This window comes from Vibrio sp. SCP2 (genome assembly GCF_059295395.1).
Genome location: NZ_JCAFVV010000005.1, coordinates 113,468 through 228,810 on the forward strand (window position 1 = coordinate 113,468; position 115,343 = coordinate 228,810).

Below are 115,343 nucleotides of genomic sequence, written 5' to 3' on the forward strand. Positions count from 1 at the left end.
GTTGGTGATAAAGTTAACCAAGATAACCAGCGGAGAAAGCACCTTCATCAAGATAGTCAGTACAACGCTGCTCGCGTATGACACTCTCTCAGGATAGAGGGCTGCAAGGGTTTTTGGCGTGACTTCGGCGAAGACCAGAATGACTAAGGTGAGCGTACCAGTTGCAATGGCGACACCTAAGTTACCAAACAATCGCATACCCAGAATGGTGGCGATTGCAGAAGCAAGAATATTGACAAGGTTGTTGCCGATGAGGATCAAACCTATCAAACGATCGGGGCGATCGAGCAGCTTTTCAACACGTTTAGCACCTTTGTGGCCTGTGTTGGCTAGGTGCTTGAGGCGGTATCGGTTCAGAGACATCATCCCTGTCTCGGAGCCTGAAAAATATCCTGAAATAACAATAAGACACGCGAGTAGCGCAAATAAGATACCCGTTGATATGTCGTCCAAAGCTTATCTTTTCCTTGTTATGTTTGGTTAATTTATGACCTAATTCTTAGGTTAAGTCAATTTTCCAAAAGAGAACTGAATATTGTAAAAGAAAGGTGCATTCGATGCACCTTTGTTGATACTAGTTAGCTAGCGAAGAATGATTTCTCGTACAAATCGGCTGCCAAAATAAGCTAGGGTCAGCAACGTGGCACCCGCAACGGCAAACCAAGTCACCTTCCTGCCGCGCCAGCCTTTCTGGTAGTGTCCCCAAAGCAGCACTGAATAGACAACCCACGCAATAAACGAAAGGATGCCTTTGTGCGCTTTGCCTTGAGCAAACATATCTTGGACAAAGATAAAGCCAGTCAGCAGTGTCCCTGTCAGTAGTAGATTACCAATTAAGATGATATTGAATAGCTGACGTTCAACCATTAATAGAGGTGGTAAGTTGGGGTTGATCGCTAAGGCTTTCTTGGTCTTGAGCTTATGGTCAAGCCATGCCAACTGTAAGGCGTACAAAGCACCAATGGTTAAAGTCGAGTAAGAGAACAGTGCCAAGGAGATATGAATCAGCAGCTTAGGGTCTTGCTCTAGATGAGTAATAAAAGTGCTTGGCAAAAATGCAGCCGCGACAAGATTCATTGCGGAAAAGCTGTACACCACTGGCAGCAAAAACCAGAGGCGAGTTTTTAACATCGCGCCACTCATGACTAAAGAGATAATAAAGCCGATTAATGAAGCGACATTCAGAATACTGAGGTTTTGCCCGGAGCTGCCTAAAATAAGATCGCTTAGCAACCACGCATGAAAAGCCAGCGCTAGAATGGCACTAACGAAGACTGTTTTTACGCGGATCCCTGTTTGATGTACAAGTCCCGGAACGATGGTTGCAATCGCTAATAGATAAAGTATGGCTGCAACAACGGCGATTAGGTTATCCATTATTCTCTAGAGCTGGTGAATTTTTAACAAATTATACCTTGCATCAACGGCTTGAGCTATGACTTATCTCGCTCATTTGCGTGACTTGAGATATCAAAAGTTATCTAGGCAGTGTCAAGCATGGGTTGGCTAAGGTATACTCATAGTAATTTTTCGCCAATATTGACGGGCGAGCCTCCTTGCACACCGTCTGGGTAAAGAGACTAAGATGTTTGAGAATTTAACGGATCGCTTATCCAAAACGCTGAAAAACATCAGCGGTAAAGGTCGTCTGACCGAAGACAATATTAAAGAGACGTTGCGTGAAGTGCGTATGGCGCTTCTTGAAGCTGACGTTGCTCTTCCGGTTGTACGTGAATTTATTAAGCGTATTAAAGAGAGCGCCGTTGGGGTAGAGGTTTCGAAATCTCTAACACCAGGCCAAGAGTTCATTAAGATCGTTCAAGCTGAGCTTGAAGCGGTGATGGGTGAGTCTAATGAAGCGCTTAACCTAGCGGCTCAGCCACCTGCTGTTGTATTAATGGCTGGTCTGCAGGGTGCAGGTAAAACGACTTCTGTTGGTAAGCTTTCAAAGCTATTAAAAGAGCGCGATAAGAAGAAAGTACTGGTTGTATCTGCCGACGTTTACCGTCCTGCGGCGATCAAACAGCTAGAAACACTGGCTTCAGATGTGGGTGTTGATTTCTTCCCATCTTCAGCTGATCAAAAGCCGATTGATATCGCTAATGCTGCCATCGACCACGCGAAGAAGAAATTCTACGACGTACTTCTTGTCGATACGGCGGGTCGCTTAGCGGTTGATGAGCAGATGATGGCTGAGATTCAAGAGCTGCATACTGCGATTAACCCTGTTGAGACTCTGTTTGTTGTCGATGCGATGACAGGTCAAGATGCGGCGAACACGGCCAAAGCTTTTGGTGATACGCTGCCTCTAACGGGTGTGGTTTTGACCAAAGTAGATGGTGATGCACGTGGTGGTGCAGCGCTGTCTGTTCGTCATATCACGGGCAAACCAATCAAATTCCTCGGTGTTGGTGAGAAAACCGACGCACTAGAACCGTTCCATCCGGATCGTGTCGCATCTCGTATTCTTGGTATGGGTGACGTACTGTCGCTTATCGAAGATCTGCAACGTAATGTTGACCAAGATAAAGCCGAGAAGCTGGCTAAGAAGTTTAAAGAGAAGAAAGGCTTTGACCTTGAAGACTTCCGTGAACAGCTTGGTCAGATGCAAAACATGGGCGGCATGATGGGGATGATGGACAAACTACCAGGCATGAGCAATTTACCGGACAACGTGAAAGACAAAGTTGACGATAAGATGTTCAAGCAGATGGAAGCGATCATCAACTCGATGACGATGAAAGAGCGTCAGCGCCCTGAGCTCATTAAAGGCTCACGTAAGAAACGTATTGCCGCAGGTTCTGGTACCCAAGTACAAGACGTTAATCGCCTGCTTAAACAGTTCACTCAGATGCAGAAGATGATGAAGAAAATGCAGAAAGGTGGCATGAAAGGCATGATGCGCAACATGCAAGGCATGATGGGTGGTATGGGCGGAATGGGAGGCGGTGGCTTCAATCCATTTGGACGCTAATTTCACCCAGCAACAAAAAATTCAAGGTGTTAGCTAAGTCACAAACTTAAATCTCATTTTATGGTGGTGAAAAAGTAGCTAAATGCCTTGCATTGCTCCGGAATAAGAGTAAAATTCCGGAGCTTTATTTTGGCACGAGCCCCAAACTGTTTAGCGATAAATGGTTTCTGGGGTTAATTTTATTTTTGAGAAAGCAAAGAGGACGACATGGTAACCATTCGTTTGGCACGTCACGGCGCTAAGAAGCGTCCATTTTATCAAATCGTAGTAGCGGACAGCCGCAATGCAGCAACTGGCCGTTTCATCGAGAAAGTTGGTTTCTTTAACCCAACTGCTCAAGGTCAAGAAGAAGGTCTACGTCTAGACCTAGATCGCGTTAACCACTGGGTTGGTCAAGGCGCATCTGTATCTGACCGCGTAGCTAAGCTAGTTAAAGACGCTCAAAAAGCGGCTTAATTCTTATTTTAAGAAGTAGAAATTAGCTTATGTCGATGAAAGGTAAAGAAACAATGAGCGATGACAAGATTGTTGTAGGCAAGTTTGGTGCTACTTATGGCATTCGCGGTTGGCTCAAGGTTTTTTCCTACACAGACAATACTGAAAGCATATTTGATTACGCACCTTGGTTTATTAAGCAAGGTGAAAAGTGGGTCGAGTACAAAGTAGAAAGCTGGAAGCGCCATAACAAAGGTTTGGTGGTAAAGCTGGAAGGTCTTGATGTGCGCGAAGAAGCGCAGCTCATGACTAACTTTGAAATCTCAATTGACCCTGCGGTATTACCAGAATTGCCATCAGACGAGTTCTATTGGCGTGATTTGATTGGTATGCAGGTAGTAACCGATAAAGGTTACGATCTAGGTGTCGTTTCCGACATGCTGGAAACTGGATCCAACGATGTTCTCGTAATTAAAGCAAATCTAAAAGATGCTTTCGGACAAAAGGAACGATTAATTCCGTTCCTTGAAGAGCAAGTGATCAAAAACATTGATCGTGAAGCTCAACGGATCGAAGTTGACTGGGATCCTGGATTCTAAACTCCAAATTACCAGAGCGAGATAAACATGTGGGTTGGCGTAATTAGCCTATTTCCTGAAATGTTCCGTTCTGTTACTGATTTTGGAGTAACAGGTCAAGCGGTTAAAAAAGGTCTTTTGTCGATTGAGACTTGGAATCCTCGTGATTTCACGCACGACAAACATCGCACTGTTGATGATAGACCTTACGGTGGCGGCCCTGGCATGCTTATGATGGTTCAGCCTTTGCGCGATGCTATCCACGCAGCCAAACAAGCGTCACCGGGTAAGACGAAAGTCATCTACCTTTCTCCTCAAGGTCGAAAACTTGACCAACAAGGGGTAGAGGAACTGGCAACAAACGAGAACTTGCTTCTTATTTGTGGCCGTTACGAAGGGGTAGATGAGCGTATCATCCAATCTGAAGTTGACGAAGAATGGTCAATTGGGGATTTTGTGATGACGGGTGGTGAGATACCAGCCATGACGTTGATTGATTCAGTGTCTCGGTTTGTTCCGGGTGTACTAGGAGATTTCGCGTCAGCAGAAGAAGACTCTTTTGCTAATGGCTTGCTAGATTGCCCTCACTATACGCGCCCTGAGGTGTTAGACGATAAAGAAGTACCTGCGGTACTAAAGTCTGGTAACCATAAGGACATTCGTCGCTGGCGACTAAAACAGTCGTTAGGCCGTACTTGGCTAAGAAGACCAGAGCTCCTGGAAAACCTAGCTCTGACTGACGAACAGGAACAATTACTGGCCGAGTTCATTAAAGAGACCCGAGCTAAGTAACCTATTAAATTTAGTATCAGTTTATTCTAGGAATATTGAAAATGAGTAACATCATCAAGGCTCTTGAAGAAGAGCAAATGAAAAAAGACCTACCTAACTTCGCACCTGGTGACACAGTTGTTGTTCAAGTTAAGGTAAAAGAAGGTGACCGTGAGCGTCTACAGGCTTTCGAAGGCGTTGTAATCGCAATCCGTAACCGTGGTCTACACTCTGCATTCACTGTACGTAAGATTTCTAACGGTGAAGGTGTAGAGCGTACGTTCCAAACTCACTCTCCAATGGTTGATAGCATTGAAGTTAAACGCCGCGGTGCAGTACGTCGTGCCAAGCTGTACTACCTACGTGAGCGTTCTGGTAAGTCTGCTCGTATTAAAGAGAAACTTGCTAAGAAGTAATGCTATAACTAGCGTTCTCATAGTATTAGCGGAGACCAATTGGTCTCCGCTTTTTTGTTTGGAACGGACTACGTCCTGCGAGATTCGAGAACGGACTTCGTCCTATGGAACGCTTCGCTTTTGGAAAGCGGGATCGGGCTTCGCCCTTCGGGAGGTACAAATGCTAGTGGTTTTTCGTTAGGTATTGACGGTACCTGTACCTAACTAAAGATAATTATCCAGTTATCCAGTTATCCAGTTATCCAGTTATCCAGTTATCCAGTTATCCAGTTATCCAGTTATCCAGTTATCCAGTTATCCAGTTATCCAGTTATCCAAAAAAGCCGATGCTCTCACATCAGCTTCTCTTTACTCTCACATCTCAAAGCGTAGCGCTCTCGCTTCTCGAATCTTTTCAGTACTGATCTTCCGACCAGCCGTCAGCATCTGACATATCTGGTGCGCCGGGGATCGTGTTCTCTTCGTCAGCCCATTCGCCGAAATCAATCATCTGACACTGCTTACTGCAAAACGGGCGGAAAGGGCTCTGCTCGCCCCATGTAACATCTTGGCCGCATTGAGGGCATGGAACGATGGTAATCTTAGACATGGTGTTTCTCTGAACTTAAACAAAGGGGTGGGCTTAGTATAGCTTGAATATGGAATCTGTTGTTAGCTACACACAGCGAGTTTGAACTCAACGTTAGCAACCGATGCTTGACCCGATTCAAACTCAATGAACTTTATCGCGAAGCGATTCTTATGCCCTGAAATCATAGGGTAGACGCCAAAGTGCATCGGGATTTCCAAGCGGAGAATGTTGGCTTCATCGGCGTCACTTTGATAGAAACCTGAATTGGCCTGAATGGCGCGGAAGTGACCCGTTTCTCGCGTGAGTTTAAGCCAAAGCTTGAGGGCTTCAGCGAGTGGTCTTAGGGTTGAAAGCCACTGAGATGCATCGGCTTTCTTGTTTTCAAGTGGTAGATGTAGCCAGTGATGAAGTGCTGGTAGGTCAAAGCAACATGAACCTCCTGGGAGATTGAAACGTTGTCTAATTGCACTTAGGAAGCGGTCTTCCTTAAGACTTTGCCCGAAACGCTCAGCACCCATTAGGTCACTGTGTACCGCGTCGACTTCATTTAAGATATTTTTCAGCATATCTTGGTCAACGCCCTCGACATTGAGCCAAGAGCGGTATGTTAATCTTTGCTTTTCGATGTCTTTGGCTAGCTCGCTCTTGAGTTGAATTTGCTCGAAGATCTCAAGCAGATCAAACAAAGAACGATAGAAAATCAGGTGCTGCATATCATCACTAAACTGAGCCGCTACATCCAGTTGATTAAGCAAAGCTTCAACACGGAGGTAGATGCGAGTTTTTTCGTTTAGTGGATGTTCAAAATAATGCGTGGTCATCAATATGCAGCTCTGTATTCTTCAACCTTTATTCTCACCGATTTTCCCTACTGATTTCTAGGAACTTTTTATGTAATTCTGTGATTTGAGGCAAAAGTTTTTGGTTTTCTGTATTATTTTTAATCACATAATCCGCGATAGCTAATCTCTGCTCTCGCGTTGCTTGCGAAGAGAGAATCGCTTTCGCTTGAACGGCATCAACTTGGTCTCGCTCAACGGTGCGCTGAATTTGCGTTTGCTCATCTACATCGACCACGAGCACCTTATCTGCAAGTGCCTGCAGGTTGTTCTCCACCATTAGAGGGATGACCAGTAAGGCATACTCTGATTGTACTTCGGCAAGTTCAGAGAGCATTTGGGCTCTAATCATAGGGTGGAGTAGATTGTTCAGCCACTCCTTTTGGCTCGGTTCGCTAAAGATGATTTCTCTCAGTTTTGCTCGGTTTAATGTCCCATCTTGCTGAATAACGCTTTGACCAAAGTGTTGTTCAATGGCTTGCAAGCCTTGGCTTTTGGGTTCAACCACTTGCCTAGCAACAATGTCAGCATCCACAATCTCAATGCCAAACTCTTGCTGGAATAGGTCTGCAACCGTTGTTTTACCACTGGCAATGCCACCAGTAATACCAATAACTAGTGCCATATTAGATTCCTAAAAAGTTGCTTAAATACCAATTGAGAATGTCATTTCCCCACATCATGCTCAACCAGCCTGCAATAGCTAAATAAGGGCCAAATGGGAAGGCTTTGTCGATTCCTTGGCTTTTCAATTTGAGCTGAATGAGGCCAAAAACTAAGCCAACTAAAGAAGAGAGCAAAATTATCATCGGCAAATATTGCCAACCAAGCCAAGCGCCCAAGGCGGCAAGCAGTTTAAAGTCTCCGTAACCCATTCCTTCTTTGCCTGTGGCTAGCTTAAACAGCCAGTAAACTGACCATAAAGCAAGATAGCCAGCCATTGCACCGATCACCGCGTCTTGTAGAGATACTGGGCTAATCCCAAACAGTGCGAGCGCAATTCCCGCCCAGGTTAGAGGAAGAGTGAGTTGATCTGGCAGCAGCATGGTATCGAGATCAATAAAGGTCGCCGCGATAAGAGTAAAGGTGAAAAACAGCAAGGCAATCGAGAAGTAGCTCAATGCAAACTGATTAGCGATAACAAAACATAGACCTGCTGACAAGATCTCAATCAGAGGGTAGCGCATGCTTATTTTATTATCGCATTGACGACATTTCCCTTTCAGTATCAGCCAACTAACAACAGGAATGTTGTCCATCATGCGGATTGGAGTATCACATTTGGGGCAAGTTGAATTTGGAACGCTGAGGTTGTAAGTCCCTTCTGGGGGCGATATTTGGTATTCAGGAAAGCTTTCCGCACATTCGGCTCGCCATTCACGTTCCATGATGATCGGCAGGCGATGAATAACCACGTTTAAAAAGCTGCCTACGATAAGACCAAACAATGTTGCTAGTGTAGGAAAAAGCCAATGGTAATAGTCAAAAACGTCCATAAAGTAGGTACAGCTCTTTAAGTAAAAGCATTCAGTTCAATTAGATAAGCCTTGTATCTTATCCTAAGACACTCATCAAATTAAAGATAGGTAAATACATTGCGACAATCAGCCCACCGACAACAATACCTAGAAAGATGATTATCGCGGGCTCTATGATCTTGCCAAGATTATCAACAGTATTATCGATCTCAAACTCATACACATCGGCAATTTTGTGTAGCATTTCCCCGAGCCGTCCTGACTCTTCACCTATCATTATCATCTGCAAAACCATTTCGGGAAAACAGCCAGCGTTGCGCAGTGAAAGATACAGCGGCATACCTGCAGTGACATCGAGCAAAGCCGTTTTGATTGCTTGATGATAATGCTGGTTACGAACCGTTTTAGCGGAGGCTCTTATACCTTCTAAAATTGGGATTCCGGCATTAAAGCTAGTGGCAAGTGTTCGGCTAAATTTAGCAATTGCCGCTTTAGTTAAAATGTTGCCGAGAAGCGGGATCTTGAGTAGGGCACGACTAAACAGTAGTTGAAGTCGGTATGATTTTGTTAAACCGAGCTTAATGACCCCTAACATCAGCATCAATCCAAGTAAGCTAGGTCCCGAATAGGTTTGTAGCCAAGCGGATAAGGCCAGCACTTGTTGGGTAAGCCAAGGTAACTCAGCACCAAAGCCTGCAAACATTGCTTCAAATTGAGGTATCACCATTGTTAGCATTAGATACGTCACAGCGAAAGCCGTGGTCATCACCATAGTGGGATAGATGAGCGCTTTGGTTACCTTGGCGTTAAGTCGTTGCGATTTTTCCCGATAGTCAGCAATACGTTGGAGTACTTCCGCTAAGTTGCCAGACTGCTCTCCAGTGGCAACGAGGTCGGTATAAAGGCTATCGAATAGTGGGCTAGCGGTGCCTAAGCTCTGAGATAGCGGGTTTCCTGATTCTACCTCCTTGCTTATGTAGCTTAAGACCGATTTCATCTCAGCTTTGGGGTGGTTAAGAGTAATAAGCTTCAATGCTTGAATCAGTGGTACTCCAGTCGCGAGCATAGTACTCAGCTGCCTCGTGAGTAGAGTGATGTCTTTCTTTTTGACTCTTTGTGTTAGGCGAGTAACGAGAGACAGTGACTTTCTTCTTAGAGATTTAACACGAATTGATTGTTCACTCAGCTTATCTTTTACTTCGTTATCACTTAAGGCGAGCGTAGAGCCAGAGACGAGCTTTCCTCTTTGGTTAACCCCCTTCCAGCGATACTGTTTGAGCTGATGAGATGCTGCTTTCATTTCAGATTACCTACAAATAAAGAACACGTTGTAACTCTTGGTAACTGGTGATTCCTGCGAGTAGTTTCTCTGTTCCAGACTCTTTAAGCGTCTGCATTCCTTGCTTTATCGCGGCCTTTTCGATGGCTTTAGCATCTGCCTCTTGATTGATGACTTGCACTAACTTGTCGTCTATCTGCATCACTTCATAGATTCCAGTTCGCCCAAAATAGCCTTGATTGCATTCACTGCACCCTTGCTCATTAGCCGCAAAAACCACGGTGTTGTTTGCTAACTGCAGTTGTTGGCAGTGCGCCTCGGGCAAGGTTTGCGACTGCTTACAATGGTTACACAGCTTTCGTGCCAAACGTTGGGCAATGATTAAGCTCAGTGATGAGGAGAGATTAAATGGGGAGATGCCCATATGTTGCAAGCGAACGACGCTTTCGGCAGCCGAGTTCGTATGCAAAGTTGATAGCACTAGGTGACCTGTTTGTGCTGCTTTGACTGCGATTTCAGCCGTTTCAAGGTCGCGTATCTCACCGACCATGACAATATCAGGGTCTTGGCGTAAAAAGGCGCGCAACGCTTGGGCGAAGTCTAATCCAATTTTTGGGTTGATTTGAACTTGATTAACGCCCGCTAAATTAATTTCCACCGGGTCTTCTGCGGTTGCAATGTTCACTTGTGGGGTATTGAGCATGTTTAGCCCCGCATAAAGTGAGACTGTCTTACCGCTGCCTGTTGGTCCTGTCATCAAAATCATGCCTTGGGGCTTGCTCAAAGCCTTTTGATACAAAGCTTGTTGGTGTTGGTTGTACCCTAGTGATTGAATGTTTAACTCGGCACTGCTGCTATCGAGAAGGCGTAGCACGATCTTCTCGCCCCACAAGGTTGGTAGGGTTGAAATTCGAATATCGACAGCGGTACTTGCACTGAGTTGAAGCTTGATGCGCCCATCTTGAGGTAAGCGGCGCTCGGCAATATCGAGTTTGGCGATGATCTTTAGCCTTGCGGATAACCGACGGCTTAATGTATGGCTAGGTTGTTGAGTCTCAATCAAAATACCATCACAACGAAATCGCACACGATAAGAGGCTTCATACGGTTCAAAGTGAATGTCAGACGCTTTTTTCCTAACCGCATCCAATAAGATTTGATTGATATAACGACTGACTGGGGAGTGATCACTACTCAGGTCTTCGACTGGGCGAATTTCATCATTAGAGAGCTCGACTAAGCTGACGAGCTCTTGTTCGCTCAGCTCTTTTGCATGACTCGCTTCTTCACCACAGATAGCGCTGCCATACAAGCGACGTACCGCGCCATTGAGTTGCTTTACGTCAGCTAAAACTAACTCAATCTGCTTTCCGGTCGCAAAGCGAAACTCTTCTTCGATTGCGATATTGGTTGGGTCTGTAACGGCGATAAGCAGTTGGTGTTCACTCTGCCTAATAGGTACTGCTCGGGAGCGGGTGATCAATTCGCGCAGGCCTAGATTGTGGCATACCGCTTGATAATCGTAATTAGCAAAGTCGATGATGGGTAAGGCAAAAATTCGCGAGAGTTGTGAGGCTAGCTCTGCTTGGGTGAGCCAACCTCGCTCTATTATCGCTTCGGCTACAGTAAGATTTGTGCCCTTAACCATTTCCACCAACTGAGCTTCTTGAACAGGGTCAAGGAGCTCAGCTTGGCGCAAAATAGAGGGTAGGTTGGTTAGCATATTGCTTATGAGCATCCATCTAGAGAAGGAACTGCTCCCGCTTTTGCGCAAGACCAACCGGTACTCGGATCTCGAGAATAGGTAATGGTGTCACTGCTTCCCATTGAGCTGTCGGAATCGAATGTGAACTTTAATGTTGGAACAGCTGCTGAACCTGTTCCAGTTATTGCTGAGGCAATGGTTCCTAAATTATTAGCGCCGCTATCGATGCCTAAATTAGATAAAGCTGCGGCCGATGCGGTGCCGTTTTCTTGATAGAAAACTTCAGCTGGCGTAATCAGGCTTTTTAACGTCGCTAGCGCTGAAGCCGCCTCAGATTTCCTAACATAGTCTTGATAAGCTGGTATTGATATTGACGCAAGCACGCCAATAATTGCTACCACAATCATCAACTCAATTAAGGTAAAGCCTTTGGTTTTGCGGCTTTGTAAACTTTGCATATTTCTCTCCATAGATAAAAGACGATTTGTCCGGAGAGAGTATTGAATGGGCTGCTAAGCAGAAATGTTGGTACAGGTTGTTTCCGAGTAAGTTAGGAAAAAATAGTCCTTAGTTTCATATCAAGTACAATTTGATCCGAGCTAGGGCATGAGTTTAGGTGGGTAAGCTTAGGACGAATACAAAAATAGAGGCTCGAAGCCTCTATTTTCTTGAGTAGTACGTTGTTTTTTCTGCTGATAGTTACTTAAAGCGCATGGATAAATCCATCGCTTTTAGGTGTTTAGTCAGTGCACCAACCGAGATATAGTCAACGCCAGTTTCAGCGTACTCTCGGATAGTCTCTAGCGTCACATTACCTGAGTTTTCTAGCGCAGCGCGACCCGCGTTAATTTTTACTGCTTCACGCATCATATCGGTGGTGAAGTTATCAAGCATGATGATATCAGCACCTGCTTCAATCGCTTCTTGCAGTTCTTCAAGGCTCTCTGTTTCAACCTCAACCGGCTTGCCTGGGTTGAGTTCTTTGGCCGTTTTAATGGTTTGAGAAATACCACCGTTAGCAATAATGTGGTTCTCTTTGATTAGGTAAGCGTCAAACACACCGATACGATGGTTAAAGCCACCGCCACAGGCAACAGCGTACTTTAATGCACTACGTAGACCAGGAATAGTTTTGCGGGTATCAAGCAGGCGACAACCTGTGCCTTCTATTTTCTCTGCATATTCAGCCACGGCCGTCGCACAGCCAGAAAGAGTCTGGATAAAGTTCATCGCATTGCGCTCACCAGTAAGAAGAGCACGAGAAGGGCCTGAAAGCGTACACAGCACTTGGTTAGGTGCTACTTTATCGCCATCTTCTACATTCCAATCAATCTTTACTTCGCCGCCTAGCTGTTTAAATACTTCGTCAGCCCAAGCTTTGCCGCAAAAAACACCATGTTCACGAGTGATAATGGTTGCCTCGTTGTGTGCATCTGCTGGGATTAGACTTGCGGTAATATCTGCGGCAGGGTCTAGAGTACCCCCCAGATCTTCCTTGATGGTATCCGCGACAGCGCGGGAGATCTCTAAAGGAAGTTGCTGTTTCAAATATTCGAGACGTTCTTGGCTATTGTGTGTGTGTTTCATCGCAAATCTAATACGCAGTTGGACAAGAGGTGGGCATGATACGCTGACTGAGTGTGAAATTCAGCCATTAATCTCGCATTTCATCGCCAAAGGGATAAAATCAGAGAGTTAGTCATGATAATGAGCCGCTTATGATCGATGAAAATGGTTGGTACAACAAAGCTAGACATGTACCTTCACCTTTTTTTGACCACAGAACAGACACTACCGACATTTCTCTTTTGGTTGTGCATAACATCAGCTTACCGCCGGGTCAGTTTGGTGGTCCGTATATTGAACAGTTTTTTACTGGTCAACTAGACCCGAATGAACATCCGTTCTTTGAAGTGATCCATAATATGGGTGTTTCGGCTCATTGCTTGATCAGACGTGATGGGGAAGTGGTTCAGTTTGTACCGTTTACTGCCAGAGCATGGCACGCAGGTGTTTCGAGCTTTGCCAGGCGAGATAAGTGCAATGACTACTCGATCGGCATTGAGTTAGAGGGCAGTGACTACGTTGCCTACACAGATGAGCAATACCAAGCGTTAACGGAGCTCACCAAGCAGATTCAAGTCAGCTACCCGAAAATCACCTTACCGCGCATTACTGGCCACCAATACATTGCGCCACTACGTAAAACCGATCCGGGTTTGGTATTTGATTGGGGGAGATTTAGGGGCGGGTTGCGCCCTTAGAAATAGGAACGGACTTCGTCCTGCTGGAACGAGCTCCGCTCTATGGTTCGCTTTGCTGCGGGAAAGCTAGAGTTGAGACCTTAAGCAAAGTGGATCAACTTTAGTTATCCAGTTATCCAGTTATCCAGTTATCCAGTTATCCAGTTATCCAGTTATCCGTAGGGCGAAGCCCGTTCCCGCATCCCGATTCCCGCTTTTACAGTGTCTCTTGATACTCAACCAAAATCTGCTCAACCCAAGTGGCGATACGTTCATCGCTCAGTTCATATTGGGAATCTTCATCAAGTGCTAAGCCGACAAATTGACTGCCATCTTCGGTTAGGGCTTTTGAGGCTTCAAACTCGTAGTTCTCGTCGTTAGGCCAGTAACCAACAAAGTTAGCTCCGGTCTTTTTCAGCTCGTGGTGCAAGAGTCCCATAGCATCCAGATACCACTCGCCATAGCCTTCTTGATCGCCTAAGCCGAATAGTGCGACGGTTTTGCCATTTAGCGATACGCCATCGATTTGATCCCATAACTCATTCCAGTCTTCTTGGATCTCACCAAAATCCCAGGTTGAAATGCCGATAATCAGAAAATCATAATCTTCCATCAAAGAGAGTGGTGACTCTTTAACGTTGTGAATATCAACAAGGTCTTCACCAATGATAGCGCGGATTTTCTCTGCCGCCATTTCGGTGTAACAAGTCGTTGAGCCGTAAAATAGACCGATTTTCATAGCATTGTTTTATATTTTGAGAATTGATGGTGAATTCTAACCACAAAATGGCGAGCTTTGCAGCGAATATCCACTTTCACTAGCAATTTTTATAGCTTTATTGTTTTGAGGCACTTACATTTGAGCGCAGAAAAAATTTTTGAGGTTTGCCGTGTCACAACAAATGTCGCCTGACCAAGGGCTAGTGGAACAGTTTTTAGATGCGATGTGGATGGAGCGGGGCTTATCTGAAAACACCCTTGCCTCATACCGAAATGATCTCTCAAAGCTAATCCAGTGGATGACAGCCAATAATTATCGTCTCGACTTTATCAGTTTGTCTGGGCTGCAAGACTACCAGACGTGGTTGGTTGATGAAGGGTATAAGCAAACTTCACGAGCAAGAATGTTGTCCGCAATTCGACGTCTGTTTCAGTATTTGCATCGTGAGAAAGTTCGCAGTGATGATCCGAGTGCGCTACTGGTAAGTCCAAAACTGCCCAAACGCCTGCCTAAAGATCTGACTGAAGAGCAAGTGGATGCGTTGCTTGATGCACCAGATCCGAATGATCCGATGGAGCTGCGCGATAAAGCCATGCTTGAATTGCTATATGCGACCGGGTTGCGTGTCACTGAGTTAGTCAGCCTGACAATGGAAAACGTCAGCTTGCGTCAAGGCGTTGTTCGGGTAACGGGTAAAGGTGGTAAGGAGCGTTTGGTGCCGATGGGAGAAAATGCCGTTGAATGGATTGAAACTTTTATCCACCAAGGCAGGTCTGAATTACTTGGAGAGACAACCTCTGACGTGGTGTTTCCAAGTAAACGCGCGCGACAAATGACTCGCCAGACGTTTTGGCATCGTATAAAGCACTACGCGGTGATAGCTGGGATTGATACCGAACTACTTTCTCCTCACGTGCTAAGACACGCTTTTGCGACCCATTTGTTGAACTACGGCGCAGACTTACGTGTAGTACAGATGCTTTTGGGGCATAGTGACTTGTCTACAACACAAATTTATACTCATGTAGCAACTGAACGATTGAAACAGCTACACAGTGAGCATCACCCAAGGGCTTAAGCGCTCATGGTTATAACTAAATCGATTTAAGGTGAATTGAATGAGCGTATTACGCCGAATGACTCTACTTACATTGCCATTTCTACTTGCTACACAAACCGTATCTGCAGGCGAGGTGAAATTTGATAAAGCTCAGCTAGAAGAGCATTTTGCCAAGCTAGGATTGGAAGTGAAGGACGTTGTTCCCGCTGATATTGATGGCTTAGTTGAAATACAAACCAGCGGTGGAATCCTGTTCGCATCACCAACTGGTGATTATTTTATCACGGGTACCTTGTACAAGCTGGACTCAAATGGCAAGTACGAAGATGTGCTGGCTAAACGCCAAGCGCCAATCAATGCGGCGAAAATTGAAGCCTTTAAAGACAGCATGATTGAGTTTAAAGCCAAAGATGAGAAGTACGTGATCTCTGTGTTCACTGATATTACATGTGGTTACTGTGTTCGACTTCATAGTCAGATGAAAGACTACAATGATCTAGGGATTACTATCCGTTACCTTGCTTATCCTCGTCAGGGTGCGACGGGTTCAGTGGCTGATCAAATGGCTTCGATTTGGGGCGCAGAAGACCCACAATCCGCAATGCACAACGGTAAGGTAAAGCGTGAGTTCCCAGAAAAGAGTGAAGACTTTGCTAAGTATCAGCAGATTATTCAGGATCACTATGCGCTAGGTCGTGAACTGGGAATCAGTGGTACGCCAGCGATCTTCTTACCTAATGGTGAGATGGTCGGTGGTTACTTGCCACCAGAACAGATGTTGCAACGCCTGCAACAAACTCCAAAGTCGTAATTTAAACGAATCAAGTAACCAAACTAAATATCCTCAGTTTAGTTTGGTTGCTGCTATGATTGTCCCACTTAACTTATCATCACCCGATCTATTGTCATGATTGAAATCCAACGTCGCCCTGAACCTGATTTATCCTCTCTGCCAGATACCATTGCGCCTTTACTTAAACGTATCTACGCCAGTCGAGGTATCACATCGCAGCAACAACTAGATACTACAGCGCGTGCGTTGCACTCCTATCAAAAACTGCATGGCATTGAAGCGGCGGTTGAGCTGTTATTTGAGTCTATTCAGCACAATAAGCGGATAATCGTGGTGGGTGATTTTGATGCAGATGGGGCGACAAGTTCGGCTTTGTCTGTATTGGCGCTTAGGATGTTAGGTTCGAGTAATGTCGACTACCTAGTCCCAAATCGTTTTGAAGATGGCTATGGCCTAAGTCCTGAGGTTGTTGATCAAGCGATTGAGATTGGCGCTGAAGTGATTATGACCGTCGACAATGGGGTCTCTTCGATTGATGGTGTGCGCTATGCGAAAGAGCAGGGCTTGAAGGTATTGGTGACTGATCACCACTTACCTGGTCATGAGCTGCCGAATGTTGATGCCATGGTCAATCCCAACCTCCAAGAGTGCGCGTTTCCCTCCAAGGCTTTAGCTGGCGTTGGCGTTGCTTTTTACTTGATGATGGCTCTTTGCGTTCATATGCGTAAAACCGGCTGGTTTGCCGAGCAAGGGATGGCAGAGCCTAAGTTAATGGAGCTGATTGACTTAGTGGCACTCGGTACGGTTGCTGATGTCGTGCCTCTGGATGAAAACAATCGAATTTTGGTTCATCAAGGTTTACAGCGAATTAGAGCGGGTAAAGCGCGTCCGGGCATTCAAGCTCTGATAGAAGTAGCGAAGCGAGATTCACGTCGCTTGGTGGCGTCTGATTTTGGATTTGCGTTAGGGCCGCGTATCAACGCCGCGGGTCGTTTGGATGATATGTCGTTTGGCGTTGAGCTGTTAATGGCAAACAACATTCATGCCGCACGTCGAATGGCGAGCGAGTTAGATGGTTTGAACCAAACTCGCAAAGAAATTGAAGAGGGAATGAAGCAAGAAGCGATGGCTTTTTGTGAACGTCTGCAGTTCGGCGACCAAGATATGCCTCATGGCCTCGTGCTTTTTCAGCGTGACTGGCATCAGGGCGTGATTGGTATTTTAGCCTCACGCATTAAAGAGAAGTTTCACCGCCCAGTGATTGCATTTGCTGATGGAGGTGAAGGTTCGATTAAAGGTTCATGCCGCTCGATACCGGGTTTGCATATGCGTGATACTTTAGATCGCATCGATACCCAGAACCCAGGTTTGATACTCAAGTTCGGCGGACACGCGATGGCAGCGGGTCTAACTATTTTGGAGAAAGATTTTGAACGCTTCTCTAAACTGTTTGATGAAGCAGTGAAGCAAGACTTAGATGAAGCGGCACTGAAGGGTGTGATTTTGTCTGATGGCGAACTCAAGCCAGAAGAGTTTTCTATGAATGTCGCCGAGATGCTTCGTGCTGGTGGACCTTGGGGGCAAGCTTTCCCAGAACCTCTGTTTGACGGTGAATTTAAAGTGCTTCATCAGAAACTGGTTGGCGAGAAGCACTTAAAGCTTATGTTAGAACCTCTACACAAAGGTCACCCAACCAATATCATGATTGATGGCATTGCATTCAACGTTGATCTGCGCCGCTGGCCTGATGCTTCAGTGAAAACGGTGCGTTTAGCCTATAAGCTCGACATTAATGAGTTCCGCGGCAATCAATCGTTGCAGTTGATGATTGATCATTTAGAGGCGAAGTAGAATACGGGCATAGCCCTACAGAACGCGTTGCTCCGAGATCGGGCTACGCCCGCGAGAATCGGGAACGGGTTCCACCCTTCGAGAAAAGAGTCTTACGACTATTTCGGATTCTTCTGCTGGGTTGTTCCATAGATCGAGTAAGGGTTCGATTTGCTTTAAGAGATCCCCAACTCGTTCGTGCCTCACTCTTGAGGATGACGTTGTTTGGGATGGCCTGATGTACAAGCAGTCATTCCATAGAACGACGAAGGAGTGAGTAGGGAATCTCTATGTCTTCTCGGCTTGTTATCATAATCCCAGTTCACTCGTCCCTTGTTCTTGAGGATGAACGTTCTAAATAAAAGTAAAAGGGTTGACGAACAAACCTCGACCCTCAAAATTAATCTCGTTTCTCGTTTCTCGTTTCTCGTTTCTCGTTTCTCGTTTCTCGTTTCTCGTTTCTCGTTTCTCGTTTCTCGCAACTTCCCATCTTTTCACGACATATTCTGTTCATATTCCTTTAAAACTTACCAATTAAACTGTGATACCTAGCACGATTTATTCCCATCTGTTTATATTTTGTAATTGGTCAGACCAATTTGATTGCTGTTTTAATCAGCTATTGTTATCAAAGTGTTGGTACATGGCTCGTTCTATGATTTGGGTCAATTTTTGTCTGGAACTTGCGTTTTAATTATGTTAATTTTCTCGCCAACTTAAAATTGGTATTACCAATTGACTGCAAAGAGTAGAAGAAAAACAACTATGGCTTATCAAAGGATTCGTCAGCCAAAACTTTCTGATGTGATTGAACAAGAGTTAGAAAGGCTGATTGTGGAAGGAACATTGTCTCCGGGGCAGCAGCTGCCTCCAGAGCGCGAACTGGCAAAACAGTTTGATGTTTCCCGTCCTTCAATCCGAGAAGCGATACAACGTTTAGAAGCTAAACGTCTTCTTACTCGCCGTCAGGGTGGTGGCACTTTTGTTAGCGAGAACATCTGGACCAGCTTTTCAGATCCTCTGCTAAATTTATTGTCTAGCCACTCCGAAACTCAGCTGGATTTACTGGAAACGCGTCATGCGATGGAAGGTATAGCCGCTTACTTTGCAGCAGTTCGTGGTACCGAGGAAGACTTCGCTCGTATTCAGGCTTGCCTGAAAAACATCAGTGAAGAGCAAACTAAGAAGAATGTCGAAGCAGAATCAGCTGCGGTAATGCAGTTTTTGATCGCTTTAACTGAAGCTGCCCATAACGTGGTACTTCTGCACATTGTTCGCAGCCTTGCGCCTTTGCTAGAGCAGAATGTCTTGCAGAATTTAAAGCTCTTACATCGCCGCGATGAAGTGGTCGAAAAAGTAAGTAAACACCGAGCTAATATCGTGGATGCGATTGTTTCTGGTCAGCCTGAAAAGGCGCGTGAAATGTCTCACTCACACTTAGCTTATATTGAAGAAACATTGTTGGATTTGACTCGTGAAGAGTCTCGCAGAGAGCGTTCTTTGCGTCGAATTCAGCAAGGTAACGATTCTTAAAACAAGAAACGGTTACTTTAAATAAGTAGATCCAACCAATAGAAGGATAGATCGCCATGTCTGATATGAAGCATGACGTAGATGCACTGGAAACTCAAGAATGGCTACAAGCACTTGAGTCAGTTGTACGTGAAGAAGGTGTAGAACGTGCTCAGTTCCTACTAGAGCAAGTTCTAGACAAAGCACGTCTAGACGGTGTTGATATGCCAACAGGTATCACAACGAACTACATCAACACGATTCCTGCAGATCAAGAACCAGCTTACCCAGGTGACACAACTCTTGAGCGCCGTATTCGTTCCATCATCCGTTGGAACGCAATCATGATCGTTCTACGTGCATCTAAGAAAGACTTAGAGCTAGGCGGCCACATGGCGTCTTTCCAGTCTTCTGCTGCATTCTACGAAGTATGTTTCAACCACTTCTTCCGCGCTCCAAACGAGACGGACGGTGGCGATCTAGTATACTACCAAGGTCACATCTCACCAGGTATCTACTCTCGCGCATTCGTTGAAGGTCGTCTAACTGAAGAGCAGCTAGATAACTTCCGCCAAGAAGTAGACGGTAAAGGTATCCCATCATACCCGCACCCTAAACTGATGCCTGAGTTCTGGCAGTTCCCAACTGTTTCTATGGGTCTAGGTCCTATTTCTGCGATCTACCAAGCGCGTTTCCTTAAGTACCTAGACGGTCGTGGTATGAAAGATACTTCGGCTCAGCGTGTATACGCGTTCCTAGGTGACGGTGAAATGGATGAGCCAGAATCACGTGGTTCACTATCTTTCGCTGCGCGTGAGAAGCTAGACAACCTATGTTTCCTAGTTAACTGTAACCTACAGCGTCTAGATGGCCCTGTAATGGGTAACGGTAGCATCATCCAAGAGCTAGAAGGCCTATTCAAAGGTGCTGGCTGGAATGTTGTTAAAGTTATCTGGGGTAGCAACTGGGATGCACTACTTGCTAAAGATACGTCTGGCAAGCTTCTACAGCTAATGAACGAAACTGTAGATGGTGATTACCAAACATTTAAATCTAAAGACGGTGCTTACGTACGTGAACACTTCTTTGGAAAGTACCCAGAGACTGCTGCACTAGTTGCAGACATGACTGATGACGAAATCTTCGCACTTAAGCGTGGTGGTCACGAGTCTTCGAAGCTATACGCAGCATATAAAAACGCGGCAGAAACTAAAGGTCGTCCAACAGTAATCCTAGCTAAGACTGTTAAAGGTTACGGCATGGGTGAAGCGGCTGAAGGTAAGAACATCGCGCACCAAGTTAAGAAGATGGACATGACTCACGTACTACACCTACGTGATCGTCTAGGTCTTCAAGACATCCTAACTGACGAAGCAGTTAAAGAGCTTCCGTACCTGAAACTTGAAGAGGGTTCTGCGGAATACGAATACCTACACGCTCGTCGTAAAGAACTAAAAGGTTACACGCCACAGCGTCTACCTAAGTTCACTCAAGAATTTAAAGTACCTGAGCTAGAAGAGTTCGCGCCGCTACTAAGTGAGCAAAAGCGTGATATCTCTACAACTATGGCTTACGTTCGTACGCTTAACATCCTGCTTAAGAACAAGAACATTGGTAAGAACATCGTTCCTATCATCTGTGACGAAGCACGTACGTTCGGTATGGAAGGTCTATTCCGTCAGATCGGTATCTACAACCCGCACGGTCAGGAATACACACCAGAAGATAAAGGCATTGTTTCTTACTACAAAGAAGCGACATCTGGTCAGGTACTACAAGAAGGTATCAACGAGCTAGGCTCAATGGCTTCTTGGGTTGCTGCTGCAACGTCATACAGCACTAACGATCTACCAATGATCCCGTTCTACATCTACTACTCTATGTTCGGTTTCCAACGTGTTGGCGACATGGCGTGGATGGCTGGTGACCAACAAGCTCGTGGTTTCCTACTAGGTGCTACTGCTGGTCGTACAACGCTAAATGGTGAAGGTCTACAGCACGAAGATGGTCACTCGCACATCATGGCGAACACTGTTCCTAACTGTATCTCTTACGACCCAACATTCGCTTACGAAGTTGCAGTCATCATGCAAGACGGTATCCGTCGCATGTACGGTGAGAACCAAGAGAACGTGTTCTACTACCTAACTGTGATGAACGAAAACTACGCAATGCCAGCAATGCCAGAAGGCGCTGAAGAAGGCATCCGTAAGGGTATCTACAAGCTTGAGTCTTACGCAGGTGACAAGTCTAAAGTTCAGCTAATGGGCTCTGGTACTATCATGAACGAAGTACGTAAAGCAGCAACTATCCTAAGCGAAGAGTACGGCATCGCTTCTGACGTGTTCTCTGTAACATCGTTCAACGAGCTAACTCGTGACGGTCAAGATGCAGAACGTTACAACATGCTTCACCCAGAAGGCGAAGCGAAAGTACCTTACATTGCACAAGTAATGGGTACTGAGCCAGCTATCGCAGCGACTGACTACATGAAGAACTACTCTGAGCAAGTTCGCGCGTTCATGCCTTCTGAGTCATACAAAGTACTGGGTACAGATGGTTACGGCCGCTCTGATAGCCGTGAGAACCTACGTCGTCACTTCGAAGTTAACGCAGGCTACGTGGTAGTTGCAGCGCTAACTGAACTAGCTAAGCGTGGTGATGTTGAGAAGTCAGTAGTAACTGAAGCTATTGCTAAGTTCGACATCGACACTGAAAAAACTAACCCGCTATACGCTTAATTGAGAAGGTAAATAAGAAATGGCAATCGAAATTAATGTACCAGACATCGGTGCGGATGAGGTTGAAGTTACTGAAATTCTTGTAAGCGTTGGCGACAAGGTTGAAGAAGAGCAGTCTCTTATCACAGTTGAAGGCGATAAAGCTTCTATGGAAGTTCCTGCTTCTCAAGCGGGTATCGTTAAAGAAATCAAAGTTACGGAAGGTGACTCTGTTTCTACTGGTTCTCTAATCATGATTTTCGAAGCCGAGGGTGCAGCTGACGCTGCACCTGCTCCTGCGGCAGAAGCAGCTCCAGCAGCGGCTCCAGCTCCAGCAGCAGCGGCAGAGCTTAAAGAAGTTCACGTACCAGATATTGGTGGCGATGAAGTTGAAGTGACTGAAATCATGGTTGCAGTTGGCGACAGCATTGAAGAAGAGCAATCTCTTCTAACGGTTGAAGGCGACAAAGCTTCTATGGAAGTACCTGCACCATTCGCTGGTACACTAAAAGAGATCAAGGTAGCAGCAGGCGATAAAGTTACGACTGGCTCGCTAATCATGGTATTCGAAGTAGCAGGCTCTGGCGCTCCAGCGGCACCTGCTGCAGCAGAAGCTCCAGTTGCAGCGGCTCCAGCAGCATCAGCAGCGAAAGAAGTTAACGTTCCTGATATCGGCGGTGATGAAGTTGAAGTAACTGAGATCATGGTTGCAGTTGGCGATACAGTGGAAGAAGAGCAATCTCTAATCACTGTTGAAGGTGACAAAGCTTCAATGGAAGTTCCTGCTCCATTTGCTGGTACGGTTAAAGAGATCAAGATTGCAGCAGGCGACAAAGTGTCAACTGGCTCACTAATTATGGTCTTCGAAGTGGCGGGTGCAGCACCTGCTCCAGCAGCAGCCCCAGCTCAAGCGGCGGCACCTGCAGCAGCTTCAGCTCCAGCTCCTAAAGCAGAAGCTCCAGCGGCACCTGCAGCAACAGGTGATTTCCAAGAGAACAATGAGTACGCACACGCGTCTCCAGTTGTTCGTCGTCTAGCTCGAGAGTTTGGCGTTAACCTTTCTAAGGTTAAAGGTACTGGTCGTAAGAGCCGTATCCTAAAAGAAGACGTACAGTCTTACGTTAAAGATGCGCTTAAGCGTCTTGAGTCTGGCGCAGGTGCAGCGGCATCTGGTAAAGGCGACGGCGCGGCTCTTGGTCTACTACCTTGGCCAAAAGTGGACTTCAGCAAGTTCGGCGAAACTGAAGTTCAGAAGCTTTCTAAGATCAAGAAGATCTCAGGCGCTAACCTGCACCGTAACTGGGTAATGATCCCTCACGTTACACAGTGGGATAACGCTGACATCACTGAGCTAGAAGCATTCCGTAAAGAGCAGAACGCTATCGAAGCGAAGAAAGACACGGGTATGAAGATCACACCACTTGTGTTCATCATGAAAGCTGCAGCGAAAGCGCTAGAAGCATTCCCAGCGTTCAACTCTTCTCTATCTGAAGATGGCGAAAGCATCATTCTGAAGAAATACGTGAACATCGGTATCGCAGTAGATACGCCTAACGGTCTAGTTGTTCCTGTGTTTAAAGATGTGAACAAGAAAGGCATCTACGAGCTATCTGAAGAGCTAATGGCTATTTCTAAGAAAGCACGTGCTGGTAAGCTAACTGCTGGTGATATGCAAGGCGGTTGTTTCACAATCTCTAGCCTTGGTGGTATCGGCGGTACTGCGTTTACACCAATCGTAAATGCTCCAGAAGTTGGTATCCTAGGTGTGTCTAAGTCTGAAATGAAGCCAGTGTGGAACGGTAAAGAGTTCGAACCACGTCTACAGCTTCCACTATCTCTATCATACGATCACCGTGTGATTGATGGTGCTGAAGGTGCTCGCTTCATCACGTTCTTGAACGCAGCGCTATCAGACATTCGTCGTCTAGTTCTTTAATTAAAGATTAGATGATTTAGAGGCGGCATTAGAGCCGCCTCTACTACTAATAATTATCAAACAATTTGATTGCAGACCTTAGAGTGAATAAGGTTTTCTCAAACGAATTGTTGTCTAGCTCACAGGCTAAATTGATTTACTTTTCACACCATTAACATCTCTGTAAACTGATGGCGGTCTGAAAACAACTGTTTAAAATAAACTGACTTGAACATATAGAATCAATACCCACTCAGCCTGTTAGGGATAATGACTACAAGAGGTCAAAATGAGCAAAGAAATTAAAGCCCAAGTTGTAGTACTTGGTGCAGGTCCTGCTGGTTACTCTGCCGCTTTCCGTTGTGCAGACTTAGGTCTAGAAACGGTTCTTATCGAGCGTTACAGCACTCTTGGTGGTGTGTGTCTAAACGTGGGTTGTATCCCATCTAAAGCACTACTTCACGTATCTAAAGTTATCGAAGAAGCAAAAGCACTTGCTGACCACGGTATCGTATTTGGTGAACCTCAAACGGATATCGACAAGATCCGTAAGTGGAAAGAGAAAGTAATTAACCAACTAACTGGCGGTCTTGGCGGTATGGCTAAGATGCGTAAAGTTAATGTGGTTAACGGTTTTGGTAAATTCACTGGTCCTAACACTATCGAAGTGGAAGGCGAAGAAGGCAAAACTGTTGTTAACTTCGACAACGCAATCGTTGCAGCGGGTTCTCGCCCAATCAAACTACCATTTATCCCACATGAAGACCCACGTATTTGGGACTCAACTGACGCTCTAGAGCTGAAGGAAGTTCCTGGAAAACTTCTAATCATGGGTGGTGGTATCATCGGTCTAGAAATGGGTACGGTTTACCACTCACTAGGTTCTCAAATCGATGTTGTTGAAATGTTCGACCAAGTTATCCCTGCTGCGGATAAAGATATAGTGAAGGTTTACACTAAGCGTATCAAGAACAAGTTCAACCTAATGCTTGAAACAAAAGTAACAGCAGTTGAAGCGAAAGAAGACGGTATCTACGTTTCAATGGAAGGCAAGAAAGCACCAGCAGAAGCTGAGCGCTACGATGCTGTTCTAGTTGCTATCGGTCGTGTACCAAACGGTCAACTTCTTGATGCAGAAAAAGCGGGTCTAGAAGTAGATGAGCGCGGTTTCATCAACGTTGATAAGCAAATGCGTACTAATGTTCCTCACATCTTTGCTATCGGTGATATCGTTGGTCAACCAATGCTTGCTCACAAAGGTGTGCATGAAGGTCACGTTGCTGCTGAAGTTATTGCTGGTAAGAAGCACTACTTCGACCCTAAAGTTATTCCTTCAATTGCTTACACTGAGCCAGAAGTGGCATGGGTTGGTAAGACTGAGAAAGAAGCAAAAGCGGAAGGCATCAACTACGAAACGGCTACATTCCCATGGGCAGCTTCAGGTCGTGCAATCGCTTCTGACTGTGCAGACGGTATGACTAAGCTCATCTTCGACAAAGACACTCATCGTGTAATTGGTGGTGCTATCGTTGGTACTAACGGTGGTGAACTACTTGGTGAAATCGGTCTAGCTATCGAGATGGGCTGTGATGCTGAAGATATCGCACTAACAATCCACGCTCACCCAACTCTACACGAGTCGGTAGGTCTAGCGGCGGAAGTGTTTGAAGGTACAATCACTGACCTTCCAAACCCTAAAGCGAAAAAGAAGAAGTAATCCATTCTTCTAGCTGAATCCAAAAACCGCTGAGCTCTCTCAGCGGTTTTTTATGTTGTGCAATTTCTAAATACAACAAAGCCTGCTCATTGAGCAGGCTTTGTCTTAGTGTGCGTCAGACTTTTAGGTTACGCGTTTTTCGCGTGCTTGTAGATGCACAGCATGTCTAAGTAGCTTTCAGTTAGCTTCTTCATGCCGTCTTCATCTTGAGTACGGTTTGCTTGCACAAACAGTGAGTAGAAGATACCGTGGAACAGAGTTGCTAGTTCAGCAGGCTCATGCTCTTCACATACCTCACCACGTTCAATTGCCTTAACAAACATATTCTGAACCAAGAGTTGGTTAGTACGGTTTGTTGAAACAAACAGTGGCCATACTTCATCACGAGTTGATGCACTCCATTCGAACCACACTTTAAGCCAGTGGCAATCGTTAAGTACCAGTTCAACCATTGCTGAAGTTAGGTTATTTAGGTTTTCTTTCGCATGAATATCTAAGTCGATATTGTCTGATAGGAAGTTCGAGAATTGACGAACAACGTAGTTTAGTACGTCATCAACCAAATCTTCACGAGTTGGGAAGTAGTTGAAGACCGTTGCAACAGAAACTTGCGCAATTTCTGCAATGTCAGCATGACCACCGCGGCCGATGCCACGACGAGCGAACACTTCCAGTGCGATTTCCATTAGTTGCTGTTTTCGTTTTTGCGGTGAAAGACGCGTACGCGGTCTTTTAGCAATTGAGTCCATAATTAATTTCCTTGCCAAATGAGTTGTTTATATTTGTTTGGGCTTTTTGCCCTATTTATTAATTTATAATTTGCTGACGCCCTATGAGTGTAATGGTGCATATAGTTAAGGTCAACGGTTTCAGTCTATTTTATAATCACTTTTGTTAATATCGTGCTAAAGATCAATAAGAAATAATCCTGCGTTTCATGAATTATTTAGGCAAACGTTTTTCCTTGGCGCATGCTGGTGGTAAACTACGCGCCTAAATCTTGAGTGACTAAAGGGTCTGTTGACCTTTCGAGCTGATTTTTGCAGCAGTTTGTGGGTTCTTTATGCAAGGCAGAGGCTTTGAATTGTAGTTGCCCTACCTGATAAGCCGATAACGCAGCAGAAGGGAGCCACAAACGCTGCCCGAAGGGTTCGGCTAAAATCGTTTTTTGCTTTGTTAAGGGGTATTTACTTAGAATGCTAGGTTACACACCCCTTGCCGCGCCTAAAACGATTTTATCTCGAACAAAATTTAACCGCGAAAGGTCAACAGACCCTAGCTACGCTCTATACAGCTAACGTGAAAAACGAGATTGGTATGAAACATACAGTAGAAGTAATGATTTCTGAGCAGGAAGTCAGTGAACGAGTTAAAGAGCTAGGTAAGCAAATTAGCGAACACTACAAGGGCAGCGAAGATGTGGTTCTAGTGGGGCTTCTGCGTGGATCATTTGTATTCATGGCTGACTTAGCGCGTGCCATCGACCTGACTCACCAAGTGGATTTCATGACCGCTTCTAGCTACGGCAATACAATGGAAAGCTCGCGAGATGTTCGCATCTTGAAAGATCTTGATGATGATATTAAAGGCAAAGATGTCCTGCTAGTCGAAGACATTATCGATACAGGTAACACTCTGAACAAAGTAAAAGAGATTCTGAGCCTTCGTGAGCCTAAGTCGATTGAAATCTGTACGCTACTAGACAAGCCTTCTCGTCGTGAAGTTGCGGTTGATGTGAAGTGGATTGGTTTTGAAATTCCAGATGAATTCGTTGTTGGTGTCGGTATCGACTACGCACAAAAATACCGTCACTTGCCTTACATTGGTAAAGTAGTTCCTCAAGAGTAACTCAACTCTTAAAGCTAGATACAGTAAAACGCCCGCTAACTTAGCGGGCGCTTTTTATTGAATAGAGAATAGGTAGCTGCTTAACGACACAGAAGCTTGTGTTGCGGGTTTAGGACGCTTTCCATTGCTTTTTGGTAAGAGCTTTCGACGCTTTCACGAGAATTAGAACGAGCGCCTAAGTACTCTAGCTTACCATCACCGATGCCATAGACCACGCCATGAATTTCAATATCTTGTCCACGTTCCCAAGCGTTTTGCATAATGGTTGAGTTAGCAAGGTTGTAAACTTGCTCAACGACATTGATTTCGCCGAGTTTATCCGCGCGATCTTGCTCTGGCATGGTTTCGAGGTAATCACGATGCTTGAAATACAAATCGCGAATATGCAGTAACCAGTTGTTGATCAAGCCTAGCTGAGGGTTATCAATAGCTGCTTTGACGCCCCCGCAGCCATAGTGGCCACAGACAATGACATGTTTTACTTTAAGAACGTCTACTGCGTACTGCACGACTGATAGGCAGTTTAGGTCGGTATGGATAACTTGGTTCGCGACGTTACGGTGAACAAACAGCTCGCCAGAGTAGAGCCCAGTCAAGCGTTCTGCAGGTACTCGACTATCTGAACAACCAATCCATAAAAAGCCAGGGCTTTGTCCTTCTTCCAATTTGGCAAAGTATTCAGGGCGTTCTGCCTTGATCGACTCGGACCATTTCGAATTGTTCTCAAATAACTGTTTAATTTCCGGCATCTTACTCACAACCCTTAATAAAAACTTGCATCACTATACACAATGTTACAATTCCCTTCCCGTCAAAATTGGGTAAAACGGTACTCATCTGACGTGTTCGAGCGCCAAAAATCATAAACTTAGTCGCTATCCTAACTAATGGTTATAACCTATGAGTGATGAGATGCAATTAACACTTATCTCTTTCAAGTAACATTTGTTAAGGTGATGGAGTTAGCTACATTTCGCAGCAAATTTATTACATTTCGCGTGATGTTTAGCTACAAAAACTAAGGTTATTTTTTTAACTACTCTCAATAACCAGAATAACCTAAAACCAGTACGTTGTGACTAGGTCCAAATCAAATGTCTGTCGCTCTCTGTCGAGTCGCGGAAACGTATTTGGGCTATGACGTGTTAGACATGGAGTAACGTTTTGTTTGTTAGTCGTTTTGAAGATATGAATCTCAAAGGAGATTTATTTGGTGGTGTCACCACGGCTATTATCTCTTTGCCTTTGGCGCTAGCCTTTGGTGTGGCTTCCGGAGCAGGAGCTGAAGCGGGTTTGTGGGGCGCGATCATGGTAGGCCTGTTCGCTGCTCTGTTTGGTGGCTCAAACACACTAATCTCTGAGCCTACCGGTCCAATGACGGTTATCATGACTGCTGTGTTGACTAGCATGATGGCTAAGTACCCTGAAACAGGGATGGCGATGACCTTTACGGTTGTCATGATGGCCGGCGCATTTCAAGTTTTGCTCGGGACATTAAAGTTAGGAAAATACGTAACTTTGATGCCATATAGCGTGATATCCGGCTTTATGTCAGGTATTGGCGTTATTTTGATTATATTGCAAATATCACCACTATTGGGGCAAGCCGCGCCTGCTGGTGGCGTTATGGGAACCCTGTCAGCGATTCCTGATATTGTCGCCAACATGAAGTTTAGCGAGCTGTTTTTAGGCTTACTAACGCTTGGTATTCTGTTTTTCTTCCCCAAGAAATATCGCCGCTATGTACCTGCACAGCTGGTCGCTTTAGTCGCGGTTACCTTACTGTCGGTCATCATCTTCGATACAGAATCTATTCGCCGTATAGGTGAAATTCCAGCAGGTCTGCCTTCACTGGTGATCCCTCATATCGATGCTGCGATGTTTACCGAGATGGTTATTGATGCCTTGGTGCTTGGCACACTGGGCTGTATTGATACCTTGTTGACGGCGGTAATTGGTGACTCTTTGACGCGTAAAGAGCACGACTCGGACAAAGAGCTGCGCGGGCAAGGGGTAGCAAATATCATCTCTGGTCTATTTGGCGCTTTACCTGGCGCAGGCGCGACGATGGGGACGGTAACTAATATTCAAGTCGGTGCTCGTTCTCCTTTATCTGGCGTGGTTCGTGCGTTAATGCTTGCTTTGGTGGTACTGGTTGCTGGTGGGCTAACAGAACCGATCCCTATGGCTGTACTAGCCGGTATTGCGGTGTACGTAGGTTTTAATATCCTAGACTGGAGCTTTATCCAACGTGCTCACAAAGTTAGCTTTGCGGGTATGGCGGTGATGTACGGCGTAATGCTGCTGACGGTATTCGTTGATTTGATTGTAGCGGTTGGTCTTGGTGTATTTATCTCAAATATCATCATCATTGAACGCTTAAGTCGTGAACAAGCTCGTCAGGTTAAAGCCATCAGTGACGCAGACGAAGATGATGTGCCGCTCACTGATAGCGAGCGTGGATTGCTTGATATGGCGAACGGAAAAGTGCTGTTCTTCTATCTTTCTGGGCCAATGATCTTCAGTGTTTCAAAAGCGATATCTCGTCAACATACCAGCATTTCAGATTATGAAGTGATGATCTTAGATCTGACTGATGTGCCTATGATTGACGTGACGGTTGGCTTGGCACTTGAGAATGCGATTAAAGATGCACTGGACGCCAACTGTCAGGTTTACCTGCTGTGTCCGAACGAGAAAACTCGCCAGCAGCTAGAGAAATTCCACGTAATAGACTTAGTTCCTCAAGACAATACCTTCAAGTTCCGTTACGAAGCGCTTAGAGCAGCAGTCAAGCACGTTGATACCGATGAGCATCAGTTAGAAGCTGTATAAGCAACGAGTTATATAAGATATCTGACGCCACTAGAGGAAACGCTAGTGGCGTTTTTTTATCTCGACAAAATTCATTTCCAAATTATTCGAAAGGTTTAATTGTAATCATCGTTATTCAACGATAAACTGATTTACAAATAAGATGTAGCAATGGCAATCGTAAATAATATGTATGCATTAGAAATCGAGCAGTTGCGTAAAACCTATTCGGGTGGGTTTGAAGCGCTTAAAGGCATTAGTTTAAATGTCGCCAAAGGGGATTTTTACGCTTTACTTGGGCCAAACGGAGCAGGTAAGTCGACCACCATAGGGGTTATCTCTTCGCTAGTGAATAAGACTTCGGGTCAAGTTAAGGTGTTTGGCTATGACATCGACAAATCTCTAGAGCTAGCTAAGCAAAATCTTGGCTTAGTGCCGCAAGAATTTAACTTTAACCAGTTTGAAACCGTCGAACAGATTGTGCTGCAACAAGCTGGTTATTACGGCGTTCCTAAGCAACTTGCTAAAGAAAGAGCTAAAAAGTATCTAACTAAGCTCGATCTTTGGGAAAAACGTAGCGAACGTGCAAGAAATCTTTCTGGTGGTATGAAGCGCCGTTTGATGATTGCTCGCGCGCTCATGCATGAACCACAACTGCTTATTCTCGATGAGCCGACTGCGGGGGTTGATATCGAATTGCGTCGCTCGATGTGGGAGTTCTTGAAAGAGATCAACTCACAGCAAGGTATCACTATCATCTTAACCACCCATTACCTAGAAGAAGCGGAAATGTTGTGTCGTAACATCGGTATCATCAACAAGGGTGAGCTGATTGAAAACACCACGATGAAGGATCTGCTCGGCAAACTTCATGTTGAGACCTTTATCCTCGACTTAGCAGAAGGTAGCTCAGAGCCGAAGTTGTCTGGGGTCAACAGCCAGACATTTATCAACGGGTCTTTGGAGATTGAGATTGAAAAGACACAAGGTTTGAATGCGATCTTTACTCAACTGACTGAGCAAGGTATTCAAGTATTGTCTATGCGTAACAAAGCAAACCGTTTAGAAGAACTGTTTGTCAGTATTGTTAGAGAAGGAGGGCAATAAGATGTATCAATTATATTGGACAGCCTTTTGTAGTCTGCTGACAAAAGAGGTCAATCGTTTTACTCGTATTTGGGTTCAGACCTTAGTTCCGCCTGCGATTACGATGACACTCTACTTCATTATCTTCGGTAGCCTGATCGGCTCGCGTATCGGTGAGATGAACGGCTTTAGCTATATGGAGTATATCGTTCCGGGGTTGATTATGATGTCGGTGATCACCAACTCATATTCTAACGTCGCATCGTCGTTCTTCAGTGCCAAATTTCAGAAGAACATTGAAGAGTTGCTTGTAGCACCTGTGCCAAACTATGTGATCATTCTTGGCTTTGTTATGGGTGGCGTAGTGCGCGGTTTGCTTGTTGGTACCATCGTCACCTTCGTCTCGCTTTTCTTTGTTGATCTTCAGGTCGATCACTGGGGCATTATTATTGCGACGGTATTTATGACCTCGGTCGTGTTCTCACTCGGTGGCTTGATCAACGCCGTGTATGCTAAGACCTTCGATGATATTTCGATCATCCCGACCTTTGTTCTGACACCACTTACGTATTTGGGTGGCGTGTTTTATTCAATTAGCTTGTTGCCTGAGTTCTGGCAAGGTGTGTCTAAGATCAACCCTATCGTCTATATGGTTAACGCCTTCCGCTACGGTTTCTTAGGCGTATCTGATGTCGGTATTGTGACTTCGTTTAGCGTGCTGGGCGTGTTTGTGGTTGCTTTGTATGCGGTAGCCCATTACCTAGTGACTCGCGGAATAGGGTTGCGTAGCTAGTAGAACGGACTTCGTCCTAGAGATCGGGCTGTGCCCGCGAGAATCGAGAACGGGCTTCGCCCTTCGAGAAGAGGAAGGGGGAATGGTATGTATTCTAAAACGGGCAAAATCATCCCGCATCCCGTCTCCGTGAGCGAAGCGTTCCTAAACGAAAAAGGCTTGGTGTAATGCACCAAGCCTTTATTTTTCGCTGTTGCTTCTCGCTATTCAGCGCTTTCTGATGGCGCTTCAGCGGTTTCTTCTTCTTTCGATTCAACCACCATTTCGACAACTTGGTTATCGATTAGGCGAGCTTTACCTAGGAAAGCAGACATTAGAATCACAGCTTGAGTGGTATCGGCAGTGATCGCTTGCAAGGTGCGGGCATCGCGAATAAAGATCTCATCAGGTTGTAGACCTGCTGCACGTAGCTGATCACTGGCATCTTCAATCACAGATGCGTAGTCATCGCGCCCGCCTCGCATAGCGCTGCTAATCCAACGCATAGTGCGAGCCAAGACAGGAGCACGCTGACGCTCATCAATGGTCAGAAGGCCGTTACGTGAGCTCATTGCTAAGCCATCCATTTCACGCACTGTCGGCACACCGATGATTTCGATATCCATAGCCAAGTCTTCAGTCATTTTGCGAATTACCGCTAACTGTTGGAAATCTTTCTCACCAAAACAAGCGAAATCAGGCTGAACAATATTGAAAAGCTTGCTCACTACGGTGGCTACACCACGGAAGTGACCTGGGCGAGAGGCTCCTTCAAGGATGTTAGATAGACCCGGAACCTCCACAGAGGTTTGATTCTCTACCCCGTTTGGATAGATGATTTCAGGCGTCGGAGTAAAGACAACTTCAACACCTTCACCGCCTAGTTTGGCAAGATCATCTTCCAGGGTGCGAGGGTAGTTGTTTAGATCGTCCGCACGGTCAAACTGCATTGGGTTAACAAAGATGCTCACTACAACAATGTCGGCGTGCTCACGCGCTTTACGAACTAAGGTTAAGTGGCCTTCGTGCAGGTTGCCCATGGTTGGAACAAAAGCCACCTTGCGTCCATCTCGCTTGTACTGCTTAATCTGCTCTCTAAGAGCGGCAATTTCAGCAAAAGTTTGCATGACTATAATCCTTACGCGATGGTATGTGCGTCGCCAGGGAAAGCTCCGCTTTCGACGTCTTCCTTGTATTTAGCTACAGCTTTACGCATGTCGCCAGTTTCAGCAAGGAAGTTTTTCGAGAATTTTGGCATGTAGTTCGCTGCAATACCGAACATATCGTGCATAACTAGGATCTGGCCGTCAGTGACATTTCCGGCACCAATACCAATCACTGGCACATCACACACTTCGGTGATGCGTGCGGCAAGTTCTTTTGGAACACATTCAAGCAAAATGATCTGTGCGCCTGCTTCTTGTAGAGCCAGTGCATCACGAACCATACGATCGGCTTTATCTTGCTCGCGACCTTGTACCTTGAAACCACCAAAGATATTTACCGATTGTGGAGTCAATCCTAGATGGGCACACACAGGTACCGCGCGCTCTGTAAGCATTTTCACAGTGTCGACTAGCCAGTCGCCACCTTCAATTTTTACCATGTTTGCACCAGCACGCATCAGAGTCGCGGCATTTTCACAGGCTTGCTCTGGTGTGGCATAGCTCATAAATGGCATATCAGCCATCAATAAACAGTTAGGGCTACCGGCACGAACACAGCGAGTATGGTAAGCAAGTTCTTCAACCGTCACAGGTAACGTAGAAGTTTCGCCTTGAAGAACCATACCTAGCGAGTCGCCTACTAGCAGTACTGGCATCTCTTGGCTTTCGAATAGCTGAGCGAAGCTCGCATCGTAAGCGGTAGAAGTTGCAAATTTACGACCTTCTTGCTTCCATTTCATTAGGTCGTTGATAGAAATTTTTTTCATGATTTTTCCTTACAGGAGTTGGCTATGATTGCCAAATACGCAGACCGTTTTGCTCAACGACTTTGAGTAAGTCTTCCAGTCTGGTCCCACATGGGAGGGTTAAATTTGGTGCGATTTCTGCGAGCGGGTAGAGTACGAACTCTCGCTCTTTCATTCCGTAGTGAGGAACGACTAGGCGCTCGGAATCCATCACCTCATTGCCATAAAGCAGAAGATCGAGATCTAAGGTTCTTGGACCCCAACGCTCTTCTTTACGGACGCGCCCTTGCTCTTGTTCAATAGCTTGAGTGCTATCAAGCAGTTCAAGTGGCGTTAATTCTGTTTTTACTTCAACCACGGCATTGATGTAGTCAGGTTGGTCTTGAGGGCCCATCGGTGTACTGCTGTACAAAGATGAGCTACGCACGAACTCTGACTTAGGAAGTTGTTTTAGTGCATCAATAGCCGCATTGGCTTGAGAGACAGGATCGCTAAGATTGCTGCCTACAGCGATAAAGACCGTGATCATGATGATGCCTTAGGCTTTTTCTTACGGTAGTTCTTGCGGCGACGCTGCTTTGGTAGGCCTTCGGCTGAAGAATCTAAGTCGGCTACCATTGCTTGACGCATATTGCGACCTGCATTTTGGAAGGTTTCCCACCATTTGGCTAATAGCTCGGTATCGCCTTGTTCAATCTCACCACGCATCTCAAGGAAATCGAAGCCAGCACGGAATTTGTTGAGTTCCATTAGGCGGAAAGCGCGTTTACCGTTGCGACGGGGCATACGAAGCTGTAACTGCCAGATTTCGCGAATCGTCGCCGTGTGGCGACGTGGAATGGCGATGGTGCGTACCTGATCATCAAGTACGTAGTTACTGGCTTCCATGATCGCGTCATAGAAAGAGAGCTTACGCTTCTCCATTAACTGGTTAGCTTTCTCTTGCAGTGGGTACCACAGCATGGCAGCGAACATAAACGCTGGGTTAATGCGTTTACCTTCTTCAATGCGCTGATCGGTAGAGTCTAATACCAGATCAAGCATCTGCTCGGTTTGCGATGAGTAATCTTCAGTAAAGAACTCTGAAATTGTTGGGAATAACTGCTGGAACAAGTTGTATTCACGCATCAGGTGGTAAGTTTCTAGACCATGACCTGATTGCAGCATCTTTAATGATTCCTCATAAAGACGTGCTGGTGGAATGTCCTGAAGTAAAGTCGAAAGCTCTTCAATCGGCTCTGCGGTATCTTCTTCAATATCAAAGTCGAGTTTAACCGCAAAGCGAATCGCACGCAGCATGCGCACTGGGTCTTCGCGATAGCGCGTTTCAGGGTCACCGAGTAAGCGAATCAGTTTGTCTTCTAGATCTTCAATTCCACCAGCGTAGTCGTGAATGGAGTAGTCTCCGATGCTGTAATACATAGCGTTGACGGTAAAGTCACGACGTTCTGCGTCTTCATCGATGGTGCCGTAAACATTATCACGTAACAGCATGCCTTCTTTTGACTGTTGAGAGACATTCTTGCTTGGTTCTTGGTGGTGACCACGGAATGTTGCCACTTCAATGATGTCGCGGCCAAACATAATGTGGGCGAGGCGGAATCGACGACCAATCAAACGGCAGTTCTTAAATAGCTGTCTGATCTGCTCTGGGGTAGCATTGGTTGCAATGTCAAAGTCTTTAGGTGCTTGACCGAGCAATAAGTCTCGAACACCACCGCCAACAAGATACGCGTCGAAGCCTGCACCATGAAGACGGTATAGCACCTTCAATGCATTATCACTGATTTTTTTGCGCGAGATGTTATGCTCTTGGCGAGTAATAATATTTAAATCGAGTTCTGTAATTGCTCGAGATTCGCTGGGTGTATAGTCGTTTTTATTCATGTGCATTTGGCAATAATTGGTTAATCCAATTTTGCTTGAGTTTAGTTTTTTAGGCCCGCTAGGGGCGAATTTGCGGCTAATAATAGCCTACAGCGAGCGGTTTGAGAATAATGGTGTGATCTCAGTCGATGAAGGCAGTTGAGTTAGGTGCCAGTTTTGTACCCCCCACTCAATGATTTCATCTATGCTCGAATGTCGAATTTCTTTCTTAATATCAAACCCTAAGAACGTCATCGCATCAAGTAATGCAGGTTTTGGGTTCTCATTATCAATCGCTTTCGCATGGTTTTGTTTGGATAACTTCTGACCATTTGTATCAAGTGCTAACGGAAGATGTAAATAGCCTACAGGGGCTTTATTTAGCATTTGATAAAGGCTGATTTGTCTGCCAGTCGGCTCAATCAAATCTGCCCCGCGCACTACTTCAGTAATTCCCTGCTCGATATCATCCAATACTACTGCAAGGTTATAGGCAAATAACCCATCGCGGCGCTTTATAATAAAATCTTCATCTGCCAATGCGTTTGGGATGTGCAAAGTGCCATGACGCTTATCTTCAAACTCATAAACCGGTTTGGTCATGCGTAATCGAATTGCGCACTGCTCATGATTGGTGAGGCCAAGGTCACGGCAAGTGCCCGAGTAGAAACCACCAAGCGCTTTAATTTGCTTGCGTGTGCACTGGCAGTAATACGCTTGTCCGCTTGCTAACCAACGCTCAATTTGCGCTTGATATAAGTCGTGTCGTTGACTTTGGTAAACCACCTCACCATCCCAAAATAGACGGTATGCTTCTAAGGTTTGTAAAATTAAACAAGCGGCACCAGGCATTTCGCGTGGTGGATCTAAGTCTTCAATTCTGACCAACCATTGGCCATGATTTGCTTTCGCTTGGAAATAACTGCCTAAAGCGGCAATCAAGGAGCCAAAATGCAGTGGGCCGGATGGAGATGGTGCGAAGCGACCAATATAACTCATACTATTTTTATGCCGTGATACAAACCAAAAAGGGAGCCAAAGCTCCCTTCAATAGTCATTGCAAGAGTGATTAACCCTGCATTTGCTTCTCTTTGATTTCTGCAAGAGTCTTACAGTCAATACAAAGGTCAGCGGTTGGACGAGCTTCTAGGCGACGAATACCGATCTCGATACCACAAGACTCACAGAAGCCAAAATCGTCTTCTTCAATCTTGTTAAGCGTCTTTTCGATTTTCTTAATCAGACGACGCTCACGGTCACGGTTGCGTAGCTCTAAGCTGAATTCTTCTTCTTGAGAAGCACGGTCAACTGGATCTGGGAAATTTGCTGCCTCGTCCTGCATGTGGTGTACAGTGCGGTCAACTTCTTCCCTGAGCTGGTTGCGCCAAGCTGATAGAATTTTTGTAAAATGAGCCAACTGCTCAGGTGACATGTATTCTTCACCTGCTTTTTCTTGGTATGGCTCAACCCCTGCAATGGCTAGGATGCCTAGCGCTTTTTTCTTTGAGTCTGGCATGCAGCATCTCCTACTAACACCTAGTCAACTGCGCTCGCAGTTATTTTTAAGGCGGGTATCTATAGCAAAAAGAATCTTTGGAGGCAAATACTTGAGGTTAAACTTACTGTCAATGTGAAGGTCACATCATTTTTTGCCGTTAATGGCTAAATTCGAGTGACTTGACCAGTTTAATCTCATCGCTTGAAAGCTCTGCCTTGTAGCACAGTACTTCCACCCCTTGTTCTTGAGCGTATTTCAGTAATTGTGAATATTTGGCGTCTATATGGAGTGCTGGAGCGACTTTTTCAATCCCTGAATGTAAAACAGTGAATAAAAGTACTGCTCTGCTTCCAGAATGCACCATTTCTGTGAGCTCTCTCAGGTGCTTTTGTCCACGAGTAGTGACTGCATCTGGGAAATACCCTTGGCCTTGTAAATCCTCATCCAATAAGGTGACGCTTTTAACCTCTATATAGCATTTTGGTTGATTTTCTGATTTGAGCAAGATATCAATCCGGCTATTTTCATTGCCATACTTCACTTCAGTTTGAAGTTGGTCATAACCTTGCAGCTCACTAATCACACCTGCTTCTATCGCTTCCACAGCTAATTGGTTCGCGCGCGCGGTATTTATGCAGATGCGATGACCTTGACTAGTCTCCGATAATTCCCAGCTATTCGGGTACTTGCGTTTAGGGTTATCCGACGTTGAGTACCAAACTTTATTTCCTGGCGTTGCGCAGCCTGTCATTGCACCTGTATTGGCACAGTGGATAGTGCGCTCACTGCCATCCGGTAAAGTAATGTCGGCGAGAAAGCGCTTATAGCGTTTAATTAATGTGGCTGATTCTAATGATGGTTCAAACTTCATTTAGCACTGTTTTTATGTACAATAGTTGCCAACATTACACCACAAGGTTTCTCCTTTGTCACAATTGCCTATTCAGGGCGTGATGCCAGAACTCATCTCTGGTGTGCGCAACAATTCACAGCTCATTCTTAAAGCAGCCCCAGGCGCGGGTAAATCAACCCATTTTCCACTGCAATTGATTAAGCACAATGTGGTTAAAGGCAAGATTATTATGCTGGAGCCGAGGCGACTCGCCGCGCGTAACATTGCCCGTTACCTCGCCGAGCAGTTAGGTGAGCAGGTTGGGCAGCGAGTGGGTTATCGTGTTCGTGGAGAAAACAAAACCAGTCCACAGACCCAGTTGGAAGTGGTGACCGAAGGTATTCTGACTCGCATGATTCAATCCGATCCGGAATTGACGGGCGTCGATCTGGTGATCTTTGATGAATTTCACGAACGCAGTATTCATGCTGATACCGCGCTCGCGTTTTGTTTGGAGATCCAAGAAGCGCTGCGCGATGATCTTAAATTAGTGGTGATGTCAGCGACATTAGATCAACTCGCTCTATCTCGTTTGTTGCTTGAGGCTGAATACATTGAATCTCAAGGTCGAAGCTTCCCAGTCGAGCATCGATATGTCCCCGCTAAGCCAAATGAACGCTTAGAAGATCAGATGGCGAAGCAGATCACTTCGCTGATAGACAACGAATCCGGTTCTTTATTGGCTTTTTTGCCGGGAGTGGCGGCCATCAAACGTGTTGAAGAGCGGTTGCAGCATCTCGCGAGTGATGTTCAGATTTGTCCCCTCTATGGGCAGCTAGACTTTGCGCAGCAGCAAGCCGCAATCCAGCCGGCTAAAAATGGCGAGAGAAAAGTTGTATTGGCCACCAATATTGCAGAAACCTCACTGACCATTGAAGGGATTAGACTGGTTGTTGACTCAGGTTATGAGCGCGTAGCGAAATTTGATCTGAAAAGTGGTGTCACTCGCTTAGAACAAACTCGAATTGCTCAATCATCTGCAGAGCAAAGGTCGGGGCGTGCAGGGCGTTTAGGGCCGGGTATCTGTGTGCGCTTATACTCCGAAGGACAGCTCAATCAGCAGCCATACGTGCCTTCACCGGAAATACTGCATTCAGATTTGTCGAATCTTGTATTGGAGCTTGCTCAATGGGGAGCACAAACGCCTGCTGATTTAAGCTGGCTAGATGTACCGCCTGAGAGTGCGATAAACCAAGCCAGAGCCTTGCTTGTGCAGCTTGGACTGTTAGACAGCAAAGGTCAGTTAACTGAAGCTGGTAAACTGGCCGCGAAGTTGGGATTAGAGCCTAGAGCTTGCACTATGCTTGCCAAAGCAAATCACTCAAGCCAAACCGCTGCGGCAATTATCGCTCTTCTGGAGGACCCTGAACGCAATACATTGGATTTTATGCACAGCGTGCACCGCTTAAAGCTCGGTAAACACAGCAAACAAAAATTGGTGACTGAACGCGCACGAACCATTGCCAAGCGCATCGGTAGCGATTTCTCACTGACTAACATCGACGAGTCATCCGTTGCCTGTTTGTTGGCGCTCGCTTTCCCTGATCGAATTGCTCAGGCTCGTAGTAATCAGCTAGGACGTTTCTTACTTGCCAATGGGCATGGTGCGCAGCTAGAAGACAGTCAAAGACTCGCTGCTTGCGATTATATTGTCGTGATTGACTTGTTGCGCGGTCAATCGGAATCCTCACAAATATTTTCTGCCTTGGAACTTGATCTTGCGTCGCTGCAGCAGCGTTCACCAGAGCTTTTTACATCGATAGAGTTGGTTGATTGGGGTGAGCAAAAAGGTCGTCTGATTGCTGAATGTCAGACAAAACTCGGACGCTTAGTTATTGGGAGAAAAACGCTTCCTGAACCGCCACGCGAAAAAATGACGCAAGCTTTACTTAACTTCGTTCAACGTAAAGGGCTTTCAGTATTAAATTGGACACCGCAAAGCGTTGAGCTTTTAGAGCGTATGCGCTGCGGACAGGAATGGTTGCCAGAACAAGAGTGGCCCCAGTTAGATGAAGCAGGGCTATTGAATCACTTGTCTGATTGGTTAGAGCCTTACCTAAATGGGGTAGGTTCGGTAAAGGCATTGGCAAAGGTGGATTTAAGCGCGGCGCTACTGGCTTATCTAGGCTGGCCACTAAATCAAGAGATAGACAAGTGGCTGCCAACGCATTACCAAGTGCCAACGGGCAGCAACAAGAAAATTCGCTATCAGCAAGGGCAGGATCCAGTTTTGTCGGTACGGATGCAGGAAGTGTTTGGTGAAAAGGCTTCGCCTGAAATTGCTCAGGGTAGGAAGCGTTTGGTACTAGAGCTACTTTCTCCTGCGCAAAGACCGCTGCAAGTAACACGAGATCTAGCGAGCTTTTGGCGTGGTGCATACAAAGAAGTGCAGAAAGAGATGAAAGGGCGCTACCCTAAGCACGTTTGGCCGGACGATCCAGCTAACCATGTGGCGACAACGAAAACCAAAAGACAGCTAAACTCATGACCAAGAAAACAACGTCGGCAGGCACTAAAAAAACAACCAATAAGCCAGTGCGAAAACGCGCGACCAAATCCCCTAAACGGAGCCCGAACAAGAAGCCACAGCGTTCTTGGTTAAAAGCTATCTGGAGCTTGAGCTGGAAGCTCGCTTTAGCCGGTATTGCTGTGTTGCTGGTGGTCGGCATCTATCTTGATACATTGGTGAAACAGCGCTTTGAAGGGCAGCTTTTCGACCTACCTACAGTGGTTTACGCACGTATTCTTAACCTAGCGCCGGGGGATTCAATAACCATCCAAGAAGTGCGTAATGAGTTGGATGTACTTAATTATCGTAAGGTGCGCCAGCCTCGCTATCCCGGTGAGTATTCTTCGTCGTCAACTAAGATCGAGCTAATACGCCGCCCGTTTGAGTTTAGCGACGGCCCTGAACCAGATCGTCGCGTGATGCTCCACTTCTCGAAAAATAATCTTGAGCGGATTCAATCGTTAGAGACCAAAGGTGATCTCGGTTATCTGCGTATTGAGCCAAAAATGTTGGGAATGCTTGAGAAAAACCATGATGAGCAAAGGTTATTTGTTAAACGTGTGCAGTTTCCAGAAGTGATGATCGATGCCTTACTGGCTACTGAAGATCGTGATTTTTATCATCACGATGGCGTGTCACCATTAGCGATAGCTCGTGCACTGGTAGTGAATGTTAAGGCAGGGCGAACGGTTCAAGGGGGAAGTACCCTTACTCAGCAGCTAGCGAAAAACCTATTTTTATCAAGCGATCGAACTTTGTGGCGTAAGATCCGCGAAGCTTATATCGCTCTGATTCTTGATCACCGCTACAGCAAAGATCGGATCTTAGAGGCGTATCTTAATGAAGTGTATCTAGGGCAAAGCCGCGGCCAGGCAATTCATGGTTTTGGCTTAGCGGCTCGGCTTTATTTCGGTCAGCCTATTCAAGAGTTACGTATCGATCAGTTGGCTTTGTTAGTTGGCATGGTGAAAGGTCCTTCATACTACAATCCAATTCGGTTCCCAGAGCGGGCCAAAAAGCGACGTGATTTAGTACTACGATTGATGATGCAGCAAGGTACGCTAACTGCGAATGAGTATGATATGGCCGCCAGTCGACCGTTGGATATTCAAGATAATCCACAGATAGCAAGTCGTCAGCCTGCGTACTTCCAACAGCTGAAAATTGAGCTGAGAGAGAAAGTGGGCGAAGCTTTCCAGTCAGATGTTGGCTTGAAAGTATTTACCTCACTAGATCCTGTCTCTCAACATGAGCTCGAGAAGGCTATTGCGAAGAAAATCCCGCAACTTGCTAGCGTTGCGGGTAAGTCATTAGAAGGTGCCGCTGTCGCCGTTGATCGCCATAGCGGAGAAATTCGCGCTATGGTTGGTGGTAAACGCACGGGCTATGACGGTTTTAACCGCGCGCTAAATGCCAGTCGTCAAATTGGCTCTCTGGCTAAGCCTGCAGTTTACTTAACAGCGCTTGAGCAGCCGGAGAAATACAACCTCGCGACGACTTTGCATGATAAGCCAATCAGTTTAAAGGGCAGTAAAGGTAACGTTTGGTCGCCGCGTAATTATGATCGTAAATTCCGTGGTGATGTTCCCCTATATATTGCTTTAGCCAAGTCATTAAATGTGCCAACCGTTGAACTAGGGATGCAAGTAGGCATACCTAGTGTAGTTAAAACCTTAGAAAAGTTAGGCGTGGATAAAAATGAAATTCGCCCTGTACCGTCGATGTTCCTTGGCTCATTCACACTGACTCCGTTCCAAGTGGCGCAGATGTATCAAACCCTGACCAACTCAGGTAAGCAGGCTAGGTTGTCCGCGCTCCGTTCAGTCATCGATTTAGACGGTAATGTTTTGTATCAGTCACTGCCAAGAGTGTCACAAACCGTTGATCAGCAAGCAGCATGGCTAACCACTTATGCGATGAAGCGTGGAGTACTTGAAGGGACTGGTCGCTACCTTAATAGCCAATTTGGCTGGGCTGCACTAGCTGGTAAAACAGGCACCAGTAACGATACGCGTGACAGCTGGTTTGTTGGCGTTGATGGGCGCGAGGTGACAACCATCTGGTTAGGTCGAGATGACAATAAGCCGACTAAGCTGACAGGCTCTAGTGGCGCATTGAGAGTCTACGCTGAGTATCTAAAGCATCGAATTCCAGAGAAATTAACCCTGCCTTGGCCGCAAGGTGTCAGCACTTTAGGTTTTGCGAAAACGGCGCGGGGTAGTTTAGATCTAGATTGTTCTAATCAGTTTAAATTACCTGTGTGGGATGTTGGCGGTAGTCTGAAAAAACAGTGCGAGAATCAACCCAAACAATGGATAAAAGAATTATTTAGTTGGTAGTAATCATTGTGTTGAATATTAATACTTTACGGCGATAACGTCTGACAGTATAAACACAATATAAGCCCCAGAAAGGAACTCGAATTGTGAGAAAACTCGTTGGCTTCGTAGCATGTGTCATCGGAAGTGTTGCGTTTAGTGCGGTCGCTCAGCCTGAAACGGAACAAGAAGTCAGACCGAAAGTCGCCCTTGTTTTAGCAGGTGGTGGCGCTAAAGGTGCCGCGCATATCGGCGTATTAAAAGCACTGGAAGAGCTAAGAGTTCCTGTCGACATCATCACTGGTACGAGTATGGGCTCATATGTTGGTGGCTTATACGCCACAGGTATGAGTGCCGATGAAATTGAGTCCTTTATTGATACGGTTGACTGGAATAGTGGTTACCGCGATCGGGTTGATCGCAGTCAACGCAAAGTTCAAGACAAAGAGTACGAAGACAGATACCAACTCACCACCGATCTTGGCTTAAGCTGGGGCGAAATACATGGTAAGCGTGGCATCGTTCAGGGGCAGGGGATGTTGAAGTTACTGCGTGAAACCGCTGGCAACTTACCCCCTTTTGAGTCGTTCGATGAACTCGCCATACCTTATCGCTCTGTGGCGACAGATATCATTGAGCTCGAACCTGTGGTTATTGATCATGGCTACTTGGTTGATGCCATGATGGCGAGTATGTCAGTGCCGGGTGCATTACCGCCGTATGAGCTTGAAGGTCGCTTACTTGTCGACGGTGGCGTCACCAATAACATGCCAGTCGACATTGCACGTGATTTAGGTGCGGATATTGTTATTGCGGTTGATATCAGTACTGAGTACAAAGATAAAGAAGACTTTACCACACTGTTTACCGTTGCCGATCAGCTCTCCAATTACCTAGTCCGTAACACGACCAATCAGCAAGCTGAACTACTCACCGAGAAAGACCTATACTTGCGCCCTGAAGTGGGTGGGATGGAAACGACTGAATTTGCGAAAATGCCTGAAGCATTCAATAAAGGCTATCAGGTAACTATGGAGAGCAAAGAGTTACTAAAGCGATACAGTCTCTCATCAGCGCAATATCAAAAGTACGTTGACCATAAAGAAGAGGTGCGTCGTAAGCTGCGATACGGAGACGAAATTACCGTCCAGAACGTTGTGATTAACAACAATACTCACTATGCCGATGAGCTGCTTGAACAACGGTTAAATTTAGAATCAGGCAATAAGTACAGCTTGTCTGAGGTCGAGCAAAGCGTTCAAGACCTGTATGCTTTAGATCGTTTTGAGCTTATTAAGTACCGTTATGATGTCGTCGATGGTCAAGATACGCTAATTGTTGATGTTAATGAGAAATCATGGGGCCCTAACTACGTTAATTTTCGCTTCTTTTTAGAAGATGACTTTAGCACCGACAGCCAGTACTCGTTGGGTGTTTCGAGTAACTTTACCGACCTCAATGATTATGGTGCAGAGCTAAGAACCAATTTTGAAATTGGTACTGATAAGTTATTTGAGGCTGAACTGTATACGCCATTTTTCTCAAGCCAGAAAGCCTTTACAACCTTTGGTATTACCTTTAACAGCGAAAAGCGCAATGTGCCGGATTCAGGTTTCGAAGACACAACGCTCGATGCTACCAAAAACTATTTCCCTTTAACCTACAACGAGTGGGTTGCAGAGTGGGCGCTTGGCTATCAAGACACGCTATGGCGACGCTTTAAAGTTGGTGCAAGATATGTTGATGGTGAAGGAGAGTTGTCGACCCTACCGTCTTATTTGGATTTAGACTTTAAACGCTTAGGTGTCTTTGCGAATTATCGAATAGATACTTTAGATAACTACAGCTTACCGCGCAAAGGACTCTATCTTAACCTCGATTACTTGATTTCACATGATGAAAGCGTTGGCGGAACGATTGAGACAGAGAGAGTCTACGAGGAAGATACCGCTTATGAGTTTGGGGCAAAAGTGATCGCTGCGCATACATTTTCTCGCCATACTTTGGTCGCAAATATTGACCTTGGTTTTGTAAACAATAAAAACTCATCTGTCCCGATTGATCCTAAAGAAATCGGTGGTTTTCTAAATTTATCGGGCATTCCACGTAACAGTTTGATTGGACAGAATAAAGTATTTGGCAGCCTCGTTTATCGTTATCGTTGGTTTGACAATGACTTTGGATTGTTCACTTCGCCATTCTATGTTGGTGCTTCATTAGAGCATGGTGGTGTTTGGTCGGACCCTGATCTTGGTATTGATGATGCGCCTTTGTATACCGCTGGCTCAGTGTTCGCGGGGGTGGACTCTCCGATAGGACCAATAATGTTTGGTTATGGCCGTACTGAGCAGAACTTTGATTCGGTTTATCTAATTATTGGCACCACATTTAAGTAACTTGAACTTCATTGGCCACCACAATATCCCGTTCTTAATGAGTGGGATATTGGCTGAATTGACATGCAAAATCATAGAACTTTAGTCTTAAGTTGCTATGTTGGTCAAAATGATGAGATTTTAATTTAACGTTAAATTTGCTATTCTACCGCCCACAGTTTGGCCTCTCGGCACTGTTTCTCAGTCAGCATTGAATGAAAAATATGGCAAGGAGAGCCAAGTTTCCAAGGATGTTCACTCCCTTATTCTTTGAATAAATAGCATAAGAGGGAGGAACCGCAATGAGAGGAAAAAGTCGTGCTTGAAGCCTACCGTAAACACGTCGAAGAGCGTGCTGCTGAAGGAGTTGTTCCTAAACCACTAGATGCTGAGCAAGTTGCCGGCCTAGTTGAACTTCTTAAAACCCCACCTCAAGGTGAAGAAGCATTTATTCTTGACCTACTAGAGAATCGTATCCCACCAGGTGTTGATGAAGCTGCTTACGTTAAAGCAGGTTTCCTAACGGCTGTGACTAAAGGTGAAGTGGACTCGCCGCTAGTCAGCCGTGAAAAAGCAGCAGAACTGCTTGGTACCATGCAGGGCGGTTACAACATCGCTCCATTGGTTGATTTGTTAGATGATGACGCACTCGCGTCAATTGCTGTTAAAGCACTTTCACACACGCTACTGATGTTTGACGCTTTCTACGATGTAGAAGAGAAAGCAAAAGCAGGTAACACATACGCACAGCAAGTTCTTCAGTCATGGGCTGACGCTGAGTGGTTTACCTCGAAAGAAAAAGTAGCTGAAAAAATCACTGTTAAAGTATTTAAAGTTACTGGTGAGACAAACACCGATGACTTATCTCCAGCGCCAGATGCTTGGTCTCGTCCTGATATTCCAGTTCACGCCAAAGCGATGCTGAAAATGGAACGCGATGGTATCAACCCAGACGAGCCAGGAAGCGTTGGTCCTATCAAACAAATCGAAGAGCTACAAAAAGATGGCATTCCACTTGCGTATGTGGGTGACGTTGTTGGTACGGGTTCTTCACGTAAGTCAGCGACTAACTCAGTGCTTTGGTTCATGGGTGAAGATATCCCATTTGTTCCAAACAAGCGTACTGGCGGTATCTGTTTAGGTGGCAAGATTGCGCCAATCTTCTACAACACGATGGAAGACTCAGGTGCACTACCAATCGAGCTAAACGTTCAAGACATGAACATGGGTGATGTAATTGATATCTACCCATATGAAGGTGTGGTACGTAAAGACGGCGCAGAGATCTCGAACTTCGAACTGAGCAAGGTACTGCTTGATGAAGTACGCGCTGGTGGACGTATTCCATTGATCATCGGTCGTGGCCTAACAAGCCGTGCTCGTACTTCTCTTGGTCTAGAAGAAACGGATCTGTTTGCTAAACCAATTGATCCGTCTGCGTCAGATAAGGGTTACACACTAGCTCAGAAGATGGTCGGTAAAGCATGTGGCGTTGAAGGTGTTCGCGCTGGTCAATACTGCGAACCTAAGATGACAACAGTAGGCTCTCAGGATACAACGGGTCCAATGACGCGTGATGAGCTAAAAGACCTTGCGTGTCTTGGCTTCTCGGCTGACCTAGTGATGCAGTCATTCTGTCACACATCTGCCTATCCAAAACCAGTAGACGTAAACACTCACCATACGCTACCTGACTTCATCATGAACCGTGGCGGTGTGTCACTGCGTCCGGGTGATGGTGTAATCCACTCATGGCTAAACCGTATGCTTCTTCCTGATACGGTAGGTACAGGTGGTGACTCGCATACTCGTTTCCCATTAGGTATTTCATTCCCAGCAGGTTCTGGTCTTGTCGCGTTCGCAGCTGCAACAGGTGTTATGCCACTTGATATGCCTGAGTCAATCTTGGTTCGCTTTAAAGGTGAAATGCAGCCGGGTATCACGCTACGTGATTTAGTTCATGCGATTCCTTACTACGCAATTCAGCAAGGTCTATTGACGGTTGAGAAAGCGGGTAAGATCAACGAATTCTCTGGCCGCGTACTTGAAATTGAAGGTGTTGAGCACCTAACGGTTGAGCAGGCGTTTGAGCTATCAGATGCATCAGCAGAGCGTTCTGCAGCTGGCTGTACCGTGAAACTGTCTCAAGAGTCAATCGAAGAGTACCTAAACTCAAACATCACCATGCTTAAGTGGATGATCTCGGAAGGTTACGGTGACCGCCGTACTATCGAGCGTCGTATTACCGCGATGGAAGAGTGGTTAGCGAACCCTGAGTTGATGGAAGCAGATACTGACGCAGAGTACGCTCATGTGATTGAAATCGACTTGGCTGATATCGATCAACCGATTCTATGTGCACCAAATGACCCAGATGATGCTCGTCTTCTATCTGACGTTCAGGGCACTAACATTGACGAAGTGTTCATCGGTTCATGTATGACTAACATTGGTCACTTCCGTGCGGCAGGTAAACTGCTAGAGCAATTTGGTGGTCAGTTAGATACTCGACTATGGGTTGCGCCACCAACGAAGATGGATCGTGATCAGCTAACCGAAGAAGGATACTACGGTATTTACGGCCGTGCGGGTGTTCGTATCGAAACTCCGGGCTGTTCGCTATGTATGGGTAACCAAGCACGTGTGGCAGATAAAGCGACAGTCATGTCTACTTCAACACGTAACTTCCCTAACCGTTTAGGTACAGGTGCGAACGTATACCTATCTTCAGCAGAGCTAGCGGCTGTAGGTGCAATTCTAGGTAAGATTCCAACTAAGGAAGAGTACTTAGAGTACGCTAAGCAGATCGATGCAACAGCAGCAGATACCTACCGCTACTTGAACTTCCATAAGATGGAAGATTACACCAAGAAGGCGGATGAGGTTATCTTTCAAGAGCCTGCATAAGTAGCTCTGGAACACTGAATAGTTGATTAAGCGCCCACCGAAAGGTGGGCGCTTTTTTTGTACAATGGGAACGGACTTCGTCCTATGGAGAGCGGGAGCGCTTCGCTTTTGGAAAACGCGAACGGGCTTCGCCCTTCGGGAGATGGGACTAGTGATTTATTAAAAGCGGTTTACAGCATCTGTTCACCGAGGGGATAAAATCTCCCCGCATCCCGCATCCCGCATCCCGCATCCCGCATCTCGCTTCCCGACCCTCGACCCTGTATACTCCCGCCCATTACGTTAGGCAGAACCACAAGAGGCGCCCTATGGAATTCGAGTTTATTAGAAACACTTTAATGGGCGAATACTATGTGAAGTCCAGTATGGGGCACGAAATTGTTGCACGCTGGCTGCAGGAAGAAATTGGCAAAGATTGGCAGAAAATTGATCGCGTTGATGATCTAATTCGCGAAGCACGATCTAATCCTCAACAAGAGCATAGTATAGAAGGCACTGAAATTTCCTTGATGATTCAAGGTGATGAAGTCACGGTTCAAGAGAATGTGCTTGCTCATGGTCAAGAGATGGACGCAGAGAGCGAGTTTGATTTTTATGACAGTGAAAGTACAGCGAACTGCGGACTGGAAGACTTTGAAGATCTTATTGAACAATGGAAAACCTTCCTTACGACTAAGTAATGCACTTTTGTGGTGAGCCATCTTAGGCTTGCTTTAAATTTGTGAATAGGGCGCACCGTATTGGTGCGCCCTTTTTGTTTGTGGAGTTCTGTTTAGGGGTTGTTTTTATTTAAATCAATGACTTAACAAGTTGGCACGCACCTTGGATTACTAATAAGCAAAAGGATGACAGCTTCAGAGAGGATGCGATGAAACTTATAAATGCGATTATCAAACCGTTCAAATTAGACGATGTTCGTGAGGCCCTAGCCGATGTTGGTATTGAAGGGATGACAGTATCAGAGGTTAAGGGTTTTGGCCGTCAGAAAGGTCACACCGAGCTATACCGTGGTGCAGAGTACCAAGTCGACTTCCTGCCTAAGGTGAAACTTGAAATAGCGACTCAGGCAGAAAACGTCGACCGAGTGATTGAGGCGGTGTCAAAAGCAGCCCACACAGGAAAAATCGGTGACGGAAAAATTTTCGTTTATGACCTCAGCCAAGCGGTGCGTATTCGTACCGGTGAAATGGACGCTGAAGCGCTTTAAGAATTCAAAGGACTGGAGACAATAAGATGGAATTAACAACTACAGTAACAGAGTTACGTTACGCACTAGACACCTTTTTCTTCCTCATTTCGGGTGCGTTGGTAATGTGGATGGCAGCAGGTTTTGCCATGTTAGAAGCGGGTTTGGTTCGCTCAAAGAACACGACTGAAATTCTAACCAAAAACATCTGTCTATACGCAATCGCTTGTACTATGTATCTGATCGTTGGTTACAACATCATGTATGTTGATAATGGTGAAGGCGGTTGGTTACCATCATTTGGTGCACTGATTGGTACACAAGGCGAGGGTGCTGACCACTCGCTAGAGTCAGACTTCTTCTTCCAGGTCGTGTTTGTCGCAACAGCTATGTCAGTTGTGTCAGGTGCCGTTGCTGAACGTATGAAGTTATGGTCTTTCCTAATTTTCTCAGCGGTACTGACAGCGTTTATCTACCCAATGGAAGGTTACTGGACTTGGGGCGGTGGTTTCCTATCCGAAGCGGGCTTTAGTGACTTTGCTGGCTCAGGCATCGTTCATATGGCTGGTGCAGCCGCCGCTCTAGCCGGTGTTCTACTTCTAGGTGCGCGTAAAGGAAAATACGGTAAGAACGGTGAAATCTACCCAATTCCAGGTTCAAACATGCCTTTAGCAACGCTTGGTACCTTTATCCTATGGTTCGGTTGGTTCGGCTTCAACGGTGGTTCTCAGCTAATGGTTTCTGACTTTGAGAATGCAACCGCAGTAGGTCAAATCTTCCTTAACACTAATGCAGCAGCAGCAGCGGGTGCCATTGCAGCGCTACTTGTTTGTAAAACAACTTGGGGTAAGGCTGACCTTACTATGATTCTTAACGGTGCATTAGCAGGTCTTGTTGCTATCACAGCAGACCCTCTATCACCTTCACCACTTTACGCAGTAGCAATTGGTGCAGTATCTGGTGCGCTAGTGGTGTTTAGCATCATCGGCCTTGATAAGCTTAAGATTGATGATCCTGTAGGTGCTATCTCAGTGCACGGTGTATGTGGTTTCTTTGGCCTGATGGTTGTGCCGCTAAGCAATGGTGATGCAACATTTGGTGCACAGCTACTAGGTGCCGCAGTAATCTTTGCTTGGGTATTTGGTGCAAGTCTAGTGGTATGGGCCGTGCTTAAAGCGACAGTTGGCATCCGAGTTTCTGAAGACGAAGAGATGGAAGGTATGGACATGCATGACTGTGGCGTAGGTGCTTATCCAGAATTCGTAACAGTGAAGTAATTACACTAGATGTGACGTTACATATAGTTACAAATAAAAGTATCAAAAACCTGCTCTCTAGAGCAGGTTTTTTTGTTTCCTGTCATTGTTTTCTAAACTATGATGAATATAATAACGCAACTGATAAACGTTATCATTACGAAGTTAAAGGACTGAACCAATGAAAAAACTGCTGACTCTTTCTGCATTAGCTTGCGCGACAATCGCACCTACAGCGGCAATCGCTGCAGAAGAAGTGAACGTATACTCTTACCGTCAACCTTTCCTAGTTGAGCCAATGTTCAACGAGTTCACTAAAGAGACAGGTATTAAAGTAAACGTTAAGTTTGCTAAGAAAGGTCTAGCAGAGAAGCTAGCTCAGGAAGGCGAATACAGCCCAGCAGACGTGATTCTAACTGTAGATATTAGCCGTCTATCTGAACTGACTAAGAAGAACCTAGTTCAAGCTGTTGAAAGCGAAGTTCTAGAGAAAAATATTCCAGCTCAGTACCAAGATACTGACAACGAGTGGTTTGCTCTAACAACTCGCACTCGTAGCGTTTACTCTTCACGTGACCGTGTTGGTCGTCTAGGTGAAGACTTCACTTACGCTGATCTAGCTAAGCCTGAATTCAAAGGCAAAATCTGTACTCGTAGCGGTAAGCACCCTTACAACGTATCTCTGGTATCTGCAATGATTGCTCACGAAGGCGAAGCAGCAACGAAAGAGTGGTTAGAAGGCGTTAAAGCTAACCTAGCACGTAAGCCACAAGGTAACGACCGTGCTCAAGTTAAAGCAATCAAAGAAGGTCTATGTGACGTTTCTCTTGGTAACAGCTACTACCTAGGCAAGATGGTTAACGATGCAGAGCAAAAAGCTTGGGCTGATGCGGTTTACATCAACTTCCCTAACCAGAAGTCAACAGGTACTCACGTAAACATCTCTGGTATGGCGATGGCTAAGCACTCTCCAAACAAAGAGAATGCAGTGAAGCTTATGGAGTTCCTAGCAGGTGATAAAGCGCAAAGCATGTACGCAGAAGTGAACTACGAATACCCAGTAAAAGATGGCGTTAAGCGTTCTGAACTGGTTGCGTCTTGGGGTGATTTCAAGCCAGATACAATTTCTCTAGATGATATCGCAAGCCACCATGAAGCTGCGATCAAACTACTAGACGAAGTTAAATTCGACCTATAATAGTTTTTGGTGAGTCATAGACTCATTAAATAAGCACAGCCTCAAGTCGCTCTTTTTGTAGGGTTACTTGAGGTTGTTTGTTTATAAGGGTATAAATACCCTAAACTATTAAAGGGATATGAGAGGTATTTGCAAACGCATTTATATTTCATAAATCCTGGTTGTAAGTAGGCGATGAAAGAAAAAAATTATTTATGGAAAACCAGTAGCGGAGTGCTCGCTTTGCTACTGGTTTTGCCGATCTTAGCGATATTCATGACTGCTGTTGGCGAAACCAATGAGCTATTTACTCATTTGATGTCAACGGTAATGCCGACTTACGCATTTAATACCGTGGTTTTAGTCGCCGGTACTATGGCGCTGTCTCTTCTTTTTGGCATCCCTTCCGCATGGATAATGGCGATGTGCCGTATCCCTGGTGAACGCGTTTTGCAATGGGCGCTGGTGCTTCCTCTTGCGATGCCTGGTTATATCGTTGGTTATATATTTACTGATTGGTTCGACTTTGCAGGGCCTGTGCAAATATTACTGCGTGATTTGACCGGGTGGGGACCAGGCGATTATTGGTTTCCAGATATTCGAACTTTAACTGGCGCGATTATTGTTCTCGCCTTAGTGCTTTATCCTTACGTATACCTGCTATGCCGCGCAGCATTTATGGAGCAGAACGTTTCTCTGCTCCAATCGGCGCGACTTCTGAAATGCTCGCCGTGGGAGAGCTTTCGCCGTATTTCTTTACCTTTAGTCAGACCGTCTATTGCCGTCGGACTTTCGCTGGTGGCAATGGAAACCATTGGTGATTTTGGTACGGTCAGCTATTTCGCAGTTAATACCTTAACCACAGCGGTCTATGACACTTGGCTTGGTTACTCAAGCTTAACTGCCGCAGCGAAAATCTCAGCGATAATGTTGGTTGTCGTGATTCTATTACTTAGCTCAGAACGCTATAGTCGCCGTAAACAAAAACTGTTTCAAAATCAGTTTAGTAGCCGAGAAGACTTCCGTTATCAGTTAGTCGGTTGGAAAAAATGGCTAGCCTTATCTTGGTGCTGGGGGCTTGTTTGTGTTGCCTTTATCTTCCCGCTAGGCCAATTAATTATCTATGCGTACAAATACTTCACTCAAAGCTGGACGGCGGAATTTCGCGAGTATGCGCTCAATAGCTTGTATGTTTCGCTTACTGCTGCGGTGATTGGTGTTGTGGTCGCACTGATTGTTAACTTCTGCCAACGTGTTAACCCTGGGCGTAAGAGCCTCGCATTTATGCGCTTATCCTCAATGGGGTACGCGGTGCCAGGAACGGTGCTTGCTATTGGCGTGATGGTTCCGGTGCTATTCATGGACCACTTAGTCAATGATATTGCTAAGTTTATGGACTGGGGCAGACCTGGGCTAATTTTTTCTGGTTCCATGTTTGCGTTGATCTTTGCCATGGTGGTGCGTTTCTCAGCCGTTGCTATCGGCAGTATTGAAAGCAGTTTAAGTAAAGTCTCTCCTTCACTGGACATGGCATCAAGAACCATGGGGTGCAGCGCCAATACCATGCTTTGGCGAATCCACTTACCACTGGTACGCAGAGGGGCTTTAATCGCGGGACTATTAGTGTTTATCGAGTCAATGAAAGAGCTTAATGCAGCCTTGCTGCTGCGTCCTTTCAACTTTGAAACTTTGGCCACCTATGTTTATAACTTTGCCTCTGACGAGCATCTAGAACTAGCGGCAATGCCCGCCGTTCTATTGGTCTTGGTCGGTTTAGTGCCTTTAGTTATTGTTAACCGTTCACTGGAGCATTCCCACTAATGAGCTGTGCATTATCAATTAAAGACTTAACGTGTAAATACGATGAGCAAACGACAGTGCTTGAGTCACTGTCGCTAGAAGTTGAGCAAGGTGAAATTGTTTGTCTGCTAGGGGCGAGTGGGTGCGGTAAAACAACTCTGCTCAAAGCGATTGCTGGTTTGCTGCCTTTAAGCTCGGGCACTATGAGCTTGAACTGTATGACTATTGATGATGGAGCGAATTGGCTCCCGCCAGAGCAGCGTAACATCGGTATGATTTTTCAAGATTACGCACTGTTCCCTCACCTAACGGTGGCTGAGAATGTTGCTTTTGGTCTACGTAAACTATCGCTTAGTGAGCAAAAAGCTAAAGTTGAAGAGATGCTAGCCTTGGTCCACTTGGATGGTTATGGTGAGCGCTATCCTCACCAACTCTCTGGTGGTCAACAACAGCGCGTCGCAATAGCACGTTCTTTGGCGTATAAGCCAGACCTCTTACTGCTCGATGAGCCGTTCTCAAACATTGATACTCAAGTGCGTCATGAGCTTATTGCTCAGATCCGCAAGATCTTTAAGAAGCAAGGGGTGACGGCGATTTTTGTTACTCACAGCCGTGAAGAAGCGTTCGCCTTTGCTGACAAGATGGCAGTGATGAACCATGGCGTGATAGAGCAGTATGGCACCGCAAGTGAGCTCTACTATCAACCATCAAGCAAGTTTGTAGCAGACTTTTTGGGTGGAGGTAGTTACCTTACCGCTAAACGTTCTTCTGAGTCTGAGTTTGAAACTGAATTAGGCTTGGTTGAAGCGACTGCGCAGCAACATATTCAAATTGGCGATCATTGTGAGCTCCTGCTTAGACCTCAACATGTGCAGATTAGCGCGGCTGAAGAGAGTACAGTCACTGTGCTAGAACAACAGTTTATGGGAGATCACTGCCGATATGTGATTGATGCTAGTGGCAGTCGATTATTAGCAAGCTCAGCAGAGCCTCTGACCATAGGTCAGCAGGTGTCGGTTAAGGTTGAGACCCAAGGTGTACTCGCTTTCTAGCCAAAAAAGTGCCCGGCTTAGTCGCCGGGCTAATTGTATCCACCTATAGGGAAGTGAATTCAGTTAATTAGAGTTGTAAGAACGCTTTGACTTGCTGTACGACCTGTTCGGCGGTCTCTTTGTCTGCCATTTCTGCAAAGATACGCAGTAGTGGTTCAGTACCGGAGAAGCGCGCAATTACCCAACCACCATTCTTGAAGTAGACCTTAGCGCCATCTTCATAGCTCACCTTATCTATCTCAAACTCAAAATCAGGCAATTGTTTTTCAACGTAAATACGATTGTAGAGCACCTCTTTTTGGGCTGGTTTAAACGTACAGTCTCCCTCAGCGGTATAGGCATAGCCATACTTGCCATATATCTCATCCAGTAGCTCTGACAGTTTCTTGCCAGTCACAGAGATCATTTCAACCAATAGGCTAGAGGCGAAAACGCCGTCTTTACCCTTGATGTGTCCACGGATGGTAAGGCCACCAGAACTTTCACCGCCAATCAGCGAATCATCGGCTTCCATTTGTGAACTGATATGTTTAAAGCCTACAGGTACTTCAAATGATTTCTCACCATGATCAGCGGCGATCTTATCGAGAATATGCGTAGTGGCAATATTACGAACCACGGAACCTTTCCAGCCTTTGTACTCTAGTAGGTAGTAGTAGAGCAGGATCAGCACTTCGTTAGGATGAATAAAGTGGCCTTTTTCATCGATGATGCCTAAACGGTCAGCATCACCATCGGTTCCGATACCAATGTCGTACCCTTCGGCGGCCACAAGGTGTTTTAGCCTATACAAGGTTGCGGCACTCGGTGAAGGCATCAAACCACCAAAATCTGGGTTCTTACCATCATTGATCACATCGACATCACAACGGCCGTTAATCAGTACCGTTTGCAGCGCGTTTTTTGCTACACCAAACATAGGGTCGATCAAAACACGCAAGTTGGCTTTCTTAATTGATTCAATGTCGATGAAGTTAATGATCGAATCGACAAACTCGTTCATTGGGTTGATGACATCGATCAGTTTGTCTTCAACCGCTTGGTCGAAATCAACCGACTTAACCTGCTCAGCGCTTAGCTGGCTAATTTGTGTTTCGATCTTTTCAGTGATGATTTCATCAGCGTCACGCCCGCCTTGAATAAAGACCTTAATGCCATTGTAGTCAGCTGGGTTATGTGAAGCGGTGATGCAGGCAGAGTAGGCACAGCCCATTTCTTTGGCCTTAAACATCACAATTGGCGTTGGTACGAACTTGTCGATGAAGCTGACGGTAATGCCGTTTGCAGCTAAAACCTCTGTAAACCAGCGGCCTGCTTTATCTGATAAAAAACGGCGGTCGTAACCAATTACGAACCCTTTTTCAGCCACTTGTTCTTGATTGATGATGTTGGCCAGAGCTTGAGCCACTAAGCGAACATTGTCTTTAGTAAACTCTTCGCCAATGAATGCGCGCCAGCCACCTGTTCCAAATTTAATCATAGCGATAATCCTTTAAGTAAAAGAGCCTCTCGAAAGAGGCTCACTGCTGGCGTTAACCAAGAACAACCACAACGTCGTTGATACTGCCTTCCGCTTGAACTGGAACAGCGCCTGTCACTGCTTGTCCGTTAACCGTGATTGACTTGACCCCTTTGCTTACTGAGCTTGGGTTTTCAACCTTGATGTTGTAGGTCGCACCTAACCACTGACGAGTGACTTCAAAGCCAGGCCAGTCAGTTGGAATACATGGATCTATGGTTAAACCATCAAAACCGGTGCGTACACCTAAGATGAAATTGGTTACCGCGAAGTAAGCCCAGCCCGAAGTACCCGTCAACCATGGGTGGTTAGCGCGACCATGATCTTGGTGGTCACGACCCATAATGAACTGCACGTATGAGTAAGGTTCAGCAATACGCTTTTCTATGATGTCATTTTGGTTGTATGGGTTAAGCGCATCGTAGAATTTCATTGCGCGGTCACCACGACCAAGTTTCGCTTCAGCTACCCACGCCCACGGGTTTGGATGTGAGAAGATAGCGCCGTTTTCTTTTACGCCCTGGTATACACGGGTGACAAAGCCGATATCATCGTTAGGTGTTGCAAATGAAGGGGCGTTAAGGTGTAGACCATATTCTGAGAATAGATTCTCATCTACGGCATCCATCGCTTTTTCACCGCGCTCTTGTGATACAGCACCCGATAGAACGGCAAGAGTGTTAGACTCTAAGTGGATACGGCCTTCGGTCTGTTGTGCAGTACCAATCTTATCGCCATTTTTGGTTAAGCCGCGGATGTACCAGCCACCTTCATCATCCCAAAGGTGCGTTTCACACGCTTCACGAACATTGGCCGCCATTTCGGTGTATTTCTCTACATCTGCATCGCGACCTAAGTATTTCGCTAGGTCAATAAACTCTTGCAGAGCCCAGAAGTGGAGGAATGAAACCATCGAGGATTCACCGCCGCCTAGGTTTAGACAGTCATTCCAGTCAGCACGCAAACCTTTACAGATACCGGTTTGACCGACATATTCCGCCGAGAAATCGAGTGCGGCTTTCATATGCTCGTAAACTGTTGCGTCTCCGCCGTCAGCGTAAGGAATGACTTCCTCGAAGAAACTATGCTCTCCAGTTTCCATCACGTACTTACAGATGGTAGGAACTAGCCATAGATGATCATCTGAACAAGTGTCTTCAATGCCGTGGATCTTATCTTCATCAGATGGTGTCGGAACTACGGTTGGAGATTTTGAAGGCTCAACATCTGCTTTGTCAGGATCGAACCAATCAGGATCAAATAGGTGTAGACCGTAACCAGCCTTAACTTGACCACGAAGAAGATCAACAAGACGTTTACGTGTCATTGCCGCATTTGAATGTGGGACTGAAATCGCGTCTTGAGCAGTATCTCGGTAGCCCAGACCAGTACGTCCGCCGACTTCAATGAAAGAAGCAAAGCGAGACCAAACCACACAGGTTTCAGCTTGGTATAGAGTCCAAGCGTTGATCATAGTATCTAAGCCTTCGTTCGGCGATTTGACTTGGAACTTAGCACAGCGCTCGTCCCAGTGGGCTTTAATGCCTGCAAACGCAGCATCGACATTCGCGAGGTCTTGATACTTTTCACGTAGACGTTCGCCATTACCTTTACCGATACCTAGAATGTAAGCAAAGCGTACTTCTTCGCCAGGTTGGATGGTGAACTGCTTGTGTAGCGAACCACAGTGGTTGTAACAAGTTTGCGCGCTGTTAGTACATTTACCTTGTTCAACGGCAATTGGATTTGCTTCGTCGCGGTATAGGCCTAGGAAGCTATCACGTTGACCGTCGTATGAGTCAGGGTCGAACGTAGAGGCTAGGTAGTAGAAACCTTCAAAGTCGTTGGTGTTGTAGTACAAGTCATACTCAATCACGCCATCTTTGTACTCAGTTCCTGCTGAGTAAAGTGACATTTGGTGGTTCTGGTTATCAGATTGAATGTGGCTGAACGAGAACTCAACAAATGAGAAGGCACTGATAGTACGCGGTTTATCAGAAGTATTTTTAATCACAACATCCCAAACTTCCGCATCTTCGCCTTTTGGTACAAAGAGCGTTTTTGTCGCTTCGATGCCGTTGTAATCACACTTGAACTTTGAATATGACAAGCCGTGGCGCACTTCATAACTTGCTTCATCTAAGCTTTTCGCGACTGGCTGCCATGAGATTGACCAGTAATCACCAGTTTGATCATCGCGGAGGTATACATAGTGACCCGGGCGATCGAAAGTTGCGTTAGGGCGGAATTTGGTAACACGGTTATATTCAGGGGAGTTGTAGAATGAGTAACCCCCTGCGTTGTGCGAGATGACAGTACAGAACTTCTCTGTGCCTAAGTAGTTAGTCCATGGCGCAGGTACGTCTGGTCGAGTGATGACGTATTCACGATTGTCGTTATCGAAATAGCCGTATTTCATGTTGATTTCCTTTTTACCAAGCTGCCACTTTGGCAGCCAAAAATTTAAGCTAGTGAAAACCGCGAATGCTCACCATTCGCTCCAGTGTTATTTCCACGGTTGACGGTAGTTAATGTCTTGTCTGTCGAGTAAAGGTAAATGGCCTTTTAACCGTGCTAAATAGTCTTCCCAATCCCGTTCGGACTTCTCTGTCCAACAAGCTTCCGCCATGGCAGTGAGTCTTGGGAAAACCATGTAATCCATGCGATTTTGCTGTGTGACGATTTCACTCCATAGTGCGCACTGAATACCCAAAATGCGTTTTCTTATTGGATCGTTATCAGGAACTTGGGCTAATGGCTCATAGCGATAAGCATTTTCGAGAGGGATAACCGCTGCCCAATCGACCCCAGGTTCCTCTGGGCTGTAGTCTTGGGTCATATCTAAATAAGTCGATTGACCCGGCTGTAAAATGACATCAAAGCCTTGTTTAGCGCAGTTAAGAGCAGCCTCTTCACTGAGCCAAGAGTAAATAACCGTATCTTTGCTGACCTTATTGCCGTGTTGAGCCTCTTCCCAACCCACCATGCGTTTACCCAGTGAACGAAGCTTTTTCTCCGCATAGCCGAGAAGATGACCTTGGAGCTCTTTAGCGCTCTGATAACCCTTCTCTTGCATCAGTTTTTGGCAGGCAGGGCTTTCTAGCCACACGCCGTCAGGCACTTCATCGGCACCAATATGAACCCAAGGGGATGGGAACAGTTCAGCGACTTCTTGCAAAACCTTGTCGAGGAACTCGTAAGTGCCTGCAAGGGCTGGCGAGAGCACATTGTCGTTGTAGTGCTGAATACTGCGATACTGAGAACGATCATTCGGATCTTGTAATAGCTCTGGTAAAGATTTAATCGCCGCACGGCAATGGCCTGGGATATCGATCTCTGGAATTATGTTGATCCCGCGTTCGTCCGCGTAAGCAATCACTTCTTTGACTTCTTCTTGGCTGTAATAACCGCCATAGATGTCAGCTAGGTGACTGTACTGAGGTTCAAGCGCCGTCCCAACTCCGCGGTAGCCGCCAGTCTTGGTTAATTCTGGTAGAGCTTTGATTTCCAGACGCCATCCTTCGTCATCGGTTAGGTGCCAGTGGAAGGTATTAAATTTGTAATGGGCGAGTTGATTGATTAAACGCTTCACCATCTCAACTGAGTGGAAGTGGCGAGCACAATCCAACATCATGCCGCGATACTTAAAGCGTGGTGCATCAACGACCTTAATACACGGAAGAGATAAGTTGTGGTCGTCATCTTGCTCAATTAATTGCAACAGGGTTGCGCTGGCATGAACAAAACCAGAGCGAGAGCCTGCTTCAAGTCGAACGCCCGCACCACTTACCGTAAGTTGGTACTCACCTTCATCAAGAGTCGGATTATTGCGATAAACAATCTCGCTATGACCTATGGTTTGAGCTTTAAAATCAAACAACCTTTCTAGCTCTAGCTGCAGCCATGTTGCGGCCTTTTCGGCTAGATTAGCTTGTAATGTAATTTGACTAGAGCGAGTCAGTTGAAATTTACCATCAAATAGTTCGACCTTATTTGGCTTAGGAATCAGCGCAATTTCAGGCGTATCAACACTAGGCAGCTCGGCGCGTTCACGATAGGGCGAGGCAAGGGCGATAGGCGTCAAGACGACCTGATGCTTTTCCTGACCACCATTAGCAATAATGACTGCGTCTTTTAGCCCGTCGGTGTAGAAACGAAACGGAGCAGTATTGATACTAAACTCGCAGTAGTAGTGCTGATTGGCCTCAAGAATTTCGATATCAGGTTTGACGGTGCAGAAACTACCAACTTGTTTGATTTCTCCATGAGTGAAGCTATCAGGCAAGATAAAGCGATCAATGATGAACTGCAGTTGCCAGTTATCGAGCGATTGATCGGTGAGGTTGTGTAAAGTTAAACCAAAACGGCAAAACTGCTTTTGTTCGGATAGGACAGCAAGTTCGACGCGAAAGCTCATAATCTTATCCTTAATAAAGATTGTGCTCAGGTTGACCGGCAAACATGATTGCGCCTTCAATGGCATCAAACTGCGGTTCAACGATCCAAGACTGTACTGGTGGCGAAAGCCAAGCTTTGATGCGCTCAGCAATGCCGCCCATTAAACAGATGCGAGTCGCCCCTTTACGATTAAGTGCCACTAGGAACATTTCAATGTCTGCGGCCGTCTGCTTAAGCATATTGATTGCTAAGCTATCGCCCTGATGAGCGTGTTGAAAAATTGCAGGAGAGAATTGTCCGTAGTCTCTTGGTAATGCCGATTTAGACCATTCCACTATTTGGTCGACATCATGGTTGAAATGAGCGAGAACGTGCTGAGCAAGTGGAGTCTTTTCGCCGATACCATCTTGAGTAAGAAGAACTTGTTGAATAAGGCGTAGGCCCATAACAGCACCGCCACCTTGATCTGATATTGGAAACTCTCGTCCACCAACAACATGTTGTTGACCATTTTCAAGGTAGATACCACAAGAACCTGTGCCTGCAATCATGATCGCACCAGCATCACCATTATGAGCGCCAATGCACGCACCGTAAGCGTCGGTGTTTAGCACGATCGAAGCGAATGGGTGTGGTAGACCCATAAAGGCTTGCCATGCTGATTTTTGCTCAGCACCTGCGAGAGCAAGGCCAAGATGCATGCGAGCAAAATCATTGGAATTTAAGCCACCCTGAATGGCGGCTTCGGTAATGGCTTGAACAATCGAAGCCATTGCAACTTCAACACCTAGCAAAATATTGGCGCTGCCGCTTTTCGCCTCGCCGATTAAGTTGCCTTGATCATCACGAATTCTGGCGCGGCAGGAAGTACCGCCACCATCAATACCAACAAATAACTTACTCATTGGTTGTCTCCTCAGTATTGAAGTGAGCGAATTGACTTACTATCGCGAGCAAATACCAAGCACCATGTGGAATCCATTGCTCTCCCCAACGCCAGTTTTGCAGCATGTCGTCTTTTTGTTTCTCTGGGTTAAAGGCGATGTCGTTTTCGTCTTCAAAGCCTGCGGTAATACCGTTACAAATGCCGCCTTTGGCATTGAAGAATCCAAGCTGTGGCAGGTAATCTGGGTTGTTGATGCCATGCCCATCCAGCATGCACATATGGTAAGGGTTAAGGCCTAAGATCCAGTTGAGACTGTTTTGGGCGAATGCGAGCAGTTGTTGCTTCGTTGCATGATCTTCAATATGCGCAAGGGCTAAAAATGCCATGCTACTGAGAGACCCTAAACGTGCATTCTCTCCTTGCCACCAATAACCGGTTTCATTGTTCTGCGCGACAAAGAATGCATCGCGCTTTTCACCATCAACCGATTTGACGTATTGGCGAGGGTAACCAAACGGGTTTGCTACGCTATTGCTAATTGTCAGTTCAAACTTCACCGCACGATTGAGCACTTCGGTCACTTGTGATTTTCGTTGAGCGTTAGGCTCAACATTGAGGTACTCACATAGAGCGATAACGGGCAGGCCGGCTTCAGCGGCGTGATAGTATGGGCGACTACCATCTTGGTTGGCTGCCCAGTAATGGTTGAAGTTTTGGTCACTTTGCTGACGTGAGACCAGTTGATTGCTCCAGTAGCGGCACTCTTCAAGATACTGTTCATTTTCGGTTGTTCGCAGCAGCTCAGTCACTGCTAGCAATGCACAGTACTCATCAATGATGTTCTCTTGGCCGTCATCTAGGTATTGGCGGTTAAACTCTTTAAGGTGCCAATAGCCTTTCTCAGCAGCGGCTAAGTATTCTTGGCGAGTAAACTCACCGGATTCATCTAATCGAGCTGCCTGAGCTAATGCCGCGATAGAGATACCGCCACCTTGTCTAAAGCCTGCTTGATAATCTTCAGACTTGTGACCTTCTTGAGTAGCGTAGGCACAAATTTCTCGCTGTTTGGTATTTTTCGACCACTTATCAAAGACGGTCATGTAAAAGTAACCGGCTTCATTTTGCATACGCACTAGGAAATCTGCGCCGAATAGTGCCTCTTCAATTAAGCGAACTTTAGAGAAAGCGGGTAGGGCATCACCACTGCCTACAAGCTCTAAACCTTTGAGCATGTTCCAAACTACCATCGGAGTTTGCTGTGGGTTTAGATAATTGGCATACGACAGGTGACTTAGGTATTTGCTGACATCTCCTGAGGCATCATACCAACCGCCTTGAACATTTACGGTTTGATCACTGCCGAGAATAGGGATCTGTTTGTCTTGTTTGTCAAAGCGGCCACCACAACGTTGTGATTTGAAGTAGTGGAGTAGGTCGGAAAAGGTTGTGTTGAGCAATAGCCCTTGCTCAATCGCAAACACTTCAGAGCGCAGGTTTTCAACTCTTAGGTAGAAGCGTCCTACTTGTTCAAAATCAGAGAATTCAATACGAAAAAAACTCCCTTGGTGCCAATTAGCGACCTTTGTGCCTTTCTCAATAGCAAAAGTCGCCACAGTTTGATGACTGTCGGCACAAACTAACAACGCAGTGGTAGATGAAAGTCGTGTCTTGCCGGTCATCAAAACAGCCTGCTTTGGCCCAAGGGCTTCATAACCAATATGGTTAGTAAGTAGCAGCATTAAAATCTCCGAAAAATCAATCTTGTTAGTTGAGCCAAGAAAATCTTGGCTCTTTAGGTTTTAGTTTTCGTATAGGTAACAGCGAACAAAGTGGTTATCAGAAAGCTGAGTCACTTCTGGTAACTGTTCGCGACATTTATCTGAAGCGTGTTGGCATCGACCGGCAAAAGGGCAGCCTACAGAGGCTGGCGTCCAGAGTGGGATCTCGCCTTTGTTACCTTTTAGTTTCTCGTGAATCGATTTGCTTGGATCAGGAACCGCAGAAACCAATAGCTGTGTATATGGGTGCTGAGGGTTATGAATGATCTCTTCCGTATCGCCCCATTCAACCATGTGGCCGACATACATAACCGCGAGATCTTCTGCAATGTAACGTGCAGTAGCGATGTCGTGCGTGATGTAAAGCAGAGACATTTGTTTCTCAAACTTCATCTCTTCCATCAGGTTAAGTACGCCAGCACGAATCGAAACATCCAGCATTGACGTCGGCTCATCGGCCAATACCACTTCCGCACCTACCGCGATGTTGCGTGCTAAGTTGACACGCTGACGCTGACCACCAGATAACTGATGCGGGAACTTTTGCGCCGTCTCTTTTGGTGGGATAAGACCTACTTGTTCGAGTAGATCGTATACACGCTCTTCCTGTTCTTTCTTGTTGCGAGGATCTACTTTTTTATGGATCAGCAGCGGACGAAGAATGTGGTGGAAGATATTGTGGGTCGGGTTTAGTGAACCAAACGGGTCTTGCCAAACCATTTGCACACCTTCGCGGTACGCCATTAGGTCAGAACGCGAGTCGATGGTTTGAATATCACGACCTTTGTACTCAATCACACCATCGGTTGGTGCATACATCTTTGCGATCATCTTGGCGGTTGTTGATTTACCTGAACCAGATTCACCAACCACAGATAGGCCGCGGCTTTTGTACATTTTGAATGATACGTCGTTGATGGCACGCATCATTGGCTGTTGTAATGCATTGCTACTGATCGGGAAATCTTTGACTAGGTTTTTCCCTTCTACCAATAGCTCGCCAAATTCTTTGCTCATAATTGTCTCCAGTAATCTTTATAGTTATTTCTCAATGGCTCTCTAGAGTTTGCTTTGAGCTATCGGGTCACCATAAAGGTGGCAATTTGAGAAACGATTAGGCTCGATTTGTCTTAGTTGAGTCGGTACGCGAGTACATGCCTCGTGAACACGGTCACAGCGTGCTTGGAAACGACAACCTTGTGGAATTTCCAGTAGGTTGAGAGGGTTTCCTGGAATACCAGTCAACTTAGTTTTTGGCCCAGTTAATGGAGGGAAAGAACTACCTAACCCCTTGGTATAAGGGTGGTAAGGGCTTTCTAGAATCTGTTTCGAAGGTGCAACTTCAATTAACTCACCTGAGTACATGATGCCGATACGGTCAGAGAACTCGACCATCAAAGAGATATCATGGGTAATGAATAAGATTGAGAAGCCAAACTCTTCTTTTAGTGCATAGATCTTTTGCAGAATCTCACGTTGAACCACTACATCCAGTGCTGTGGTTGGTTCATCCATGATGATCATCTTTGGATTGAGCGCGAGCGCGATCGCAATCACCAAGCGTTGACGCATGCCACCCGAGAATTGGTGCGGGTAGTCAGTGAGTCGGCTAGGGTGAATATCGACAATCTCTAACAGACCTTCAGCGCGTTTACGAGCTTGTTCACGAGTCATGTTGGTGTGGCGCATAATAACGTCACAAAACTGCTCTTCCATGGTCAGCACTGGGTTCAAAGCATTCATTGCGCTTTGGAACACCATCGACATTTCGCTCCAACGGAACGACTGCATTCGATCGTCACTGTACTTAAGGATATCTTCACCATTGAAGATAACCTCACCACCGGTAATAAATGCAGGCGGCTTATGTAGGCGCATTAGCGAGAAGGCTACGGTGGATTTACCACAACCAGACTCGCCTGCTAGGCCAAAGACTTCACCTGGGGCAATGTCAAAGCTGACATTGTTACACGCACGGACGTCGCCTGCGTCAGTAATATAGTCAACGCAAAGGTTGCGGATAGAAATAAGTGGGCTAGTCATAATTATTTATCTCCGCTCCAAAGTGCATTTTGAGGTGGCATTTCAGGTGTACGTTCTTTCTTGTCTTGAGCTGCAAGCTTCTTCCAACGCTTCATACCTTTATGTGAACGTAGCTGAGGGTTGGCAATCTCATCGACTGCGAAGTTAAGCAGTGCTAGACCAGTAACCAGTACAGTAAGTGCGATACAAGGTGTTAGAACTTCCCACCATGCGCCGATTAGCATCGCAGATGATTGGTTAACGTTGTAAAGCATGATGCCCCAGCTGATGGTATTCGGGTCACCAAGACCAAGGAAGGAAATGATAGATTCCATACCAATTGCGTACATCACTGAGCCAATAAAGCTCGCGCCAACAATTGGGATTAAGTTCGGTAAAATTTCAACAAAGATGATGCGGAAAGAAGACTCACCAAGTACTTCTGCGGCTTTAACAAACTCTTTCTCTCGCAAGGCAAGCGTTTGAGAGCGAATAACCCTCGCACCCCAAGCCCAGGAGGTACAGCCGATAATGATGGCAATGGTTAGTGGTCCTGCTTCACCAATGAAGGCGGCTAAAACGAATAGCAATGGGTATTGAGGGATAACCAGCATGATGTTCATCGCGGCGGTTAACACGTCATCAACACGACCTCCGAAGTAACCTGCTGAAATACCGATGATGGTTGCAAGTAGACACACAGTGATACCCGCACCAAAGCCGACACCGAGAGAAATACGCGCACCGTGAACAAGCTGAGACCAAATATCGCGGCCCATGCGGCTAGTACCAAGAACGTGATCGGCTTTTTTAGACATGATCATGGTGCGGCGATCAGTCGCTAAGTTCTGTGCAATCCAACCATCTGGGTTAGCTTTTGCTGATGTGACAACAAAGCCTGGGTACTCATGTGGATTACCAGTTCTTTTATCTGGAGCATGCTTAGTCAGTACCGGTGCGAAAATCGCGACAAGTAAGAACACTGAGACAATGGCTAAACCGACACGTGCGTATGCGTTACCTAAAATTAGCTTAAATAGTTGTTTCATAATTATTTTCCTCCCTTGCGCAGGCGAGGGTCTAGAACGACATAAGCCATATCTGCAATTAAGTTAAATGACAGCATAAACAGCGTCATAATGATTAATTGACCTTGAAGAACCTGGTAATCACGTGCGTGAATCGCGTTAAGAAGAACCGTACCAAGCCCTGGGTAGTTAAAGATGATTTCTACAATCAGCTGACCGCCAATCGCCATACCGAGTGACATTGAAAGGGCAGTCACACTTGGCAGTAGCGCGTTTCGTGCTGCGTAGTTGAAAACAACGCGGTTTTCGCTCAAACCCTTACCTTTCGCCATAGTGATGTAGTCTTCGGCGAGTAGGTTAATCATGTTGTTACGCATGTTGATCAAGAAGCCACCGATCTGAACCACAGAAGCACAAAACAGCGGTAGGATGGCGTGGTAGGCGACGTCTTTGATGAACTCCCAGCTTGTCCATTCAGGCACCGTACCTGCTGTGTAGGCATATCCTGTTGGGAACCACTTCAAGCCGATTGCGAAAGTAAAGAGCGCTAGCATCGCGATAACAACTTGAGGGACGGCTTGAATAATGAGCATGCCAGGTGTGACGAAAGCATCGTATTTGCTGCCGCGCTTCCATGCGGCGAAGATGCCTAAGATAGAACCTAACGAGAATGAAAGGATTACGGCTGAACCTGCAAGGAACAGTGACCAACCAAACGCACCACCAAGCAGTTTGTTTACAGATAGCGGGTAGAATTGGATTGAAGTACCCAGTTCCCAGCTAAGAATATTTTTCATGTAAGCAACGTATTGAACAAACAGGCCGCCATCGACGAAACCTAGTAGCTCTTTCATTGCTGCGATACGCTCAGGCGTTACCTGAACCGATGCGTTAGCGAACATCATGGTGACCGGATCACCCGGCATCGCACGAGGAATAATAAAGTTTAATGTCGCCGCAACTAATAGCGCGACCAAATAGAACGACAAACGTCTTAAAAAATAACCCATAACTTATACCTTACTTACCCAGATTTTCCCTGTTTCTGGCTTCAGGTCGCCCTAGCGAAAACGAAATTTAGAGCGAACAATCCCCTGACGACTAGCGCCACATAACAAACTGGTTACAGTGTGGGGGATTTTGCGGCATACGGAATGTATGCCGCATAGTTAGAACAACTACTTATTTAACTGGTTTTAGGTCCAGTACGTGTAGTAGACGCTCTGGGATACCAGCCCAAATGTTTGGACGGCCTTTTGGATTTTCTTCGTTCCACCAACCAGTAAAGCGAGTTGTGTTGTATTGGAACATGTATGCACCAGACAATACTGGAATCGTTACTTGGTCTTTAGCAATGATTTCCTGAATGCCGTGAGCGATTTCTAGCTGCTCGTTCTTATCAGCTGTTTTGTAGAAGCTGTTAAGAAGACCATCAAGTTTGTCGTTCTTGTAGTAGTGCATTGCAAAGCGAGGCATACCGTCACCAGCTTGCAGCTCAGAGTTGTAGCCACTGTTCCAGTATAGGTGTGGATCTGCACCGTGGAAGTAGTTGGTGTAAGCAACGTCATACGTAGCTTCTAGCATCGCTTGGTTGTACACAGAGAAGTCTGGAGTACGTGCTTTTGCTTTAATACCTACTTCAGCAAGTTGCTCAACCGCTAGTTGAACTGTGTTGTTGAAGTCAGTCCAACCGTTAGGAGATTGAATCAGAAGTTCGAAAGACTTACCTGATGGAGTGTCTACGAAACCGTCATTGTTAACATCTTTAAAGCCAGCTTTTTCTAGCAGCTTTTTAGCGCCTTCAACGTTGTATGTGTTGTAACCTTGGTATTTCTTATGAGTGCTTTCATCAGACCAAGTCTTAAATGCATAACCTAGACCTGAAGCGAAGTCATTCACTGTACCGCCGCCGTAGAACGCGATGTCGATGATAGTTTGACGGTCAAGTGCCATTGAGAATGCGCGGCGGAAATCAACGTTTGTTAACGCTTCATTTTTAGCTGCGTCAGGGTGCTTAAAGTTAACAACAAATGCCTGTGTACCTGCTGGCGGGTACCAGTAGTGGTGCTTAGGACTTGCCGCTGCATAGGTACGATCGATGTCTGGAATGAATGATGAAGTCCAGTCCATTTCGCTGTTTACAACTTTACCAAGGAATTGGTCGTTGTTTGCGATCTGAGGAACTCGTAGACAGTCTACATCTAGGTTATCTGCGTCCCAGTAGTTCGGGTTTTCACACTGAATGTAAAGTTGTGGAGTGAAAGTCGCGATTTCAGTAAACGGACCAGAGCCTACAGGATTTTCGTTAGTGAACGTCGATGGATCTTTAATCTTGCTCCATACGTGCTGAGGAACTACAGGTACTTTTACAATTTCGTAAGGAGCATTTGAGTTCGCTTCTTTGATATTGAATTTAACTTGGTAGTCATTCAGTTTCTCAACGCTAGAAACCCAAGAGTTGATACCACTTTGATCAAGTTCTGGCTTCTCTTTCACTAGATTAAATGAGTAGATCACGTCATCTGCGTTGAAGGTTTCACCATCAGACCATTTCACGCCTTTACGTAGGTCAAATACAACGCTAAGTAGATCGTCTGCAATCGTGTAGTTCTCTGCAAGACGGAAAACAGGTGTATTACCATGCATCTCGTTGAAAACAACAAGAGGCTCGTATAGGAAATCTGTTGTTGTATGTAAGTTCGTTGCACCTAAGTATGGGTTAAAGTTACGTACGAAAGTGGTGAACTCTTTAGGGTGGATAGTTAATTCACTGCGTTCAGCTGCTGCGGCTACTGAAGTAAAACCAGTTGCTGCTGTTGCGATAATTGCTGTTGCTAGTGCTGTTTTTTTAATGTTGGCAAGCATAGCTGTTCCTTACTATTTGCTTTCATTTCACTAATGGATTGGAATGTCATCAATTGAATAACACTCACTAAGGCCTACCTCTGTAGGTAACTTTTCGCCGGAGGTGACGAGCAGTCTAGAGTGGCCTGTAGGCCTTAGGCACAGTAAGAAAACACCTTAACGTCAATTTTCGCAATTGCTATTCCCGTCAAAACCGTTAAAACCTCGAATTATGACGTCAATAATGTTAAAAAAGCTCTATATGAGTGATTTTTTGGCCAATAATTGAGTTTGAACTGAGTCGCATTAAGTCACCTTTTGTGTTCGCTTTGTTGGTGCTTACTAACTTGTTATCCCCTCTAGGGTAAAAGGTTCTCTACCGTCTGTATATCGTGAGATCTTAGTCACGCGTGCTATAAAGCGTTAATTTTTTCCACCAAATAAAAACTGCCGTCTTGTTGTGATTGGCTTCGCAATATGAGCTTTATTTGTTCAATAGAGACGATAATAAGCTTGTTTTGGTCATTTTGAGCAAGTGTTATAGCTTGAAAATAACGCCTTGTTTGAGTTGTTTTACGCAGCGTATTAACGTCATTTAAAGTTGCTCAATTCATTTTTACTGGGCAATAAAAAAGCCTGCACAAGCAGGCTTTAGTTCGTTTGTCGCTACGCGTTAGCTGGTGAGCAAATGCTGCAATTTATCGCGTAATCCTTCTATGTGGGTTCTCTCTGGACTTTGTTCATTACAGTGCTCAAGAATGTAATCGAGGGAGCTTAATACGGTCCTCCAACGCGGAGTCTTAGGTAGGGTTTCCGGTCTGAGGTATTTGTCCAAGGTACGGGTTTGCAGTGTACTTCGGTCGAGATACACGCGCCACAAACCGCTTTGCTCAGCAAAAGCAAACTTAGTTTGGCCTGTAACCGATTCCCAATAAATAAGCGCGCTGGTCATCGCTTCAACCAAGACTTCGCGCATCACCTCTTGTTTTGATTTGTTGTCGCTTGTTGCTCGGTCTGCCAAGCGAGTAAATTCTCCACCTAGCTCTTTAAGTTCCTGCAGTTTTGCTTTATCCCCTTCAAAAGCGAAGCTAGATAACGCTTCAATTGCGGTTTCTAGGTTGTTAATACGCGCTGCATTGATACCGCCACCCACATTAAATATGTACATAGAGCGTAGCCCGGCTCCTTCAGGCAGCTTAAGGATATCCGCCGACAGGTGTTGCCTTACATCTTCTACATAGACATCAATAGTGCCGCAGTAGTGTTCTTGTTCCACGTTAAGGAACTTAGGCGCAATGATTTCGTCGGCGCTTGAGCGTTTTAGCTGTTCGGTTGAGCGTTTAAACAGTCTTGATGCCGCCTCATTGGCGAAGCGAATCTTATTGTCTTCTCGTACACAGACAATGGCCTCTGGAGCGGTCTCAAGTTGCTCAAGTAGTCGGCCTTGTGTCTCAAGTAAACTCGCTTCGACGATTGCCCGATGTTTTAGCTCTTGATGCAGCTGCTGATTTTCGATTCGACGCTGTTCCGCTTTGCTAGCGGTGAGATGAGCGACAATACGAGCAGCCAGCTCTTGCTTGTTAAATGGCTTGGATAGGTAGTCGTTGGCACCCGCGTTAAAGCCGCGAACCCTATCATCAGTTTGGTTTAAAGCGGTTAGCATGATCACGGGTAGTTGTGCATGATCGTAGGTCTCGCGTAGAGTTTCACACACTTGGTAGCCACTCATTCCCGGCATCATGATATCCAGTAGCAGCAGCTCAGGTTTTTCTTTACTGATGGCTTCAAGCGCCTCATGACCATCTTTCGCGGTTCGAACACGATAGCCTTCTAGGCGCAAGAAACTATCCAGTACCCGTAAGTTTACGGGTTCGTCGTCGACGACAAGTAATAGTGGGCCGTCTGGATTTTCAGGTAAGCTTGCTGGCTCCTCTAGTTCAATCTCACCAGAGTTTGGCGCTCTAAAATGAGCGGATTCATAATGGTTTGCTTGCTCAATTTGCTCTGTATTGGCGATTGGCAACGTGAAGCTAAAGGTGGTTCCAACCATAGGTTGGCTGCTGACATAGAGCGTACCTTGCATTAGTTCAATTAGCTGACGGCTAATCGACAAGCCCAATCCCGCTCCCTGACGATAACGACTCGCGTCGCTTCCAGCTTGAATAAGCGGTTCAAATATATGGTCAAGTTGATCCGCTGGGATACCTTGCCCTGTATCGACCACTTGAACACGAATGTTGTCATCTACCACACTGGCGGATATAACGATCTTCCCTTCGCTAGTGTATTTAATCGCATTGCCGACCAAGTTATATAAAACTTGCTCTAGTCGTTGTGGATCGGCACTAACCCAGACAGGCTCGTCAGGAACCTGATTAATGATCCGCAGAGGCTTTGAGCCAATAAGGTGAGAAGAGAGTTCCAATACCAAGCGAGTAGAGCCTGCTAAATCGACGGCACTGGTCTCGATATCTAGATTGCCATAGCGCATCTTATGATAGTCGAGCAGGTCATCAACCAAGGTTGCTAAACGCTGACCACTATTGATGATGATATCGAGCTGATACTTATGTTCAGAGGTGATTGGGCCATTAGCGCCAGAGGCGAGTGCTTCAGCAATACCGACCATGCCATGAAGGGGTGTACGTAGTTCATGGGAAGTGGTGGCCAAGAACTCATCTTTGAGTTTATTCGCCAATTGCAGCTCTTCATTTTGCTTCTGGATTAGCTGGAGATTGCTTTCTAGCTCTTCATTTTGCTGTTTGATCAGCAGGATCTTTTCTCTAATAGAACGCTGCATCCGCTCGAAGCTGATCGCCAAGCGCCCGATTTCGTCTTTGCGCTGAGTGTTGTTCATGTCGGCATCAAGATCGCCAGCCGACACTTTTTCTGCTGCCCAAGTCAGTTGCAGTAGCGGTGAGGTGATAAAGTTCGACAAATAATGCGAGGCCATGACAACCAAAAGAATGGCAGTCAGCATGGCGAAGATAAATAGGGTTTCGAGCTGGTGGACGCGAGCGAAGGCGACGCTTTCTGGCACTTCTACCACAATGGCCCAGTCAATGCCTTTAAAGGAAATTGGGCTGTATGCGGCAATGATCGCTTCATTTTCCGTATTGGTATAAGTGCCTACGTCGCTCGCGCCTGCAAGTGCAAGGTCGACCACTTGACGGCTTTTATCAATATCTTCTTGTTGGTAGGCAAGGGTGCGTGATTGATGATCGGAGCCGACTAACAGTGTCTTCATCGACACCAGATTGCTCTTGTCGGCGACCAGTTTGGTGATGCCATTGTTTGGCAACCTGAACATCGCATAACTGTGCAAATAGCCTTGCTGGATTATAGGTGCACCAAGCCAAGCTACGGGTTTTCCCTGCTCGCTAGAGAAGTCAGAAATAATCAGAGGGGTAAAATCTTCATTGGTTTTGCGCTTATCGTTGACCAGATTACGCAGCTTAGCAAAGGTTTTACCCAGGTTATCGTCTTTGTATTTACCCGTCAGAAGGTTAGTACCAAAGTTATCATGTTTGTAGATCGAGTAGGTGACGTTGCCTTCTCTATCGACAAGCAAAATATCATCAAAGTCAGAGCGTTTCAGAAGTTCTAGATATGCCCAGTGATATCGTTTGTGGAGCAGGCGGTAGCGCTCTGTGCCGTTATAGACACTTGATTGAGGTAATATTGAGGTTTTGATTTGGTCACCAGAACCTTGGATATAACGGCGTTGAGCGTACTCACGTGCTTGCTCCATGTCTAAGCCAAGACTGCTAAATGCGTTGACTAAACCGTAGAAACGCCCACCGCTGGCATAGGCTAACTCTGAACGGACAAAGCCCATTACTTCAGACTCCTTAGCGTATAAGTAATCGATCACTTGTTGGCGCTTACTATCTCGAACCGAGGTTAGGTGTGAGGTACTTTGCTCTTGAAGATCTTGAGTGTGGGATTGTAAGAAAAAGATCGCAATAACCGTCAGAGGGGTAATACTCAACACTAAAAATGCCAGCATTAAGGTACTCTGAAGGCGTTTAAACTTCTGTTTTCGATAAAACTTAAACATAGCCTGAGTTTAGTTTCCGTAACAATACTGCTTATATGGAAGAGGGCGCGCCAGATAAGCGAGACAAAACGTTATTTTCCTAAGATGACAAAATTAACGAGTTTTTTTACTTTGACAAGTAAGTTGCGATCAAAGCGTGGAGGGTGGCGCAAATTTAATGGCTATAGGCGGGATATTGCCCAATCCAAGCGAGGGATTGGGCAGTTGAATTACTTTTTCGCGTGGTAAATAGCGAATTTGCTGGTCTTATTTAGCGTCTCACAATTACCGTAAGCTTGCTCAATAATCGGTGGATATTTTAAAAAGCTATTGGCAACAATGTACAAGTGACCTTGGTTTGCGCTCTGCTTAGGACCTTCGGCAAGTAAGGTTTCTGTTGCGCTATAGCTAGTATCCAGTCCCGCGTGGAACGGCGGGTTACTAATGATAAAGTCATAATCGTTACTGGTATCAGAATAGATATCAGAGGCAAAGACTTTACCTGTTAATCCGTTGGCTTCTAAGGTTGCTTTGCTCGATGCCACTGCTAATGCGCTGATGTCGCACATTTCTAGCTCAATATCTGAATTCAATAGTGCCATCACACTACCGATAACACCGGCACCACAACCAAAATCGAGCACCTTGCCGCTTAAGTCAGGTAGCGTATCAAGCAGTAGCTTACTACCGATATCAAATTCACCATGACTAAATACACCCGGTAAGCTCTTAATCGTCAGCGAAGTTTGCTGATATTCGACTTGATAGGTTTTAAACCAGGTTTGTAGCTCAAACGGAGCGGGAGTCTGCGTACACTGTCCCCAGTAGAAGGAGCAGCGACGTGCAGAATCGTATTTGGTGATCAAGCCATACGGCTTAAACATTTTCTCGATGCTTTTCACACCTGAACGGTTTTCCCCGACAACCACGATCTCTGTGTCTTTGCCAAGTTTTGCCATCAGCATAGCGAGCAAGTATTCCGCTTCGGCTTTTGCTTTCGGCCAATAGAGCAGCACCATATCGGCTTGAGTCTGCTGATTAAATTCAGCACCAAAGACACTTGTCACCTGCGAGTATGCGCTCAACTGTCGATGGTAACCATAGTTAGTGGTGAAGACAGTGACAGAGTGGCAGTGTTTAGTAAGTTCGACGGGAAAAAGATCTTCAGCTTCTCCAGCGACCAAAACATGCTTACCTTCGAAGTAGGCAAACTGTCTCTCAGCGATTTGACTTGGTGCAATATAAGCAGACATAGCAAACTCAGTATAAAAAAATGAGGGAGGATTTTCGCATAATCCTCCCTCATCTTGAAGTGATAAACTCGCTCAACAGCGCCTAACGTAAACGCTAACTGCGATCTTGTTGATCAAGGAAGCCTTGGAACTCTTCTTCATAGATATTGAACAACACCATGGTGACGGCAAAGATGATTGGACCGTAGATCAAGCCAATCAAGCCAAACAGATGTAGACCACCAAGCAGTGAGAAGAAGATCATTAAGGTATTCATTCCCGCACTGCCTTGCATTAATAGCGGACGCAGCAAGTTATCAATCGAGCCAACGATCGCGACGCTCCAAACCGTTAAGAAAATCGCCCATGTGGTATCACCGATTAAGAACAAGTAAATCGCGGCCGGTATCCAGATTAGCGCGGTTCCCACGACAGGGATAAAGGAAGCAAAGCCCATCATGGTGCCCCAGAATAAGCCCGGGAATCCTGCAAGCCACATACCAATACCGCCCGCAAAGCCTTGCGCAATGGCCGTTAAGAATGAGCCCATTACAGCAGATTTAGCCACCTGTTCCACTTCATCGAGTAGCTTGTCTTCTTGGCTGCGTGACAGCGGTAAAATGTGTCGAATCGCGCTGATGATTTTGTCGTGATCGCGCAGTAAGAAAAACAACACGAACAACATCAAGAAGAAATCCATTAAGAAGTTAGTCGCATCACCTAAGATCTTGGCGCTAATACCCACTAGGTTACTGCCGAAAGAAGTAGCAAATTGCGCTACTTTCTGGGCAATCTCTTGAGGGCTAATGGAATCAAACGGTAAGTAAGTATTGACTAACGACAGTCCATTCACTACCCAAGGGTGTTCGAAAATCGTTTGAATACCGCCATGGGTGACCCACTGATAGACATTTTGTGAAAAAGCCGAACCTTGCTGAACAATGGCTGCAAACACAAACAACAGCGGAAAAACGATGATAAAGGTGAGTACGATACATGAGAGTAGGGATGCCAAGTTGGTGTGCTTTGGCATGCGTTTTTCTATCCACTCATGAATAGGAAACATCAGTAGTGAGATGATAAATGCCATGACAATTGAGTTGATGTAAGGCTCAACTAACAAAAAGCACGCAAGCCCAGCAGCAAGTAAGGCAACAATCAATACCCAATGGCTGGAAGTTAATTTGACTTTATCTGACACTTTTCTTATCCAAGATTTCGATACTGTATCAGTATAATGGCGGTAAATGTCTGAGTGTTCAACGCAAAATCAAAATGTTATTCGCGGAGTGGAAAGAGTATGGGCTGTTGTGAGAAAGAGAAATGTTGCGATAGTAAGAGCGAGCCTAAGCGCAAAATACCTTGGTTTGCTCTGATGTTATTAGGCTTAGCGGTATTAGTGGTCGTTAACTGGCAATAAAAAAGGCTGCACTCGGCAGCCTTCATTTCGTATCAAGCGCTATGATTATGCTTCTTCAGCAATAATTGCGAAACAGCGGTCAGCCGCTTCTAGTGTCGCTTCAATCTCTTTGCTACCGTGAGCAAGTGACGTGAAGCTTGCTTCGAATGCTGATGGAGCAAGGTAAACACCGTGGTCTAGCATTAGGTGGAAGAAGCGTTTGAAGCGTTCGATATCGCATTTCGTCACGTCTTCGTAGCGAGTAATGCTTTCTTGGTCAGTGAAGAAGAAGCCAAACATACCGCCAACTTGGTTCACCACTAATGGGATGTTGTGGTTGTCAGCCAAAGCTTTAAAGCCTTCTGCAAGTTGCTTGGTTTTTGAAGCTAGGCGTTTTTCATTGCCTTCTTCTTTTAACAGGTTCAAACATGCAAAGCCTGCAGCCATTGCTACTGGGTTACCAGAAAGTGTTCCCGCTTGGTAAACAGGACCTGTTGGTGCGATATGTTGCATGACTTCTTTACGGCCACCGAATGCGCCAACTGGCATACCACCACCAATCACTTTACCTAGAGTCGTTAGGTCTGGCTTGATGTTGTAGTAGCCTTGTGCGCCGCCTAGAGCAACGCGGAAGCCTGTCATTACTTCATCAAAGATTAACAGAGCGCCTTCTTCATCACAGATTTGACGCAGTCCTTCGTGGAAGCCTTCTACTGGCGGAATACAGTTCATATTGCCTGCCACTGGCTCTACGATGATACAAGCGATCTCACCTTTGTTTGCTGCAAACAGCTCACGTACTGAATCAAGGTCGTTAAATGTTGCGGTTAGCGTGTGCTTAGCAAAATCAGCAGGAACACCTGGTGAGCTTGGTTGACCTAAAGTCAGTGCGCCTGAGCCCGCTTTAACCAGTAGGCTGTCTGCGTGACCGTGATAACAGCCTTCAAACTTCATAATCTTGTCACGACCAGTGTAGCCACGAGCTAGACGAATCGCACTCATTGTCGCTTCTGTACCTGAACTTACCATGCGCACTTGCTCCATTGATGGAACAAGTTCTGATACAAGCTCAGCCATAGCAATTTCCATCTCAGTCGGAGCGCCAAAGCTAAGACCACGCTGCGCTGCATCAATAACAGCTTCACGGATGACTGCGTGGTTGTGACCAAGAATCATTGGTCCCCAAGAGCCTACGTAGTCGATGTAGGCTTTACCATCAGCATCAAAAATCAATGGGCCGTCGGCACGTTCTACAAAGATTGGCGCGCCACCAACACCGTTAAAAGCACGTACTGGAGAGTTCACGCCGCCAGGAATGGTTTGCTGTGCTTTTTGAAATAGATCAGCTGATTTGGTCATGGGATATCCTCTTTTGATTGCTCGGACCAATTTGGCTCGCATTGTACCTGCCCTGCCGGATTCAATAAAACGCTTTGCGCCACATTCTGAATACTTTGACAGCAAATAAACCGCAAATAGTGTAAAAAATGGCTTGAAAAGTGGTGAATACTTGAACGCTTCACTCAGGTATTAGATAATCACTGCAATATTAAAAGATAAGTTCCAGATGGTGAGTGCAGTCTGGATGCAGAAGACTGAGAGAGGTCATCGTGAGCGAAGTAAATATCCCATTAACATTTTCAGATGCAGCGGCTCAGCGAGTAGGCGCTTTAATTGCTGAAGAAGAGAACCCAAACCTGAAGCTACGTGTATACATCACGGGCGGCGGCTGTAGCGGCTTCCAATACGGGTTTACGTTTGACGAAAGCGTCAATGAAGGTGATACCACGATTGTAAATAGTGGCGTGACTTTAGTCGTTGACCCTATGAGCCTCCAGTACCTAGTGGGTGGACAAGTCGATTACACTGAAGGCCTTGAAGGCTCGCGCTTCTTCGTTAACAACCCGAATGCGACCACTACCTGTGGCTGTGGTGCATCTTTTAGTGTTTAATCACTGACCGTTTTGTCAAAGGCTGCATTGATTGCAGCCTTTGTTTTATCTGCCTCTCAGATTCCAGAAACTGAGACCTACTCTAAAATACTGTCCAACTGTATTTTATTTTTGTTTGGTTAATTTATATCCTGAATAATACTTCTCACGAATGAATCTCGTGAGCCCCTATATCTAAGGCTTACCTAGTCACCGTTACCTAGGTTGTTACGGTTGAATTAGGATGCGATATAGAATTACTAAGGATAGTTATGGCTAGTATCTCTCCGTTGCGTTTTATCGCGACCAGACCTTATCTTGTATCTCTTTTTTTAGTCACTGTACTTACGCTCTGGCTTGGCGTAGGTATGCTCAATGCCGAAGACTCGACACCGCAACATAACGAGCTGGAGATCCCTTTAGCTAAAGTCGCTTTCACTTCGTTTGTCGCCAACCCCACCCATAAAAGCATCGATCTCTATGGACGGACCGCTCCCAATAAGCAAGCAAAACTAGGCGCTGAGATCGCAGGTAAAATTACCCAGCTTAAAGTTTCCAAAGGGGACAGTGTTAAACAAGGGCAAGTGATTGCGCTGATCGATAAAGGCGATCTTGAGATTCAGCTTGAGCGCGCACAAGCCATGCTTAAGGTGAAAGAGAAAGAGTTTAAAGCGGCCAAGTCACTGCAAAGTAAAGGCTTACAGGGTGAGGTTGCCTTCACTAACGCTCAGGCGGGATTGGTTGAAGCTAAAGCTATGGTAAGCAATGCTAAAATTGCTTTGCGTAACACCTCGGTGACCGCGCCCTTTGCTGGATTTGTTGATCATCTGTTTATTGAAAAAGGGGATTTTGTCGGTGTTGGCGATCCCGTCGCAAGCTTGCTTGACCTGAGTATGATTGTGATTGAAGCCGATGTCAGCGAGCGACATATTCAGGATCTGGTTTTAGGCCAACAAGCGCAAGTTCGCTTTATTAATGGCCAACAGGCACAAGGCAAAGTTCGCTATATTTCGCGCGTTTCGTCTGACTCGACCAACACCTTTCCGATAGAAATCGAGCTGCCCAACCCTAAGCAGAGAATCCCTGCTGGTATCAGTACTGAAGTGACACTGAACTTGCAAGATCAACTTGCTATCAAGGTGACGCCAGCCATGCTCGCTTTAGATGAAGCCGGTAATCTAGGGGTTAAAACTCTAGTCGCAGATCGTATTAAGTTTGTTCCTATCAACCTAGTTAAAGCTGAACAAGATGGAGTGTGGCTAACAGGATTGGGCGAGAGTGTTGATATCGTCACTACCGGGCAGGGCTTCGTTCGCGATGGCGATCAAGTCATCGCTGTAGAACAGCAAGATTAGGAGGCGCGATTATGTTTGCATTGATTGATGCGGCGCTTTCTCGCACGCGCACCATGATGGTGTTGTTGGTGTTTATTCTTCTTGCTGGCGCTGCGACCTACGTGACGATCCCCAAAGAGTCGAGTCCAGATATCACCATCCCTATTATCTATGTATCGGTTGGGCACCAAGGTATTTCGCCATCTGACGCAGAAAGACTGCTAGTACGCCCAATCGAGCAAGAGCTAAGATCGATTGAAGGGGTCAAAGAGATGACCTCTACTGCATCAGAGGGGCATGCCTCTGTGATGCTGGAATTTAGTGTTGGTGTCGATCTCAACAAAGCGATGGCAGATGTGCGTGAAGCCGTTGACCTCGCTAAGCCTAAGTTACCTAGCGATAGTGATGAACCGACTGTTAATGAAGTGACTTTGGCGTCAGAAGAGCCTGCTTTATCTATCGTGCTATATGGTACGGTTCCAGAGCGCACTATTGTTCAGATTGCGCGCCAACTAAGAGATAAGCTTGAAAGCTATCGTCAGATCCTTGAAGTGGATATTGCTGGTGATCGCGAAGATATTGTCGAGATCGTGGTTGATCCGCTTTTAATGGAAAGCTACGGGCTCGATCAAGGAGATATCTACAATCTGATTGCCTTGAACAACAAAGTGGTTGCGGCAGGCTTTGTTGATACCGGTTATGGGCGTTTCTCAGTGAAAGTGCCGTCAGTATTTGATTCCTTAAAGGACGTGCTTGAACTACCTGTCAAAGTAGACGGTAAGCAAGTGATCACTTTTGGTGATGTCGCGACCGTACGTCGAGCTTTCCGAGATCCAGAGAGCTACGCCCGACTCGATGGTAAATCGGCGGTGGTGCTTGATGTGAAAAAGCGTGCTGGTGAGAACATCATCGAAACCGTTGCGTTAATAAAAGCGGTTTTGGAACAGGCACAAAAACGTCCTGACTGGCCGAATAACCTGTTAGTTAAGTACACTTGGGATCAATCCAAAGACGTTAAGATGATGCTTAACGATCTACAAAATAACATCCTGTCGGCGATCATTTTGGTTGTTATCGTCATCATCGCGATATTAGGTGTTCGAACCGCTTTCTTGGTTGGGGTATCGATACCCGGCTCTTTCTTGACCGGGCTGTTAGTTCTGTCCGTATTTGGCTTGACGGTCAATATCGTGGTGTTGTTCTCGCTGATTATGGCCGTGGGTATGCTGGTGGACGGCGCCATTGTGGTGACAGAGTTTGCCGATAGGCGCATGCAAGAGGGGACGCCACGTAGAGAGGCATATCGAGATGCGGCGAAACGTATGGCGTGGCCTATTACTGCGTCAACGGCGACGACTTTAGCGGCATTTGCACCACTGCTTTTCTGGCCTGATGTGACTGGTGAGTTCATGAAGTACTTGCCGCTTACGTTGATCGCAACGTTAACCGCATCACTGGCAATGGCGTTATTGCTCGTTCCTGTACTAGGGAGCTTAATTGGTCGACCACAACACGTAACTAAAGCGCAGCGTGAAAAAATGGTTGCCTTGCATGACGGTGATTTCTCTAAAGCGACCGGCATTACTAAGCTCTATTTTCATACCTTAGATATCGCGATTCGCCATCCACTGAAGATTTTGTTGAGTGCGATTCTGTTAGCCATTGCAGTGGGCTTTACCTACGCCAAAGCGGGCTTGGGCGCTGAGTTTTTCCCTGAAGTCGATCCCCCTTTCTTTACCGTTAAAGTGCGCTCTTATGGCGATCTCTCCCTTGATGAGAAAGACGTCATCATGCGTGATATTGAGGCGGTGATGCTTGGGCATGATGAGTTTGAAAGTGTCTACACCAAAACAGGTGGCGACGACGAAATCGGACAAATCCAAATTACACCTGTCGATTGGCAATATCGCCGTAAAGTCAAACAGATCATCGAAGAGCTCAAGCAACAAACGGATCAATATGCAGGGGTGGAAATTGAGTACAAGTTCCCGGACGCAGGCCCACCCGTTGAGCATGATCTAGTGATTGAGATGTCAGCGCGGATTCCTGATCAACTTGATGGTGCCGCAAAGCTAGTGAGGCAGTGGGCAGATAACTACCCTGCGTTTACTAACCTGAGTGATACCTCAAGTAAAGAGGGCATTGACTGGCAAATCGATATTCGTCGTGATGATGCCTCGCGCTTTGCCGCGGATGCAACATTAGTTGGTAATACAGTTCAGTTTGTTACCAATGGCCTGAAAATTGGTGATTATCTACCTGATGATGCAACTGAAGAAGTCGATATTTTGGTGCGTTATCCGGAAGAGAAACGCGATATTGGTCGCTTTGATCAATTGCGAGTCAAAACAGCCGCAGGTCTTGTGCCGATTACTAATTTTGCCAATATCGTTCCTGAGCATAAGCAAGATACGATTCGCCGTATCGACGGACATCGCGTGATCAACATTATGGCTGATATGAAAGAGGGCTATAACCTCGCATTGGAGTTGCCAAAGATCAATGAGGCAGTTTCCAAGCTCGATCTTCCTTCGAGTGTTGAGTTTAAGATTCGTGGTCAGAATGAAGAGCAAGAAAACTCTTCTGCTTTTCTACAAAATGCTTTCTTGGTTGCCTTAGTTGTGATGGCGCTGATCTTGATTACTCAGTTCAACAGTTTCTATCAGGCATTTTTGATTCTAAGTGCCGTGCTGTTTTCTACTGTGGGGGTATTTGTTGGCTTACTCGTGTTCCAAAAACCGTTTGGCATCATCATGTCAGGTATTGGTGTTATTGCCCTTGCAGGGATCGTGGTTAACAACAATATCGTGTTAATTGATACCTACAATCAGCTGCTTAAGCGCGGGCTCGATAAACGCGAAGCGATATTACGCACGGGTGTACAGCGTTTAAGACCTGTGTTGTTAACTACGGTGACGACCATACTTGGTCTACTGCCAATGGTGCTTGAAATGAACATCGATCTCATCAATCAGAAGATTGAGTTTGGCGCCCCTAGTACTCAGTGGTGGTCGCAATTAGCGACAGCGGTAGCGGGTGGATTAGCCTTTGCTACTGTGTTGACCTTAGTCTTGACGCCTTGTCTGTTGATGCTTGGCAGAGTTCATAAAGTGGAAGAGCAGGCTAACCAAGTTATCGAAGCTGAGTAGAAACACCAGCAAAAAAGAAAGACCCGCATGATGCGGGTCTTTGTGTTTATGGAGTTGCGAGCAACTCTCCGTAACGCTCTAACTTCTCTAGCCTTAATTTCGCGTTGGCAATATACGTGGTTTTCGCTTTGCCTGTCAGCGACTTAGATTGCGGTAGCTTAACCGTTCTTGGGTTTTTATGTACCCCGTTGACTAAGAACTCATAGTGTAGGTGAGGACCAGTGACGCGTCCTGTTCCACCTAGCGTTCCTATTGTTTGTCCTTGTTTTACACGTTGCCCTGTTTTGACTTTACGACGCTGTAAGTGGAGGTATTTAGTAATATAGGTATTGCTATGTTTGATAAACACATAGTTACCATTGAACTGGTTGTAACTCGATTTTAGAACCGTACCGTCACCAGCAGCCCATATTGGTGTGCCAACTGGCGCAGCATAGTCAGTGCCACGGTGTGCGCGGACTTTCCCTGTTACTGGATGGCGACGAGTTGGGTTAAAGTTTGAACTAACGCGACGGAAATCGAGCGGAGAGCGCAAGAAGGCTTTCTTCATTGCACGACCATTTTCGTCGTAGTAGTTGCCAGTTTTGTCATCGAGAATAGCTTTAAAGGTATCACCTTGGTTTTTGAAGATGGCGGCAATGATCTTACCTCGGCCGACAACTTCACCTTCAACGACTTTCTCTTGATAAAGAATCTTAAAGTTATCTCCGCCACGAATATCTAAAGCAAAGTCTATATCCCAACCAAAGATGCCCGCAAGCTCCATGATCTGGTTTGGTGTTAGACCAGCATTGACGCCCGCGTTCCAGAAGTTTGAAGTGATATCAGCTTCAGCATAGTTGTACTGATAGTGGACCTGTTTTTTATCAATCGTTGAGGTGTAGCCACTCGCTGATTTGGTGACAAGAAAGGTCTCATAAGGGCTAATGACGCGTTTGAGCTGAATCAGTTGGTTGTCAGCATCGAAGCCTAGCTGGAATGAATCACCCGGTCGAACTCGGGTTAACTGCCTTTCAATATCTTTATTGGTGGAAGTCAGTTGATACAGCAGGCGAGAAGAAAGCCCAGCACGTTGAAAAAGTAGTGCCATGCTATCACCAGAGCCTATGGTATGTTTTTCCCATCGCAGCACTGCAAGTTTTGGTGCTGACTCTTGTAAAGCGAGCTGCTCAAGATCAATGGCTAGCGGGTAGGCTTTACCTACTTGATAATTGCTCTCCTCTTGACGGAGATCTTTCGGCGCTGGCAGAAACAAAGCAATGACGATAAAAGCGCTAAATAAGGCGATAAGGGCTCGGTGAATCCATGGCAATCGAGCGAAAAGAGACAACATCTTATGTCCGTTCTAAAAAATTCAGTAAAAAAGCTCAGCTGTTTAGTCTAACTGGTTTCAAAAAGCATCGCTATTCAAGTAAGATGACCAACTAACAAATTTTTGCCAAATCTGTGGGAGTGAACAAGAATGGCGAGCATTGAAGCTGCACTAGCCGAGATTAAGCGCGGTGTTGAAGAACTGATTCCAGAAGAAGAACTGATTGCTAAGTTGAAAGAGGGTCGTCCTCTTCGTATTAAGTTAGGTGCCGATCCTACTGCACCGGATATTCACCTTGGTCATACAGTGATTTTCAACAAGCTGCGTGCATTTCAGGAGCTAGGCCACGACGTTACCTTCCTTATCGGTGATTTTACTGCCATGGTTGGTGACCCTACGGGTAAGAACAACACTCGTCCACCACTAAGTCGTGAAGATGTACTGCGCAACGCTGAAACTTATAAAGAGCAGGTATTTAAAATTCTAGATCCAGCTAAGACGAAAATTCAGTTTAACTCTGAGTGGTTGTCTGAGCTGGGTGCTGAAGGCATGATTCGTCTTGCTGCTAACCAAACCGTAGCACGTATGCTAGAGCGTGATGACTTTAAGAAGCGTTATGCTGGTGGTCAGCCAATTGCTATTCATGAGTTTATGTACCCACTGCTACAAGGTTACGATTCAGTAGCAATGGAAACTGACGTAGAGCTAGGTGGTACTGACCAGAAGTTCAACCTACTAATGGGTCGTGAACTACAGAAGTCGAACGGTCAGAAGCCACAGGTTGTACTAATGATGCCACTTCTTGTTGGTCTAGACGGCGAGAAGAAGATGTCTAAGTCGGCCAACAACTACATTGGTATCAGTGAAGCGCCAAGCGAAATGTTTGGTAAGATCATGTCTATCTCTGATGACCTAATGTGGAACTACTACGACTTGCTTTCATTCCGTCCACTGGACGAAGTTGCTCAACTAAAAGCAGATGTAGAAGCGGGTCAAAACCCACGTGATGTAAAAGTGGCTCTAGCGAAAGAGATCATTGCACGCTTCCACTCTCAGGCAGATGCTGACGCAGCGGAGCAAGAGTTTGTAAACCGTTTTGCTAAGAACCAAATTCCTGATGAAATGCCAGAATTTGCTTTTGATGCAGGCCTACCGGTAAGCAATATTCTTAAAGAAGCGGGCTTGTGTGCTTCAACTTCTGAAGCAATGCGTATGGTTAAGCAAGGCGCAGCTAAGATTGATGGCGAGAAGGTAGCAGACTCTAAGTTTGCTCCTGAAGAAGGGACTTACGTATTCCAAGTTGGTAAACGTAAATTTGCTCGTATCACGATTCAATAATCGCTGAGCATTCTTATATATACATTTAAAAAGCGTCTTTTGGGCGCTTTTTTGTTGCTCACCATTTAATAGTCAAATATCCAACCATTAGTTAAAAAATAGGCTGATCTCTCTAGCTACTTTTGTTATTATCCTCGCGCTGCCAAAACGGCAGTTTTTTCGGAGACTTTTATGAACAATATCGACCATCCTCCTAGTATGAAAGGGGAAAAATAGTCCGCTTCGGTATTGTCGTCTCACGTCTCTACCATTGCGGTAGAGTGCTTCTTATCTCTTTGTGAATCCTCACATTTTTCTCCTCTAAATTCTAGAATCCAATACAGCTTTTCTGTGCACTCGTGTACGGATAGACGTGTCTATTTTTTGATTCAACATCAGCTGTATTTGATGGTCGTTACCTATTGCCAATCGGGAGATTCGCCATGACGGTAATGAGCAATACTTACATTGAAAACACCCCGCACTTTTCTCAAGAGGAGATCGGTGCCGCTCGCAATGCATTTTTGCAATACGAGCAAGCCCAGCAGGTCCATTTACTTACGGTTATGCCAGTAGAGGAAGCTGTCGGGATTTTACACCACTGTTCAGTGGGTTATGTCCAGCAATTGATCTCTGCGCTAGAGCTCGATGGACATGAAAAGTTGGCACGTCACTACGCGCACCAGCTTGGTTTTATTCATTCGGAAGTTGAGCCTTCGAATGGTTACCTAGATACACCAGTTATTGAGCACGTAAAGCAGCGAATCGGTTGGATCATTGCGCTCGCATTACTTGGCATAGTTTCAGGTCTAATTATCGCTCAATATGAAGATACTTTGAGCCAGTTGGTGCTATTGGCGATCTATATGCCTGTAATAGCAGCGGCGGGTGGTAATACCGGTACCCAAGCGGCAACCTTGGTGATACGAGCTTTAGCGACGGGTGAGTTGCGTAAAAGGCAGTGGTTAGAAGTGTTTTGGAAAGAGAGCCGAGTGGCGATTTGCTTAGCTTTTGCCATCGCCTTGGTGATTATTGGCCGTATCTTACTTTTTAGTGATAGCAGCAGTACGGGTGGCTTTGAGCTGAACACCATCGCACTTGCGATCGCGGTTGCACTGTTTATTCAGGTCACGATGTCGACCACGCTAGGTGGTTTGCTACCTATCCTAGCGCGTGCGTTTAAACTCGACCCTGCCGTGCTAGTAAGCCCAGTTTTAGCGTCTATTGTCGATATCTCAGGAATGTGGATTTACTTCACTGTAGTCAATTACTTCTTAGGGATCGCCTGACTGAACTGGACAATATCTTTATAGAACAAGGTTTCGAATTTAGTGATAGGGGCGATGATAGGTTTATCATCGCCCTTTGTTTTTGGTGGATGATAGTCAGTTACAAACTGAACAAATAGCGTACTCGGCTTACCAGATTTATCTAACCCATAGCCTGCCATATTGTAGCTGCCATACACGGAACCACTTTTAGCAATCAACTCGCCTTTAATTGGCGCTTTACGCATACTGCGACGATATTTCAAAGTGCCGTTGGTGCCTGATGTGGGCATTAAGGCGATCAAGCCTAATTCACTGTCATGTTGCCAAATATAGCGCAATACCGCTGCCATGTTTTGACTGGTAAAGCGATTATTGCGTGATAGCCCAGAACCATCAGCCAGTGGGGTATGCTCAATATCAATGCCGGTTTGGGTAAATAAAATCTGCTTAATTGCCTTGGTACCGTTGGCGAAGCTACCTGGCTGAATAAAGAACTTAGCGCCTAAGGTTTTGGTTAGGTTATCGGCGATAAGGTTATCTGACTTTTTGAGCATGGTTTCGAGCAGCTGAGGTAGTGCTTGCGAGTAATGAGTGGCAATGACTTTGCTTTGCTGCTCGGGAGCGCCAAGCCGAATACTGCCCGCTAGTTCGATATTAAGCTGAGCAAGCAGGGTATTAACAATTCTCTGGGTATATAGCGCTGGATCTTGCACTGCAAATTTTAGCGGCAGCGGCTTGCTACGGTTCTGCAGGCATCCTTGGAGTTGATAGTGGTTATCTGGAGAAGAGAGTAACTCCAGATCGCACTGTGAGCTCTCCTGTTCGATTTTAGACACCGAACTTGCCACAGTCGTAACATAAATAGGTTGGTGCTCAGGCACATAGACGCGAGTTTTCCCATCTTCTTGGGTATAGATAGAGGCTTGAACGCAGTTACCATCAAGCGAAATGGCGCTGGCTGGTGCGCTGTAACAAACGCCAAGAATATCCCATGGCCACCCTACTGCTCGGTCGTAACCGGTAAACGCGCTGTTATCTAACCAGAGATCGCCACTGATTCTTTTCGTGCCACTATTACGTAGCTGGCTGAGTAGTTGTTTTAAGTCTTGGGTGGTTAAAGTAGGATCGCCACTAAAACGCAGTACCACATCGCTACCAGTCTTCTCAATGCTAGTTGCAAACTGAAACTCATCACCAAGCTCTAATTTGGCGGCAAGTGCAGTAACAATCTTTAATGTACTAGCTGGTGGGAAGAACTGACTTTGGTTGTCGGTTTGCTCGATTTGATTTTGGCTTTGAAGAGATTCGACTTTGATTGCTGCGCGGCTGCCTAAAGGTAGTTCATTGAGTGGCGCATAGGCCGAGGCAGATACGCTAATTAGAGAGAGTAAGCAAGCAGAGGTAAAACGATCAATGAAGCGCAGCATAAGAATTCACGGTTAGCGGTTTAAGGAGGTCAGTATAGCGGGTAAAAAAAACGCCTGCTATAGAGCAGGCGTCTTACATTCATGACTTAATGTCAGGAAATTAGAAGTCGTAGCGCATACCTAGTACTGCTTGGTCTTCAGATGCTAGCTTACCAACTTTGTCTTCTTTAAGAAGGTTGAAGTCGTAAGAAACGTAAGAACGGAAGTTAGGCGTAAAGAAGTAAGTCGCGTCGATCGCTACAGAGTTAGCACTCTTTTCAGAATTACTTTGGTACTTAACTTCTTCTACGTTGTACGTTGAAGTGAATTTAGCTTGACCTAGCGTGTAAGCTGCTGCTAATTCGTAACCTTTTGCTTTTGCAGTGTTGTTACCGTTTACTTCATCGTATTTAGTGTCGCTGTATAGACCAGCGAAGTAGAAATCACTGATTTCGTAAGATGCACCAACCATGTACTGAGAAGCGTCAGCATTGATGTTTAGGTTAGTAACAGCTTGCTTATAGTTTACGCCATTTTGCTTAGCGTAAGCTGCTGTTAGGCGAACACCAGTTTCACCGATGTTGTAGATACCAGATAGTGCGTAACCATTGTTGTCATCGCCAACTAGTTTATCGTTGTTTTCTTTTGAAGATTCAAACGTGTAGTTTGCGCGTAGTTCAAAACCAGAGAATTCACCAGCGTATGCGATAGAACGGTCTGGACGGTCAGCTGACTCAACTTTGTTTGCTGCTTTAGCACCGTGGTAAGCCATGATATCTGTGAAATCAGTAACTGCTGCTAGAGAACCTTTAACAGTACCCATAGTTACTTCACCGAAGTTACCACCAAGACCAGCGTACATGTAACGGTGCTCTAGAGAATCACGCGCCGTGTCGTTGTCTTTAGTTGCTTTGTACTCACCTTCGTAGAAACCAAGACCGTATAGGTTGTCGTTGATTTGAGAAGTACCAGCGAAGTTTAGACGTACGCGAGATTGGTCTTCAGCTTTACCATCTTTTACTGCTAGACGTGCTTCAACACGGCCGCCCATTTCGATAGAGTTGCCATCGTTGTTGTAGATTTCTGCTGCGTTTGCGCCTGTAGCTACTGCTGCAGCTGAAACTGCTAGAGCGATCAGAGTCTTGTTCATCTTATTAGTCCTAATTTACTGTCCATAAATAGTTGTATAGCGAGGAGCGTCTCCACTTAATTGTGGGAGCCCTCTAGTTATCAGCGCTATTAATCCAGTCTCATAACAACGCGTTATAGCAAGTTATTGAGCAATAAAGACTAATCTCGCTGATTAGGTCAGCTAAGTTTTTAACGCAAAGTTCCATGATGGGTTAGTAAAATGATATAAATCGAACTTATGAACAGTGTTTTATTAAACATAAAATAATATCAAGTTATTGATTGTTAAGGGTTAAGTTGCGTTGTTGATAGGTTGGTTTATATCTGAACCTTTATTTTTTTTTAGGTGAAATATGTTTGCTGTCGCGATCAGATTCAAAAACAGCGCTGATTTATCAATTGTTTATCGTGCGCATTTTGCGATAGAGATCACGCTTGATTAATTTGAGTGATTTAGCCGCCAAGTTTGTTTACACTAGAGGCAATTGATTAGTTAATGCATCTACCTAGTCCACTGGATTGGGTAGTTCTGTTTTGTCCAAAGATTGCTTTGGAATGAGGTATATAATGGAAAAAGTGCCAATGACACTACGTGGCGAAAAGAAGCTACGTGAAGAACTAGAAAGACTATTGAAGCTTCGCCCACAGATTTCTGAAGCCATTGCTGAAGCACGTGAACTAGGCGACCTTAAAGAGAATGCCGAGTATCATGCAGCTCGTGAAGAGCAGGGTATCTGTGAAGCACAAATTCGTGATATCGAATACAAGCTATCGGTTGCTCAGGTTATTGACGTAACCACAATGGACAACACGGGTAAAGTTATCTTCGGTTCAACCGTCACTTTGATTGACTGTGATACTGAAGAAGAGAAAACCTACCAGATCGTAGGTGATGACGAAGCTGACATTAAAGCGGGTCGTATCTCGGTAAGTTCACCAATCGCGCGCGGTCTTATCGGCAAGATGGAAGGTGACGAAGTGGTTATCTCTACACCAGGTGGTGATCGCGACTTTGAAATCGACAGCGTCGAGTACATCTAAGCAAGTTTGTTGCTCTGAATATCAAAAAAGGTCGCATAGGCGACCTTTTTTCTTGCTCATGAAAGTAAAATTACTTACGTGGCAACTCGATTTTACGTTCTTCCGATTGGCGGAATAGAACTAAAGTCTTACCGATTACTTGTACTTTCTCTGCACGTGTTTCACGTACAATAGCTTCAATAATCAGGTTCTTAGTGTCGCGATCTTCTGATGCAACTTTGATTTTGATTAGCTCGTGGTGGTTAAGAGCAATTTCAATTTCCGCTAGAACAGCTTCAGTTAGTCCGTTTGCGCCCATAAGCACAACAGGTTTTAGACTGTGCGCTAGGCCTTTTAGATGCTGCTTTTGTTTGGTGCTTAGGTTCATTACGCGGCCAATTTTCTTTAATATAAGGGTTGAAAAATACCATTTTAACGCCATCTAACCCTGAAGACTATAATTTATTGGGTTAGTTGTTCCCTCTATCTATTAGGTAACAAATGAGTAAACAGAAACATTCCGCTAGCTCAGGTCGCTGGTTGAAAGAACATTTTGATGATAAATACGCCAATGAAGCCCGTAAAAAAGGCTATCGCTCGCGTGCTTATTTCAAGATGGAAGAGATCCAAACTAAGGATAAATTGCTAAAACCTGGTATGACTGTAGTCGATTTAGGTGCAGCTCCCGGCGGTTGGTCTCAATATGCTGCTAAGATAGTAGGTGAGGATGGGCAAATTATTGCATGTGATTTGTTGCCGATGGACCCGATTGCGGGTGTCAGTTTCCTACAAGGTGATTTCCGTGAAGAAGCGGTTTTAGACGCTTTGCTTGATCGCATTCAACCGTCGATGGTCGATGTGGTGATGTCGGATATGGCACCAAACATTGCAGGCAATAATTCAGTCGATCAACCTCGCGCAATGTATTTAGTTGAATTGGCTTTAGATATGTGTCGACAAGTTCTAGCACCTAATGGTAGCTTTGTTGTAAAGGTCTTCCAAGGCGAAGGGTTTGACCAATTTGTCAAAGAAGTCCGAGACACTTTTAAAGTCGTAAAAATCAGAAAACCTGACTCATCGCGAGCTCGCTCACGAGAAGTCTTCGTTGTAGCCACTGGTTACAAAGGTTAACTATTTGCCCATTGATGGGTTAGTTAACACTATAGCTACAGGTTATAAACTGTAGTACCCTACCTTTAATTACAATTAGTTATCGAGAGGCTGACACCTTGAGTGACATGGCAAAAAATTTAATTCTGTGGCTTGTTATCGCTGTCGTATTGATGTCGGTTTTCCAGAGCTTTGGCCCTGGAGAGAGCAATGGCAGAGCGGTGGATTACACCACGTTTGTACAGGAAGTTGGCCAAGGCCAGATTCAGGAAGCAACTTTTAAAGACGGTGAGATCACTTTCACACGTCGTGGCGGCGGCTCGCGTTATGTTACTTACATGCCGGTCTACGACCAGAAGCTACTTGATGACTTAATTAACCAAAATGTGAAAGTACAGGGCACACCTCCAGAAGAGCAAAGCTTGCTAGGTACTATCTTCATTTCTTGGTTCCCTATGATCTTACTGATTGGTGTGTGGATTTTCTTCATGCGTCAAATGCAAGGCGGCGGCGGTAAAGGCGCGATGTCTTTCGGTAAGAGCAAAGCTCGTATGATGAGCGAAGAACAAATCAAAACAACTTTTGCTGATGTCGCTGGTTGTGACGAAGCAAAAGAAGACGTAAAAGAACTGGTTGACTACCTACGTGATCCGAGCCGTTTCCAGAAGCTGGGCGGTAAGATCCCAACTGGTGTTCTGATGGTCGGTCCTCCAGGTACAGGTAAAACGCTTCTAGCAAAAGCGATTGCTGGTGAAGCGAAAGTACCATTCTTTACTATCTCTGGTTCTGACTTCGTTGAAATGTTTGTTGGTGTTGGTGCATCTCGTGTACGTGACATGTTCGAACAAGCGAAGAAAGCGGCGCCTTGTATCATCTTTATCGATGAGATTGATGCGGTAGGTCGTCAGCGTGGTGCTGGTGTAGGTGGTGGTCACGATGAACGTGAGCAAACACTTAACCAAATGCTAGTTGAGATGGATGGCTTCGAAGGTAACGAAGGTATTATCGTTATCGCCGCGACTAACCGTCCAGACGTACTTGACCCAGCGTTACTTCGTCCTGGTCGTTTTGACCGTCAGGTTGTCGTTGGTCTACCAGATGTACGTGGTCGTGAGCAGATCCTTAAAGTTCACATGCGTAAAGTGCCTCTAGCAGGTGATGTAGAGCCATCGCTAATTGCTCGTGGTACACCAGGTTTCTCAGGTGCAGACCTAGCAAACCTTGTTAACGAAGCGGCGCTATTCGCGGCACGTGGTAACAAGCGCAACGTTTCTATGGTTGAGTTTGAACTGGCGAAAGACAAAATCATGATGGGTGCAGAGCGCCGTTCTATGGTGATGTCTGAAGAGACTAAAGAGTCAACGGCTTATCACGAAGCGGGTCACGCTATCGTTGGTCGTTTGGTTCCTGAACATGATCCAGTGTACAAAGTATCGATCATTCCACGTGGCCGTGCTCTTGGTGTGACAATGTACTTACCAGAGCAAGATCGTGTCAGTATGTCTCGTCAACATCTAGAGTCTATGATTTCGAGCCTATACGGTGGTCGCTTGGCTGAAGAGCTAATCTACGGCGCAGACAAAGTATCAACGGGTGCTTCGAATGATATCGAACGTGCAACTGATATCGCGCGTAAGATGGTAACTCAGTGGGGCTTCTCGGAAAAACTTGGTCCTCTTCTTTATGCAGAAGATGAAGGTGAAGTGTTCCTTGGCCGTAGCGTAACTCAGACTAAGCACATGTCTGATGATACGGCGAAACTTATCGATGACGAAGTTCGTCACTTGATTGACAGCAACTATGCGCGTGCGAAACAGATCCTTGAAGACAATATGGATATCATGCACGCAATGAAAGATGCGTTGATGAAGTACGAGACCATTGATGCAGGTCAGATTGATGACCTTATGGAACGTAAAGCAGATATCCGCGAGCCTGCAGGTTGGGGTGACAACCCAAGCAACAAGTCAGATGCAAAACCTGAAGATAAGTCAGAGGGTAAAGCTGAAGAGGCTCCAGCTACTGAAGCGAAAGCGGATGACGCTGCCACTTCTCAAGAGAGCACGTCAGCGGAAGCAACTGAGAAGAAAGACTCAGAATAATTGTTATGATTAAGAGAAACCCCGAGGCAACTCGGGGTTTTTGTGTTTATGATTCTAAAAGCAAATAATAAAACTCTCGATTTATCTCAGCCACAAGTGATGGGGATTCTGAATGTTACCCCTGATTCTTTTTCTGATGGCGGTCAGTTTCGCGCTCTAGAAGATGCGCTTGTTCAAGCTCAGCGTATGATTGATTCAGGAGTGACCATTATTGACATCGGCGGTGAGTCAACCCGCCCTGGAGCTCCCGATGTTGAATTGACTGAAGAGCTTCAACGAACCATTCCAGTGATTAAAGCGATTCGCGAGCAATCTGACGTGTGGATTTCAATTGATACCAGTAAAGCGGAAGTGATGCGTCAAGCGGCTGAAGCAGGTGCTGATATCATCAATGACGTCAGGGCTTTGCAAGAGCCTGGAGCGCTAGAAGTAGCGGCAGAAACAGGATTACCTATCTGTTTAATGCATATGCAAGGGCAGCCTCGTACCATGCAAGCGAACCCTCACTATGATGATTTGGTAAAAGAGGTCGGTGAGTTTTTGCAGCAGCGCATTGAGGCGTGTGCAGAAGTGGGGATCGAGCGTGAAAAGTTGATACTTGATCCCGGGTTTGGTTTTGGTAAAACACTAGAACACAACTATCAGATGCTGTCTCACCTAGAAGAACTTCATCAATTTGGGTTGCCAATTCTTGCAGGGATGTCGAGAAAATCTATGATCTTCAAATTCCTCGACAAAGCTCCGGCTGAGTGCGTGTCAGCGAGCGTAGCATGCGCTACAATCGCCGCTATGAAAGGTGCGCAAATCATTCGCGTGCACGATTTTGAACAAACGCTTGATGCTATGAAAATTGTCTCAATGACCAGAACGAATCATTGAGCAGAATAGAAAGATAAAAGGAACAACCATGTCTGATAAGAGACGTTATTTTGGTACGGATGGTGTACGTGGCAAAGTGGGCCAGTACCCAATTACTCCTGATTTTGTGCTTAAGCTAGGCTGGGCTGCGGGTCGCGTATTGGCCAAGCAGGGTACAAAGAAAGTCATCATCGGTAAGGACACACGCATTTCAGGTTACATGCTTGAGTCTGCTCTTGAGGCGGGTTTGGCCGCAGCAGGGTTAAAAGCGACCTTTACTGGCCCAATGCCAACACCGGCAGTCGCATACCTGACGCAAACTTTCCGCGCAGAAGCGGGCATCGTGATTTCAGCATCGCACAACCCATATTACGATAACGGTATTAAATTCTTCTCGTCAGAAGGCACTAAGCTACCAGATGATATCGAGCTGGCGATTGAAGCAGAGCTTGATAAAGACATTGAATGTGTGGAGTCGGCATTACTTGGTAAAGCAAGCCGTCTTAACGACGCTGCGGGCCGTTACATTGAATTTTGTAAGAGCACTTTCCCATCAGAGCTAAGTCTAGCGGGTAAAAAAATCGTGGTCGATTGCGCGCATGGTGCGACTTACCATATTGCTCCAGCTGTGTTTAGCGAGCTAGGTGCAGAAGTGATCGCCATGGGTATTGAGCCTAATGGTACCAACATCAACGCAGAAGTAGGTGCTACAGATGTGCGTGCTCTACAAAAACGTGTGGTTGAAGAAGGTGCAGAGCTTGGTTTGGCTTTCGATGGTGATGGCGATCGTATCATCATGGTCGATCACCTAGGTAACAAGATTGATGGTGACCAAATTGCTTATATTATCGCACGTGATGCCCTGCGTCGCGGTGAGCTAAAAGGTGGTGTCGTTGGTACGCTGATGACCAACCTTGGTATGGAAAATGGCTTAAAACAGCTAGGCATTCCATTTGTACGCGCTGCTGTTGGTGACCGCTACGTTATGGAGCAACTGCTAGAAAAAGGCTGGAAAATCGGCGCTGAGAACTCAGGTCACGTAATTCTGCTAGATAAAGTGACGACGGGTGATGCCATTGTTGCTGCGCTTCAGGTGCTTGCATCGGTTGTGGGCAGTGATATGTCTCTCCACGAGCTTTCGCAAGGCATGACTCTTTACCCACAAGTTCTAGAGAATGTTCGTTTCTCTGGTGATTCTAACCCACTAGAAGCGGATGCCGTGAAAGCGTCAGTGGCTGAAGTGGAAGCAGAATTAGGTGACAAAGGGCGTGTATTGCTACGCAAGTCAGGTACAGAGCCTCTAATTCGCGTCATGGTTGAAGGTGAAGATGCAGAGCTAGTTCAGTCTTCTGCGCTGAAGATTGCCGAAGCCGTTAAGTCGAGTTTCTAGATTACAGCAAATGCTGAGTTTAGAGCGCTGCCTTCGGGTGGCGCTTTTTATTGTGCGTTACCCAGACAAATGCTTGATTGGAACTGGGGTTGTTATGGTACGATTAGTGCGATTTTAAGGGTGATGATTGATATGCCACAGCAACAGTATTTACAAGAAATGGGAATCCAGTGCTATCAGCTGGCACACCCTGAAAGGTTATTGGGATACCTATCACCACAACTGATCTTGCCTGATAACTGTAAATTGCTGCTTGTTTCTCCTCAACTTCCTCAGGGGAAAACGGCAGAGATGTTTGAGCGGGTATTAAAAAGCATCAAGTTGTCACTTGAACAGGCTCTACATGTTACTCCAGAGCAATTGAGCCAGCTCGATAACGATAATCATCATCTAGAGTGGATTTGGTTTGCCGGATGCGATCAGCAAGATCGTCTTGAAGCTAAAGCGCTTGTTTCCCCATTACTGGCTCAAGTTGATGGTAACAACGAACAACGCCGAGCCCTATGGCAACAGATCTGTTCTTATCAGTAATCGTGACCCCTTATGAGCCAATCTTCAATTTTACCGCTCGCATTAGAGCATCTTGATCAAGTGTGGAATATTGAGCAAAGCGCCCACTCTCACCCTTGGTCTGAAACCATGATTCGTGACCTAAATAGTCGCGGTGCGCGCCACCATGTGTTGGTGGTTGAAAAACAAGTCGTGGGTTATTTCTATGCCCAGAATATCGTTGGTGAAGTTACTTTGCTCAATGTTGCGGTTAGTCCTAGCCAACAAGGGCTAGGCTACGGTAAGCAGTTAATGGAAGCTTTCCTAGATATTTGCGAGCAAGATCAGGCTGACAGCGCTTGGTTAGAGGTGCGAGAAAGCAATAGCAATGCGTTTGGTCTCTACGAATCGATTGGCTTTAATGAAGTCGATCGCCGCATCAACTACTACCCGACAACGTCAGGTAAAGAAGATGCGATCATCATGAGTTATATCTTTTTTTAGACAGCTACTTTTGTACCGCTTTGACGACCGAAGGGCCTTCTACGGGGTAAAAGTTCTTTTCAAACCGTTCATTCAGTTCTGAGGCTGGTAAAGGTTTGTCAAACAAGTAGCCTTGGAATTGAGCACAGCCAAGCTGTTTAAGCGCATTGAGCTCATTAGCATCTTCGACACCTTCCGCAATCACTTCTAAATTGAGTCTACGTGCGGTCATAATGATGGTATCAACGATCGCTTGGTCACTCTCATCTAAATGAAGCTGGGTAACGAAAGAGCGGTCGATTTTTAGTACGTCGACAGACAGGTGTTTCAAATAACGTAGTGAAGAATACCCAGTACCAAAATCATCGATCGATGTTTTTAGGTTGTGCTCTTTCAACTCTGCCATTTTCTGAATCGCTGCTTCGACATTCTCTAACAGTAGATTCTCGGTAATCTCTAGCTCAATATGTTCACCGTCAATGTCCGCTTGGGCGAGGGAGTCAACGATGTGCTCCACAAACGATGGTTGAGAAAACTGTAATGGGCTGATGTTAATTGCCAGCCTTCGGAAAGTGCTTGGGAGTATCCCTTCTTTTTTCCAGTGAGAAAATTGATAGCAAGCTTGCTCAATGATCCAATTACCAATTTGCAGGATTTGCCCTGTTTCTTCGGCGATTGGCATAAACACCCCTGGCGGTAACACCCCTTTCTGTGGGTGGTTCCAACGAATCAGTGCTTCAACACCAATGATATTATGATTGTCATCGACCTGAGGCTGATAGTAGAGCTCAAGCTGGCCTTGGTTGAGAGCCTCATGCAGCCCTTTTTCAATTTCTAGGAAAGATTCTACCTGAGCCTGCATCTCTGGCTCATAGAACATGTATTTGTTTCGCCCTGCTGTTTTAGCGCGATAAAGGGCGGTATCAGCTTGGCGCAACACATCGATATTGGTGCTACCTACCGATGGGAAGATAGCGATGCCGACACTGACCGTACAGTAGAGCTGGTGGTCATCAATAGAGTATGGGTTGGAGACAAGAGCTAGGAGCTGCTGAGCAAACTCATGTGCTTTGTCTGCGCTAGTATTGGGCAGCAAGATTGCAAACTCATCCCCGCCGATACGAGCCGCTGTGAAGTCATCTCGCAGCCAAGCTTCGATCCGTTTTGATATCGCCTTAATTAAATTATCCCCAATCGTATGACCGAGAGAGTCATTGATGGTTTTAAATCTGTCTAAATCTAAGTAGAAAAGTGCACCCGCTTGGTTATTAGTGTTGGCTTCTTCGATCGAGTCTTTGAGCATTTGCAAAAGTAAACTGCGGTTAGCTAACCCAGTTAGAGAGTCGTAGTAAGCCAGTTGATTGAGCTGTACCGCTGCAGCTTCTCTCTCTTTCCAAAGAGTATGGAAGGTTTTCGCTAACTGGCCAAGCTCATCATCTCGATAGAGAGTCGGTGGCGGAAGGTCACTTTTGGTATTTTGTAGTGAGCGTACCCACTCAATTAACGTAACCAGTGGTTTGGAAAGCTTTTGATAGAAGAACATCAATAGGATTGACGTTAAAAGGATATTTCGAAATAGGTCAAACAGCAGTATTTGACTGGTTTTGGCAATAAAGTCTTTGGCAATATTAGCGCCATTGACGGAGAAGCTTAAGGTTCCGACCACAACGTGTGAGTTAGGTTGATGCAAGTCAGTGGTATAAATCGGCGTCGTTGGGGTTAGATAGCTAGACAGAGCTTCAGTGAAATCACCTTGCAGTGACACATTGCGCTCTTTTTCCGTTAGCGTATCACCAAAGTCATCGACAATTTGCACCTTGTAGACCGCATTGTCCATCATCAAGCTAGAAGCAACTTGTTCCGCCAATAACTGATTGAGGTGGTAGGCCGCTTGACTGGCATTTGAATAGTTCTGTAGGAGCTTGAACTGGTAATGTTCTTCTATGCGCTTTTGCTCCTGATGGAGATCCACCAAGATATGATAAAAGCTAAAGCAGATCCCTAGAATAACGGAAACTAGGAATACTGTTTTCGCTTGACGAAAAGCGAGTGAGTTTATTTTCTTGCTTTTAGGCATAGTTCAGATCGGTTCCCTCTACTCCTTTAGTTATAGCCCAATTTCATTGATATTTTAATAGACAGGGAAATTGACGTTGATTTTGTGCCATTTTCGCTGTGGAAGTTGCCCCACAGTCCATTATAAGCGAAAATACCGCGCAAAATTGAATCGACCATTTACGCTAGGGTATTTCTTGCCTTCTCTAGCGCTTAGACAGAAGAAGAACCTTTCATGTCAAATACTCCATTTCTAGGCGAAGTGTCTAAACGTAGAACATTCGCTATTATCTCGCACCCGGATGCGGGTAAAACCACGATTACAGAAAAAGTACTATTGTTCGGACGTGCTATCCAAACAGCGGGTACTGTTAAAGGCCGTGGCTCAGCTCAACACGCAAAATCTGACTGGATGGAGATGGAGAAAGAGCGTGGTATCTCGGTAACAACGTCTGTCATGCAGTTTCCGTTCAACGATTGTTTGGTTAACCTTCTCGATACCCCAGGACACGAAGACTTCTCGGAAGATACTTATCGTACATTGACGGCGGTTGACTCCTGTTTGATGGTAATCGACGCGGCGAAAGGTGTCGAGGACCGTACTCGTAAACTGATGGAAGTAACACGTTTACGCGATACACCAATCGTCACTTTCATGAACAAATTAGACCGTGATGTTCGTGACCCGATGGAAGTCCTAGACGAGGTTGAAAGCGAGCTAGGCATGATGTGTGCGCCTATCTCTTGGCCTATCGGTTGTGGTAAAGAGTTTAAAGGGGTTTACCACATTCACCGTGATGAAACGATTCTTTATGAATCTGGCCACGGTCATGAGATTCAAGAAGTACGCACCATCAAAGGGCTTGATAATCCAGAGCTAGATCAAGCAGTAGGCGCAGACCTTGCTGAAAGTGTTCGAGAGGAACTTGAGCTAGTTATGGGAGCTTGTCCTGAGTTTGATCTTGAGCTGTTCCTACAAGGTGAATTAACACCTGTCTATTTTGGTACTGCACTAGGTAACTTTGGTGTTGACCATATGCTAGAAGGTCTTACTAAGTGGGCGCCAGCACCTCAAACGCGTGAAGCTAATGAGCGTTCAGTAGAAGCAACAGAAGAAAACTTCTCAGGTTTCGTCTTTAAGATCCAAGCCAACATGGATCCTAAGCACCGTGACCGCATTGCCTTTATGCGAATTGTATCGGGTACCTACAAGCAAGGTATGAAGATGAATCATGTGCGTATCGGTAAGCAAATCAATATCTCTGATGCGGTAACCTTTATGGCCGGTGACCGTTCACGTGCAGAAAACGCTTACGCAGGTGATATTATTGGTCTTCACAACCACGGTACAATCCAGATTGGTGATACCTTTACTCAAGGTGAAGTGCTGAAGTTCTCTGGCATTCCTAACTTTGCACCAGAGCTATTCCGCCGCATTCGTCTAAGAGATCCACTGAAGCAGAAACAGCTACTAAAAGGTCTAGTTCAGCTTTCTGAAGAAGGTGCAGTACAGGTATTCCGCCCACTACAAAACAACGATCTAATCGTAGGTGCGGTAGGTGTACTTCAGTTTGACGTCGTGGTAGCGCGCCTGAAAGCAGAATACAACGTAGAAGCGATCTACGAGAGCGTAAACGTCGCAACTGCACGCTGGGTAGAGTGTGAAGATGGTAAGAAACTGGATGAATTCCAGCGTAAGAACCAAACTAACCTAGCGCTAGATGGTGGTGATAACCTAACCTACATCGCACCAACTATGGTGAACCTGAATCTAGCGAAAGAGCGTTTTCCAGAAGTTGAGTTCCGCGCCACCCGCGAGCACTGATAGTTTGGCTTAATCGCAAAATTTAAGTATCAATGCCGCCTTATTTAAGGCGGCATTTTTTGTTTAGGGGGTTAGAACGGACTTCGTCCTATAGAACGCTTCGCTTATGGAAAACGGGATCGGGCTTCGCCCTTCGGGAAAAATAAAGTTGACCCTCTAAGGTGCTCACTCAACCTTAGTTATCCAGTTATCCAGTTATCCAGTTATCCAGTTATCCAGTTATCCAGTTATCCGTAGGACGAAGTCCGTTCCCGTATCCCATATCACTAGCGAAGCGCGCGCAAACAAAAAGGGTTGATGCTCGCACATCAACCCTCCAAATTTCTCTAGCTCTTTCGCTATTTCTTCTTCTTAGCGACTTTCTTTTTGCCTTTAGCGACAGACTTTTTCTTGTCGTCTTTTTTCTTTTTCTTGAATGTTGGCTTTTTGTGCTTTGGACGCATTTCTTTAATGAAGCGCTCTTTGATCTCTTCTTTTACGTAGCGAGCAACGCGATCCATCATTGGTTGGTCGTGTGCTTCTACTAGTGAGATAGCGTTACCTTTCTTACCTGCACGTGCGGTACGGCCGATACGATGCAGATACACGTCAGCGCTGCGCGGCATATCGTAGTTGATCACGTGGCTAACATCTGGAAGGTCGATACCGCGAGCAGCAACATCGGTCGCTAGAAGAACATTGACGCTTCCATCACGGAAGCGGGCAATCGCATTGTTACGGCGATCTTGAGGCATTTCGCCTTGGATCCATGCACAATGGATTTCCGCTTTCTCAAGTTCAACACGCAGCTCTGATAAGCGCTCACGCGTTTTTAGGAACACGATTGAACGCTCAGCTTGGTCATTGATGATCTTTTTCAGTAGCTCAAGCTTGTGCGTCATATCGTCAGCACGGTGATACCACTGGGCAATCTTTTTACGCTCACGGCGTGAAGGCTCTGCGTCTATCTCTGCAGGCTCTTTAAGTAGGTCTGCAGTAAAACCTTCAACACCTTTACCTTCTAGCGTCGCTGAGAAGAGTAAAGTTTGTTTACGCCAACGACACTCGGCAGAGAGGCGGTCAACGGTTGGGCCAAAACCCATGTCTAGCATGCGGTCAGCTTCATCTAGGATCAGCCATTCGATCGCTCGACAGTCAAAACGTTCTGCGTTGATGTATTCCATCAAACGTCCTGGTGTTGCGACGACGATATCTTGAGTTTTACCTAAGATTTCAGCGTGCTCTTGATACTGCACACCACCAGTAATGGTGAAGATATTGAGCTTAGTGTGCTTAGCCAGTGCACGTGCTTGATCGGCAACCTGCATCGCTAACTCACGAGTTGGCGTTAATATTAGAATGCGCGCAGGTCCTGGCTTACGGCGAGGGAAGTCTTGCAAATATTGCAGAGCAGGCAAGACAAAGGCTGCGGTTTTACCCGTCCCTGTCGGTGCGGAAGCTAAAATGTCGCGGCCATCTAAAGCTTGTGGAATGGCTTCAGCTTGAATTTGCGTTGGGCGGTCGTAACCCATTTCTTCGATTGCGAGGAGTAGGTTAGGGTCTAACTCTAATTCAGCAAAATTTCTGATCACTATGATGTCTCCACAAGCCAGTTGGTGTGAACAATAAATTTAAGGGGACGTATTATAGAGTTTTCGGTGACAAGGATCACACGTTATTTTTACATCTTAAGATAAAAGTCTTTCGTCAAATCGATAAAGGCATCGCTATAGCCTCCATCACTATGAATAGTCAGGGATTCTTCAATCGTTGTTATTGGTGTTTTGGTCAGTTCAATCAACAGCCTAGTGACCTCTTTACGTTCAGTGGGCTTGATTTGGCATCGTCGACTGACATGCCAACCCTGTTCTGTCGCTAACTGAATGAACAGATCTCCCTCGACTTTAGGTAGTACAAAGCTTGCTTTGCCTTGGCTGGTGAGTAACTGCTGACATCGTGCAAGCAACGCTTGATGGGTTAAGGTATCTGTATGTCTAGCGGTTGCGCGCGAAATATTGCTCGCTTGCTCACCTGTATTGAAGTAAGGCGGGTTACATATGATGCGATCAAACTGTTTTGGAAATTGGTACGTAAGCACATCACCTTGATGGAGCGCTAATCTTTGCGCCCAAGGTGAGCGCGTGAAATTTATATTTGCCGCTTCGATAGCATTGTCATCAATATCAATCGCCTCGATAGTCATTGAAAGATGACGTTGAGCGCACATCAAACTTAGCAATCCTGTCCCTGTTCCAATATCCAATAAAGACGCCGCATTTTCCAAGCTAGTCCAAGCACCTAGCAGTACTCCGTCAGTACTGACAGGCATGCCTGAAAGGCCGCCGTAAATGCTAAATTGTTTGAAATCGAAGTCTTTTGTTTTTTTCATAACTTTTATGTTTGTCGGAGTTCGGTTAGTTTTTGAGTTAATTGATCTGTTGTTACGCGGTTGTTTGGTTTTTTGTGCTATTTGTGTCCAGTGTGTAGTGGATTTTGACTAGTTTATTAAACTGGTATTTTTATTGATATTGGTGATGTGTGCTGATTTTTAGGTCTGATTATAAATTTTTATGGTGTTTTTAGCCTTGAGCTTGCGAGGTGATAAGGATTTCGTCATCATGCGCGCCTTAATTTTATAGAGTGAGCGCACGTTCGTATCACTCAGCAAACACAACATCTATTAAATTATAAGTAAAGGGTCGACAGTGAATCAGACTTTAAAACTAACAGATATTATTGCGGTAGGCTTTATGCTTTTCGCATTCTTTTTGGGTGCAGGTAACATTATTTTCCCACCTTTGGCTGGTCAATTAGCCGGAGAAAACTTAATTCCTGCTATGACAGGTTTCCTACTGACGGCAGTAGGTCTACCTCTTATTACTATCGTTGCAATTGCGGTTGCTGGTGGTTCTTGGGAGCACTTAACCAAAGATCTGCCAAAGCGCGTGGCGATGACTATTGCGGTACTGATTTTTATCATCATTGGTCCTGCATTTGCAGCGCCTCGTACAGGTCTTGTCGCTTACGAAATGGCAGTTAAACCCTTCTTTATCGATGCGGCGCAAATGCATTTGACGATTTTCTCTGTTCTATTCTTTGTTGTCGCGATGTTTTTTGCATGGTCTCAGGGCAAGTTGATCGATGTGATTGGTAAAATCCTGACTCCAGTTCTTTTCTTGGGATTGATTGTGCTTGCGGCTGCGGTATTTATTGATCCGCAAGGTGAAATGATCGCTGCGCAAGGAGAGTACCTGACGCATCCTCTACAGAAAGGTTTCCTAGAGGGTTACAACACCATGGATACGTTTGCCTCGCTGATGTTTGGTGGGCTTATCGTAGATGCACTGCGTAAAAAAGGTGTAGATGATCAAAAGGCGACGGCGAAGTACCTGATTAGCGCAGCATTTGTCGCTGCAACGGGCCTAGTCTTTGTCTATGTATCACTGTTCTACCTAGGCGCAACTAGTGCCGCAGTAGCTGCTGGTGCTGACAACGGTGGTGCGATTCTTAGCGTGTACGTTCAGTCTCTATTTGGTCCATATGGTCAGATTGTGCTGTCTGTGATTGTACTGCTTGCATGTTTGACCACGGCTATCGGTATTATCTCTGCTTGTTCTGATTACTTCAGTTCTATCACGCCAGTTTCTTACAAAGCATGGGTAGTTATCATTGGTGTTGCTTGTGCAACTGTGGCAAATGTTGGTCTATCACAGCTAATTTCTCTATCTGTGCCTGTGCTATTTGCACTATATCCAGTAGCGATTGCGCTAGTGGCACTGACGTTTGTGCGCAAAAAGCTACCAAATCCACAAGTGGCTTATCGTGTGGTTATTTTGGTCTCATTACTGTTTGCACTGATTGATGCGGCAAAAGTTGCAGGTGTCGACGTATCAGCACTGAGCATGCTGCCGTTGTTTGATGTTGGTATGGGGTGGTTGATGCCAACGGCAGTTGCAATTGCATGTATGTTTTTTGTTGGTAAGTCAGAACAACAGACGCTAACGGAAGAAGCTGCATAATAAAGCAACTTTTTTGAATCAAAGATCCCCAGTCGCGCAAGGCGTGACAGGGGATTTTTTCTATTCAAGCATTTTTATTCGTCAATAAAATATTCCTGTATCTTCGTCACATTTTTCAGTAGAATTCTCCGGTTAAATTCTACTCATAAATGTTGAGCAAACATGTTTGAAATCAATCCAATTAAAAACCGCCTAAAGGACGTGTCTGAGCGCACAAATGTCCTGAGGGGGTACCTTTGACTATGACGCCAAACAAGAGCGTCTAGAAGAAGTCAACGCAGAACTAGAACAACCAGATGTATGGAACGAACCAGAGCGCGCACAAGCTCTAGGTAAAGAACGTTCTTCACTAGAAGCGGTTGTTGAAACGATTGATCAACTTGAGCAAGGTGTTGAAGACGTTGAAGGTCTTTTAGAACTTGCTGTTGAAGAAGAAGATCAAGAAACCTTCGATGAAGTTGAACCAGAATTGGCTGAGCTTGAAGCTAAACTAGAAAAGCTTGAGTTCCGTCGTATGTTCTCTGGCGACCACGATGCTTCAGACTGTTACATCGATTTACAGTCAGGCTCTGGTGGTACAGAAGCGCAAGACTGGACTTCAATGATGCTACGCATGTACTTGCGCTGGGCTGAAGCGAAAGGCTTTAAGACCGAAGTTATCGAAGTGTCAGAAGGTGAAGTCGCGGGTCTGAAAGGTGCAACGGTTAAGATTTCTGGCGAGTACGCTTATGGCTGGTTGCGCACAGAGACTGGTGTTCACCGTCTTGTTCGTAAATCGCCGTTCGATTCAAGTGGCCGCCGTCATACATCGTTTGCTTCTGCGTTTATTTACCCAGAGATTGATGACAACATTCAGATCGACATTAACCCTTCTGATCTACGTATCGACGTATACCGCGCTTCTGGTGCGGGTGGTCAGCACGTTAACACCACGGAATCAGCGGTTCGTATTACTCACGTTCCTACTAACACTGTGGTTCAATGTCAGAACGATCGCTCTCAACATAAGAACAAAGACCAAGCGATGAAGCAGCTTCGTGCGAAGCTTTTTGAACTAGAGATTCAAAAGCAGAACGCAGAGAAGCAAGCGAACGAAGATGCGAAATCTGACATCGGTTGGGGTAGCCAAATCCGCTCTTACGTACTGGATGACTCGCGCATTAAAGACTTACGTACTGGCGTTGAAAACCGCAACACTCAAGCGGTTCTAGATGGCGACCTAGACAAATTTATTGAAGCTAGCCTGAAATCAGGTCTGTAAGCTTTTCACCGAAAAAACTATCGTTACTAACGAAAACAGGATACATCGAAAATGACTGATGCTGTTCAAAACGAGAACGTACAAGAAGAGAACAAGTTAATTGCTGAGCGCCGCGCTAAATTGGATCATATCCGTAAGAGCTGCAAAGCAAACGGCCACCCAAATGACTTCCGTCGTGAGCACCTAGCTGGTGATCTTCAAGCGGAATTCGGTGAAAAGACGAAGGAAGAGCTAGAAGAGCTAAACCACATTGTTGCTATCGCTGGTCGTGTTATGGCTAAACGTGGTCCATTCCTAGCGATTCAAGAAACATCTGGCCGTATCCAAGCATATGCTGCAAAAGATGTTCAAAAAGAGCTGAAAGAGAAATACCAAGGCCTAGATATCGGTGACATCATTGGTGTTAAAGGTGCACTTCACAAGTCAGGTAAAGGCGACCTTTACGTGAACATGGAGTCTTACGAGCTGCTAACTAAAGCACTTCGTCCGCTGCCAGAGAAGTTCCACGGTCTAACTGACCAAGAAATGCGTTATCGTCAGCGTTACGTTGACCTAATCGTGAACCAAGATTCACGTGAAGCATTCATCATTCGTTCTAAGCTTGTATCGGCAATCCGTAACTTCATGAGCTCGAAAGGCTACCTAGAAGTTGAAACGCCAATGATGCACGTGATTCCTGGTGGTGCAACGGCTCGCCCATTCATTACTCACCACAACGCACTAGACATCGACATGTATCTACGTGTTGCACCTGAGCTTTACTTGAAGCGTCTAGTAGTGGGTGGTTTTGACCGTGTATTTGAGATCAACCGTAACTTCCGTAACGAAGGTCTATCTCCACGTCACAACCCAGAATTCACAATGATGGAATTCTACCAAGCGTACTCTGACTACAAAGATCTGATGGATCTAACAGAAGAGATGCTAAGCACAGTGGCGATGGACGTTCTAGGTTCAACGTCTATGCCTTACGGTGACGAGACGGTTGAGTTTGGTGGTACGTACGCTCGCATGAGCATGTTTGAAGCAATCAAACACTACAACCCTGAGCACGCTGAGATCCAAGCACTAACGGAAGAAGATCTACAAGACCGTGACAAGATGGTCGCGATTGCGAAATCTGTACATGTTGAAGTAGAAACGTTCTGGACATGTGGTCAGCTTCTAGAAGAGATCTTTGGTGAAACGGCTGAGCCTCAGCTAATCCAACCAACCTTCATCACTGGCTACCCAGCGGACATCTCTCCTCTAGCACGTCGTAGCGATGACAACCCGTTCTTTACAGACCGTTTTGAGTTCTTTATCGGTGGTCGTGAAGTTGCAAACGGCTTCTCTGAGCTGAACGATGCACAAGATCAAGACGAGCGTTTCAAAGCGCAAGTTAACGCCAAAGACGCGGGTGATGATGAAGCAATGTACTACGATGCAGACTACATCACTGCACTAGAGCACGGTCTACCGCCAACAGCAGGTCAAGGTATCGGTATCGATCGTCTAGCAATGCTGTTTACTAACACGCACACTATTCGTGACGTGATTCTGTTCCCAGCGATGCGCCCTCAAGCTTAAGCTGAAGGCAAACAACATAATTTTAAAAGTCACCTTCGGGTGACTTTTTTGCGTTTTAGTCACCTACAACTAAAGTTTGTTTTTCCCTCTAGTATTGGTCTAACCAGTCAATCTATTCACTGTTTGTTAAGCAATTGAGTTACTTAGCAAAGAAAGTTTTTTTCGAGTAGCTTCTCACAACGCATGGAAAAAGTGCGATTCCCCCGCTAGTCTTATATTTGAGACAGATTATCTCTGTAAGTCTCTATAATGTAACCACATACGATTTTATGTGTGTTTACGCGCACAGCATTTATATTATCAATAAAAAGGAACTAGCTTCATGGGTAGTCAATTCCGGATGGATTCCGTTCCAGGTTCGTTGGTTGTAGTGGGAGGAACCTATGAGCCTTGGCTGTCAGTTTTAGAGCAAGTAGGTTGGAGATGTACTCAGTGTGGTGATTTACGCAAGGCCGATGCACTGTTTACTGAAACGGGCCCTTGTATCGGTATTGTTGATCTCAGCCATGATGAGTTCAGTCTCAATGGTATTGCTAATTTGGTGAGTAAACACAAACAGGTACGCTGGTTAGCCTTTATTCGTGAGTCTCAATTAAGCTCAGATACTATTTGCCAATTTATCGTTAACTTCTGTATCGACTTTTTTACCGCTCCAATTCCTGATGCTCAGTTGCTTAGCACCATTGGTCACCAATTAGGTATGCTGAAACTTGAGAAAAAAGTTTGGCCACATTACGGCAATCAAAGTGACATGGGATTAATTGGTGACTCTATCCCTGTTAAGCGTCTACGTGACCAGATTAAGCGCATTGGTCCTACTGATGTCAGTATCTTAATCTACGGAGAAAATGGCACAGGTAAAGAAACCGTTGCCCGTGCCGTCCATCGTACCTCTGCGCGAGCAAATAAAGAGTTTATCTCGGTTAACTGCCGTGCGATGTCGGAGCGTCGAATAGAGAGTGATTTATTCGGAATTAATCGTGATGATATGAGCGAGCCATCAATTCTAGAGAGAGCGGATGGCGGTACGATCTTACTCAACGATATTCTCACCTTACCTCGTTCGCAGCAGTTTAATTTATTGCGTTTCCTCCAAGAGGGGATGGTAGACACTGCATCAGGTCGTAAGGAAGTAGATGTGCGCGTTTTAGCGGCGAACTCTGCAGATATTGAAAAAGCTTTGATTGATGGTGATTTTAACGAAGAGCTCTATCACTACATCAATGTGCTGCGTATTAATGTTCCGAGTCTAAAAGAACGTGCTGGGGATATCTCTATCCTTGCCCGTCACTTCTTGCAGGAGTACTCAAAAGAGTACAATGCTCAAGCGCGTAGCTTTACTGAAGAAGCAGCACGTGCCATGACCCGTTATCATTGGCCTGGTAATGTCCGCGAACTGATGAATCAGATCAAACGTATCGTGCTGATGTCAGATACCGTGATGCTTGACGAGCCACATCTAGATCTACCTAAGCGTAGTGATAGCCGCCGCAGCTTAAAGAGTATTCGTGAGCGTAGTGAAAGGGATGCCTTGTTGTTGGTGCTAGAGTCTCACTCTGGTCAGGTGTCGATGGCCGCAAAGGAGCTAGGTGTATCGCGTGCAACCATGTATCGATTGTTAAACAAACACAACCTAATTTCAGACATACCTGCATAGCTGATTGATTTGTAAATAAAAAGCCGAGCTAGAGATAGCGCGGCTTTATTTATATTACCGATATGATCTATTGCACATGCAATATTCCTTGGCTGAATATCTTATAATCAAAAGCTCAAACCGGTTATTTTTAGGTTAAAAATTTGTTTTGAAATTTTATGCAGAAAGGTGGTTGAAATATCACCTAATATGAATAGAATTTAACCATGAGCTAAGGCTCAAACCCATCAAAATATTTGGATTAATACATTAGCTAGGAGGCGCACAATGAAACATTTCACTGTTCAATCATTTATCTGTGCGTCTGTCGATCAAACCATTCCCGCAATGGATGCTATTAAACGCAACACGTTTGTAGCCGATCGAAAACTAGATAAAACCATGTAATTAATCCGTATCCTTTTTTTAATTGGCTGCGGAAAAGCAGCGAATTAAAACACTCTTGATCTCATGATTCGTTGATCTTTTCCCAGCTTCAAACTCAACTGGAGAAAACTCATGAGTCATTCTGTATACCTAAAACTTGCCACTCTTTTGGTCAAAGCGGATCTACGTCGAGAAGAGCGTGATTGGAAACGTAAACTACGTCGTAGTGCCTACGACTTACCTTGGAACAACGAGCATTTGCTACGTGATATCGGTCTTGAGCAAGATGGTCGTCCAATAGGATTTACTGAACCAGATAGCGTCAAAGCCGAACGTCGTATTCGTCATCTTCGTCGTGTACTCAGTGCGCGAATACCAACGTAATCTCAGGGGCAGGCGCTTCACCTGCCCCGTTATTTCTGTAACGATAGATTATGGACAAGGGTTGGAGTAAGTCGTCCCAATCTCTTGAATTCCTTGAAGCAACTCATCTGTTAATACGACATCTAAACTATCAATATTTGATTTAAGCTGTTCCAAGTTTGTCGCGCCAATGATGTTGGATGCGACAAACGGCCTTTGGTTAACAAATGCCAACGCCATTTGCGCCGGATCTAAACCGTGTTGCCTTGCGAGATCGACGTACGCTTGCGTCGCTTGTTCTCCTTGAGGAGTAAAGTAACGAACAAAGCGTTCAAAAAGAGAGCATCGAGCCCCTTCAGGACGGGCTCCATTTAGGTATTTACCACTTAGACAGCCAAACGCGAGTGGAGAATAAGCAAGCAGCTGAACGCCTTCATAATGACTTATTTCAGACAAACCTACTTCAAAACTTCGATTGAGTAAGTTGTAAGGGTTTTGAATCGAGACAATCCTTGGTAGCTCGTGCTTTTCTGCTAATCGAAGCAGAGTCATCACGCCCCACGGTGTCTCATTGGAAACACCGATATAGCGGACTTTTCCTGCTTTAATTAGCTCAGCGAGCGCTTCGAGCGTTTCAATTAATGTCACCTCTTCCTGAGCGTCAGGGTAGGGGTAGTTCAGTTGACCGAAACAGTTGGTTTGCCTTTGTGGCCAGTGTAGTTGGTAAAGATCAACATAATCGGTTTGTAACCGTTTCAGGCTATCATCAATCGCAAGATGGATATTTTTCCGATCTAAACTCATGTTTTCGCGGATATAAGGGATGTTTCTTGGACCCGCAACCTTGGTGGCTAACACCACTTTTTCTCGCTTACCTGATTTAGCAAGCCAGTTTCCAATGTACTGCTCGGTTAACCCCTGAGTATTTGCTTTTGGCGGCACAGGGTACATCTCTGCGGTATCAATAAAATTCACACCGCGCTCAAGTGCGTAATCAAGCTGGCTAAAAGCTTCTTGCTCAGTATTTTGCTCACCAAACGTCATGGTGCCAAGACAGATCTTACTCACTTCCAACGTAGAATGGGGTAACTTGTTGTATTGCATCGATCTTCCTTGTCGTTACAGGTATGTGATCCCACTATAGGGGATTTGAGTATGATTAGAAAAGAGCGAGGGGTAACAAATTCGCAAATTTTGCAAAGTTGGCTAATACTGATTAATGGAGGTGAACTATGCAAAAAAGTCAGTTAGATAAGTGGATACATGGTCATCATAAAGACAGCTATCAACCACCAAAGGTGTTTGTGATTGGCTGTTCAGACTTATCCCAGTATCTATTAGCCGTTGAATATAAGCACAAAATAGAGCCAATAAAGATTGATGATGAGCCAGTGCACTTCGACTCGCTAGAGCTAGTCAAAGAGGAGTTACTGAGACTAGGTGTGGAACGAGCATACCTACGTTTACATAACGCTTATGATGAATGTGGTGCGAGTGACGGTCCTCTGTATCATGATGTGGAGCTATCGCTTACCACGCACTAAACATAATGGTTTTCAAGAATACGCGCTGTGAATTGAGTTCTTAAATAGAATCCTCTTGGCAGCGTTTTTATTGGTTTACCGCTTGCTCCATAGGCTTCGGTCAAAACTCGGCTATTCGCCGCTTTAGGTCGTAGCTGCAAAACCTCACCGTGACGAGCGTTAATTTGCTCTACTCGGCCTAGTACGATGAGTTCCATCAGCTCTTCCCAGTCAGCTTTAAGTTGTTGCTCTACTTCGATGCTTGGCGACCAGATCAAAGGTGAACCTACGCAACGCTCCGCTAGTGGGATCTCTCTTTCGCCTTCTACTGGAATCCACAACACTCTGGAAAGTTTATTGCGAACATGGCTTGTTTCCCAAGTGAGACCGTGAACGCCAATCAGTGGTGCGACACAAACAAAGGTCGTTTCTAATGGTTTTCCTGAGTACCCAATTGGAATGGTTTTTAGCTCGATTCCCAGCTTCTCAAAATCTTGAGTCGGTTTACTGCCTGCCGTTGCCCCTAAGTGCCATTCTAATAGCTGTCCAACCCAGCCTTTATCACGACGAAGATCCGGTGGAACTTCGATCTCGGCTTCCTCCGCCAGATCGGCAAAGCTAACACCTGCGATGCTTTTTGCTCGTTCAAGCAGTTCTTGTTCTGTGGTCGGTTCTGGCTTCATTGGTATTGCAACAGTGTGGAAAGTGAGCTCATTGTAACTCAGTGAAAGAAAATTACGACTGTAGAGAGAATGATCGTTGTGAGTGAAAGATCATCAATTAAAGGGTTATCCACAGCCTAGTTGGAGAAACTTGCAAATTGGCGCGGGTATGTATGAATAAACAGGGGTTTAAGGGTGAAAAAACACTTGAAATTTTAGTCATATAGTTAGGTTTAACTTATGTGGTGTGGATAAAATCAACTGTGGTTGATCTTTGACCGATCTGTGTTGGTGGATAGAAATGCTTCTATGAGACAAACTAATTAAATTTATTTTTATTATAAGTTATTGTTTCTAATGTATTTAAATTTTCTTGGTTTGATCTTCTTGCTACCCCAAAGTATGAGTTGGTTAGCTATTGATCACTTTCACATTGATTCTTCACATAGTTATACACAGAAAAGGTGAATAAATGTGGTCTATGTCTCACTGTGGTGTGAGTAACCTCGAATTTGATTAAAAGTTATCCATTGGAGGATGTGAAAGCAATATTTTCTGCCCTAGTCACACTAGTAAGTTTGCTCCTACTGGGGATATGTGGAAAAATCACTGTAATTAAAGATTTTATTAGAGGTTGGCCAGTGATAGATGGCGATGGTTACCGCTTAAATGTGGGAATTGTAATCTGTAACAGCCATGGTCAGGTCTTCTGGGCTAAACGATACGGACAACACTCTTGGCAGTTCCCTCAAGGTGGAATTGATGAAGGTGAAACCCCTGAACAGGCAATGTATAGGGAGTTGTATGAAGAGGTTGGTCTTACAAAGAAAGACGTAAAGATCGTCGCGACAAGTCGTCATTGGTTAAGATATAAGCTACCAAAGCGCCTTGTTCGTTGGGATTCAAAACCTGTTTGTATCGGTCAGAAACAGAAATGGTTTCTGCTGCGACTCGATTGTGATGAATCACGAATTGATATGTTGCGTGGCAGTTCCCCTGAGTTTGATGGTTGGCGTTGGGTAAGCTATTGGTATCCAGTCAGACAAGTGGTTTCTTTTAAGCGTGATGTTTATCGTCGCGCAATGAAAGAGTTTGCATCAATGGCAATGCCATTTAAACAGCGTAAAGTAAAAGGCAAACGTAAGCACCGAAGAGGATAGACATGCTTTCTCAACTAAGGGAAATAGTTGAACAAGTTTCTAAGGTAGAAGAAGTTCATCAGGCCTTAGATATTTTAGTTAAACAAACATGCAGTGCGATGAGTACTGAGTGTTGCACCGTCTATCTTGCTAACGAAGAAATGCAGCGTCTTGAGTTAATGGCGACTCAGGGCCTGCGTTTTAAAGGCGATAAAATTCATATCCGATTTAGCGAGGGCTTGGTTGGCCTTGTTAAACGCAGTGCTGAGCCGCTTAACCTAGCGGAAGCTTCCAAACACCCCAATTTTAAATACTTCTCCGAGCTGGGAGAGGAGGTTTATCAAAGCTTCCTCGGAACCCCAATTATTTACCGTAAACAAGTGCTTGGCGTACTCGTCGTTCAGCAGAAGACCCCGCGTCAGTTTGATGAGATGGAAGAGTCGTTTTTGGTCACACTTGCCGCTCAGCTGGCTGTGATTATCGCTCATGCCCAGACTCAAGGTCATTGGCGATTAGAGAAAAAACAGCAAGCAATTCGTGGTGTTCCGGCATCTTCTGGTGTGGCAATTGGCGAGTTTTGGTGGGATGACACCCAACCTGAACTGAGTAATGTTTATCCTGCTTCGACATTAGATATTGATCGCGAGCAGGAGTGGCTGTTACTAGCGATAGAAGAAGCGTTGAATGACTTTCGACGCATGCGCAAAAAGCTTGATAGCGAGATAAACAAAGACGCTTTAGCGATATTCGATCTTTTTACCCACTTGCTTAACGATCCTATGCTGCGCAAAGACCTCAAAGCGCAAATCCAAAAGGGGGATCGTGCAGACTGGGCGCTGCGCCAAGTGGTTGAATCCTACTCCAACCGCTTTGCTCGTATGTCTGATGTTTACTTGAGAGAACGAGCACAAGACATTCGTGAGCTAGGCCAACGGTTATTATTCTTTTTGCATAATACCGACCAAGAAAAGCAGTCCTTTGATAAACCCGTAATCTTAGTCGTGCGTGAGCTCACCGCGACCCTATTGGCATCGATCCCTAAAGAGAAACTGTTGGCGGTTATTTCTTTAGAGGGAGCAGCTAACTCTCATGCGGCGATTTTGTCGCGCGCATTAGGTATCCCCGCGGTCATGGGTGTCACGTTAAACCCTAAAATACTGAATGGTAAGAAAGGCGTTGTTGATGGCTATAGCGGTAAAATACTTGTTTCACCCAATCGACAACTGCTACGTGAATATCGCGCCCTTGCTAACGAAGAGCGCGAGTTGGCTAATATGGTTAATCAGCGCATTGAAGAGCCTGCATTTACCAAAGATGGCCAACGTATTGAAGTGATGTTGAATGCCGGGTTAAGTGCCGATACTAATATTGCCATCAACCAAGGTGTTGATGGGGTAGGCCTGTACCGAACTGAAATCTCATTTCTGCTGCAGCACCGATTTCCTTCAGAAGAAGAGCAGACTCAGCAGTATCAAGCCGTGTTAAGCAGTTATCCGAATAAGCGCGTTGTGATGCGTACGCTGGATGTTGGTGGTGACAAAGCCTTGCCTTATCTCCCTATTGAAGAAGATAACCCATTCTTAGGATGGCGTGGTATTCGCTTTACTCTCGATCATCCCGACATCTTCTTAATGCAGATTCGGGCGATGATGAAAGCGAGCTCGAAGCATCAGAATCTAAGTATTTTGCTGCCTATGGTATCTGGAGCCCAAGAGCTTGATGATGCCATTGAACTGATTACGCGCGCCTATGAAGAGGTGGCAGAGCTTGATGATCAGATCGCCATGCCTCAGATTGGTGTGATGATCGAAGTACCGTCGATGATCTACTTGCTGCCACTGATTGCCAGTAAAGTAGACTTTGTATCTATCGGTACTAACGACTTAACTCAGTACTTGCTTGCGGTTGACCGAAACAATGCGCGAGTGGCCGATGTTTATGAGTCAATGCACCCCTCGGTTATTATGGCTTTAAGCCATATTCACCGAACTTGTCAGCAATTAAACCTACCTGTATGTATCTGTGGTGAACTTGCCGGTGACCCAATTGGCGCACTCTTAATGGTTGGCTTGGGCTACCGCAGTTTGAGTATGAACACGTCGAACGTGGCAAAAGTGAAGTACCTGTTGCGTCATACTGAAACGGAAGAATTACGTTCGCTTGCTGACAAAGCGCTGATGCAACCTTACGGCCATGACATTTATGCTATGATGCAATCATTTTTTGAAAGTAAAGGCTTTGCCGGCTTTATTCGAGCGGGCAAAAAATAAGGATTATTGTGTCTATAGAACTACTTGTTTCTTTTATGCTGCTTGGAGCTGTCGTTGGCGTTATGGCAGGATTACTCGGTATTGGTGGTGGATTAATCGTTGTTCCAGCACTGCTTTTTCTTTTACCAGCAGCGGGTATTGATGCCAGCATTAGTATGCAGATTGCGTTGGCAACATCGCTTGCAACCATTATTGCCACCTCAGGCTCATCGGCTCTAAACCATTTCAAACTCGGTAATGTCGATATGTTCGTCGTTAAGTGGCTGATGCCCGGTGTGGTGGTCGGTGGTTTCTTGGGTGCGAATGTTGCTGAGTGGATCCCTGCTCAATACCTACCTAAAGTGTTTGGTGTCATCGTGTTGCTGCTGGCTATTCAAATGCT

Annotated in this window: 92 protein-coding genes (2 of these 92 running past the window's edge); 49 read left to right on the top strand and 43 right to left on the bottom strand. The window is 45.6% G+C overall.

Annotation, left to right across the window (positions count from 1 at the left end):
• A protein-coding gene (locus AC5O63_RS15400; protein WP_239850746.1) for an HlyC/CorC family transporter crosses the window boundary here: on the bottom strand, positions 1–453 show its 5' portion. Its footprint begins 819 nt before the window's first position; only the first 453 of its 1,272 coding nucleotides appear in the window; its start codon is at positions 451–453; the stop codon falls past the left edge of the window.
• Between the two features lie 129 nt (positions 454–582).
• Entirely contained in the window at positions 583–1,377 is a 795-nt protein-coding gene (locus AC5O63_RS15405) for a cytochrome C assembly family protein (protein ID WP_004742591.1), read from the bottom strand.
• A gap of 208 nt (positions 1,378–1,585) precedes the next feature.
• Between AC5O63_RS15405 and ffh the strand changes: the two genes are divergently transcribed.
• From ffh to rplS, 5 genes are all read left to right on the top strand, one after another.
• Entirely contained in the window at positions 1,586–2,974 is a 1,389-nt protein-coding gene (gene ffh / locus AC5O63_RS15410) for a signal recognition particle protein (protein ID WP_004742592.1), read from the top strand.
• Positions 2,975–3,181: 207 nt separating this feature from the next.
• Entirely contained in the window at positions 3,182–3,430 is a 249-nt protein-coding gene (rpsP, locus tag AC5O63_RS15415) for a 30S ribosomal protein S16 (protein WP_004742593.1), read from the top strand.
• Between the two features lie 29 nt (positions 3,431–3,459).
• On the top strand, positions 3,460–4,008 hold the full coding sequence (rimM, locus tag AC5O63_RS15420; protein ID WP_004742594.1) for a ribosome maturation factor RimM: 549 nt from the start codon (positions 3,460–3,462) through the stop codon (positions 4,006–4,008).
• Between the two features lie 27 nt (positions 4,009–4,035).
• Positions 4,036–4,779, top strand: coding sequence for a tRNA (guanosine(37)-N1)-methyltransferase TrmD (trmD, locus tag AC5O63_RS15425; protein WP_004742595.1), 744 nt, complete (start codon positions 4,036–4,038; stop codon positions 4,777–4,779).
• Positions 4,780–4,820: 41 nt separating this feature from the next.
• Positions 4,821–5,174 carry a 50S ribosomal protein L19 gene (gene rplS, locus AC5O63_RS15430; protein WP_004742596.1) on the top strand — a complete coding sequence of 118 codons (354 nt, stop codon included), beginning with the start codon at positions 4,821–4,823 and terminating at the stop codon, positions 5,172–5,174.
• Positions 5,175–5,568: 394 nt separating this feature from the next.
• On the opposite strand, the gene yacG is transcribed toward rplS, so the two are convergent.
• The 8 genes from yacG to nadC all read right to left on the bottom strand — a co-directional run bounded on the left by yacG (position 5,569) and on the right by nadC (position 12,633).
• A complete protein-coding gene (yacG, locus tag AC5O63_RS15435) occupies positions 5,569–5,763 on the bottom strand; it encodes a DNA gyrase inhibitor YacG (RefSeq protein ID WP_171324696.1) in 195 nt (64 codons plus the stop codon).
• Between the two features lie 62 nt (positions 5,764–5,825).
• A complete protein-coding gene (gene zapD / locus AC5O63_RS15440) occupies positions 5,826–6,566 on the bottom strand; it encodes a cell division protein ZapD (protein ID WP_494505517.1) in 741 nt (246 codons plus the stop codon).
• Between the two features lie 34 nt (positions 6,567–6,600).
• Complete coding sequence (coaE, locus tag AC5O63_RS15445) at positions 6,601–7,209, bottom strand: dephospho-CoA kinase (RefSeq protein ID WP_494505518.1); 609 nt, start codon at positions 7,207–7,209, stop codon at positions 6,601–6,603.
• A gap of 1 nt (position 7,210) precedes the next feature.
• Positions 7,211–8,080 (bottom strand): prepilin peptidase, encoded by an 870-nt coding sequence (locus AC5O63_RS15450; protein WP_494505519.1) that lies wholly within the window; start codon positions 8,078–8,080, stop codon positions 7,211–7,213.
• 58 nt (positions 8,081–8,138) lie between these two features.
• Entirely contained in the window at positions 8,139–9,362 is a 1,224-nt protein-coding gene (locus AC5O63_RS15455; RefSeq protein WP_494505520.1) for a type II secretion system F family protein, read from the bottom strand.
• A 10-nt stretch (positions 9,363–9,372) separates the two neighbouring features.
• Positions 9,373–11,064 carry a type IV-A pilus assembly ATPase PilB gene (pilB, locus tag AC5O63_RS15460; protein ID WP_494505521.1) on the bottom strand — a complete coding sequence of 564 codons (1,692 nt, stop codon included), beginning with the start codon at positions 11,062–11,064 and terminating at the stop codon, positions 9,373–9,375.
• A 5-nt stretch (positions 11,065–11,069) separates the two neighbouring features.
• Positions 11,070–11,504: a type IV pilin protein gene (locus tag AC5O63_RS15465; RefSeq protein WP_494505522.1), complete on the bottom strand. Its 435-nt coding sequence runs from the start codon at positions 11,502–11,504 to the stop codon at positions 11,070–11,072.
• A 241-nt stretch (positions 11,505–11,745) separates the two neighbouring features.
• Positions 11,746–12,633, bottom strand: a complete 888-nt coding sequence (gene nadC, locus AC5O63_RS15470) for a carboxylating nicotinate-nucleotide diphosphorylase (RefSeq protein ID WP_494505523.1) — start codon at positions 12,631–12,633, stop codon at positions 11,746–11,748.
• A 131-nt stretch (positions 12,634–12,764) separates the two neighbouring features.
• On the opposite strand from nadC, the gene ampD reads away from it, so the two are divergent.
• A complete protein-coding gene (ampD, locus tag AC5O63_RS15475) occupies positions 12,765–13,310 on the top strand; it encodes a 1,6-anhydro-N-acetylmuramyl-L-alanine amidase AmpD (protein ID WP_494505524.1) in 546 nt (181 codons plus the stop codon).
• A 196-nt stretch (positions 13,311–13,506) separates the two neighbouring features.
• Here the strand turns inward: ampD and fldB are convergent, their stop codons facing one another.
• Positions 13,507–14,028: a flavodoxin FldB gene (gene fldB / locus AC5O63_RS15480; protein ID WP_004742606.1), complete on the bottom strand. Its 522-nt coding sequence runs from the start codon at positions 14,026–14,028 to the stop codon at positions 13,507–13,509.
• Positions 14,029–14,191: 163 nt separating this feature from the next.
• Here fldB and xerD point away from each other — a divergent pair, with 163 nt between their 5' ends.
• The 7 genes from xerD to lpdA all read left to right on the top strand — a co-directional run bounded on the left by xerD (position 14,192) and on the right by lpdA (position 25,557).
• A complete protein-coding gene (gene xerD / locus AC5O63_RS15485; protein ID WP_004742607.1) occupies positions 14,192–15,088 on the top strand; it encodes a site-specific tyrosine recombinase XerD in 897 nt (298 codons plus the stop codon).
• 40 nt (positions 15,089–15,128) lie between these two features.
• A complete protein-coding gene (locus AC5O63_RS15490) occupies positions 15,129–15,881 on the top strand; it encodes a thioredoxin fold domain-containing protein (protein ID WP_494505525.1) in 753 nt (250 codons plus the stop codon).
• Between the two features lie 96 nt (positions 15,882–15,977).
• Positions 15,978–17,714 carry a single-stranded-DNA-specific exonuclease RecJ gene (gene recJ, locus AC5O63_RS15495; RefSeq protein ID WP_494505526.1) on the top strand — a complete coding sequence of 579 codons (1,737 nt, stop codon included), beginning with the start codon at positions 15,978–15,980 and terminating at the stop codon, positions 17,712–17,714.
• A gap of 744 nt (positions 17,715–18,458) precedes the next feature.
• Positions 18,459–19,226, top strand: a complete 768-nt coding sequence (gene pdhR, locus AC5O63_RS15500; RefSeq protein ID WP_004742610.1) for a pyruvate dehydrogenase complex transcriptional repressor PdhR — start codon at positions 18,459–18,461, stop codon at positions 19,224–19,226.
• Positions 19,227–19,282: 56 nt separating this feature from the next.
• Complete coding sequence (aceE, locus tag AC5O63_RS15505; protein WP_171324685.1) at positions 19,283–21,946, top strand: pyruvate dehydrogenase (acetyl-transferring), homodimeric type; 2,664 nt, start codon at positions 19,283–19,285, stop codon at positions 21,944–21,946.
• A 19-nt stretch (positions 21,947–21,965) separates the two neighbouring features.
• Complete coding sequence (gene aceF, locus AC5O63_RS15510) at positions 21,966–23,861, top strand: pyruvate dehydrogenase complex dihydrolipoyllysine-residue acetyltransferase (RefSeq protein ID WP_494505527.1); 1,896 nt, start codon at positions 21,966–21,968, stop codon at positions 23,859–23,861.
• Positions 23,862–24,129: 268 nt separating this feature from the next.
• On the top strand, positions 24,130–25,557 hold the full coding sequence (gene lpdA / locus AC5O63_RS15515; protein ID WP_004742613.1) for a dihydrolipoyl dehydrogenase: 1,428 nt from the start codon (positions 24,130–24,132) through the stop codon (positions 25,555–25,557).
• Between the two features lie 128 nt (positions 25,558–25,685).
• Here the strand turns inward: lpdA and AC5O63_RS15520 are convergent, their stop codons facing one another.
• The gene (locus AC5O63_RS15520; RefSeq protein ID WP_004742614.1) at positions 25,686–26,306 is read right to left on the bottom strand and encodes a LuxR/HapR/OpaR family quorum-sensing transcriptional regulator; all 621 of its coding nucleotides are present in this window, start codon (positions 26,304–26,306) and stop codon (positions 25,686–25,688) included.
• Positions 26,307–26,874: 568 nt separating this feature from the next.
• On the opposite strand from AC5O63_RS15520, the gene hpt reads away from it, so the two are divergent.
• Entirely contained in the window at positions 26,875–27,405 is a 531-nt protein-coding gene (hpt, locus tag AC5O63_RS15525) for a hypoxanthine phosphoribosyltransferase (RefSeq protein WP_004742615.1), read from the top strand.
• Between the two features lie 80 nt (positions 27,406–27,485).
• On the opposite strand, the gene can is transcribed toward hpt, so the two are convergent.
• Complete coding sequence (gene can / locus AC5O63_RS15530; RefSeq protein ID WP_004742616.1) at positions 27,486–28,154, bottom strand: carbonate dehydratase; 669 nt, start codon at positions 28,152–28,154, stop codon at positions 27,486–27,488.
• A 415-nt stretch (positions 28,155–28,569) separates the two neighbouring features.
• Here can and AC5O63_RS15535 point away from each other — a divergent pair, with 415 nt between their 5' ends.
• The 3 genes from AC5O63_RS15535 (at position 28,570) to AC5O63_RS15545 (ending at position 32,098) form a co-directional block, all read left to right on the top strand.
• Positions 28,570–30,240 carry a SulP family inorganic anion transporter gene (locus AC5O63_RS15535; protein WP_494505528.1) on the top strand — a complete coding sequence of 557 codons (1,671 nt, stop codon included), beginning with the start codon at positions 28,570–28,572 and terminating at the stop codon, positions 30,238–30,240.
• 168 nt (positions 30,241–30,408) lie between these two features.
• Positions 30,409–31,326, top strand: coding sequence for an ABC transporter ATP-binding protein (locus AC5O63_RS15540; RefSeq protein WP_494505585.1), 918 nt, complete (start codon positions 30,409–30,411; stop codon positions 31,324–31,326).
• Position 31,327: 1 nt separating this feature from the next.
• Complete coding sequence (locus AC5O63_RS15545) at positions 31,328–32,098, top strand: ABC transporter permease (protein ID WP_004742619.1); 771 nt, start codon at positions 31,328–31,330, stop codon at positions 32,096–32,098.
• A gap of 203 nt (positions 32,099–32,301) precedes the next feature.
• Here the strand turns inward: AC5O63_RS15545 and panC are convergent, their stop codons facing one another.
• The 7 genes from panC to sfsA all read right to left on the bottom strand — a co-directional run bounded on the left by panC (position 32,302) and on the right by sfsA (position 38,224).
• Positions 32,302–33,204 (bottom strand): pantoate--beta-alanine ligase, encoded by a 903-nt coding sequence (gene panC, locus AC5O63_RS15550; RefSeq protein ID WP_494505529.1) that lies wholly within the window; start codon positions 33,202–33,204, stop codon positions 32,302–32,304.
• 11 nt (positions 33,205–33,215) lie between these two features.
• Complete coding sequence (gene panB / locus AC5O63_RS15555) at positions 33,216–34,010, bottom strand: 3-methyl-2-oxobutanoate hydroxymethyltransferase (protein ID WP_069667577.1); 795 nt, start codon at positions 34,008–34,010, stop codon at positions 33,216–33,218.
• A 22-nt stretch (positions 34,011–34,032) separates the two neighbouring features.
• Positions 34,033–34,518: a 2-amino-4-hydroxy-6-hydroxymethyldihydropteridine diphosphokinase gene (folK, locus tag AC5O63_RS15560; protein WP_494505530.1), complete on the bottom strand. Its 486-nt coding sequence runs from the start codon at positions 34,516–34,518 to the stop codon at positions 34,033–34,035.
• Entirely contained in the window at positions 34,515–35,882 is a 1,368-nt protein-coding gene (pcnB, locus tag AC5O63_RS15565; RefSeq protein WP_171324673.1) for a polynucleotide adenylyltransferase PcnB, read from the bottom strand. Before pcnB ends, folK begins: the two co-directional genes overlap by 4 nt.
• An 81-nt stretch (positions 35,883–35,963) precedes the next feature.
• Positions 35,964–36,854: a tRNA glutamyl-Q(34) synthetase GluQRS gene (gluQRS, locus tag AC5O63_RS15570; RefSeq protein WP_494505531.1), complete on the bottom strand. Its 891-nt coding sequence runs from the start codon at positions 36,852–36,854 to the stop codon at positions 35,964–35,966.
• Positions 36,855–36,924: 70 nt separating this feature from the next.
• Positions 36,925–37,371 (bottom strand): RNA polymerase-binding protein DksA, encoded by a 447-nt coding sequence (gene dksA / locus AC5O63_RS15575; protein WP_171324669.1) that lies wholly within the window; start codon positions 37,369–37,371, stop codon positions 36,925–36,927.
• A 139-nt stretch (positions 37,372–37,510) separates the two neighbouring features.
• A complete protein-coding gene (sfsA, locus tag AC5O63_RS15580; protein ID WP_171324667.1) occupies positions 37,511–38,224 on the bottom strand; it encodes a DNA/RNA nuclease SfsA in 714 nt (237 codons plus the stop codon).
• A 55-nt stretch (positions 38,225–38,279) separates the two neighbouring features.
• Here sfsA and hrpB point away from each other — a divergent pair, with 55 nt between their 5' ends.
• From hrpB to AC5O63_RS15630, 10 genes are all read left to right on the top strand, one after another.
• Positions 38,280–40,733, top strand: a complete 2,454-nt coding sequence (gene hrpB / locus AC5O63_RS15585; protein ID WP_494505532.1) for an ATP-dependent helicase HrpB — start codon at positions 38,280–38,282, stop codon at positions 40,731–40,733.
• Positions 40,730–43,093, top strand: a complete 2,364-nt coding sequence (gene mrcB, locus AC5O63_RS15590; protein WP_494505533.1) for a penicillin-binding protein 1B — start codon at positions 40,730–40,732, stop codon at positions 43,091–43,093. Before hrpB ends, mrcB begins: the two co-directional genes overlap by 4 nt.
• An 83-nt stretch (positions 43,094–43,176) precedes the next feature.
• The gene (locus AC5O63_RS15595; RefSeq protein WP_494505586.1) at positions 43,177–45,468 is read left to right on the top strand and encodes a patatin-like phospholipase family protein; all 2,292 of its coding nucleotides are present in this window, start codon (positions 43,177–43,179) and stop codon (positions 45,466–45,468) included.
• Positions 45,469–45,765: 297 nt separating this feature from the next.
• Positions 45,766–48,354: a bifunctional aconitate hydratase 2/2-methylisocitrate dehydratase gene (gene acnB / locus AC5O63_RS15600; RefSeq protein WP_494505534.1), complete on the top strand. Its 2,589-nt coding sequence runs from the start codon at positions 45,766–45,768 to the stop codon at positions 48,352–48,354.
• A 308-nt stretch (positions 48,355–48,662) separates the two neighbouring features.
• Positions 48,663–49,034, top strand: coding sequence for a YacL family protein (locus tag AC5O63_RS15605; RefSeq protein ID WP_494505535.1), 372 nt, complete (start codon positions 48,663–48,665; stop codon positions 49,032–49,034).
• Between the two features lie 188 nt (positions 49,035–49,222).
• Positions 49,223–49,561: a P-II family nitrogen regulator gene (gene glnK / locus AC5O63_RS15610; RefSeq protein ID WP_004742633.1), complete on the top strand. Its 339-nt coding sequence runs from the start codon at positions 49,223–49,225 to the stop codon at positions 49,559–49,561.
• Positions 49,562–49,587: 26 nt separating this feature from the next.
• The gene (locus tag AC5O63_RS15615; RefSeq protein ID WP_069667567.1) at positions 49,588–50,817 is read left to right on the top strand and encodes an ammonium transporter; all 1,230 of its coding nucleotides are present in this window, start codon (positions 49,588–49,590) and stop codon (positions 50,815–50,817) included.
• A gap of 160 nt (positions 50,818–50,977) precedes the next feature.
• Positions 50,978–51,994 (top strand): Fe(3+) ABC transporter substrate-binding protein, encoded by a 1,017-nt coding sequence (locus tag AC5O63_RS15620; RefSeq protein ID WP_171324655.1) that lies wholly within the window; start codon positions 50,978–50,980, stop codon positions 51,992–51,994.
• A gap of 174 nt (positions 51,995–52,168) precedes the next feature.
• Positions 52,169–53,794, top strand: a complete 1,626-nt coding sequence (locus AC5O63_RS15625; protein WP_494505536.1) for an ABC transporter permease — start codon at positions 52,169–52,171, stop codon at positions 53,792–53,794.
• Positions 53,794–54,825 (top strand): ABC transporter ATP-binding protein, encoded by a 1,032-nt coding sequence (locus AC5O63_RS15630; protein ID WP_494505537.1) that lies wholly within the window; start codon positions 53,794–53,796, stop codon positions 54,823–54,825. Before AC5O63_RS15625 ends, AC5O63_RS15630 begins: the two co-directional genes overlap by 1 nt.
• A 67-nt stretch (positions 54,826–54,892) precedes the next feature.
• On the opposite strand, the gene AC5O63_RS15635 is transcribed toward AC5O63_RS15630, so the two are convergent.
• The 14 genes from AC5O63_RS15635 to hemL all read right to left on the bottom strand — a co-directional run bounded on the left by AC5O63_RS15635 (position 54,893) and on the right by hemL (position 77,329).
• The gene (locus AC5O63_RS15635; RefSeq protein WP_004742638.1) at positions 54,893–56,305 is read right to left on the bottom strand and encodes a phosphoglucomutase/phosphomannomutase family protein; all 1,413 of its coding nucleotides are present in this window, start codon (positions 56,303–56,305) and stop codon (positions 54,893–54,895) included.
• Between the two features lie 52 nt (positions 56,306–56,357).
• Positions 56,358–58,763, bottom strand: a complete 2,406-nt coding sequence (locus tag AC5O63_RS15640) for a glycoside hydrolase family 94 protein (protein WP_494505538.1) — start codon at positions 58,761–58,763, stop codon at positions 56,358–56,360.
• Between the two features lie 87 nt (positions 58,764–58,850).
• On the bottom strand, positions 58,851–60,761 hold the full coding sequence (locus AC5O63_RS15645; RefSeq protein ID WP_494505539.1) for a beta-N-acetylhexosaminidase: 1,911 nt from the start codon (positions 60,759–60,761) through the stop codon (positions 58,851–58,853).
• A 10-nt stretch (positions 60,762–60,771) separates the two neighbouring features.
• Positions 60,772–61,647, bottom strand: coding sequence for a glucosamine kinase nucleotide-binding domain-containing protein (locus AC5O63_RS15650; protein ID WP_494505540.1), 876 nt, complete (start codon positions 61,645–61,647; stop codon positions 60,772–60,774).
• Positions 61,640–63,367: a glycoside hydrolase family 9 protein gene (locus AC5O63_RS15655; protein ID WP_494505541.1), complete on the bottom strand. Its 1,728-nt coding sequence runs from the start codon at positions 63,365–63,367 to the stop codon at positions 61,640–61,642. The genes AC5O63_RS15650 and AC5O63_RS15655 overlap by 8 nt, the downstream gene beginning before the upstream one ends.
• Before the next feature lie 60 nt (positions 63,368–63,427).
• Entirely contained in the window at positions 63,428–64,423 is a 996-nt protein-coding gene (locus AC5O63_RS15660; protein WP_486794621.1) for an ABC transporter ATP-binding protein, read from the bottom strand.
• A gap of 42 nt (positions 64,424–64,465) precedes the next feature.
• Positions 64,466–65,449, bottom strand: a complete 984-nt coding sequence (locus tag AC5O63_RS15665) for an ABC transporter ATP-binding protein (RefSeq protein WP_004742644.1) — start codon at positions 65,447–65,449, stop codon at positions 64,466–64,468.
• Positions 65,450–65,451: 2 nt separating this feature from the next.
• Positions 65,452–66,477, bottom strand: coding sequence for an ABC transporter permease (locus AC5O63_RS15670; protein ID WP_004742645.1), 1,026 nt, complete (start codon positions 66,475–66,477; stop codon positions 65,452–65,454).
• Between the two features lie 2 nt (positions 66,478–66,479).
• On the bottom strand, positions 66,480–67,466 hold the full coding sequence (locus AC5O63_RS15675) for an ABC transporter permease (RefSeq protein ID WP_069667556.1): 987 nt from the start codon (positions 67,464–67,466) through the stop codon (positions 66,480–66,482).
• A gap of 172 nt (positions 67,467–67,638) precedes the next feature.
• Positions 67,639–69,321 (bottom strand): ABC transporter substrate-binding protein, encoded by a 1,683-nt coding sequence (locus tag AC5O63_RS15680; RefSeq protein ID WP_494505542.1) that lies wholly within the window; start codon positions 69,319–69,321, stop codon positions 67,639–67,641.
• Between the two features lie 652 nt (positions 69,322–69,973).
• On the bottom strand, positions 69,974–73,360 hold the full coding sequence (locus AC5O63_RS15685) for a response regulator (RefSeq protein ID WP_494505543.1): 3,387 nt from the start codon (positions 73,358–73,360) through the stop codon (positions 69,974–69,976).
• 209 nt (positions 73,361–73,569) lie between these two features.
• Complete coding sequence (rsmC, locus tag AC5O63_RS15690; protein WP_494505544.1) at positions 73,570–74,592, bottom strand: 16S rRNA (guanine(1207)-N(2))-methyltransferase RsmC; 1,023 nt, start codon at positions 74,590–74,592, stop codon at positions 73,570–73,572.
• A 94-nt stretch (positions 74,593–74,686) separates the two neighbouring features.
• Positions 74,687–75,772 (bottom strand): AI-2E family transporter, encoded by a 1,086-nt coding sequence (locus AC5O63_RS15695; protein ID WP_494505545.1) that lies wholly within the window; start codon positions 75,770–75,772, stop codon positions 74,687–74,689.
• A 264-nt stretch (positions 75,773–76,036) separates the two neighbouring features.
• Positions 76,037–77,329: a glutamate-1-semialdehyde 2,1-aminomutase gene (gene hemL, locus AC5O63_RS15700; RefSeq protein ID WP_171324631.1), complete on the bottom strand. Its 1,293-nt coding sequence runs from the start codon at positions 77,327–77,329 to the stop codon at positions 76,037–76,039.
• Positions 77,330–77,580: 251 nt separating this feature from the next.
• On the opposite strand from hemL, the gene erpA reads away from it, so the two are divergent.
• The 3 genes from erpA (at position 77,581) to AC5O63_RS15715 (ending at position 82,384) form a co-directional block, all read left to right on the top strand.
• The gene (gene erpA / locus AC5O63_RS15705) at positions 77,581–77,922 is read left to right on the top strand and encodes an iron-sulfur cluster insertion protein ErpA (protein ID WP_004742653.1); all 342 of its coding nucleotides are present in this window, start codon (positions 77,581–77,583) and stop codon (positions 77,920–77,922) included.
• Positions 77,923–78,173: 251 nt separating this feature from the next.
• On the top strand, positions 78,174–79,256 hold the full coding sequence (locus AC5O63_RS15710; protein WP_494505546.1) for an efflux RND transporter periplasmic adaptor subunit: 1,083 nt from the start codon (positions 78,174–78,176) through the stop codon (positions 79,254–79,256).
• Positions 79,257–79,267: 11 nt separating this feature from the next.
• Positions 79,268–82,384: an efflux RND transporter permease subunit gene (locus tag AC5O63_RS15715; protein WP_494505547.1), complete on the top strand. Its 3,117-nt coding sequence runs from the start codon at positions 79,268–79,270 to the stop codon at positions 82,382–82,384.
• A 46-nt stretch (positions 82,385–82,430) separates the two neighbouring features.
• Here the strand turns inward: AC5O63_RS15715 and shyC are convergent, their stop codons facing one another.
• Positions 82,431–83,717 carry a peptidoglycan DD-endopeptidase ShyC gene (gene shyC, locus AC5O63_RS15720; protein ID WP_494505548.1) on the bottom strand — a complete coding sequence of 429 codons (1,287 nt, stop codon included), beginning with the start codon at positions 83,715–83,717 and terminating at the stop codon, positions 82,431–82,433.
• A gap of 129 nt (positions 83,718–83,846) precedes the next feature.
• On the opposite strand from shyC, the gene tyrS reads away from it, so the two are divergent.
• Positions 83,847–85,034 carry a tyrosine--tRNA ligase gene (tyrS, locus tag AC5O63_RS15725; RefSeq protein WP_494505549.1) on the top strand — a complete coding sequence of 396 codons (1,188 nt, stop codon included), beginning with the start codon at positions 83,847–83,849 and terminating at the stop codon, positions 85,032–85,034.
• 422 nt (positions 85,035–85,456) lie between these two features.
• The gene (locus tag AC5O63_RS15730; RefSeq protein WP_004742658.1) at positions 85,457–86,302 is read left to right on the top strand and encodes a magnesium transporter; all 846 of its coding nucleotides are present in this window, start codon (positions 85,457–85,459) and stop codon (positions 86,300–86,302) included.
• On the opposite strand, the gene dacB is transcribed toward AC5O63_RS15730, so the two are convergent.
• Together dacB and AC5O63_RS15740 are read right to left on the bottom strand one after the other, a co-directional pair.
• Complete coding sequence (dacB, locus tag AC5O63_RS15735) at positions 86,281–87,711, bottom strand: serine-type D-Ala-D-Ala carboxypeptidase (RefSeq protein WP_494505550.1); 1,431 nt, start codon at positions 87,709–87,711, stop codon at positions 86,281–86,283. The two genes, AC5O63_RS15730 and dacB, sit on opposite strands and share 22 nt — an antisense overlap.
• 100 nt (positions 87,712–87,811) lie before the next feature.
• Positions 87,812–88,840, bottom strand: a complete 1,029-nt coding sequence (locus AC5O63_RS15740; protein WP_494505551.1) for a porin — start codon at positions 88,838–88,840, stop codon at positions 87,812–87,814.
• Between the two features lie 548 nt (positions 88,841–89,388).
• On the opposite strand from AC5O63_RS15740, the gene greA reads away from it, so the two are divergent.
• Entirely contained in the window at positions 89,389–89,862 is a 474-nt protein-coding gene (gene greA, locus AC5O63_RS15745) for a transcription elongation factor GreA (protein ID WP_004742661.1), read from the top strand.
• 70 nt (positions 89,863–89,932) lie between these two features.
• Here greA and yhbY read toward each other — a convergent pair whose 3' ends face one another.
• On the bottom strand, positions 89,933–90,229 hold the full coding sequence (gene yhbY, locus AC5O63_RS15750; RefSeq protein WP_004742662.1) for a ribosome assembly RNA-binding protein YhbY: 297 nt from the start codon (positions 90,227–90,229) through the stop codon (positions 89,933–89,935).
• 113 nt (positions 90,230–90,342) lie between these two features.
• Between yhbY and rlmE the strand changes: the two genes are divergently transcribed.
• The 6 genes from rlmE (at position 90,343) to rimI (ending at position 96,294) form a co-directional block, all read left to right on the top strand.
• Positions 90,343–90,972, top strand: a complete 630-nt coding sequence (gene rlmE, locus AC5O63_RS15755) for a 23S rRNA (uridine(2552)-2'-O)-methyltransferase RlmE (protein WP_004742663.1) — start codon at positions 90,343–90,345, stop codon at positions 90,970–90,972.
• Between the two features lie 107 nt (positions 90,973–91,079).
• Positions 91,080–93,053 (top strand): ATP-dependent zinc metalloprotease FtsH, encoded by a 1,974-nt coding sequence (gene ftsH / locus AC5O63_RS15760; protein WP_494505552.1) that lies wholly within the window; start codon positions 91,080–91,082, stop codon positions 93,051–93,053.
• Positions 93,054–93,101: 48 nt separating this feature from the next.
• Positions 93,102–93,932, top strand: a complete 831-nt coding sequence (folP, locus tag AC5O63_RS15765; RefSeq protein ID WP_494505553.1) for a dihydropteroate synthase — start codon at positions 93,102–93,104, stop codon at positions 93,930–93,932.
• 28 nt (positions 93,933–93,960) lie between these two features.
• Positions 93,961–95,301, top strand: coding sequence for a phosphoglucosamine mutase (gene glmM, locus AC5O63_RS15770; RefSeq protein ID WP_171324612.1), 1,341 nt, complete (start codon positions 93,961–93,963; stop codon positions 95,299–95,301).
• A 126-nt stretch (positions 95,302–95,427) separates the two neighbouring features.
• Positions 95,428–95,832, top strand: a complete 405-nt coding sequence (locus tag AC5O63_RS15775; RefSeq protein ID WP_494505587.1) for a DNA polymerase III subunit psi — start codon at positions 95,428–95,430, stop codon at positions 95,830–95,832.
• Positions 95,833–95,844: 12 nt separating this feature from the next.
• Positions 95,845–96,294 carry a ribosomal protein S18-alanine N-acetyltransferase gene (gene rimI / locus AC5O63_RS15780; protein WP_494505554.1) on the top strand — a complete coding sequence of 150 codons (450 nt, stop codon included), beginning with the start codon at positions 95,845–95,847 and terminating at the stop codon, positions 96,292–96,294.
• Between the two features lie 4 nt (positions 96,295–96,298).
• On the opposite strand, the gene AC5O63_RS15785 is transcribed toward rimI, so the two are convergent.
• Positions 96,299–98,350 carry a putative bifunctional diguanylate cyclase/phosphodiesterase gene (locus tag AC5O63_RS15785; RefSeq protein WP_171324608.1) on the bottom strand — a complete coding sequence of 684 codons (2,052 nt, stop codon included), beginning with the start codon at positions 98,348–98,350 and terminating at the stop codon, positions 96,299–96,301.
• 213 nt (positions 98,351–98,563) lie between these two features.
• Here AC5O63_RS15785 and prfC point away from each other — a divergent pair, with 213 nt between their 5' ends.
• Entirely contained in the window at positions 98,564–100,153 is a 1,590-nt protein-coding gene (prfC, locus tag AC5O63_RS15790) for a peptide chain release factor 3 (RefSeq protein ID WP_494505555.1), read from the top strand.
• A 338-nt stretch (positions 100,154–100,491) separates the two neighbouring features.
• On the opposite strand, the gene srmB is transcribed toward prfC, so the two are convergent.
• On the bottom strand, positions 100,492–101,724 hold the full coding sequence (gene srmB / locus AC5O63_RS15795) for an ATP-dependent RNA helicase SrmB (protein ID WP_494505556.1): 1,233 nt from the start codon (positions 101,722–101,724) through the stop codon (positions 100,492–100,494).
• Positions 101,725–101,813: 89 nt separating this feature from the next.
• Entirely contained in the window at positions 101,814–102,521 is a 708-nt protein-coding gene (locus tag AC5O63_RS15800; protein WP_494505557.1) for a tRNA1(Val) (adenine(37)-N6)-methyltransferase, read from the bottom strand.
• Positions 102,522–102,837: 316 nt separating this feature from the next.
• Here AC5O63_RS15800 and brnQ point away from each other — a divergent pair, with 316 nt between their 5' ends.
• The 5 genes from brnQ (at position 102,838) to AC5O63_RS15825 (ending at position 109,388) form a co-directional block, all read left to right on the top strand.
• Positions 102,838–104,151, top strand: a complete 1,314-nt coding sequence (gene brnQ / locus AC5O63_RS15805; RefSeq protein ID WP_494505558.1) for a branched-chain amino acid transport system II carrier protein — start codon at positions 102,838–102,840, stop codon at positions 104,149–104,151.
• A 162-nt stretch (positions 104,152–104,313) separates the two neighbouring features.
• A protein-coding gene (prfB, locus tag AC5O63_RS15810; RefSeq protein ID WP_100225195.1) for a peptide chain release factor 2 occupies positions 104,314–105,412 on the top strand; the annotation gives its coding sequence in 2 pieces (ribosomal slippage) (positions 104,314–104,388 and positions 104,390–105,412; 1,098 coding nt in all).
• Between the two features lie 51 nt (positions 105,413–105,463).
• Positions 105,464–106,981: a lysine--tRNA ligase gene (gene lysS / locus AC5O63_RS15815; protein WP_494505559.1), complete on the top strand. Its 1,518-nt coding sequence runs from the start codon at positions 105,464–105,466 to the stop codon at positions 106,979–106,981.
• Positions 106,982–107,303: 322 nt separating this feature from the next.
• Positions 107,304–108,638 (top strand): cyclic-di-GMP-binding transcriptional regulator VpsR, encoded by a 1,335-nt coding sequence (vpsR, locus tag AC5O63_RS15820; protein WP_171325725.1) that lies wholly within the window; start codon positions 107,304–107,306, stop codon positions 108,636–108,638.
• 498 nt (positions 108,639–109,136) lie between these two features.
• Positions 109,137–109,388 carry a hypothetical protein gene (locus AC5O63_RS15825; RefSeq protein WP_004744867.1) on the top strand — a complete coding sequence of 84 codons (252 nt, stop codon included), beginning with the start codon at positions 109,137–109,139 and terminating at the stop codon, positions 109,386–109,388.
• A 48-nt stretch (positions 109,389–109,436) separates the two neighbouring features.
• Here AC5O63_RS15825 and AC5O63_RS15830 read toward each other — a convergent pair whose 3' ends face one another.
• A complete protein-coding gene (locus AC5O63_RS15830) occupies positions 109,437–110,471 on the bottom strand; it encodes an NADP(H)-dependent aldo-keto reductase (protein WP_494505560.1) in 1,035 nt (344 codons plus the stop codon).
• Between the two features lie 128 nt (positions 110,472–110,599).
• Here AC5O63_RS15830 and AC5O63_RS15835 point away from each other — a divergent pair, with 128 nt between their 5' ends.
• Complete coding sequence (locus AC5O63_RS15835) at positions 110,600–110,911, top strand: DUF6482 family protein (protein WP_004744865.1); 312 nt, start codon at positions 110,600–110,602, stop codon at positions 110,909–110,911.
• On the opposite strand, the gene mutH is transcribed toward AC5O63_RS15835, so the two are convergent.
• The gene (gene mutH, locus AC5O63_RS15840; protein WP_494505561.1) at positions 110,908–111,573 is read right to left on the bottom strand and encodes a DNA mismatch repair endonuclease MutH; all 666 of its coding nucleotides are present in this window, start codon (positions 111,571–111,573) and stop codon (positions 110,908–110,910) included. The genes AC5O63_RS15835 and mutH overlap by 4 nt on opposite strands.
• A 620-nt stretch (positions 111,574–112,193) precedes the next feature.
• Here mutH and rppH point away from each other — a divergent pair.
• The 3 genes in view from rppH to AC5O63_RS15855 are tightly spaced (at most 35 nt apart) and all read left to right on the top strand, a layout consistent with a single transcriptional unit that may run on beyond the window.
• On the top strand, positions 112,194–112,712 hold the full coding sequence (rppH, locus tag AC5O63_RS15845; protein WP_004744863.1) for an RNA pyrophosphohydrolase: 519 nt from the start codon (positions 112,194–112,196) through the stop codon (positions 112,710–112,712).
• Positions 112,713–112,714: 2 nt separating this feature from the next.
• Positions 112,715–114,961: a phosphoenolpyruvate--protein phosphotransferase gene (gene ptsP, locus AC5O63_RS15850; RefSeq protein WP_494505562.1), complete on the top strand. Its 2,247-nt coding sequence runs from the start codon at positions 112,715–112,717 to the stop codon at positions 114,959–114,961.
• A 35-nt stretch (positions 114,962–114,996) separates the two neighbouring features.
• Positions 114,997–115,343, top strand: the 5' end (the start) of a protein-coding gene (locus tag AC5O63_RS15855) for a sulfite exporter TauE/SafE family protein (protein WP_486795676.1). 418 nt of this gene lie beyond the right edge of the window; only the first 347 of its 765 coding nucleotides appear in the window; it begins with the start codon at positions 114,997–114,999; its stop codon lies beyond the right edge, outside the window.

Coding starts and splice junctions, on each gene's coding strand:
- aceE (WP_171324685.1), top strand. CDS start 19,283: ATGTCTGATATGAAGCATGACGTAGATGCACTGGAAACTCAAGAATGG.
- rlmE (WP_004742663.1), top strand. CDS start 90,343: ATGAGTAAACAGAAACATTCCGCTAGCTCAGGTCGCTGGTTGAAAGAA.
- fldB (WP_004742606.1), bottom strand. CDS start 14,028: ATGAAAATCGGTCTATTTTACGGCTCAACGACTTGTTACACCGAAATG.
- dacB (WP_494505550.1), bottom strand. CDS start 87,711: ATGCTGCGCTTCATTGATCGTTTTACCTCTGCTTGCTTACTCTCTCTA.
- AC5O63_RS15620 (WP_171324655.1), top strand. CDS start 50,978: ATGAAAAAACTGCTGACTCTTTCTGCATTAGCTTGCGCGACAATCGCA.
- lysS (WP_494505559.1), top strand. CDS start 105,464: ATGACTGATGCTGTTCAAAACGAGAACGTACAAGAAGAGAACAAGTTA.
- AC5O63_RS15405 (WP_004742591.1), bottom strand. CDS start 1,377: ATGGATAACCTAATCGCCGTTGTTGCAGCCATACTTTATCTATTAGCG.
- shyC (WP_494505548.1), bottom strand. CDS start 83,717: ATGTTGTCTCTTTTCGCTCGATTGCCATGGATTCACCGAGCCCTTATC.
- AC5O63_RS15660 (WP_486794621.1), bottom strand. CDS start 64,423: ATGAGCAAAGAATTTGGCGAGCTATTGGTAGAAGGGAAAAACCTAGTC.
- mutH (WP_494505561.1), bottom strand. CDS start 111,573: ATGAAGCCAGAACCGACCACAGAACAAGAACTGCTTGAACGAGCAAAA.
- AC5O63_RS15630 (WP_494505537.1), top strand. CDS start 53,794: ATGAGCTGTGCATTATCAATTAAAGACTTAACGTGTAAATACGATGAG.
- panB (WP_069667577.1), bottom strand. CDS start 34,010: ATGAAAAAAATTTCTATCAACGACCTAATGAAATGGAAGCAAGAAGGT.
- AC5O63_RS15785 (WP_171324608.1), bottom strand. CDS start 98,350: ATGCCTAAAAGCAAGAAAATAAACTCACTCGCTTTTCGTCAAGCGAAA.
- AC5O63_RS15710 (WP_494505546.1), top strand. CDS start 78,174: ATGGCTAGTATCTCTCCGTTGCGTTTTATCGCGACCAGACCTTATCTT.
- tyrS (WP_494505549.1), top strand. CDS start 83,847: ATGGCGAGCATTGAAGCTGCACTAGCCGAGATTAAGCGCGGTGTTGAA.
- AC5O63_RS15680 (WP_494505542.1), bottom strand. CDS start 69,321: ATGCTTGCCAACATTAAAAAAACAGCACTAGCAACAGCAATTATCGCA.
- ptsP (WP_494505562.1), top strand. CDS start 112,715: ATGCTTTCTCAACTAAGGGAAATAGTTGAACAAGTTTCTAAGGTAGAA.
- ffh (WP_004742592.1), top strand. CDS start 1,586: ATGTTTGAGAATTTAACGGATCGCTTATCCAAAACGCTGAAAAACATC.
- hpt (WP_004742615.1), top strand. CDS start 26,875: ATGAAACATACAGTAGAAGTAATGATTTCTGAGCAGGAAGTCAGTGAA.
- AC5O63_RS15605 (WP_494505535.1), top strand. CDS start 48,663: ATGGAATTCGAGTTTATTAGAAACACTTTAATGGGCGAATACTATGTG.
- AC5O63_RS15635 (WP_004742638.1), bottom strand. CDS start 56,305: ATGATTAAATTTGGAACAGGTGGCTGGCGCGCATTCATTGGCGAAGAG.
- AC5O63_RS15800 (WP_494505557.1), bottom strand. CDS start 102,521: ATGAAAAAAACAAAAGACTTCGATTTCAAACAATTTAGCATTTACGGC.
- rsmC (WP_494505544.1), bottom strand. CDS start 74,592: ATGTCTGCTTATATTGCACCAAGTCAAATCGCTGAGAGACAGTTTGCC.
- ftsH (WP_494505552.1), top strand. CDS start 91,080: ATGGCAAAAAATTTAATTCTGTGGCTTGTTATCGCTGTCGTATTGATG.
- AC5O63_RS15740 (WP_494505551.1), bottom strand. CDS start 88,840: ATGAACAAGACTCTGATCGCTCTAGCAGTTTCAGCTGCAGCAGTAGCT.
- panC (WP_494505529.1), bottom strand. CDS start 33,204: ATGCAAACTTTTGCTGAAATTGCCGCTCTTAGAGAGCAGATTAAGCAG.
- rplS (WP_004742596.1), top strand. CDS start 4,821: ATGAGTAACATCATCAAGGCTCTTGAAGAAGAGCAAATGAAAAAAGAC.
- AC5O63_RS15730 (WP_004742658.1), top strand. CDS start 85,457: ATGACGGTAATGAGCAATACTTACATTGAAAACACCCCGCACTTTTCT.
- AC5O63_RS15655 (WP_494505541.1), bottom strand. CDS start 63,367: ATGCTGCTACTTACTAACCATATTGGTTATGAAGCCCTTGGGCCAAAG.
- can (WP_004742616.1), bottom strand. CDS start 28,154: ATGCCGGAAATTAAACAGTTATTTGAGAACAATTCGAAATGGTCCGAG.
- mrcB (WP_494505533.1), top strand. CDS start 40,730: ATGACCAAGAAAACAACGTCGGCAGGCACTAAAAAAACAACCAATAAG.
- trmD (WP_004742595.1), top strand. CDS start 4,036: ATGTGGGTTGGCGTAATTAGCCTATTTCCTGAAATGTTCCGTTCTGTT.
- yacG (WP_171324696.1), bottom strand. CDS start 5,763: ATGTCTAAGATTACCATCGTTCCATGCCCTCAATGCGGCCAAGATGTT.
- AC5O63_RS15490 (WP_494505525.1), top strand. CDS start 15,129: ATGAGCGTATTACGCCGAATGACTCTACTTACATTGCCATTTCTACTT.
- AC5O63_RS15450 (WP_494505519.1), bottom strand. CDS start 8,080: ATGGACGTTTTTGACTATTACCATTGGCTTTTTCCTACACTAGCAACA.
- pcnB (WP_171324673.1), bottom strand. CDS start 35,882: ATGCACATGAATAAAAACGACTATACACCCAGCGAATCTCGAGCAATT.
- rpsP (WP_004742593.1), top strand. CDS start 3,182: ATGGTAACCATTCGTTTGGCACGTCACGGCGCTAAGAAGCGTCCATTT.
- ampD (WP_494505524.1), top strand. CDS start 12,765: ATGATCGATGAAAATGGTTGGTACAACAAAGCTAGACATGTACCTTCA.
- AC5O63_RS15685 (WP_494505543.1), bottom strand. CDS start 73,360: ATGTTTAAGTTTTATCGAAAACAGAAGTTTAAACGCCTTCAGAGTACC.
- hemL (WP_171324631.1), bottom strand. CDS start 77,329: ATGACCAAATCAGCTGATCTATTTCAAAAAGCACAGCAAACCATTCCT.
- xerD (WP_004742607.1), top strand. CDS start 14,192: ATGTCGCCTGACCAAGGGCTAGTGGAACAGTTTTTAGATGCGATGTGG.
- zapD (WP_494505517.1), bottom strand. CDS start 6,566: ATGACCACGCATTATTTTGAACATCCACTAAACGAAAAAACTCGCATC.
- nadC (WP_494505523.1), bottom strand. CDS start 12,633: ATGAAACACACACACAATAGCCAAGAACGTCTCGAATATTTGAAACAG.
- AC5O63_RS15540 (WP_494505585.1), top strand. CDS start 30,409: ATGTATGCATTAGAAATCGAGCAGTTGCGTAAAACCTATTCGGGTGGG.
- AC5O63_RS15625 (WP_494505536.1), top strand. CDS start 52,169: ATGAAAGAAAAAAATTATTTATGGAAAACCAGTAGCGGAGTGCTCGCT.
- recJ (WP_494505526.1), top strand. CDS start 15,978: ATGATTGAAATCCAACGTCGCCCTGAACCTGATTTATCCTCTCTGCCA.
- AC5O63_RS15640 (WP_494505538.1), bottom strand. CDS start 58,763: ATGAAATACGGCTATTTCGATAACGACAATCGTGAATACGTCATCACT.
- rimI (WP_494505554.1), top strand. CDS start 95,845: ATGAGCCAATCTTCAATTTTACCGCTCGCATTAGAGCATCTTGATCAA.
- AC5O63_RS15670 (WP_004742645.1), bottom strand. CDS start 66,477: ATGAAACAACTATTTAAGCTAATTTTAGGTAACGCATACGCACGTGTC.
- prfC (WP_494505555.1), top strand. CDS start 98,564: ATGTCAAATACTCCATTTCTAGGCGAAGTGTCTAAACGTAGAACATTC.
- AC5O63_RS15465 (WP_494505522.1), bottom strand. CDS start 11,504: ATGCAAAGTTTACAAAGCCGCAAAACCAAAGGCTTTACCTTAATTGAG.
- folK (WP_494505530.1), bottom strand. CDS start 34,518: ATGATCACGGTCTTTATCGCTGTAGGCAGCAATCTTAGCGATCCTGTC.
- glnK (WP_004742633.1), top strand. CDS start 49,223: ATGAAACTTATAAATGCGATTATCAAACCGTTCAAATTAGACGATGTT.
- AC5O63_RS15835 (WP_004744865.1), top strand. CDS start 110,600: ATGCAAAAAAGTCAGTTAGATAAGTGGATACATGGTCATCATAAAGAC.
- coaE (WP_494505518.1), bottom strand. CDS start 7,209: ATGGCACTAGTTATTGGTATTACTGGTGGCATTGCCAGTGGTAAAACA.
- gluQRS (WP_494505531.1), bottom strand. CDS start 36,854: ATGAGTTATATTGGTCGCTTCGCACCATCTCCATCCGGCCCACTGCAT.
- pdhR (WP_004742610.1), top strand. CDS start 18,459: ATGGCTTATCAAAGGATTCGTCAGCCAAAACTTTCTGATGTGATTGAA.
- folP (WP_494505553.1), top strand. CDS start 93,102: ATGATTCTAAAAGCAAATAATAAAACTCTCGATTTATCTCAGCCACAA.
- vpsR (WP_171325725.1), top strand. CDS start 107,304: ATGGGTAGTCAATTCCGGATGGATTCCGTTCCAGGTTCGTTGGTTGTA.
- dksA (WP_171324669.1), bottom strand. CDS start 37,371: ATGCCAGACTCAAAGAAAAAAGCGCTAGGCATCCTAGCCATTGCAGGG.
- AC5O63_RS15825 (WP_004744867.1), top strand. CDS start 109,137: ATGAGTCATTCTGTATACCTAAAACTTGCCACTCTTTTGGTCAAAGCG.
- rimM (WP_004742594.1), top strand. CDS start 3,460: ATGTCGATGAAAGGTAAAGAAACAATGAGCGATGACAAGATTGTTGTA.
- aceF (WP_494505527.1), top strand. CDS start 21,966: ATGGCAATCGAAATTAATGTACCAGACATCGGTGCGGATGAGGTTGAA.
- yhbY (WP_004742662.1), bottom strand. CDS start 90,229: ATGAACCTAAGCACCAAACAAAAGCAGCATCTAAAAGGCCTAGCGCAC.
- AC5O63_RS15675 (WP_069667556.1), bottom strand. CDS start 67,466: ATGGGTTATTTTTTAAGACGTTTGTCGTTCTATTTGGTCGCGCTATTA.
- AC5O63_RS15520 (WP_004742614.1), bottom strand. CDS start 26,306: ATGGACTCAATTGCTAAAAGACCGCGTACGCGTCTTTCACCGCAAAAA.
- AC5O63_RS15615 (WP_069667567.1), top strand. CDS start 49,588: ATGGAATTAACAACTACAGTAACAGAGTTACGTTACGCACTAGACACC.
- glmM (WP_171324612.1), top strand. CDS start 93,961: ATGTCTGATAAGAGACGTTATTTTGGTACGGATGGTGTACGTGGCAAA.
- AC5O63_RS15455 (WP_494505520.1), bottom strand. CDS start 9,362: ATGAAAGCAGCATCTCATCAGCTCAAACAGTATCGCTGGAAGGGGGTT.
- AC5O63_RS15830 (WP_494505560.1), bottom strand. CDS start 110,471: ATGCAATACAACAAGTTACCCCATTCTACGTTGGAAGTGAGTAAGATC.
- pilB (WP_494505521.1), bottom strand. CDS start 11,064: ATGCTAACCAACCTACCCTCTATTTTGCGCCAAGCTGAGCTCCTTGAC.
- AC5O63_RS15665 (WP_004742644.1), bottom strand. CDS start 65,449: ATGACTAGCCCACTTATTTCTATCCGCAACCTTTGCGTTGACTATATT.
- greA (WP_004742661.1), top strand. CDS start 89,389: ATGGAAAAAGTGCCAATGACACTACGTGGCGAAAAGAAGCTACGTGAA.
- AC5O63_RS15715 (WP_494505547.1), top strand. CDS start 79,268: ATGTTTGCATTGATTGATGCGGCGCTTTCTCGCACGCGCACCATGATG.
- lpdA (WP_004742613.1), top strand. CDS start 24,130: ATGAGCAAAGAAATTAAAGCCCAAGTTGTAGTACTTGGTGCAGGTCCT.
- AC5O63_RS15645 (WP_494505539.1), bottom strand. CDS start 60,761: ATGAGCTTTCGCGTCGAACTTGCTGTCCTATCCGAACAAAAGCAGTTT.
- AC5O63_RS15545 (WP_004742619.1), top strand. CDS start 31,328: ATGTATCAATTATATTGGACAGCCTTTTGTAGTCTGCTGACAAAAGAG.
- sfsA (WP_171324667.1), bottom strand. CDS start 38,224: ATGAAGTTTGAACCATCATTAGAATCAGCCACATTAATTAAACGCTAT.
- AC5O63_RS15650 (WP_494505540.1), bottom strand. CDS start 61,647: ATGAGTAAGTTATTTGTTGGTATTGATGGTGGCGGTACTTCCTGCCGC.